This window comes from Pseudoflavonifractor sp. HCP28S3_F10, from assembly GCF_052065415.1.
Classification (GTDB): domain Bacteria; phylum Bacillota; class Clostridia; order Oscillospirales; family Oscillospiraceae; genus Pseudoflavonifractor_A.
Genome location: NZ_JBQHUB010000007.1, coordinates 1 through 105,275 on the forward strand (window position 1 = coordinate 1; position 105,275 = coordinate 105,275).

The 105,275-nt window shown below is 55.3% G+C and carries 91 protein-coding genes and 4 pseudogenes; 32 read left to right on the plus strand and 63 right to left on the minus strand.

Annotated features, from left to right (window positions below; all coding sequences use genetic code 11):
- A partial coding sequence (locus ACTNBZ_RS04770; RefSeq protein WP_441208554.1) for a hypothetical protein occupies positions 1-191 on the plus strand: 191 nt, incomplete at its 5' end.
- Positions 192-263: 72 nt separating this feature from the next.
- On the opposite strand, the gene ACTNBZ_RS04775 is transcribed toward ACTNBZ_RS04770, so the two are convergent.
- Both ACTNBZ_RS04775 and yedF read right to left on the minus strand, forming a co-directional pair.
- Positions 264-533 carry a DUF3343 domain-containing protein gene (locus ACTNBZ_RS04775; RefSeq protein WP_441208555.1) on the minus strand — a complete coding sequence of 90 codons (270 nt, stop codon included), beginning with the start codon at positions 531-533 and terminating at the stop codon, positions 264-266.
- A gap of 5 nt (positions 534-538) precedes the next feature.
- Entirely contained in the window at positions 539-1,135 is a 597-nt protein-coding gene (gene yedF / locus ACTNBZ_RS04780; RefSeq protein ID WP_441208556.1) for a sulfurtransferase-like selenium metabolism protein YedF, read from the minus strand.
- 463 nt (positions 1,136-1,598) lie between these two features.
- On the opposite strand from yedF, the gene rny reads away from it, so the two are divergent.
- The 10 genes from rny to ACTNBZ_RS04830 all read left to right on the plus strand — a co-directional run bounded on the left by rny (position 1,599) and on the right by ACTNBZ_RS04830 (position 11,522).
- A complete protein-coding gene (rny, locus tag ACTNBZ_RS04785; protein ID WP_441208627.1) occupies positions 1,599-3,143 on the plus strand; it encodes a ribonuclease Y in 1,545 nt (514 codons plus the stop codon).
- Positions 3,144-3,249: 106 nt separating this feature from the next.
- Positions 3,250-3,867, plus strand: coding sequence for a signal peptidase I (gene lepB, locus ACTNBZ_RS04790; protein ID WP_441208557.1), 618 nt, complete (start codon positions 3,250-3,252; stop codon positions 3,865-3,867).
- Between the two features lie 196 nt (positions 3,868-4,063).
- Positions 4,064-5,500: a transglutaminase domain-containing protein gene (locus ACTNBZ_RS04795; RefSeq protein WP_441208558.1), complete on the plus strand. Its 1,437-nt coding sequence runs from the start codon at positions 4,064-4,066 to the stop codon at positions 5,498-5,500.
- Between the two features lie 134 nt (positions 5,501-5,634).
- Positions 5,635-6,027 (plus strand): zinc ribbon domain-containing protein, encoded by a 393-nt coding sequence (locus ACTNBZ_RS04800; protein ID WP_441208559.1) that lies wholly within the window; start codon positions 5,635-5,637, stop codon positions 6,025-6,027.
- Between the two features lie 82 nt (positions 6,028-6,109).
- Positions 6,110-6,934: a purine-nucleoside phosphorylase gene (locus tag ACTNBZ_RS04805; protein ID WP_441208560.1), complete on the plus strand. Its 825-nt coding sequence runs from the start codon at positions 6,110-6,112 to the stop codon at positions 6,932-6,934.
- Between the two features lie 11 nt (positions 6,935-6,945).
- Positions 6,946-8,247 (plus strand): amidohydrolase family protein, encoded by a 1,302-nt coding sequence (locus tag ACTNBZ_RS04810; protein ID WP_441208561.1) that lies wholly within the window; start codon positions 6,946-6,948, stop codon positions 8,245-8,247.
- Positions 8,248-8,259: 12 nt separating this feature from the next.
- Complete coding sequence (locus tag ACTNBZ_RS04815) at positions 8,260-10,008, plus strand: putative polysaccharide biosynthesis protein (RefSeq protein ID WP_441208562.1); 1,749 nt, start codon at positions 8,260-8,262, stop codon at positions 10,006-10,008.
- Between the two features lie 37 nt (positions 10,009-10,045).
- Positions 10,046-10,834, plus strand: coding sequence for a nucleoside triphosphate pyrophosphohydrolase (gene mazG, locus ACTNBZ_RS04820; protein WP_441208563.1), 789 nt, complete (start codon positions 10,046-10,048; stop codon positions 10,832-10,834).
- 110 nt (positions 10,835-10,944) lie between these two features.
- On the plus strand, positions 10,945-11,220 hold the full coding sequence (locus ACTNBZ_RS04825; RefSeq protein WP_441208564.1) for an HU family DNA-binding protein: 276 nt from the start codon (positions 10,945-10,947) through the stop codon (positions 11,218-11,220).
- Between the two features lie 62 nt (positions 11,221-11,282).
- The gene (locus ACTNBZ_RS04830; RefSeq protein ID WP_441208565.1) at positions 11,283-11,522 is read left to right on the plus strand and encodes an RNA-binding S4 domain-containing protein; all 240 of its coding nucleotides are present in this window, start codon (positions 11,283-11,285) and stop codon (positions 11,520-11,522) included.
- 64 nt (positions 11,523-11,586) lie between these two features.
- Here ACTNBZ_RS04830 and ACTNBZ_RS04835 read toward each other — a convergent pair whose 3' ends face one another.
- The 4 genes and pseudogenes from ACTNBZ_RS04835 to yabP all read right to left on the minus strand — a co-directional run bounded on the left by ACTNBZ_RS04835 (position 11,587) and on the right by yabP (position 13,150).
- Positions 11,587-12,045 carry a S1 RNA-binding domain-containing protein gene (locus ACTNBZ_RS04835; protein WP_441208566.1) on the minus strand — a complete coding sequence of 153 codons (459 nt, stop codon included), beginning with the start codon at positions 12,043-12,045 and terminating at the stop codon, positions 11,587-11,589.
- A gap of 47 nt (positions 12,046-12,092) precedes the next feature.
- Positions 12,093-12,368, minus strand: coding sequence for an FtsB family cell division protein (locus tag ACTNBZ_RS04840; protein ID WP_441208567.1), 276 nt, complete (start codon positions 12,366-12,368; stop codon positions 12,093-12,095).
- Between the two features lie 235 nt (positions 12,369-12,603).
- Positions 12,604-12,915 (minus strand): annotated as a pseudogene (gene yabQ / locus ACTNBZ_RS04845) (spore cortex biosynthesis protein YabQ); the annotation flags it as partial.
- Positions 12,863-13,150 carry a sporulation protein YabP gene (gene yabP, locus ACTNBZ_RS04850; protein WP_441208568.1) on the minus strand — a complete coding sequence of 96 codons (288 nt, stop codon included), beginning with the start codon at positions 13,148-13,150 and terminating at the stop codon, positions 12,863-12,865. The pseudogene yabQ and the gene yabP, both read right to left, overlap by 53 nt.
- A gap of 160 nt (positions 13,151-13,310) precedes the next feature.
- Between yabP and ACTNBZ_RS04855 the strand changes: the two genes are divergently transcribed.
- Entirely contained in the window at positions 13,311-14,297 is a 987-nt protein-coding gene (locus ACTNBZ_RS04855; protein ID WP_441208569.1) for a biotin--[acetyl-CoA-carboxylase] ligase, read from the plus strand.
- Between the two features lie 80 nt (positions 14,298-14,377).
- Here the strand turns inward: ACTNBZ_RS04855 and ACTNBZ_RS04860 are convergent, their stop codons facing one another.
- From ACTNBZ_RS04860 to ACTNBZ_RS04925, 14 genes and pseudogenes are all read right to left on the minus strand, one after another.
- Positions 14,378-15,058 (minus strand): FadR/GntR family transcriptional regulator, encoded by a 681-nt coding sequence (locus tag ACTNBZ_RS04860; protein WP_441208570.1) that lies wholly within the window; start codon positions 15,056-15,058, stop codon positions 14,378-14,380.
- Between the two features lie 173 nt (positions 15,059-15,231).
- Positions 15,232-16,113 carry a DMT family transporter gene (locus ACTNBZ_RS04865; RefSeq protein ID WP_441208571.1) on the minus strand — a complete coding sequence of 294 codons (882 nt, stop codon included), beginning with the start codon at positions 16,111-16,113 and terminating at the stop codon, positions 15,232-15,234.
- Positions 16,114-16,124: 11 nt separating this feature from the next.
- Positions 16,125-16,622: a 4Fe-4S dicluster domain-containing protein gene (locus ACTNBZ_RS04870; protein ID WP_441208572.1), complete on the minus strand. Its 498-nt coding sequence runs from the start codon at positions 16,620-16,622 to the stop codon at positions 16,125-16,127.
- Between the two features lie 4 nt (positions 16,623-16,626).
- Complete coding sequence (locus ACTNBZ_RS04875) at positions 16,627-18,756, minus strand: molybdopterin-containing oxidoreductase family protein (protein ID WP_441208573.1); 2,130 nt, start codon at positions 18,754-18,756, stop codon at positions 16,627-16,629.
- Complete coding sequence (locus ACTNBZ_RS04880) at positions 18,753-20,015, minus strand: NAD(P)/FAD-dependent oxidoreductase (protein ID WP_441208574.1); 1,263 nt, start codon at positions 20,013-20,015, stop codon at positions 18,753-18,755. The genes ACTNBZ_RS04875 and ACTNBZ_RS04880 overlap by 4 nt, the downstream gene beginning before the upstream one ends.
- Positions 20,016-20,191: 176 nt before the next feature.
- Positions 20,192-21,529: pseudogene (locus ACTNBZ_RS04885) on the minus strand (APC family permease).
- A gap of 54 nt (positions 21,530-21,583) precedes the next feature.
- Complete coding sequence (locus ACTNBZ_RS04890; protein ID WP_441208575.1) at positions 21,584-22,753, minus strand: MalY/PatB family protein; 1,170 nt, start codon at positions 22,751-22,753, stop codon at positions 21,584-21,586.
- A gap of 271 nt (positions 22,754-23,024) precedes the next feature.
- Positions 23,025-23,711, minus strand: coding sequence for a DUF554 domain-containing protein (locus tag ACTNBZ_RS04895; protein WP_441208576.1), 687 nt, complete (start codon positions 23,709-23,711; stop codon positions 23,025-23,027).
- A 162-nt stretch (positions 23,712-23,873) separates the two neighbouring features.
- On the minus strand, positions 23,874-24,707 hold the full coding sequence (locus tag ACTNBZ_RS04900; RefSeq protein ID WP_441208577.1) for a MerR family transcriptional regulator: 834 nt from the start codon (positions 24,705-24,707) through the stop codon (positions 23,874-23,876).
- Positions 24,708-25,062: 355 nt separating this feature from the next.
- The gene (locus tag ACTNBZ_RS04905) at positions 25,063-25,527 is read right to left on the minus strand and encodes a helix-turn-helix domain-containing protein (protein WP_441208578.1); all 465 of its coding nucleotides are present in this window, start codon (positions 25,525-25,527) and stop codon (positions 25,063-25,065) included.
- A 329-nt stretch (positions 25,528-25,856) separates the two neighbouring features.
- Positions 25,857-27,068 carry a tyrosine-type recombinase/integrase gene (locus tag ACTNBZ_RS04910; RefSeq protein WP_441208579.1) on the minus strand — a complete coding sequence of 404 codons (1,212 nt, stop codon included), beginning with the start codon at positions 27,066-27,068 and terminating at the stop codon, positions 25,857-25,859.
- 149 nt (positions 27,069-27,217) lie between these two features.
- Positions 27,218-28,432, minus strand: a complete 1,215-nt coding sequence (locus ACTNBZ_RS04915; protein WP_002596283.1) for a tyrosine-type recombinase/integrase — start codon at positions 28,430-28,432, stop codon at positions 27,218-27,220.
- Positions 28,433-28,516: 84 nt separating this feature from the next.
- Complete coding sequence (locus ACTNBZ_RS04920; protein WP_002596282.1) at positions 28,517-28,747, minus strand: hypothetical protein; 231 nt, start codon at positions 28,745-28,747, stop codon at positions 28,517-28,519.
- Between the two features lie 490 nt (positions 28,748-29,237).
- A complete protein-coding gene (locus tag ACTNBZ_RS04925; RefSeq protein ID WP_441208580.1) occupies positions 29,238-29,660 on the minus strand; it encodes an RNA polymerase sigma factor in 423 nt (140 codons plus the stop codon).
- A gap of 670 nt (positions 29,661-30,330) precedes the next feature.
- Between ACTNBZ_RS04925 and dndB the strand changes: the two genes are divergently transcribed.
- From dndB to ACTNBZ_RS04950, 5 genes are read left to right on the plus strand one after another with little or no spacing between them, the layout of a single operon-like run.
- A complete protein-coding gene (gene dndB / locus ACTNBZ_RS04930) occupies positions 30,331-31,365 on the plus strand; it encodes a DNA sulfur modification protein DndB (RefSeq protein WP_002596280.1) in 1,035 nt (344 codons plus the stop codon).
- A 1-nt stretch (position 31,366) separates the two neighbouring features.
- Entirely contained in the window at positions 31,367-32,839 is a 1,473-nt protein-coding gene (gene dndC, locus ACTNBZ_RS04935; protein WP_002596279.1) for a DNA phosphorothioation system sulfurtransferase DndC, read from the plus strand.
- A gap of 11 nt (positions 32,840-32,850) precedes the next feature.
- On the plus strand, positions 32,851-34,836 hold the full coding sequence (gene dndD / locus ACTNBZ_RS04940) for a DNA sulfur modification protein DndD (protein WP_002596278.1): 1,986 nt from the start codon (positions 32,851-32,853) through the stop codon (positions 34,834-34,836).
- 3 nt (positions 34,837-34,839) lie between these two features.
- Complete coding sequence (dndE, locus tag ACTNBZ_RS04945; protein ID WP_002596277.1) at positions 34,840-35,229, plus strand: DNA sulfur modification protein DndE; 390 nt, start codon at positions 34,840-34,842, stop codon at positions 35,227-35,229.
- On the plus strand, positions 35,229-36,362 hold the full coding sequence (locus ACTNBZ_RS04950) for a cysteine desulfurase family protein (protein ID WP_002596276.1): 1,134 nt from the start codon (positions 35,229-35,231) through the stop codon (positions 36,360-36,362). Before dndE ends, ACTNBZ_RS04950 begins: the two co-directional genes overlap by 1 nt.
- An 85-nt stretch (positions 36,363-36,447) precedes the next feature.
- Here ACTNBZ_RS04950 and ACTNBZ_RS04955 read toward each other — a convergent pair whose 3' ends face one another.
- The 17 genes and pseudogenes from ACTNBZ_RS04955 to ACTNBZ_RS05035 all read right to left on the minus strand — a co-directional run bounded on the left by ACTNBZ_RS04955 (position 36,448) and on the right by ACTNBZ_RS05035 (position 66,357).
- Positions 36,448-37,947 (minus strand): hypothetical protein, encoded by a 1,500-nt coding sequence (locus tag ACTNBZ_RS04955; protein ID WP_441208581.1) that lies wholly within the window; start codon positions 37,945-37,947, stop codon positions 36,448-36,450.
- Between the two features lie 11 nt (positions 37,948-37,958).
- On the minus strand, positions 37,959-38,630 hold the full coding sequence (locus ACTNBZ_RS04960; RefSeq protein WP_441208582.1) for a hypothetical protein: 672 nt from the start codon (positions 38,628-38,630) through the stop codon (positions 37,959-37,961).
- Positions 38,631-38,674: 44 nt separating this feature from the next.
- A complete protein-coding gene (locus tag ACTNBZ_RS04965; protein WP_002596273.1) occupies positions 38,675-39,340 on the minus strand; it encodes a hypothetical protein in 666 nt (221 codons plus the stop codon).
- A complete protein-coding gene (locus tag ACTNBZ_RS04970; RefSeq protein ID WP_441208583.1) occupies positions 39,327-42,494 on the minus strand; it encodes a hypothetical protein in 3,168 nt (1,055 codons plus the stop codon). The genes ACTNBZ_RS04965 and ACTNBZ_RS04970 overlap by 14 nt, the downstream gene beginning before the upstream one ends.
- The gene (locus ACTNBZ_RS04975; RefSeq protein WP_441208584.1) at positions 42,491-43,291 is read right to left on the minus strand and encodes a hypothetical protein; all 801 of its coding nucleotides are present in this window, start codon (positions 43,289-43,291) and stop codon (positions 42,491-42,493) included. The genes ACTNBZ_RS04970 and ACTNBZ_RS04975 overlap by 4 nt, the downstream gene beginning before the upstream one ends.
- 14 nt (positions 43,292-43,305) lie before the next feature.
- Positions 43,306-45,822 (minus strand): DEAD/DEAH box helicase, encoded by a 2,517-nt coding sequence (locus tag ACTNBZ_RS04980; RefSeq protein ID WP_441208585.1) that lies wholly within the window; start codon positions 45,820-45,822, stop codon positions 43,306-43,308.
- Positions 45,815-49,039 carry an SNF2-related protein gene (locus tag ACTNBZ_RS04985; RefSeq protein ID WP_002596269.1) on the minus strand — a complete coding sequence of 1,075 codons (3,225 nt, stop codon included), beginning with the start codon at positions 49,037-49,039 and terminating at the stop codon, positions 45,815-45,817. Before ACTNBZ_RS04985 ends, ACTNBZ_RS04980 begins: the two co-directional genes overlap by 8 nt.
- Before the next feature lie 160 nt (positions 49,040-49,199).
- Positions 49,200-52,100 (minus strand): hypothetical protein, encoded by a 2,901-nt coding sequence (locus ACTNBZ_RS04990; protein ID WP_441208586.1) that lies wholly within the window; start codon positions 52,098-52,100, stop codon positions 49,200-49,202.
- Positions 52,101-52,103: 3 nt separating this feature from the next.
- Entirely contained in the window at positions 52,104-55,379 is a 3,276-nt protein-coding gene (locus ACTNBZ_RS04995) for a UvrD-helicase domain-containing protein (RefSeq protein WP_441208587.1), read from the minus strand.
- Positions 55,380-55,462: 83 nt separating this feature from the next.
- Complete coding sequence (locus ACTNBZ_RS05000; RefSeq protein ID WP_002596266.1) at positions 55,463-55,708, minus strand: helix-turn-helix domain-containing protein; 246 nt, start codon at positions 55,706-55,708, stop codon at positions 55,463-55,465.
- A 136-nt stretch (positions 55,709-55,844) separates the two neighbouring features.
- Positions 55,845-57,269 carry a relaxase/mobilization nuclease domain-containing protein gene (locus ACTNBZ_RS05005; protein ID WP_441208588.1) on the minus strand — a complete coding sequence of 475 codons (1,425 nt, stop codon included), beginning with the start codon at positions 57,267-57,269 and terminating at the stop codon, positions 55,845-55,847.
- 69 nt (positions 57,270-57,338) lie between these two features.
- Positions 57,339-57,644, minus strand: a complete 306-nt coding sequence (locus tag ACTNBZ_RS05010) for a CD1845 family protein (protein ID WP_038259322.1) — start codon at positions 57,642-57,644, stop codon at positions 57,339-57,341.
- Between the two features lie 152 nt (positions 57,645-57,796).
- Entirely contained in the window at positions 57,797-58,141 is a 345-nt protein-coding gene (locus tag ACTNBZ_RS05015; protein ID WP_441208589.1) for a plasmid mobilization protein, read from the minus strand.
- Positions 58,138-58,878, minus strand: a pseudogene (locus ACTNBZ_RS05020) (DUF3849 domain-containing protein); the annotation flags it as partial. The gene ACTNBZ_RS05015 and the pseudogene ACTNBZ_RS05020, both read right to left, overlap by 4 nt.
- A 111-nt stretch (positions 58,879-58,989) precedes the next feature.
- Positions 58,990-59,601 (minus strand): annotated as a pseudogene (locus ACTNBZ_RS05025) (DUF3848 domain-containing protein); the annotation flags it as partial.
- Position 59,602: 1 nt separating this feature from the next.
- Positions 59,603-65,941 carry an SNF2-related protein gene (locus ACTNBZ_RS05030; RefSeq protein WP_441208590.1) on the minus strand — a complete coding sequence of 2,113 codons (6,339 nt, stop codon included), beginning with the start codon at positions 65,939-65,941 and terminating at the stop codon, positions 59,603-59,605.
- 59 nt (positions 65,942-66,000) lie between these two features.
- Positions 66,001-66,357 carry a TnpV protein gene (locus tag ACTNBZ_RS05035; protein WP_038259314.1) on the minus strand — a complete coding sequence of 119 codons (357 nt, stop codon included), beginning with the start codon at positions 66,355-66,357 and terminating at the stop codon, positions 66,001-66,003.
- 37 nt (positions 66,358-66,394) lie between these two features.
- Here ACTNBZ_RS05035 and ACTNBZ_RS05040 point away from each other — a divergent pair, with 37 nt between their 5' ends.
- Positions 66,395-67,159 carry a hypothetical protein gene (locus ACTNBZ_RS05040; protein WP_441208591.1) on the plus strand — a complete coding sequence of 255 codons (765 nt, stop codon included), beginning with the start codon at positions 66,395-66,397 and terminating at the stop codon, positions 67,157-67,159.
- A gap of 47 nt (positions 67,160-67,206) precedes the next feature.
- On the opposite strand, the gene ACTNBZ_RS05045 is transcribed toward ACTNBZ_RS05040, so the two are convergent.
- The 24 genes from ACTNBZ_RS05045 to rplM all read right to left on the minus strand — a co-directional run bounded on the left by ACTNBZ_RS05045 (position 67,207) and on the right by rplM (position 88,916).
- Complete coding sequence (locus ACTNBZ_RS05045; RefSeq protein ID WP_002596248.1) at positions 67,207-67,422, minus strand: transposon-transfer assisting family protein; 216 nt, start codon at positions 67,420-67,422, stop codon at positions 67,207-67,209.
- Between the two features lies 1 nt (position 67,423).
- Complete coding sequence (locus tag ACTNBZ_RS05050; protein WP_441208592.1) at positions 67,424-70,405, minus strand: YodL domain-containing protein; 2,982 nt, start codon at positions 70,403-70,405, stop codon at positions 67,424-67,426.
- Between the two features lie 2 nt (positions 70,406-70,407).
- Positions 70,408-70,689, minus strand: coding sequence for a hypothetical protein (locus ACTNBZ_RS05055; protein WP_002596246.1), 282 nt, complete (start codon positions 70,687-70,689; stop codon positions 70,408-70,410).
- Entirely contained in the window at positions 70,686-72,779 is a 2,094-nt protein-coding gene (locus tag ACTNBZ_RS05060; protein ID WP_441208593.1) for a DNA topoisomerase 3, read from the minus strand. Before ACTNBZ_RS05060 ends, ACTNBZ_RS05055 begins: the two co-directional genes overlap by 4 nt.
- Positions 72,780-72,974: 195 nt before the next feature.
- Positions 72,975-73,748 carry a DUF4366 domain-containing protein gene (locus ACTNBZ_RS05065; RefSeq protein WP_441208594.1) on the minus strand — a complete coding sequence of 258 codons (774 nt, stop codon included), beginning with the start codon at positions 73,746-73,748 and terminating at the stop codon, positions 72,975-72,977.
- The gene (locus ACTNBZ_RS05070) at positions 73,738-73,995 is read right to left on the minus strand and encodes a DUF4315 family protein (protein WP_441208595.1); all 258 of its coding nucleotides are present in this window, start codon (positions 73,993-73,995) and stop codon (positions 73,738-73,740) included. Before ACTNBZ_RS05070 ends, ACTNBZ_RS05065 begins: the two co-directional genes overlap by 11 nt.
- Positions 73,996-74,025: 30 nt before the next feature.
- Positions 74,026-75,762 carry a CD1108 family mobile element protein gene (locus ACTNBZ_RS05075; protein ID WP_441208596.1) on the minus strand — a complete coding sequence of 579 codons (1,737 nt, stop codon included), beginning with the start codon at positions 75,760-75,762 and terminating at the stop codon, positions 74,026-74,028.
- Entirely contained in the window at positions 75,755-76,123 is a 369-nt protein-coding gene (locus tag ACTNBZ_RS05080) for a DUF3851 family protein (protein WP_441208597.1), read from the minus strand. Before ACTNBZ_RS05080 ends, ACTNBZ_RS05075 begins: the two co-directional genes overlap by 8 nt.
- A gap of 2 nt (positions 76,124-76,125) precedes the next feature.
- Complete coding sequence (locus tag ACTNBZ_RS05085) at positions 76,126-78,594, minus strand: VirB4-like conjugal transfer ATPase, CD1110 family (RefSeq protein ID WP_441208598.1); 2,469 nt, start codon at positions 78,592-78,594, stop codon at positions 76,126-76,128.
- The gene (locus ACTNBZ_RS05090; protein ID WP_441208599.1) at positions 78,518-78,940 is read right to left on the minus strand and encodes a PrgI family protein; all 423 of its coding nucleotides are present in this window, start codon (positions 78,938-78,940) and stop codon (positions 78,518-78,520) included. Before ACTNBZ_RS05090 ends, ACTNBZ_RS05085 begins: the two co-directional genes overlap by 77 nt.
- A 17-nt stretch (positions 78,941-78,957) precedes the next feature.
- Entirely contained in the window at positions 78,958-79,494 is a 537-nt protein-coding gene (locus tag ACTNBZ_RS05095; protein ID WP_441208600.1) for an MT-A70 family methyltransferase, read from the minus strand.
- A gap of 11 nt (positions 79,495-79,505) precedes the next feature.
- On the minus strand, positions 79,506-80,375 hold the full coding sequence (locus ACTNBZ_RS05100) for a VirB6/TrbL-like conjugal transfer protein, CD1112 family (RefSeq protein WP_441208601.1): 870 nt from the start codon (positions 80,373-80,375) through the stop codon (positions 79,506-79,508).
- Between the two features lie 83 nt (positions 80,376-80,458).
- Complete coding sequence (locus ACTNBZ_RS05105; RefSeq protein WP_441208602.1) at positions 80,459-80,677, minus strand: Maff2 family mobile element protein; 219 nt, start codon at positions 80,675-80,677, stop codon at positions 80,459-80,461.
- A 218-nt stretch (positions 80,678-80,895) separates the two neighbouring features.
- Complete coding sequence (locus ACTNBZ_RS05110) at positions 80,896-82,725, minus strand: VirD4-like conjugal transfer protein, CD1115 family (RefSeq protein WP_441208603.1); 1,830 nt, start codon at positions 82,723-82,725, stop codon at positions 80,896-80,898.
- Positions 82,722-83,222, minus strand: coding sequence for a PcfB family protein (locus tag ACTNBZ_RS05115; protein WP_002596218.1), 501 nt, complete (start codon positions 83,220-83,222; stop codon positions 82,722-82,724). The genes ACTNBZ_RS05110 and ACTNBZ_RS05115 overlap by 4 nt, the downstream gene beginning before the upstream one ends.
- A 101-nt stretch (positions 83,223-83,323) precedes the next feature.
- Entirely contained in the window at positions 83,324-83,635 is a 312-nt protein-coding gene (locus ACTNBZ_RS05120) for a DUF5720 family protein (RefSeq protein WP_441208604.1), read from the minus strand.
- Between the two features lie 24 nt (positions 83,636-83,659).
- Positions 83,660-84,397: a BRO family protein gene (locus ACTNBZ_RS05125; RefSeq protein WP_002596216.1), complete on the minus strand. Its 738-nt coding sequence runs from the start codon at positions 84,395-84,397 to the stop codon at positions 83,660-83,662.
- Between the two features lie 33 nt (positions 84,398-84,430).
- Positions 84,431-85,324 carry a DUF6017 domain-containing protein gene (locus ACTNBZ_RS05130; protein WP_441208605.1) on the minus strand — a complete coding sequence of 298 codons (894 nt, stop codon included), beginning with the start codon at positions 85,322-85,324 and terminating at the stop codon, positions 84,431-84,433.
- Positions 85,325-85,393: 69 nt separating this feature from the next.
- Positions 85,394-85,585 (minus strand): hypothetical protein, encoded by a 192-nt coding sequence (locus ACTNBZ_RS05135; RefSeq protein WP_441208606.1) that lies wholly within the window; start codon positions 85,583-85,585, stop codon positions 85,394-85,396.
- A 33-nt stretch (positions 85,586-85,618) separates the two neighbouring features.
- On the minus strand, positions 85,619-85,894 hold the full coding sequence (locus tag ACTNBZ_RS05140) for a DUF5720 family protein (RefSeq protein WP_441208607.1): 276 nt from the start codon (positions 85,892-85,894) through the stop codon (positions 85,619-85,621).
- A 12-nt stretch (positions 85,895-85,906) separates the two neighbouring features.
- Positions 85,907-86,833, minus strand: a complete 927-nt coding sequence (locus ACTNBZ_RS05145; protein WP_441208608.1) for a ParB/RepB/Spo0J family partition protein — start codon at positions 86,831-86,833, stop codon at positions 85,907-85,909.
- Positions 86,790-87,611, minus strand: coding sequence for a ParA family protein (locus ACTNBZ_RS05150; protein WP_002596211.1), 822 nt, complete (start codon positions 87,609-87,611; stop codon positions 86,790-86,792). Before ACTNBZ_RS05150 ends, ACTNBZ_RS05145 begins: the two co-directional genes overlap by 44 nt.
- A 450-nt stretch (positions 87,612-88,061) precedes the next feature.
- Positions 88,062-88,466 (minus strand): 30S ribosomal protein S9, encoded by a 405-nt coding sequence (gene rpsI / locus ACTNBZ_RS05155; protein ID WP_441208609.1) that lies wholly within the window; start codon positions 88,464-88,466, stop codon positions 88,062-88,064.
- Positions 88,467-88,484: 18 nt separating this feature from the next.
- Complete coding sequence (gene rplM, locus ACTNBZ_RS05160) at positions 88,485-88,916, minus strand: 50S ribosomal protein L13 (RefSeq protein ID WP_441208610.1); 432 nt, start codon at positions 88,914-88,916, stop codon at positions 88,485-88,487.
- Positions 88,917-89,184: 268 nt separating this feature from the next.
- Between rplM and ACTNBZ_RS05165 the strand changes: the two genes are divergently transcribed.
- Genes ACTNBZ_RS05165 through lepB (ACTNBZ_RS05180) form a run of 4 tightly spaced genes read left to right on the plus strand, consistent with a single transcriptional unit; the run spans position 89,185 to position 93,878 of the window.
- Positions 89,185-89,934, plus strand: coding sequence for a tRNA 2-thiocytidine biosynthesis TtcA family protein (locus ACTNBZ_RS05165; protein WP_441208611.1), 750 nt, complete (start codon positions 89,185-89,187; stop codon positions 89,932-89,934).
- Positions 89,931-91,025 (plus strand): metallophosphoesterase family protein, encoded by a 1,095-nt coding sequence (locus ACTNBZ_RS05170; RefSeq protein ID WP_441208612.1) that lies wholly within the window; start codon positions 89,931-89,933, stop codon positions 91,023-91,025. Before ACTNBZ_RS05165 ends, ACTNBZ_RS05170 begins: the two co-directional genes overlap by 4 nt.
- On the plus strand, positions 91,022-93,274 hold the full coding sequence (locus ACTNBZ_RS05175; RefSeq protein WP_441208613.1) for an ATP-binding protein: 2,253 nt from the start codon (positions 91,022-91,024) through the stop codon (positions 93,272-93,274). Before ACTNBZ_RS05170 ends, ACTNBZ_RS05175 begins: the two co-directional genes overlap by 4 nt.
- 19 nt (positions 93,275-93,293) lie before the next feature.
- Positions 93,294-93,878 (plus strand): signal peptidase I, encoded by a 585-nt coding sequence (gene lepB, locus ACTNBZ_RS05180; RefSeq protein ID WP_441208614.1) that lies wholly within the window; start codon positions 93,294-93,296, stop codon positions 93,876-93,878.
- Positions 93,879-93,944: 66 nt separating this feature from the next.
- Here lepB (ACTNBZ_RS05180) and ACTNBZ_RS05185 read toward each other — a convergent pair whose 3' ends face one another.
- Together ACTNBZ_RS05185 and ACTNBZ_RS05190 are read right to left on the minus strand one after the other, a co-directional pair.
- Positions 93,945-95,369, minus strand: coding sequence for a monomeric [FeFe] hydrogenase (locus tag ACTNBZ_RS05185; protein ID WP_441208615.1), 1,425 nt, complete (start codon positions 95,367-95,369; stop codon positions 93,945-93,947).
- A gap of 196 nt (positions 95,370-95,565) precedes the next feature.
- The gene (locus ACTNBZ_RS05190) at positions 95,566-96,219 is read right to left on the minus strand and encodes a TetR/AcrR family transcriptional regulator (protein WP_441208616.1); all 654 of its coding nucleotides are present in this window, start codon (positions 96,217-96,219) and stop codon (positions 95,566-95,568) included.
- A 411-nt stretch (positions 96,220-96,630) separates the two neighbouring features.
- Between ACTNBZ_RS05190 and trxB the strand changes: the two genes are divergently transcribed.
- From trxB to ACTNBZ_RS05240, 10 genes are all read left to right on the plus strand, one after another.
- Entirely contained in the window at positions 96,631-97,569 is a 939-nt protein-coding gene (gene trxB / locus ACTNBZ_RS05195; protein WP_441208617.1) for a thioredoxin-disulfide reductase, read from the plus strand.
- Between the two features lie 68 nt (positions 97,570-97,637).
- Positions 97,638-97,955 carry a thioredoxin TrxA gene (gene trxA / locus ACTNBZ_RS05200; protein WP_441208618.1) on the plus strand — a complete coding sequence of 106 codons (318 nt, stop codon included), beginning with the start codon at positions 97,638-97,640 and terminating at the stop codon, positions 97,953-97,955.
- Positions 97,956-98,040: 85 nt separating this feature from the next.
- Positions 98,041-98,511, plus strand: a complete 471-nt coding sequence (grdA, locus tag ACTNBZ_RS05205; RefSeq protein WP_441208619.1) for a glycine/sarcosine/betaine reductase complex selenoprotein A — start codon at positions 98,041-98,043, stop codon at positions 98,509-98,511.
- A gap of 181 nt (positions 98,512-98,692) precedes the next feature.
- Positions 98,693-100,231 carry a glycine/sarcosine/betaine reductase complex component C subunit beta gene (grdC, locus tag ACTNBZ_RS05210; protein ID WP_441208620.1) on the plus strand — a complete coding sequence of 513 codons (1,539 nt, stop codon included), beginning with the start codon at positions 98,693-98,695 and terminating at the stop codon, positions 100,229-100,231.
- 13 nt (positions 100,232-100,244) lie between these two features.
- A complete protein-coding gene (grdD, locus tag ACTNBZ_RS05215) occupies positions 100,245-101,402 on the plus strand; it encodes a glycine/sarcosine/betaine reductase complex component C subunit alpha (RefSeq protein WP_441208621.1) in 1,158 nt (385 codons plus the stop codon).
- A 289-nt stretch (positions 101,403-101,691) separates the two neighbouring features.
- On the plus strand, positions 101,692-102,150 hold the full coding sequence (locus tag ACTNBZ_RS05220) for a helix-turn-helix domain-containing protein (protein WP_441208622.1): 459 nt from the start codon (positions 101,692-101,694) through the stop codon (positions 102,148-102,150).
- A gap of 161 nt (positions 102,151-102,311) precedes the next feature.
- A complete protein-coding gene (locus tag ACTNBZ_RS05225; RefSeq protein ID WP_441208623.1) occupies positions 102,312-102,731 on the plus strand; it encodes a hypothetical protein in 420 nt (139 codons plus the stop codon).
- Between the two features lie 31 nt (positions 102,732-102,762).
- Entirely contained in the window at positions 102,763-103,221 is a 459-nt protein-coding gene (locus ACTNBZ_RS05230; RefSeq protein WP_441208624.1) for a hypothetical protein, read from the plus strand.
- 195 nt (positions 103,222-103,416) lie between these two features.
- Positions 103,417-104,442: a hypothetical protein gene (locus ACTNBZ_RS05235; protein ID WP_441208625.1), complete on the plus strand. Its 1,026-nt coding sequence runs from the start codon at positions 103,417-103,419 to the stop codon at positions 104,440-104,442.
- Between the two features lie 103 nt (positions 104,443-104,545).
- A complete protein-coding gene (locus tag ACTNBZ_RS05240; protein WP_441208626.1) occupies positions 104,546-105,103 on the plus strand; it encodes a hypothetical protein in 558 nt (185 codons plus the stop codon).
- The last annotated feature ends 172 nt before the right edge of the window (positions 105,104-105,275 follow it).

Below are 105,275 nucleotides of genomic sequence, written 5' to 3' on the forward strand. Positions count from 1 at the left end.
CAAAAGCCCCTCTGCTCTCGGTGGACCTCATGCCCGCGAGAGTGGGCCTCATTTCCCGTGAAGGTGGACTTCTTTCCCCGTGCAGATGGACTTGTGGCTACGAAATTTACAACCTGAGCGAAAACGGCCACCGTACCCTGGCCGAAGCGGTAGCCGCCGTGCTGGGGCCTGCGCTGGAACGGCAGGGGTAAGAAAGACAAAACGAAAAAGCCGTCCCGCGGACAGTTCCGCGGGACGGCTTTTTGTAAAGAGATATGGGCCCCTCAGCCCGCCTGATCCAGAGGCTGGGCCTGAAGGGCGGGACCGTGGCCTGAGATGCCGTAGAAGGCGTACTCGCCCGCATCCAGGCCCGACCCGGCCAGAATGGAACGGGCCTGCTCCAGATGCTCGGGCGCGAACCGGACCGAAATGCCGCACCCCCGGGAGATCTCCCGCAGGACGGGCATGATCTGGAAGGGAAGCTGCCCCTTCAGATCTTTCTGGGCCTGGATGGCGCCGTTGGTGGAGGAAAAGGTGATGACGCAGTAATCCATGCTTATTACAGGGTGATGACCTTGGAGGCGGCCTGCATCTGGGAGAGGATATCGTACATGTTGCTGACGGTGCCCGCGCCCAGCCGGTCGGCAATGCCGTAGAAGTTGAGGCAGGTGCCGCACACCAGGACCTCCACGCCCTTTTCGATCAGCACCTTCAGGTGCTCCGCCACCTGCTCGTCGCCGGCGGGCAGCTTGACGCCGGCGTTCATAAAGAGGATGGAGCGGGGCAGGTCGTCGGACTGGGCCAGGGTGTAGAAGAACATGCGCATCAGATTGGTGCCCAGCTCCCGGTCGCCGGAGCCGATGATATCCCGGCCCACGAACACGGCATAGCCGGCGCCGGCAGGAGCAGCGGGAGCCGCGGCAGGGGCCTCACAGGGGGCCTGGCCGTTTTTGGTAAAGGACAGCGAATATACGCCGTTATCCTCGGTGACGGCGGCGTCGTAGCCCTGGTTCCCGGCGAGACGCTGGAGGTTGCCGACAGCGGTGGTGTTGTCTACGAGAACAGTAAAGCTCTCCTCGCCGGCGGTAATGGCCTCTTTGGCCATGATGACGGGCATGGGACAGGCCTTGCCCTTGGCATCAATGATACGGGACATACTGAAATCGCCCTCATTTCTATCAATATGGAGTGGATTTTGCACATATGATTATAGAATCGCCGCATCATGCTGTCAATCACACAAAAGGAGCGGGAAAATGATCCGGGCCGCTTTTTTAAAGCAAAAAGAGGGGAGAAAACGGCTTTTTACCGGAAAAACTGCATTGCCGGACTTTTATAATAGTATTCTATATTTACATTGATATATTATAGATAAAATACAGAGAAGAGCGGAAATACCGGGCCATGGGCCGGCATGTGGGAAAATGATTGGTAGGACACGAATTTTCTTGACAGCGGAGCCCCTTGGCTCTAAAATAGATTCGGTGTAATATTTTGAAAAACCAGAGGGGAAGTTTTTCAATTTTTGTACGGAATCGCCAAAATGAGGCGGCCCGTCAACACATCATAATGGCTAAAACAACAAAATAGCAGAAAAATGGAGGTGTGTTTGAACTTTGATGCAGACTGTCATTGCCTGTGTGATCACGGCTGTGATCACACTTGCTATAGGATTTCCGCTGGGTATCCAGTGGCGCAGGAAGGTGGCCGAGAAGGAGATCTCCAGCGCCGAGGATGAGGCCAAGCGGATCATCAACGAGGCCATCAAGAGCGCCGAGAGCAAAAAGCGCGAGGCTCTGGTAGAGGCCAAGGAGGAGATCCTCCAGGCCCGCAACGAGCACGAGCGCGAGGTCAAGGAACGCCGGGCCGACCTGCAGAAGCAGGAGCGCCGGCTCCAGCAGAAGGAAGAGACGCTGGACCGCAAGACCGAAAACATGGAGAAAAAGGAAGAAACGCTGCAGAACAAGATCGCCGAGGTGGACCATATCCGGGAGGAAGTGACCACCGTCAAGAAGACCCAGATGGAGGTCCTGGAGCGTCTCTCCGGCCTGACTGCCGAAGAGGCCAAGGCCTATCTGCTCCACCAGATCGAGGATGACGTGACCCACGAGGCCGCCATGAAGGTCAAGGAGATCGAGAGCCGCTACAAAGAAGAAGCCGATACCAAGGCGAAGGAGATTCTCTCCCTCGCCATCCAGCGCTGCGCTGCCGACCACGTGGCGGAAGCCACCGTCTCCGTGGTCCCCCTGCCCAATGACGAGATGAAGGGCCGTATCATCGGCCGTGAGGGCCGCAACATCCGCACGCTGGAGACTCTGACCGGTGTGGACCTGATCATCGACGATACGCCGGAGGCCATCACGGTCTCCTGCTTCGACCCGGTCCGCCGGGAGATTGCCCGCATCGCCCTGGAGAAGCTGATCCAGGACGGCCGTATCCATCCCACCCGCATCGAGGAAATGGTGGAGAAGGCCAAGCGGGAGGTGGACGCCACCATCAAGGCTGAGGGCGAGCGGGCCATCTTTGAGACCAATGTCCACGGCCTGCACCCCGAGCTGGTCAAGCTGCTGGGCCGCCAGCGCTACCGCACCAGCTACGGTCAGAACGTACTCAGCCACTCCATCGAGGTCTCCCACCTGGCGGGGCTGCTGGCCGCCGAGATCGGCGCCAACATCACCGAGGCCAAGCGGGCCGGCCTGCTCCATGATCTGGGCAAGTCCATCGACCACGAGGTGGAGGGCTCCCACGTTCAGATCGGTGTGGAGCTGGCCCGGAAGTACCGCGAAAATGAGAACGTGATCCACGCCATTGAGGCCCACCACAACGATGTGGAACCCAGGACCATCGTGGCCTGCCTGGTCCAGGCGGCCGACGCCATCTCCGCCGCCCGCCCCGGGGCCCGGAGAGAGAATCTGGAGAACTACATCAAGCGCCTGGAGAAGCTGGAAGAGGTCACCTCGTCCTTCCCCGGCGTGGAGAAGTCCTTCGCCATTCAGGCGGGCCGTGAGGTCCGCATCATGGTCAAGCCCGAGCAGGTCAGCGAGGACCAGATGGTCCTGCTGGCCCGGGACATTGCCAAAAAGATCGAGGATGAGCTGGAATACCCCGGTCAGATCAAGGTGAACATGATCCGCGAGACCAAGGTCGTGGAATACGCGAAGTAAAAAAGCGCGGAGCGTCCGGGAGCCGGGACACAACGTGACACAAGGAAGCGGAGGGGGGGCGCCGGGGGGGCGGGGGGGGCCCCCTTTTCCAAAAATGGAGGAGCATATGGCTGACAGGGATGATAAGCGCATACAGGACGGCGGGGAGCAGCCGGGAGATCAGAGCCGGGACCGGAAGCGGCAGGAGGAGCCCGCAACACTGGGGCAGAGCCTGTACGGATGGCTCCAGGCGGTGGTGCCGGTGGTGGTGGCCATCGTGCTGGTCTTTACGTTCGTGGGCAGGCTGACGCCGGTGGACGGCAGCTCTATGGAGCCCACGCTCTGGCATGGGGACATGATGCTGGTGCGCGCTCTGGGCTATACCCCCAAACAGGGGGACATCGTGGTGCTGAACAAACACTTTGAAAACGTTCAGGGCCCCATTGTCAAGCGGGTCATCGCCGTGGGCGGCCAGACTGTGGACATTGACTACAGTTCCGGAACGGTCTATGTGGATGGAGAGGCCCTGGAAGAGGACTATATCCTGGGGCCCATGGTGCAGAAGTCCTGGCAGACCACCACCTCCGTCACGGTGCCCGAGGGAGAGATCTTCGTTATGGGCGACAACCGGAACGTGTCCAACGACAGCCGCAATCCCTCTCTGGGGACGGTGGACGTGCGCTATGTTCTGGGCAAGAAGAGCCTGGTGCTCTATTCCCCCAAGGCGCTGAGCGAGCTTTTCTGACACAGATACCGACAGATCGAGGCGGCGGTCCCTTTGGGGGCCGCCGCCTTTCTTTGCGGGGGAAGCGAAAGAAGATGACAAGCCCTGTAAACGGGAGTATAATAATGTCTGCCGGCTGAGCCGTTCGGCGGCTGATCCGTGGGGCGCTGCCCTGTGGTCCTATGAAAACGACATAAAACATTGGGAGGATACCGCAATGAAACGTACCTTCGCCCGCGCTTTATGCCTTGCTCTGCTCCTCTGCCTGTGCCAGCCCACGGCCTTGGCGCTGGAGGCTGTGCGCGCCAATCGGTCGGCCATGTGGTTCGTGGATGGGGGGAACCTGATCCTGCGGGGATTGCCCCGGGAGATGGAGGGCGCCGCCGTTTCCCTGAGTATGAACCAGGTGGACGAGACCACCGGGGATTATATTCCCTTTGGCGGCGGAAGCTGGGACGCCACTGTGTCGGACGGGAGCTGCAGCTTCGCAATGGGCACGCTGAAGGGTGACGGCGTCTACCGGGCCGAAGGGTCCCTGAAAAAGGACGGCGCGTATCTCTACGGCTATCTGATGGGGCCGGGATTACTCCGCATCCGGAACGGAGCGCTCTCTCTGGAGCCGGAACGGTTTGAGGCGGATGACCGCGCCGTCTATGACGCTCTGCGGGGCGACAGCAGAGAGGTGCAGCAATGCCTGCTCCCCTATTACGACGGCCGGCGCAAGGGAAACGGCGGAACGACCAATACCGCCGCTCAGAAGATCATCGACAACAAAGCGGCAGAGATCACGGCCGGGCTCACCGACCCATATGAAAAGACCCGGGCGGTATACGACTGGGTGTGCGCCAACATCGCTTACGCGTACTCCGGGACGTACGGCAGCGACCCGGTGACGGTGCTGGAGCAGCGCAGAGCGGTCTGCACGGGCTATGCGGGGCTGACCGTAGCCCTGCTGCGGGCGGCCGGGGTGCCAGCGAAATCGGTGACCGGCGGCGCGGGCTACAGCACGATGGAGGGCCACGCCTGGGTAGCGGCCTTTGTGGATGGGCGCTGGATGATGCTGGACCCCACCTGGGGTTCCAGCAGTACCTTTGAGAACGGACAGTTTACATGGAAGGACGCCAATCCCTATTGGTTTGATCGAAGCATCCATCTCCTCAGCAGGACCCACAGGGCGTGGACGGTGTACTGGGACCTGTCCTACGATGACGGCGCCGCCGCCGTGGCCCAGGTCTCGGCCTCCGCAGCCAGAATGACTGTGGACGGAAAGCCGGTGAGCGTGGGAGCCTATGTCATCAACGGCAACAACTACTTCAAGCTGCGGGATGTGGCCGCCGCCCTCAATGGGACCGGCAAGCAGTTCAGCGTGGGGTACGACAGCGCCTCCGGCGCCGTCAATCTGTGGTCGTACCAGCCCTATCAGATGGCGGGGGGCGAGGGGAGCCCGGCGGCGGCCCCGCCCCGGACAGCGGCGGAGAATCTTTCGCCCCTGTTTATCAACGGCGAGCGGCGCTATCCCACCGCCTACCTCATCCACAACAACAACTACTTCAAGCTCCGGGACCTGGCCGCCATTTTTGATTTCGGCGTGGACTGGGACGGCGGGACGCAGACCATCATCATCGATACCGCCAGGGGTTATGCCAGGGGATGAGCCGACCTAAAATGTTGGCAGCAGGCATGGCCTTCGTGTCTTTTGAATTGCTTTTTGTCATAGGATAGTGTAAAATAAATCACACTAAAACGGAGATTTCCGTAACTATCTGCCATATTTAAGGAGGGTTTTCCATGGACGACCGTCTGGAAGAATTGCTGGACCGGGCCAAAACCGCCGCCGCTGCTGCGGGAAAGACCGCCGGAGCCACCGCCCGCTATGCCGGTGAGAAGGCCGGCGGGCTGATGGAAGTGAGCAGACAAAAAGTCAGGGCCTTTGAACTGGAGAGTGAGATCAAGGGGCTGCTGCGCCAGGTGGGCGAGTCGGTCTACCATACCCTCAGCACCGGCGAGAGCCGGGAAGAGAAGCTGGAGGAGCTGACGGAGTGCCTGGATGAGAAGCACGCCGCGCTGGAGCAGGTGAAGGATGAGATCTCCCGGCTCCGGGACGAAAAGGAGTGTCCGGCCTGCGGCGCCTCCTGCGGACGGGATGACCGCTACTGCAGGGCGTGCGGCGCCGCGCTGTGACCGGGATAACAGAGTGATTGCAGGGACGCCGGACGGAAGCTCTGTCCGGCGTCCCGTTCCGAATGATCAAGGAGGGTAAAAAATGAACGATACCTTTGCGCAATATCAGGAGAGCGCCGACTATATCAGGGCGCGGATCGGGTCCTTTGTGCCCAAGGTAGCCATGGTGCTGGGCTCCGGCCTGGGCTTTATGGGCGACGTGGTGGATAACCCCATCGCGGTGCCCTACGGGGAGATCCCCCATTTCAAGGTGTCCACCGCCCCCGGCCACAAGGGCCAGCTGGTATTCGGTACGCTGGAGGGCCAGCCGGTGGCTGTGATGCAGGGGCGGATGCACCACTATGAGGGCTACAGCTATGAGGAAGTGTCCTACGCCGTGCGGGTGCTGCGCCTACTGGGCTGCGACACGCTGATCGTCACCAACGCCGCCGGCTGCGTCAACACCGGGTGGAAGGCCGGCGACCTGATGCTCATCACCGACCAGATCAAGATTTTCATGGAGTCCCCCCTGCGGGGCCCCAATCTGCCTGAGTTCGGCGTGCGCTTCCCCGACTCCTCCAGCCTCTACACCCCCGCCCTGCGGCAGGTGGCCCGGGAGAGCGCCGCCGCCCTGGGCATCGAGCTGCGGGAGGGCGTATATATGTACTTTCCCGGCCCCCAGTATGAGACTCCCGCCGAGGTCCGCTTTGCCCGCATCGCCGGGGCCGACGCGGTGGGCATGTCCACCGCGCCCGAGGTCATTGTGGCCGGCCACTGCGGTATGCGGGTGCTGGGCTTCACCCTGCTGAGCAACATGGCCGCCGGCATCCTGGACCAGCCCCTCAGCGAGCAGGAGGTGCTGGACGCCGCCGAGGCCTGCAAGGACAAATTCTCCCGCCTGGTGCTGGAGTGCCTGAAGAAGCTGTAAGGAGGCGCCGGATGAAGACCCTGATTTCCAATGTGCGGGCGGTGCTGATGGACGAGGCGTGCACCGTGCTCCCCGGCGCGTATGTGGCGGTGGAGGGGAGCAAGATCGCCTCCGTGGGGACGGAGCGGCCGGACGGCCCCTTTGAACGGGAGATCGACGGGCAGGGAAACGTGCTCATGCCCGGCTTTGTCAACGCCCACACCCACGTGCCCATGACCGCCATGCGGGGCTACGGCGACGGCCACAACCTGCAGGACTGGCTCAATGACTATATCTTCCCGGTGGAGGCCCGGTGGGACGACCGGGCGGTGGCGTGCTGCGCCGACCTGGGCCTGGCTGAAATGATCGCATCAGGCGTCACCTGCATCGCCGACATGTATATGCGCACCGGCGTCATCGCGCAGCGGGTGGCCCAGGCGGGCATCAGCGCCAACCTGAGCTGCGGCGGCGTGCTCTTTTCCGATACCTTCGACCCGGAGACCGACCACGACTGCATGGCCCAGCGGGCCCTGACCGAGGAGTGGCACGGCTATAACGGCGGCCAGATCCTGGTGGACGCCTCCATCCACGGGGAGTACACCTCCCGGGCCGACCTGTGGCAGTGGATGGCCGGCTACGCCCGGGAGAAGGGCCTGGGCATGCACGTGCATATCTCCGAGACCCGCGCCGAGCACGAGGCCTGCAAGGGCCGCCACGGCGGCCTGACGCCCATCCAGACCCTGGACCAATACGGCGTGTGGGACGGCCGGGCCATCGCGGCCCACTGCGTGTGGACCACCCCGGAGGACTGGGCCATCATGGCCGAAAAGGGCGTCTCTGCCATCCACAACCCCGTCTCCAACCTGAAGCTGGGCTCGGGCATCGCCCCGGTGGCCGCCATGGCGGCGGCGGGGGTCAATGTGGCCCTGGGCACCGACGGCGTGTCCTCCAACAACTGCACCGACTTTTTCGGGGACCTGAAGCTGGCTTCCATGCTCCAGAACGGCGCCAACTGCGACCCCCTGGCCACCCTGCCCGCCGATGCCCTGCGCATGGCCACCGTCAACGGCGGAAAGGCCCTGGGCCGCAAAACGGGCCGCCTGGCGGCGGGCTATGACGCAGACCTGATCCTGGTGGACTTCAACGCCCTCAACCTGACGCCCTGCCACGATGTGGTGTCCAACCTGGTCTACGCCGCCCACGGCTGCGATGTGGCCATGAATATGGCCCGCGGAACGGTCATATACCAGAATGGTGAGTTCCTCACCATCGACATCGAGCGGGTCAGGCGGGAAGTCCGGGATTATGCCCTGCCGCTCCTGTTCCAAAAGTAAGGGGGAAACGCGTTGTCCAGTCAGCAGAAAAAGAATTCGTTTTACGGCGGCGTGGCCATTCTGACCATCAGCACCATCATCATCAAGGTCATCGGCGCCCTGTACAAGATCCCGCTGGGCGCCATATTGACCGATGAGGCGTATGCCGATTTCGGATCGGCTTATAATATCTACAGCTTCTTCCTTACCATCTCCACTGCCGGCCTGCCAGTGGCATTGTCCAAGACGGTGTCCGAGGCCAACGCCCTGGGGCGGTACAACCAGGTGAACCGGGTGTTCCGGGTGGCCTTTCTGGCCTTCTTCACCATGGGATTGTTCAGTTTCATCTGCATGTCGGTGTTTGCCCGGCCGGTGGCTGCCTACGCCCTTAAGAACGAGAAGGCGGTCTGGTGCGTCATGGCCCTGTCGCCGGCGGTGCTGTGTACCTGCTGCTGCTCGGCCTTCCGGGGCTATGCCCAGGGCCATATGAACATGATGCCCACCGCCATCTCCCAGGTGATGGAGAACCTGTCCAAACTGCTCATCGGCATGGGCCTGGCTCTCTTCATCGGTTCTCTGGCGCTGCAGCCCCAGTCCTTCGGCGAGCAGATGATGGCCGTGGGCGCCATTGCCGGCGTCTCGGTGGGCAGCATACTCTCGGTGATCTACCTCTTCATCAACCACCGGCGGACCGAGCGGATGCGCCCCGGCCCCTTTACCGACCGGGCGGAGCCCTCCGGGACCATTCTGGCCAAGCTCCTCAAGCTGGCCATTCCCATCACCATCAGCTCCTCCACCATGGCGGTGGTCACCCTGATCGACACCAATCTGGTCAACGGTCAGCTGCGGGGCGTGTTCCAGAATATTCTGGACAGCGGCGCTGCGGTCACCGGGGCCAGCCAGGGCCTTTTCAACATCTACAACAAGGCCATTACCATGGTCAACGAGATGGCGGCCGCCGGCAATCAGGACGCGGTGCTGGACTCGGCCCGGGCCCTGTACGGCGCCTATCAGAAGTGCATGAGCATCTATAATCTGCCCTTCAACCTGATGGTTCCCCTCACCGCCAGCATCATCCCCGCAGTGTCGGCCGCCCGGGCCAGGCGCAACCATCTGGAGGCCAAGAACATTTCGGAGTCGGCCCTCCGCTTTGCCGCCCTCATCGCCCTGCCGGCAGGCTTCGGCCTGTTCGCCCTGGGCGAGCCCATCATGTGGCTGCTCACCCTGGGCAACACCGACCACGCCATTGCTGGCCCGCTGCTGTCCATCCTGGGCCTGGCCTCCATGTTCGTATGCATCCAGCTCATCGCCACGTCCATCCTCCAGGCCAACGGTATCGTCAACCTGCCCATCATCACGGTGGTCATCGGCGGCGCGGTGAAGATCCTGGTGAATTATATCCTGGTGGGCAATCCCAATATCATGGTATACGGCGCGCCGGTGGGCACCCTGTGCTGCTTTATCGTGGCGGCCTGCCTGAACCTGTTCCTCATCAAACGCATCATCCCCAGCGCCCCCAGCTACCGCAAGGCGTTTATCAAGCCTGCCATTGCGGCGGCCATCATGGGCGCGGCGGCCTGGGCCAGCTACGGCCTGCTGGCCAGGGTGCTGGGCGGGACGGAGCTCTCCTTCCTGGGCAACGCTGTGGCCACCTTCGGCGCCATCTGTGTGGGCGTGGTGGTGTACTTTGTTCTGGTGCTGGCCTTCCGGGTGATCTCCAAAGAGGACCTGGCCCTGATGCCCAAAGGGGATAAGATCGCAAAAATTTTGCATATCCGGTGAAAAGATGATAAAAACAGGTTGCAGGAGGGGTTGAAATATGATAGATTTTCAGTATAAGGATAAGTATGACGTCAAGGATCTGGAAGAGATCGTGCGTATCCTGCGTGCCCCCGGCGGCTGTCCCTGGGACCGGGAGCAGACCCATGAGAGTATCCGCCGCAATTTCCTGGAGGAGGCCTATGAGGCCGTGGAGGCCATCGACGAGAAGAGCCCCGAGCACCTCCGGGAGGAGCTGGGCGACGTGCTGCTCCAGATCGTCCTCCATGCCCGCATGGAGGAGGAGGCTGGGAACTTCGACCTGGACGGCGTGGCCGATGGGATCTGCAAAAAGCTGATCTACCGCCACCCCCATGTATTCGGCGACGTGCAGGTGTCCGGCACCGGCGAGGTCCTCACCAATTGGGAGGCCCTCAAGCGCGCCGAAAAGGGACAGGCCACCACCACCGACGCCCTTTCGGCGGTGGCCCGCAGCCTGCCCGCCCTGTGGAGAGCCGAGAAGGTGCAGAAAAAAGCGCGGAAGGCCGGCTTTGACTGGCCTGACGTGTCGGGCGCGCTGGACAAGCTCTCCGAGGAGCTGGAGGAGCTCAAGACGGCTGTGGCCCAGGGAAGCAACATCGACGAGGAGTTGGGAGACCTGCTCTTCTCGGCGGTAAATGTGTCCCGGTTCGTCAAGACCGACCCGGAGGAGGCATTGAGCCGGGCTACCGATAAATTCATCCGGCGGTTCCGGAAGGTGGACGAGCAGGTCCGGGCCGAGGGCCGCAGTATGGAGGATATGACGCCGGAGGAACTGGACGCGCTGTGGGAGCACGCAAAAAAGGCTTAAAAACGGCGCCTGCGGATACCTGGGGGGGATCATCCGCAGCAAGAGCGACGCTTTTAGGATACAGAGGTTTGAGCAACAATAACCGAAACGAAAATGCAGGAGGAAAGACCATGAATAAGACTGAACTTATCGCCGAGGTGGCTGAGAAGGCCGGCCTGTCCAAGAAGGATACCGAGAGCGTGCTCAACGCCGCCATCGACGCCATCACCGCCGCCCTGGCCAATGGAGACAAGGTCCAGCTGGTGGGCTTCGGCGCCTTTGAAGTGAAGGACCGGGCTGCCCGCATCGGCCGCAACCCCAAGACCAAGGAGCCCATCGACATCCCCGCGTCCAGGCTGCCCATGTTCAAGCCCGGCAAGGCGCTGAAGGACGCCGTGTCCAGGTAAGGAACCGAAAAACGCGGCCCCGGGAGCTTCCCGGGGCCGTTTTTGCAGAAAGAAGGAAGAATATGCGTCTGGACAAATGGCTGAAGGTCTCCCGCCTCATCAAGCGGCGCACAGTGGCTAACGAAGCCTGCGACAACCAGCGGGTCACAGCCAACGGCCGGCCGGTGAAGGCCTCCTACGATGTGAAGGAGGGGGACGTGCTGGAGCTGCGCTTTGGCGAACGCACTGTGAAGGTGCAGGTACTGGCAGTATCCGAGCATGTGGGTAAGGCCGACGCCCCCGCTATGTACCGGGAGCTGTAAGCAGCCGCGAGGACAAAAAGAACAGCAGGCCCCGGTTTTGCCGGGAGCCTGCTGTTTTTCGTCTTTATTTCCGTCCGCCGCGGCGGCTGCTCCGCTTCTCGGTATAGCGCAGCTCGGAGAGCTTGCTGTCGGAAGTCTGCATGAACTGCTTGAGCCGATCCTCAAAGGTGGCGGGCTCCGCGGGGGCCTGGCGGCGGAAGCCGCCGCTCTGGCTGCCGTTCCGAACGTTGCCGCCCGGACGCTGGCCGCCGCCCATGGGCCGACCCTGGCCGGCGGGACGGGGAGGAGGATCCATAGCCTTCTTGATGGAGAGGTTGATCCGGCCGTTCTCGTCAATGCCGATGACCTTGACCTTGACCTCCTGTCCTTCCTTCAGATGGTCCTTCACATCGTTGACGTAGGAATAAGCGATCTCCGAAATGTGGACCAGGCCGGACTTATTCTCCGGCAGGGACACGAACGCGCCGAATTTTGTGATACCTGTGACTTTTCCTTCCAGAATCGAACCAACACCAAACTCCATACTGACCGAAATATCCTCCTTATTGTTTTGCAGGGGCGCTGAACCCATCAATCGGTGAAAATGATGACCTGATCCCCCGGCGCGGCCAGTCCCAGTTTGCTGCGGGCCATCTCAGCCTGCCGCTCAGGATCGCCGCTGTTTTCCACGGCGTCCCGCAGATCGGCGTTGACCTGGAGCTGTGTGTTCCGCTGCTCGGTCAGGGCGGCCTTGTCTGTCTGCGCGTGGGCGATCTGCGTCCGCATGTTGAGCAGGGCGCTTGCGGTGGCCACGAGAAGGGCGAGCACGACCAGCTTCGTCAGAAATCCCGCGCGTTTTATTCTCATGGGCGCCGCTCTCCTTTCCGGCCGCGGCCCTCCGGGACGCGGTATCATCCATTCCTCCAATCAGCAGTCTTATTTTATACCACTTCCGGCGATAATGGAAGCTCTTTTTTGCGGTATCGGCTATTTTTTTAAAGAGCGACAGGAGAAAATGAAAGGGAAGGGCCGCCAGGCGGAGCAAGGCGCCGGTCAGATCGGCCAGGCGGTAGCCCAGAAAAAGGGCCAGGGGGCTGAGAAGGAGAAAATAGACCACCGCGCCGGCCAGCACGGCCAGCACCATGTACAGCCGCAGCACCCCCTGCCCGGTATTCAGCGCGTGGAGGAAGAGAGCCAGGGTCACCAGCAGCCAGAAGAGCAGATCCAGCATTCCACCCAGTGCCCGGAGATGGACCCGGACCCGGAGCACCCGGAAGCAGTCGTAAAGCAGCCCCACGGCGCCGCCCAGCGCCAGGGCGGAGAGAAGGGCGGTGAGCTGCCCGGCGACGGATACGCCCATCTCAGCGGAAGAGGCGGGAGAGCAGGCTGCCCCGGTCCCGGCGGCTCTCCTCATAGGAAAGGGAGTCGATGGTGCCCTCCACCTTCAGGTCGCCGCCGTCCAGGCTCAGCTTTTCGATGTGCAGGTCCTCCCCCCGGACTACCAGCGCGCCGCAGGCAGTGTCCATGACAATGGTGTTTTCATCGAAGCTCTCCACCTCCTCCACGCCGGAGACGGTGAGCTGTTCCCGCTCCTCCAGGATCACGTGGTGGGCCGCGTCGGGCCGGGTGTTTTTTCCGTCATATGGCATGGTGATCTCCGCCTTTCCCAGTGTCTTTGTACCATGTATATGGACGGGTGGGACGAGATATGCCTGACCGCTGTATGCCGGGAGCCTCCCCCGCCTGGTTGACGGCGGGGCGGGAAGAGGGTAAAATGGAGCAAACACATTGGGAAAGGAGCGGCAGACCATGCTGCAGGATGAGGTGCTGGCCCTTTTGAAGGGGCAGGAGGGCCCCCGGTCGGGGGAGGAGATGAGCCAGGTCCTGGGAGTGAGCCGGGCGGCGGTGTGGAAAGCCATCCGGGCCCTGCGGGAGAACGGGTATACCATCTCGTCGGCCCCCAACCGGGGCTACCGGCTGGAGGATTCTCCCGACCGGATCTCCGCCGGGGAGCTGGCGGGGGCTTTAAAGGGCCGGACTCTGGGCCGGGAGCTTCTGTGCCTGGACGAGATCGACTCCACCAACAGCGAGGTGAAGCGCCGGGCTATGGAGGGGGCCGCCGAGGGACTGGTCATCCTAGCCGACCGGCAGACCGGGGGCCGGGGCCGCCGGGGGCGTACCTTCCTGTCTCCGGCGGGGAAGGGGCTGTACATGTCGGTCCTGCTGCGGCCCCGGACCGGATTGCGGGAGCTGATGTGGCTTACGGCCTGGACCGGCGTGGCGGTGTGCGACGGCATCCAGCGCGCCTGCGGCGTCCGGCCGGGTATCAAATGGACCAACGATATCATCCTGGACGGCAGGAAGGTGTGCGGCATCCTCACCGAGCTGGGCATGGAAGAGACCGACCGGCCCGAGTACGTGGTGGTGGGCATGGGGATCAATGTGAGCCAGACGGCGGAGGACTTTGGCCCGGAGGTGGCGCCGGTGGCGGTCTCTCTTACCCAGGCGCTGGGGACGGCCCCACGGCGGGCGGCCCTGGCGGCGGCGGTGCTCACCGCCCTGGACGAGAGGTATGCCGCCTTCCCCCGGGAGAAGGAGCGCTGTCTGGAGCAGTACCGGCGGGACTGCGTGACCCTTGGAAAGGAAGTCCGTCTGATCCGGGGCGGAGAGGAGCGGACGGCCTTCGCCGAGGAGATCGACGAGGATTTCCAGCTGGTGGTCCGCCTGCCCGACGGGCGCCGGGAGACGGTGAATGCCGGCGAGGTGTCGGTGCGGGGGCTGTTGGGCTACATGTGATCCGGACAGATAAGAAGAATAAAGAGCCTGCCGGCCACCGGGCCGGCAGGCTCCTTTTGCGCCGCAGGGATGCCTGGAGCTTATTGATAAAACATGCCGAAGAACTCCTGGTAGGTATCTTTGACAAACTGCTGGTGTTCCAGCATATAGAAGTAGGCAAACTCACCGTCGCCGTCCCGGATGGCCTCGTAGATCTTTTCATGCTGGCTCTGGAGCTTGGCGGTGATGCTCTTCTGGCGGAAGGGAGGGATCAGGCTCATCATGGGAGGCGAGACCTCCTTTTTGAGGAGGGATTCAAAGAAATCGGTGAGGATCTGGTTGCCGATGGCCCGGATGATAGCCAGGTGGAACCCTTCCAGCACGCCCTCCACCGGCACCAGATGATCTCCGATGGCGCGCCGCGCCGCCTCACTGCCGTGGGTGGCCAGATAGCGGGCGGCGGCGGGCTCCAGTAAAAGGCGGATATCAGTGGACTCCAGAAAGCTCTTGGGATAGGCGGCCTTTTCCCCGGAATGGCCCAGCAGATCCTCCCGGTCCAGCAGGACGAAACTGCCCTTTCCCTTGACGGTGCGGATCACCCCGGCCTCGCTGAGCAGACGCATGGCCTCCCGCACGGTGATGCGGCTGACCCCCATCATCTCGGTGAGCTCCTTTTCGCTGGGCAGCAGGTCGCCTTTTTGGTACATGCCCTCTTCGATCATGCCGCGGACCCGCTCCACGACCTGCTCATAAAGCCGTTTTCCGGCTGAGATCTTTTCCATGTGCGTTCGTTCCTCCGTGCCCGGCCTGCCGGGCGTTTTCCCGCGGATTGCCCCCATCCCCGGGCGATCCGGCTGTTATTCCTAAATTATAATATCCCGGCGGCTAAAAAGCAAACATCCCGGCGAAATTTTCGCCGGGATGTTTGCCTGTCGGGAGATAGAGAGGAGAGAAGTCAGGCGGCCCGGGCTTTTTCTTTCCGGGCGCCGTCCAGAGTAATAAAGCATACGCTGGTCAGGATCAGAATGCTGCCCACCACGATACCCCATGTGACCGGGTCGGAGAACCAGACGGTGCCGAACACCACACTGACCACCGGCTCCAGCATGGAGAGGAAGGAGGCGGTGGAGGCCCCCAGCCGCTGGATGCCGAACATCATCAGGAAATAGCCGGCCACTGTGGCCAGGCCGGAGCAGCAGATGAGCTGGAACCAGCTGGCCGGGCTGCCGGGCAGGGCCAGGTTGCCGGTGGCGGGGGCCAGCACGGCAAAGAGCACCGTGCCGGGCAGGGAGACATAGAAGAGTTTGACCTCCAGGGCCAGCTCATTGGCGGGCCCTTTTTCATTGGCGATGAGATAGCCGCCGTAGGTAAAGGCCGAGATCACAGCCAGAAGGATACCGACAGGGGGCAGAGCGCCGTTTTTCCCGGTGAGGAAGAGCATCCCGGCGATGGAGACCACGATAGCCGCCACCTGCAGGCGGGAGAAACCCTCCCGGAACAGCGTGCCCATGACGACGCACACCACTGTGGGGTAGAGGAAGTGGAGCATGGTCACCGTGCCCACGGGCATAAAGAGGTAGGCAGTGTTGATGAGCATGGCGGTGGCCACCATGCCGAACACACCCATGATCACGGCCTGGAGCCACTGGTTCCGGGGTACCCGGACGCTGTGTCCGTGGAGTTCGGCCGCGGCCAGGGTGACCAGGGAGATAATGAGGTTGGTGAAGAACATGAGGCTGAAGATGGGCAGGCCGTCCATCATCAGCTGCTTTTGCATGGAGGGCATGATGCCCATGATGGTGGCCGAGAAGACCACGGCCAGAATTCCGGTTCCCATGGCGGCCTCCCTCAGCTTCTGGTCTGAGCGTCGGCGGCGCTGACGCGCATGGCGGCCTGGCGGGCGTGGAATTCATCCTCGTCCACCAGCGTCAGCGCGCCGGTGGGGCAGACCTTCACGCAGGCGGGCAGGAGCCCGGCGGCCTGCCGGGTAATGCAGGCGTCGCACTTGCGCATCTTGCCGTCGGGACCAAAGGTGGGGACGCCGTAGGGACAGGCCATGGCGCAGGAATGGCAGCCGATGCAGTTGGTGGTGTCATAGAGGGTGAAGCCGGTGTCCGGGTCCTTGGTAAGGCAGCCGGAGGGGCAGCCCATGACGCAGGGCGCATCGTCACAGTGTTTGCAGCTGACCGAATAGAAGGAGAGGTGCTGCTCCTTTTCCAGAACGAAGGTGTGGCGGAAGGGCTGCTCGCCGCCGGGGATGTCCACGTCGTTCTGGTCCATGCAGGCCAGGGCGCAGGCGCCGCAGGCCGAGCACTTCTCGGGGTCAAAGAAGAGGTATTTCTTCATGGGTTCAGGACTCCTTTCTGACGGCGCACCGGGTGGACCGGTAGGCGGCAAAGCCGGAGTAGGGGTCCAGATGATCGCCGTCCAGGAGGCTGTTGGCGTCAGCCTCCGAATAGCCGTGGTAGAGATTGACCAGCTTCCGCGGCATGCTGATGGTGGGATGGACCTTTACGCTGACGCTCCCGCGGAGGGTGGAGATCACGACGCGGTCCCCCTCCTTCACGCCCAGGGCGGCGCAGTCCTCCGGGTTCATATCGGCGGTGGGGTCGGGCCGGAGGGAGCGGTTGCAGGGGCACTTGTGCAGGCGGGAATGAATGGCGTTGGGGATGCGGGAGCCGGAGGTGAACAGGAAGGGGTAGGCCTCCGGGTCGGCTCCGTCCATGGGCTCGGTGTAGGTGGGGAGCGCGTCCAGACCCCACTCGGGATGGGCCTCGATGAGGGCGGATTTGAGCTCCAGCTTTCCGGTGGGGGTCTTGAGGCCGTGCTCCAGGTGCTCCAGGGGGGCGAAGGTCTCCACCGGGGCCACCGGGATGGGCAGCTCGGCCGCCTTGAGCTGGTCCAGCGTCACGTCCAGATCCTGAATGATGTACTCAATGCACTTCTCGTAGCCGGACTTGAGCAGCTCGTCATCCAGCTCCAGGGCCTGGGCCAGCTCGGAGATGATCTGCACGTCGGGCCTGGACTGGAAGCGGGGCGGGATGACCGGCTTGGTAAAGATGGCCAGACCGCCGGAATAGGGTTTGAACTCCCCGCGCTCCATGGAGGTGCAGGCGGGCAGGACGATGTCGGCGTATTTGGCGGTATCGGTGAGGAAAAGATCGGTGTCCACAAAGAAGTCCAGCTGCTCCAGGGCGCGGAACATCCGGCCGGAGTCGGGCCACATCCGGGCGTTCATGCCCAGCGCAAAGACCGCCTTGATGGGGTAGGGGTCCCCGGTCTCGATCTGGCGGGGCAGGTCCATGGACTGCATCTCGCCCTCCAGCGCATTCCACAGGGGGAAGCGGCCGGCGCCCACCGGGGGCTTGGCGTTTTTGGGACGGGTGGCGTACTGGAACTCCTCCTCCCGCAGGTGGAAACCGCAGTCCACGTGCATATAGGTGTGCTCCACCGGCTTCTGGCAGCCGGGCTTGTCGAAGCAGCCGGTGATGACCAGCAGGGAGATGATGGCCCGGTAGTTCTGCATGCCGTTTTTGTGGTGGGGGATGGGGGCGGAACACTCGTTGGAGGAGATCCGCCGGCTTGCGGCGATAAGGTCGGCCGCTTTCACCACGTCGGCATAGGGCACGCCGGTGAGGGCCTCGATATTGCTCTCATTGAAGCCCTTGACGTACTCGGCGTACTCCTCAAAGCCGTAGACATACTTGGAGATGAAGTCTTTATCGATCTGGCCCCGGCTGATGAGCACGTTGGCGATGGCAAGGGCCAGGGCGCCGTCGGTGCCGGTGCGGGGCTGAAGGAAGAGATCGGCCAGCTTTTCTGAGGCGGGAGTACGGCGGGTGTCTATGATAATGAATTTCAGGCCTTTGGCCTTGAGCTCCATGGCCCGCTTGGCGCCCATGTAGCTGGAGTAGAAGGGATTGAAGGCCCAGCCCAGGAAGAGGTCGGAATTGGCCATGTCGGGCGAGCCCTGGTCACCGGCGGTGAGCTTCCACGCCATGAAAGCGGAGGTGTAGCATGCGCTGGACTCGCTGCCATAGTTGGGAGAGCCGAAGGAGTAGGCCAGCCGGCGCAGATACTGCCGGTACCACTTGGAGTAGCCGGAATAGAACGCCACCGACTCGGGACCGTACTGGGCCTTGGCGCCGTTCAGGTTCCGGGCGATCTCGGCATAGGCCTCGTCCCAGGTGATGGGCTCAAACTTGCCCTCGCCCCGCTTGCCCACCCGGCGCAGGGGGGTCTGGATGCGGTCCTCCCGATAGAGGTACTGCCGGTTGGCCAGGCCCTTGCTGCACAGCCTGCCGCCGTTGACCGGATAATCGTCGGTGCCCTCGATCTTGATGACCTCGCCGTCCTTCACATAGCAGCTCAGGCCGCAGTGCATGCCGGGAGAGCAGATGTCGCAGAGAGAGTGCTTTATCTCGATCCCGGTGTCCTCGCCGGGGATCTTGGCCTTGATTTTTTGTTCCAGAGTGATCATGCCATCGCCTCCAAGGTGTCAATGAAGTTGCCCTCCAGCCCGTAGCGGAGGAGCTGGCCCCGCTGTTCCGGCGTAAAGCCGGTGCGCTCACCCCGCAGGACCTTGATAAGGTGGGCTTTGAGGATGCCGCTGATGCCGTAGTTATCCAGAATGTTGAAGCCCACGGGCCAGCCGTCCTTCAGGACCGCCTGCAGGTAGAAGCGGTGATCCGGGCTGTGATACTGATAGACCTCTCCGGTGGCCCGGTTGTCGCCCAGGCCGATGAAATCCATGCCCAGGAAGTGGGTGATGTTGTGGAGAATGTTGCCGTCGGTCTCATCCCCCACGCCGGCCATGTTCCGGCCGGCCACCCGGCCCTGGACACCGGCATTGGCCCACAGGCCGATGATCTGGGTCTGACCGGACTGGATGTTGTTGCCCTGGCAGCAGTCCCCCGCGGCGTAGATCCCCCTGGCCGAGGTCTCCATCCGCCGGTCCACCACGATGCCCCGCTCGATCTTCACCTGGGCTGGGTCGAGAATGCCGGTGGCGGCCCGGGTGCCGATGTTGAGGACCAGAAGATCGGTGTCCAGCGTGGAGCCGTCGGCAAAGGTGACCCGGTAGCCGTCGGCGGTCTTTTCCGCGCCGGACAGGGCCTGACCGAAGGCCATGCGGATACCCAGGGTGCGGATGCGCTCCTCGATCATGGCGGAGACCTCCGGATAGGCGGCCAGAGTGAAAATATGGGGCGCCATGTCGGCCAGAGTGACCTGGATGCCCCGCTTGAGGAGCAGCTCGGCCACCTTGATGCCCACCATGGAGGCACCCACCACCACGGCACTGCGGTAGGTGCGCTCTTCCAGGGCTTTTTTCAGCCCCACGGCGTCCTCCACGGTGCGCATACAGAAGGCACCCTCCACTCCGGCGAAGGAGGGCGGGACAAAGGCAGTGGCGCCGGTGGCCACCAGGATCTTGTCATACTGCCGCCGGGAGCCGTCGGCCAGGCACACCAGATGGCCGGCGGCGTCCACAGAGGCCACCCGGGCGCCGGTGATGACGTTGGCGTCATAGCGGGCGCGGATATCCTCCAGGGAGCCGAAGGGGAACATCCCCTCGTAGGGCAGCTTTCCGGCGACATAGTAGGTGGTCAGCATGGGATTATAGGGAGGCATGGCGGTCTCGGTGTAAATGTCCACCGGGACGTCGCAGCCCGCCTCCCGGATGGCGGCCAGGGCGTGATAGCCCGCGCAGCCGAAACCGATGATGGCGAATTGACTCATAGCTTCTTCTCCTTTTCGGGAAATACCGTCTGGTGTGGCACGGAAGGAAGTCTCCCCCCCGGGGTGGGGGATTTCCTTCCGTGTCTACCAGAGGAAGGGGTGCCCCGGGAATGGGGCACCCCTCCACCCGGTGCGCGTCCCCGGCGGAGCCGGAGACGGATTCGGTCACGAAGCGATCACTTGTTCAGGGCGGACTGCTCGCGGCGGGAGAGCACGTGTTTGTAGCGGATCTGGGTGTAGACGAACAGCACCACGATGTAGATAACGCAGGCGATGGCGGCGGGCATGGTCAGATCGGACAGGTTCACGTAGGAAGTGCCCAGCATCAGGATGCCGACGAAGATGAGCAGGACATGCAGAGCGCTCTTCTTCATGTAGAAGTTGGACTTCTTGAACTCCTCGGGGAGCACGTCGGGCAGCTTCCAGCAGGCCAGCAGCACCATGAACTCGGTGAGCATATCGGTGCCAATGCCCATGTTGGAGATGAGGGTCAGGTCCATGCCGGTGACGATGGGCAGGGCGCCCATGACGAAGAAGACGGCGAGGATAATGACGGGCACACCGTTCTTGTTCTCCTCGGCGCACTTCTCAGGCAGCCAGCCCTCCCGGGCGGCGGCCTGGAGACCGCGGGTGACCCAGGACAGGGTGCCGTTCAGGGTGGTCAGCAGGGCGAACATGGCGCCGCCGAACACGAAGAAGAGGTACAGCCAGGTGGGGAAGATCTCCTGAGCCACGTGGGTCAGGTTCTCGAAAGCCACCATGTCCAGAGGCAGAACGCCGGCGGCCACGATGCCGATCAGGGCGTAGAACACGGCCACGATGGAGGTGGACAGGATGATGACCTTGGGAATGGTGCTGGAGGGATTCTCGATATCGTCGCCGTTCTCAGCGATGAACTTGGCGCCGCCGCAGGCGAAGGACAGCAGGGCGATGCCGGTCAGGAAGTTCTTGGGACCATTGGGCATGACGTTGGCAGTGGTCAGGCTCAGGGTGGATCAGTCCACCTTGGGCAGGCCGAAGGCGATGAACAGGAACAGGCTGATCATCAGGAAGGCCACCATCAGCTTCTGGACCAGAGCGGAGCTCTTCAGGCCCACCATGTTGACGAGGGTGCACAGGATCAGGGCGACCATGGCCACCACAGCCTCATTGAAGCCGGTGAAGATGGAGCAGAAGTAGCTGGCGAAGCCCTTGGCAAAGGTGGCGATCAGGACCTGGCTGAGGACAAACATGCCGATGTACATGAAGCCGGCTTTGTCGCCCATCAGCCGCTTGATGTAGGTATAGCCGGCGCCGGACGCGGGGATGGTGGACGTCAGGATAATGAAGGGGATGCAGGTGGCGATGGCCAGCAGAGCGCCCAGGATATAGGCGTAGGGGGCGCCGTGGCCGGTGAGACCGATGACAATGCCGGTCAGCACCATGACGCCGGAACCGATGATCTGGCCGATGGCCAGGCCCATGCAGTCGCTGAAGTTCAGCTTGGTATGCTGGGCGGCGGGTTTCTTACTCATGATTTGGAATCCTCCCTTTTATTCCCTTATTTCAAAAAAGCCCTCTCTCTGAGCTTATTTGACATAGGTCTGATAGAAGCGCTCCAGACCCTCCAGCCCCTGCCGGAGGATATCGCGGGTGCAGCCGATGTTCAGACGCATAAAGCCGTCGGACTGCTTGCCGTAGTGGCTGCCGTCGCCCAGGGCCAGACCGAACTCCCTGGCCAGGATGGAGGTCATCTCGCCGCTGGTCTTGCCGGCGCAGGTCATATCCAGCCACATGAGGAAGGTGCCCTCGTGGCGGGTGACGCGGATCTTGGGCATTTTCTCAGCCACGAAGCTGTTGACCAGCTCCACGTTGCCCCGCAGGTACTCGCACACGGCGTCCATCCACTCATCGCCGTGGTTGTAACCGGCCTCCATGGCGGTAAAGGCAAAATCGGTGGGGCCGAACATCCAGCGGCTGTCAAACTCGTAGCGGACCTTGTCCCGGACCTCCTGATTGGGGATCATGATGCAGGCGGACACCAGACCGGCCAGGTTGAAGGTCTTGCTGATGGCAGTGTAGATCACCAGACGGTCATGGATCTGCTCGAACTTGCCCATGGGGGTGTAGCCACGGGTCAGGCCGTAGTCGGCGTGGACCTCGTCGCACAGGAGCCAGACCTTGTACTGGGCGCACAGGTCGGCCACACGGGAGAGCTCCTCCGCGGTCCACACACGGCCCACCGGGTTGTGGGGGTTGCAGAAGACCACGGCCTTCACGCCGTTTTTCAGCTCGTCCTCAAAGCGGGCCCAGTCGATGGTGAAGTAATCGTCCTCATGGTGCAGGGGGCAGTCCACCAGGGTGTGGCCGCTGTTTTGGATGGCGGCAAAAAACGGATCGTACACCGGGGTGAAGGTCAGGACCTTATCGCCCTTCTCCACCAGGGCTTCCAGCGCGAAGTAGATGCCGGTGACCACGCCGCAGGTCATGAACATCCAGTCGGTCTCCGGACGCCAGCCGTGGCGGCGCTCCCACCAGCCCTGGATGGCCTGGAAGGTGGAGGGAAGGGGATCGGAGTAGCCGAACACAGGGTGCTCGCAGCGCTTTTTCAGGGCGTCCACCACTGCGGGCACGGTGGGAAAGTCGGTGTCGGCGATCCAGAAGGGCAGCAGTCCATCCGGCTGGCCAAAGCTGTTCTGGAAATTCCACTTGATGCTGGTAGTCCCTCTGCGGTCTACGAACTGGTCAAAATCGTACATTTGAACAGATCCTTTCTTCGTTTCGACAGGCGGCTGCGGTGGATGGGGGCGGGCCGCCCTTCCTGATATGTATTATAACAAGTTAAGACAGGGTTCGCAATGACATATTTTTAAAATATATTCAATTTTACCACTTGTACAAGGCAATAGCAGAGAAATTGTGTGCTATATACAAAGAACTGACGAAAAACTGCTCAGCTTACCTGTTCTAAGATATTATATATTAATATAAGCAAAGAAAAGGAAAGGCGTCCTTCTATATTTGAACGGATCAGATCCCGGCCAGGGAGAGAAGCGCGATGGCCACAGGCGGGACCAGAAGGGCAGGGAGAAGATTGAGGGTCTTGATCTGTTTGATGTTCAGGATGCTCAGGCCCGAGCTCAGGATCAGCACGCCGCCTACCAGCGAGATCTCGGTCAGCAGCTCAGGCGTCAGATAGGGGGCGATGAGATTGGCCAGCAGGTAGATGGAGCCCTGCCAGCAGAAGAGGACTGCGGCGGCCAGGGCGATGCCCAGACCGAAGGTGGAGGAGAGCACAATGGAGGTGATGCCGTCCAGGATGGCGTTGGTGAAGAGGTAGGTGTGGTTGCCGTTGAGGGCGCTCTCGATGGGGCCCAGGATGGACAGAGTGCCGGCGCAGTAGAGCAGGATGGCGGTGGAGAGGCCTTTGGCCAGGTTGGAGCCGTGAGAGAAGCGGGACACCAGCGCGTCAAAGGCGGTGTCCAGATGCAGGCGGGTACCGATGAGCCCGCCCAGCGCCAGACTGACGATAAAGAGGACATGGTATTTGCTCTGAGGCATGGCGCTGACAATGGAATTGATGCCAAGCGCCGTGGCGGCCAGGCCCATGGCGTCCATCATCACATTCTGATAACGTTCTCCGATCCCCTTTTTCAGGGCGCTGCCCACCAGACTGCCCACAAGAATGGTGCTGGCGTTGGCAATGGTTCCGATCATGTGGAATTCCTCCTGCGTGATAAAATATCGTGGGAAGAGCATAAACCCTCCAGCAGCTGGAGAGTCAAGAAGGTCTTGAAACAAAAAAGACCGCCCTCGGGCGGTCTTTTTTAGAAGAACAGCGCAGCTGCAGCTGTGGGACAGGGCATGACAAAAGCGGCCTTATCCTGTTGCGGACACGGGCGCCACCGGAATCTGAAGCTCGGTGATAAATTCTGCCGGGTCCTCGGTGAGCCCGTAGTCCAGCAGGGCGAATTCCGCCCCGTTTCCAGCGGGGACCAGCCCCAGAGAATTCAGCCGCGCCAGCAGGGAGGCGTACTGGGGAGCGGCGTCGGCGTGGGATCCCCGGAAGCGCCAGAGGGCCCAGTTCCCGCCGGGCAGGGCCCCCGTGGGCTCATCCTGACATTCACCGGGATCCAGCAGGCAGAAGAGCGTCTCATACCGGTCAAAGCGTCCGGCCTTCAGGTCATCCTGGCTGATGGACAGCCCCACCTTGCCGAAAAAGTAGCTGGGAGTCAGGCCGCTGGTATTTTCCAATGAACGCAGGGGAAGCTCGAGACTTTCACCCAGACGGAGGGGCTGGCGGAGCGTGGCCACGGGCCGGGGCGCCAGCTCCTCAATGCGGAGCGCATCCAGCAGCGTGGTGTTCATGGTATCCTCGATTTGGCGTATCCGGCGGGCCAGACGGATGTGGGTAAGCTCCAGGTCCCGGATCTGTCCGGCCACCGCGTCCTCCTGCCGCCGCAGCAGGTCCCGGATGGCGGAGGGATCCCGGTGGGTCAGGGCCTTGCGGATCTCCTCCAGCCCCACGCCCTGAGTGCGCAGATAGCGGATCGTGTTGAGCTGCTCGAACTGTTCCACCGAATAGTAACGGTACCCGGTATCCGGGTCCACCCGGACAGGCCGGAAGAGCCCCAACTCGTCATAGTAACGCAGAGTGCGGATATTCATGCCAAACAGCCGGGCCATCTCCCCAATACGGATATACTGTTCCACAGGCCCCCTCCTTTCCTCGCTTTGTGCCGGTGATACCGGAGGCCACGGGCACAGACCATAGGCGGCGCTGCCGCAACACCGGTGGCTTACGAGGGGGTGCCCGGTGCGGCCTTTATTTTAATGTCTACTGAATAAACCGCTTTGCGGTTTATTCGCGCGGCGGCGGCCGCGCAATTCCATAAAAACAGCTCAAAGGAGCCGTTTTTATGGAATTCAGCCATTGTTACAATGCGTATTTCCACTGGAGCACCGCGGCGCTCCAGTGGAAGGTGCAAGGTTTTTGGACAATTTAGTCCAAAAACCTTGCACTTGAACAAAGCTAATGAGCCTTGAAAGCCTTGGCTTTCAAGGCTCATTAGCTTTGTTCAGTACGCATTATTTTAAGTGGCTTTTTAGGGCAAAGCGGCTTTTCATTCTCGGCGGCCAGCTTGTCGTTGATAACGGTCAGGTCAGTGTGATGGACGATCCCGTGGGCGACGATGGCATCCCGCTTGAATTCAGGGCAGAGCGGCGCGTATATGGCGGTTTTCAGCAGCTCCTGAGTCTCGTCCAGGGTGGCATCCAGGCCGACACAGAGGCAGAGCAGCCGGTCACGGGAGAGCTTGCGGCGGCCGGCGAGAGCCTGGTGGAGATAGACGGAGCTCATGCCGCTCCGCCGGGCCAGGGCGGCCTTGCAGGCGGGATGCTTCTGGTACAGTTCTGCCAGGAGCCCAGTGCAGGTTTGCGTGGAAAAAAGCGAACGGTTGGCCTCGAGGTATGCATCAAGATCGGGCTCTTCCAGCAGTCGGTCATACAGGCTGCTGTTCGATTTCTTTTTCACACAGTTCACCTCTCTCATTTCTGATGGTATATCCTGATTTCATTTTAGCAGAATTCCCGGCAGAAGTACAATAGAGGTTCTGCATCCCGCGTCAGGGCCGGAGTATTTCTTTCGTGGCCGGACCAAAAAAAGGAACGCCGCCCGGACCGGACAGCGTTCCTGAAAGATCGCAGAGATAAAATCAGCGCTTGGAGAACTGGGGAGCACGACGGGCGGCCTTGAGGCCGTACTAAAATAGTCCATGTGCCGATTTCCCTTGATATTCCGGGCTTTTCCGGCTTTCTGTCTTTCGGTTATCCTATGTGGTAACCACAAAAAACGGGGTGTTCTCATTGAGCCGGAGCCTGATGGAAAGCACCATTTACCACCCCGAACAGCTCCTCTGGTTTATTGTATTTCACCTTTGCGTAGATGTCCATAGTTGTCTTGCTGTTTTCATGTCCTGCAAGGTACTGAACCGTTTTGGGATCAACACCACCATAGAGCAGGTTGGTAATGTAAGTGTGTCGCAGCTGATGCGGGGTCACATCAAAGTCCAGCGTATATCTGATTTTAGGTTGATTTTTCTGTGTCATACCCAGCGTTGGGGTAACTGTGTATTTGATGCTATGCCCATTCACATACTTATAGTAGTTGCGAGGCTTGGTGGACCGAACTACTACATACTTCCATAGCCTTTGAAACTGTGACGCAGCCAGCGGCTCTCCGTTGCTGTCTGCAATCACATAGTCCGAATGGGAAATTTCCTTGGCTTCCCGCAGACAATCCACCAGACACTTGGGGATCGGAATATCCCTTTTGGCCGCTTTACTCTTTAGCACCGTAGAAATCACGGGCCTGTTGTGGTCTGTACGCCATGCTCGTCTTACCGATAGATAGGGTGTCGGATCGTCCAGAAATACACAGTCCCATTGGAGCGCGAGGATTTCTTCCCGGCGCAGACCGGAATACAATCCAAGCATAATGAACAGGTAGGGGGGAAGCCCTTTGACCGTATCCAAAAGCACGGCTACCTGTTGATCTGTCAATGCCTCCCTCTTTTTTGCTGGCTTTCCGCCCTTGCCCGATATTCCCTCACAGGGATTGTGTTCGAGAATTTGGCTCCGCTCTGCCGTGTAAAAAACACATTTTAAGAGCATATTTACCTTATTATACAATCCCTTTGATTTTTTTGACAGCGGGACAAGCGCCAAACGAATATCATCAGAAGTGACTTCCTCCATATACATCTCGCCCAAGGGTTTGATGATATAGTTTTTCATGTCTCTCGTATAACCTCTGAGCGTAGAGGCAGAAACCTTTGCCGACTGCATCAGCAACCACTTCTCGCAATACTCTGCCACCGTCGGGTGCTGACGATGAAAGATGATTTCCTCTACCTGCCGTCGCGCCTCTAATTCCTTCTCATATAATTCCTCGCAAGTGGTGGCATACAAACTCACCTGCTTGCCATCTGCATCCATAATGCGGGTTCTGTAATACTGGATTCCTTTTAATGAAATGGTCCCGTACTTCGGGATCTCCGGTTTCCTTTTTGCCATCTCCGATCTTCCTTTCCTGATAATGAGCAGTCTCCGTATCTACACTCTCTTTTTATCAGAAAGTCCTAATTCAATCAAAGATACGGCCTATGCAAAACAAGGAGCGAGACATCCTTGCCTCGCTCCTGTTTCACTTCCTGATTTTATTCTTATACTGCTTCCCAGCTTGCAAATGCGCTGCTCATTGACCTCACCAGCTCGTCTGGCCTGTTGTATTTGACCTTTGCATAGATGTCCATGGTAACCTTGCTGCTTTCATGGCCAGCCAGGTATTGAACTGTTTTGGGATCTACCGACGCATGAATGAGATTGGTAATGTAGGTATGCCGCAGCTGATGTGGTGTAACTTCAAAATCCAAGCTGTAAACTACATTGCCATTATGGGCCGCCTTTTCTCCAAGAACAGGCGTTACCGTATGTTTTACACGCTTTCCATCTTTGTACCGATAATACGACCGTTCCTTAACGGTTCTGGTAACAATATACTGCCAGAGCCGCTTAAACTGCGTGTAAGACAGCGGCTCACCATCCCGATTTGCAACCACATATTCCGAAGTCGAGGTTGCTTTTGCCGCTTTCAAGCACTCTGCCAGACAATCAGGCAGCGGGATATTTCTCGCCGCAGCTTTTGTTTTCAATTCATTCAGGATGACCGGCCTGTTATGCTCTGTGTGCCATGCTCGCCTTACAGTCAGATATGGAGTATCCGTATCCAGATATACAGAATCCCATTGCAGTGCAAGAATTTCTTCCCGGCGCAGACCCGCATACAAGCCAATCATAACAAATACATAAGGCGGCAAACCTCGGATAGCGTCTAAAAGGCGTTCAACCTGTTCGTCTGTTAAAGCCTGCCGATCCTCCTGGGGAACGCCGCCCCCTCTTGCCGTTAGATGAATTGTCGGGTTATGGTCAATGATCCTGCTTTCCGTTGCTGCACGAAAGATAGACTTATAAAGAATCACCACGGACTTGTAAACCGATGCAGATTTCTTAGAAACGGGAACGAGGGCAAGCTGAATATCATCCAGGCTGACTTCTCCCATCCGCTTATCTCCCAATTCTTCAATGATATGCCGCCTGACCTTTGAGGTATAGTCCGTCAAGGTAGTTGCTCGTACATTGACCGATTGCATCAGTAGCCACTTTTCACAATACTCGGCAACCGTGGGCGTTTTCCGATGGAAAGTAGCATTTTCAATCTGCTCCAACGCAAGCGTTTCTCTGTTGTAAAGTTCTTCAGGGGTTTTCGCGTAAAGAGCTATGAGCTTTCCATTTGCATCTTTGATTCTGGTTCTATAATACAGCACACCCTTTTTCATGACAGTGCCATATTGAGGAATTATGATTTGCCTTTTGGCCAATTCCGTCACCTCCTAAGCATAATCTCCAGCGCTGTACTTTTGTTTTATCAGACATCGTAGGTTCCAGCAAGGATACGGAATTGCTCAAACTCGTGCGCTTCGCGGCTTGCGATATGTAATGCTTTTTTCCACCGGCTTTGCACGATGGGTGCATTTTGCGATATACTCCTGGAGGCCCGCATCTGTAAAATACACACAGCCGTTCTGCACATACTGAACATAGGAAATCAGCCCGCTGTTGCGCGCTGCATCCAAAGTTGCAATGCTGATCCCCAGCAATTTGGCAGCCTCTTTTCGAGAAATCAATTTTTCCATAAATGTTCCCCCTTTCTTTCAAGGATGTGGTTGTGGCTTTCAAAATCACATGAATGCGCTGGCAGCCGAAACTGCCAGCACATGGTATCTGACTTTGAAAAATCTGCTCGCCATATTTGCCACGCACCCCTGACGATGGGGACATTTCCGGTCTCCGCTGGCGCGGCTGTCATAACTCCGCAGCGTCGTTTTACTCGTGCGCCGCAGGGTTCCCCCCAAGTCTTTGGCGGGCCGTGAGGAAGTATCTTTAAGCCCCCACGCAGTCACCGCGCCCCCGAAGTGCCACCTTCGGGTCTCAGGTTTGCGTTGATCGCTCTGGACAGCCCGCTCATCACCTCCTGGGCTTGTCCATCTTGGCGGCGCACCTGATTCGCTCGTACATGGGTTATGTACCAGAAATGCCGTCTATTCGGTTGTCAATGTACCAATGAAGGTGAGGATTGTCCTTCTAATAGTAGTGAAGAAAACGGCGTTTTTTTGGCCATGTAAATTAAACTTTCTCAATTTTTTTTGCCAGACGCTTTAAGCCGCGCTTAATGCTCTTATATACCCAGCTCGGATCAATACTTTCGGCCAGGGCAATTTCTTTGACGGTCATACCCAGGTAAAACCGAGCGTAGATCCACTTTGCCTGCTTGTCCGGCAGCTCCATCACCGCAGCGCAAAGCTGATCGCGGAGCTGCTTGTCCTCCAGAATTTCTTCTGGGGTGAGCGGGTGCTGCACAATAGCCTTTTCAATGCCGTTGTCACAGTCCAGGGAGTAGTGCGCTTTATAGTTATACATCTGGCGCAGGTAGCGCGCTTCCGCTCGTTTGTCTGCCAGGAACACAGCTTGCACTTCATCGGTAACTTCTAGATAAGTGTCCGTTTTATAAATATCAGGATACAGTTCTCGAAGATTGATTTTCGGCATTATGTACCTCCATTTCGATTCACAGGTCCAGTTGACGAGTGAACTGAAACGGGGGGCGAGCGGCATTGTGGAATGACTTCGGGACAAGACGGCCTCTTATTCCTCCGTAGAAACAGAAAAGCGCCTGTATGACATGAAGTCATACAGGCGCAATCATCTAAATTGCAACATTTTTCGCAACAATTTGAAAACGGTATAGGGGATTTTATTCGACTTTTTTTGATGTTTGAATCAATTTATCCAGTATCTTAAACATCCCCCTCTAATAACAAGCAGAATTCCCGAATATTGTCTTAAACATTCCAAAACAATTGTACTAATTACATATTATCAAAGTTCTCGCACAATTATTGTCGGTTTGTGCAACCGATCAAGTTCGTTATTTCCTGCGGGAAAAGAGGCAAGCAATGCATGTGGCTATCCAAATGCCACATGCTGCTTGTTGGGGACTATGCCCCCAATCCCCCTTGAACGCAGAATTCTATTCTGCGGCTGCGCGTTCTTTGAACGCTTTTTTGTTGCTCCAAAGGCAACAACATTTTGTTTGTGGTTGTTTGTTCCAACAAGACAAACAAAAGATATCCAATCACCGTTTACAAGACTTCCGCCACAGTGTATAATGAGAATATCGTGCTTTAGACAGACACCAAAATAGAAAGGAACCATCGGTATGCGTAGTGCCGCTTTTGTCTTTCCAGCTGTACGAGGGATTCAAGCGCAGAGGGAATACTATGTCTCAATGGTGCCCTTAGAAGTGATTGCAAGAATCTTTCAATTTGCAGACGAGGAACTTCCCCCCGAGGTCAGATCGCAGCGTATATTGAATAAGACTCGGATTCCAGAAATTAGAGATTATATTTTATCCAACCCAGACAGCTATGTGTTCTCTGCATTAACTGTGTCAGTAGACGGAAGCATGGATTTTCAATCGGTATCTGATGTCACACCGCAGGTAGGCACAATTAGCATTTCTATGACGTCCAGATTTTTGATAAACGATGGTCAACACCGGCGTGCAGCCATAGCGGAAGCACTTAAAATGAACCCCTCGTTGAAGAATGAACATATCTCTGTTGTGTTCTATCGTGATGAAGGTTTGGCTCGTTCTCAACAAATGTTTTCGGATTTGAACAGGTATGCAATTAAGCCTACAAGATCAATCAACATTCTCTTCAATTCACGGGAAGAATCATCCATAGTTGCCAAGAAAGTAATTGAGGAGGTTGGCGTATTCAAAGGGCTTGTTGAAAAGGAGCGAACTGCAATCTCGAATCGCTCCAAGGCCCTATTCACTCTGAGTGCTATCTGTACGGCAACCAATGAATTGCTCAACGGGATTGACCTCCCTCTGCAAGAGAAAATTACTCTTGCGGAAAGATATTGGGACTCCGTTGGAAAACATATTCCCGAGTGGTTGAAGGTCCGATCTGGTGAATTAAAGTCCTCCGATGTTCGTAAAGATTATATTTGTTCACTTAGTCTTACGCTCGTTGCGTTGGGTTTTGCAGGAAATGCACTTGTTCAAATAGACCCGGGCAAATGGGAAAATCATCTAAAAAATCTCGATTCCATAGATTGGAGAAAAACAAATCCTGCATGGGAAAATCTTGTGTTTGTCAATGGCAAAGTAGCTGCCAACAGATCAACGCAACGAGCAATGTCCTGTTATATGAAAAATGTATTACTCGAAACGGTAGGTATGTAAAATGGCTAATCTGACAAAAGAAGATATAAGGTCAGTGATAGAGATCATTAAGGAGCTGTATCTTGAAGATATGATTCCTTGGATTTGTGGTTACAGTGGTGGTAAAGATTCTACTGCCGTTGTTCAGCTTGTTTGGTATGCGCTCCAGGAACTACCCAAAGAGAAGCTCAAAAAAACTGTGCATGTTATTAGTACAGATACTTTAGTTGAGTCTCCTGTAGTGGCGATTTGGGCAACGGAATCGCTCAAAAAGATGGAGAAAACTGCAAAAGAACAGGGACTGCCCATTGTTCCCCACAGACTGACTCCAGCGACCACAAATACATTTTGGGTTAATTTGATTGGACGCGGATACCCCTACCCTCGTCGAGACTTTCGTTGGTGTACTGATAGAATGAAAATTGACGCCTCGAATCGTTTTATTAAGAGCATACTTGATGCTGAAAGCGAGGCCATAATGGTTCTTGGCTCTCGCAAAGCAGAGAGTGCTGTCCGCAAAGCTGTTCTGGAAGGATACGAGAAAAAACGCTACAGGGCACATCTCAGCCCAAATGGTTCTTTCCCAAACTCCTATGTTTTCACACCTATTGAAAACTGGCTGAACGACAATGTCTGGCAATATCTCGTCCAGGTCCCGAATCCTTGGGGGCACTCCAATAAAGACCTCCTGGCCATGTATAGCGGCGCTTCCGCAGACGGAGAATGTCCTCTCGTAATTGACTCCTCTACTCCCAGTTGCGGCAACAGTCGTTTCGGGTGTTGGGTATGCACGATGGTCACTGAGGACAAGTCAATGGCTGCAATGATTCAGAACGACGAAGAAAAAGCGTGGATGCTTCCTATGCTTGAGTTCCGAAACGATATTGCTGGACACGGTGATTGGCAGACAGACCGTGACCGTCGCGATTTTCGCAAGCGGGATGGTCACTTACAATGGCATAACAATCGTCTTGTTCACGGCCCTTATACAAAAGAAACCCGAGAGTATTTTCTGCGCAGATTGCTGGAAGTTGAACTTCTTGTACATGAGATCGGACCAGATGAAATTAAGAATGTTCCATTGATTACGATGGAAGAACTCAAGTTCATTCGGCAGATTTGGCTTGATGAGTTTCATGAATTTGACGATTCTCTGCCCAGGATTTACGAAGAAGTCACTGGAAAGAAATACTCTGATGGTGTCATTAGTAAGAACAAATACTTTGGTGCGCCGGAAGCCGAACTACTCAAAAAAGTGTGCGCTGAAATGTATCCAGAAGAACAGCTATTAGCTGAAATGCAGCGGGCACTGCTGGACACAGAGGCCAAGGCTGCTGCTATATCAAACAAGCGCAATGTTATTCTAAATTTTGAAAAAGAAATCAAGAAGGCATTCTATCGTAACGAGGCTGACGCCGAAGCTATCGCAGCTGCGCGTGCTCATAGAATCTCTGGCATTACGGATGAGGCAAGCCCGGAAGATTTCGTGGATTGAGGTGAGTGAGCATGTATTTTACTAAAGTGGAGCTTCATAATTTCGGTATATACAAAGGCACTCACGAGATGTGTCTTACAGATCAAATCGGTGATCGCAATATTACTTTGGTTGGTGGTCTGAACGGTAGAGGCAAAACCACATTTCATGACAGCATTTTGATTGCTCTTTATGGCAAACAGGCATTGAAATACATTCAGGAAAAAGCCAGGTCATATGACAAAATGCTAATTGACCATATCAATAAACACGCCACCGATGACGAAACTTATGTTGCAGTCTCTTTGTGCTTAGATGACGGAACATCCCTACGGGTTAAACGGTCATGGACTGCGAAAGGCAAAAAAGCGGATCAGCAGATTATCGTTGAAAAAGATGGTGTGGTGGACAAATACCTGGGTGAGAGTTGGAGTTATTACATTGAAGAAATCTTGCCTTTTGGTATTGCTCGCTTCTTCTTTTTTAACAACGAGAAAATTACGCAGCTTGCTGATGATACATCCTTTGAACAGATCAAAAGTTCTATAAAATCTGCAATTGGTGTCTCTTCTATTGAAAAAGCTATCGACCATACGGACGAGGTAATTCGCCGCAAAAAAAAGGCTCTTGCTGCTTTTGAGAGCAGCGAAGAGAACGTAGGCTATCAAGATGTCGAACGCCAAATTACCGATATTGATCTCCGTCTCGCGGAATCCACCAAACAAGCAAATGCGCTAGAACGCAGGTGCGAAACTCTGGCCGCTGCGTATGAAGCTAAAGAAAAGGAGTTCTGGTCTTCCGGTGGAGATCTAAGCCGGAACCGTGATTCAATCAAGGCTGAGATGCAAAAAATTTCTTCTGAAGTTGAGAGGGTTCAAGAAGAAATTATGCAACTAACTGTGGATGCGTCTACACCTCTTTTTATGTGCCGCAGCTTAGTTACGCAGTCTTATGAAAACGAGCTTTCATCCCAGCAAACTGAAGCGAAACTCTATTCAGATAGAATTATTGTGGAGCTGCATCAGAAAATTCTTGAAAGGCTTGCTGCCTGTGGCCTCAATCCGTCAGATCTCAGAACGGTACAAAATATCGTTAATGAAGTTCTAGTTGGGCATATTCCCAAGAGTGCGACAGAGGAAACTGTAAAAAACATGTCCGCCACCAGCATGATGCTCTATAAGAGACTAATCACAGAAGTGTTTCAAAATATCACACAGCGGATTGATACGCTCGTAAATCGTGTGGACGCTCAAGAGAGCGAACTAATGAGCCTTGATGCACACCTGGGGGCTGCGGATGAAAAGACCTTGGCTATGCAGCTTTATGACGCCCTGAAATCTATCGAAGCAGAAAAAAATCTTGCAGATACCGAGTATAAACGCCAACTAGAGTCCATTGAGAGCTTAAAACGGCAGAGAGAACTACTCGTATCGAAGCGTATTCAGCTAATCAAAGCTATTGCTGAAAAGGAACACGCAAATGATGACAACGCCCGTATTGTAAAGTATGCAGCAATGTCCATCGAGGTTCTTCGTGAGTTTAAGGTACGCTTGCAACGTGAGAAAGTCGAAAAGTTATCCAGCACAGCAACAAGATGTTTCCTTGAACTTGTCGAAAAGGATTCTCTGGTAAGTGAGATCAAGATAGACCCCAGCACCTTGGATGTCACCATTCTTGATCTGGATGGTAATGAGCTTCTAAAGAGCCAGCTCTCTGCCGGAGAACAGCAGATGTTTGCAGTTGCCATTGTGTGGGCATTGGCTCTAACCTCCGGCTACAAAGCCCCGGTTATCATCGACACCCCTATGGCCCGTTTGGACTCTTCCCACAGAGCCAACTTTGTAACCAAATACCTGCCAGCAGCAAGCTCTCAGGTAATGGTTTTGTCTACGGATGAAGAAGTTTATGGTCGCTACCTCGATCTCGTCCGAGATAATGTGGTCGATTATTATACACTCCTCTACCGTGAAGAGGAACAGTGTACCTCGATTGTTCACGGCTATTTTGGGGAGGTGTAATTTATGATTGTAAAGCATTTCAAATTATCACAGCCCGAAAAGGACAGGCTTATTCGCATAAAAGCCAAAACTGGAGTTCAGAACTGGAATGTTCTTTGCCGGTGGGCGCTTTGCTGGTCATTGGCTGAACCGTCTGTCCCTGGTGGTGTCGATCCTTTATCCGACAGTAATGTAGAAATGGATTGGTCTACCTTCGCTGGTGAGTATTCCGAAATCTACGAAGCCGTTATCCGCCAACGTTGCATTAACGATGGGCTTGGCGATGATGAAAAAACCCTCGCAAAGTATTTTAGGCTACATTTGAACAGAGGTATCAACCATTACAGCACAAGAGATGTTCTGAAAAATTGCTCCGATCTACTCAAATCTGCTCTTCCAAAGGAGGAAGCATAATGGCTGTTTATCTTGACTACAACGCTTCTGCTCCAATAGACAAAAGAGTTCTGGAGAAGATGATTGATGTGTATCGCTGTCATTATGGCAACGCAGACAGTAGAACTCACATTTTTGGTACTGACGCCAAAGAAATTGTTTCCTCTGCAAGAAAATCCATTGCGGAGATCCTGTCTGTGGACAGTACAGACGTTTTCTTTACCAGTGGTTCCACCGAGAGTAATAACATGGCGATTCTCGGATTGCTCGACTATGCTCTTGAAAGTGGCCGCAATCACTTCATTACCACAGCCATCGAGCACAAGTCTGTTTTGGAAGCGATGAAGCACCTGCAAGAAAAAGGTTGTGTCGTGGATTTTGTTTCTCCTGATGCGTCTGGCCGAATCAAACCGGAGCAGATTCTCAGCCTCGTCACGGACAAAACTCTGCTTGTTTCTATGATGCAGGTCAACAGCGAAACTGGCGTGATACAGCCTATTGAAGAGGTCGGTGCAGCATTAGCAGGAACTAAGACATACTTTCACGTTGATGCCACACAAGGTTTTGGTAAGCTGAATGATAGCTTACGAAATACCAAATACAATATGCTTAGTATCACCGCCCATAAGATCAGCGGTCCCCAGGGGATTGGCGCATTTATTATGCGGCGCGACCGTACATATAGACGGCCTCCCGTCAAACCGCTCATGTATGGCGGTCAGCAGGAACGCGGATACCGTCCGGGAACTACACCGGTGGCTTTGGTTGCAGGCTTCGCTCTCGCAGCTCAGCTAAGCGACAAGGAATCCGCTGTCCACATGGAAAGCTGTAGAGCGATTAAGCGAAGATTCCTGGAGGCTGTGGAAGGTCTGAACTATACTTTGAATGGAGACCAAGAACACTGCCTGCCGTCCACTGTAAACATTAGTTTCCACGGTGTTGATGCAGAGGGTATCTTTCTTGCTGTAAAGGAGGATTATGCGTTCTCCAATGGTTCAGCCTGTAACTCTGGCAGCCACGCCCCAAGTTATGTATTAACAGCTATGGGGCTGGATGAAGCACGAGTGAGTGAGGCTATCCGCCTTTCTTGGAACCATGATACGAAGGTTGATTTCTCAGCCCTGACGAACTATGTGAAATCTATGGCTGAATAAGGCTAAAAGGCTCTCGATTGGGTTTCTAATCGAGAGCCTTTTATGTAGCAGTATGTTCACTTAACGTGGATATCTTGTATCATTGTTAGAGAATATAACCGATTTTATTCACGCCAATTATACCACGGCGCAATACCGTGATGTCGATAGTCTCGTATGTCGAACGCTTAATATTTGCTGTTGGCTGTGTACGATCTATGGCCGCTGTACCTACTTCTGCTCTGTTAATAGGGACCGTTTCAACACCCATCTCTTTTAGAACAGCCTCTGGTAATTCATAATTCTGCTCTACAAGGCCAAAGCAGGTAAACCCTGTATTAATACAAAAAGATATGAATTTGTTTTTTCCTATATTATATACAACAGCCAAGGAACACCCTAACAGACTACCGATTGCATAACCGATTCCCGGAAGCTGGGGACAAAGTGCTTGTGCAATAAGCCCGCCAACTTTCATAGAAACTACATAACCCGAAGATACAACTAATGTATCCACGAAGTTCATTCCCATTTCCGTTGCAGACATTTTTCCCGCAGCAACCATTATGCTATCCTTAATTGTCCCAATTACAACCGTAACGACCACACCAACAAGTGTTGGGTTCGCATTTTTCAGCATCTCGCCAAACATGCCATGCTGAAGGGCCATTTGGACACCGTAAGCGATAGATCCCCGCAGAAACGCCTCACCGCTTATAGAAATAACCTTTTTCCCAGACTGTTTGATTTGACTCATGTCTATCTCACCGTGTTTGATGAGATAGTCGATTGCCTTATATAACTCGGGAACTAATTGGGTTATTGCAGTAATCGTTGCGGCGGTCAGCCCCGCTTTAAGTGCTTGATTCAGGTATGCAATTTGTACCTCTGCAAGTGGGGTTCCTTTGGAGATACCATGCTTTTCCGGGTCAAAACCGCCTTTTTTTGCTTCACGCGCAATGGCTTTGGATTCTTGAATTGTTAGGTCGTAAGATTCAACGCCATCACCATCAGAAATCCTACTCACCAAGTGTTCGCCTGTTTCGGTGTGCGATGCCGAGACATCTTCACGAGTAAGTACATCCTTCCCAGCTCGTCTCGTGGCCCAGGCTTTTGCATCCTGAAGTTGCTCTGAAGCAATTAAGCGTTCCTGTCCATGATATTTGGGAAGTCTCGTTTCTCGATCCAATACCGCCTGGAATGCTTCTGCGTCTTTAGCGGTGTTGGAATATTTTAAGCTATACTGTTTACCGAAGTTGGTATCTATATCAACACTGCCATACCCGTATTCATGGCGCGTAGTAGCTCTGTGCGCAGAGCCTTGCCGGATAGCCTCCAGGTTGAAAGTTCCCGTATGAAACTCTTCTGCTACATATCCCTTAAATTGTTCCACTCCTAAGTTCAAATGCGGATGCTCGTTAATGCTTCTTGCTAATTCATCAATGGCGTCATTTATCGCTTGTATTTGTTGGTTTTGAGCGGCAATCTGTTGGTTTTGCGCAGATGCAGCAGTAAAATCAGCAAATGCCCTTTGCCCAGCAAGGTCTGCACCCATAAGCTTGGCCATAAAGTCCCAGCCGTATTTTACGTCTTGGAATTCAACCATATAGATCACCCTTATGAATTGACGAACGTCTCAAGTCCTTCGTTGTACAGATGGATCACTCCGAAAAACAACATCTGCCGCTCCATTGCTTTCTTGCTTTTGAAATTTTCCTCGGAGAAAACGAAGGCTTTTTCTCTTAAATCCGTAACAGCTCCACCAATGGATTCTCCGGTCTTTTTAAGCAAGCCCTTGCTTTTGGCAACAAATCCTTTTGCTTCATTTGTGGATATGGTCTCTACCTCAGATTCCTCATTTCTTGTGGGAGAGGACTTAGGCTTGACAGCATCTTTTACCATCTGAGGTGCAGGCAGAGATTCTAATTCCGTGTGAAAGGCATAGTAGCTCTCGATGGATTTAATTTCGCTGGGCCTTACATATATGACAGCTTGATTTCCGGCCCATCCATAACGAACACCATGTCTTTCAAACTTGATATCAAGGACAGGAATCAGTGCATCAACACCTTTTATATTCCCCAGAAACAAAACCTTGGATGTAATGTTTCCAGCCTTCTTATTGGCAAGCCACACTTTTTCTGTCCAGGTTACTACATTGATGCTATTGTCCCTTGTTCCGGTTATAGATCCGTCTGTGTCATCTTTAGTTTCGATAAGCTTTTTCATTTGATTTGCAAGCATCTCATCTTTATAGACAATGATGAGTGTTTTGGGTTCATAAAACATATCCGCACCGCTTTCCTTAATCAGTCTTTGATGTCACCCCTTTATTAGAATCTAATCTTCAACTTGCCTGTGAGATTCTTTTCCTTGAGCCATGTCATAATATTGGGGGTCAAATCCAATACCGTAGCTCGCTGAGAAGAGACCTTCTTTAAGAAGTTTTCGATTTCGGGGTTCAAAGAAAATTGATCGGTAATTTGCTTTGCTTCCGCCACATAGGAAACCAGGCTGTTTACTGCTTTGATGGATGGATTTCCAGCAACTGTTTGAGTTATGCTGTCTGTCAAATCCTTTGCCCGTTTGGGGTCATTTGATAGACCCCCAATCATAGACAAATAGCCCTTTGGACCATCAGAATATTTCTGGGCAGCATCGCGCCATACGATTTTAATTTGTGCTGCAATAGCATCTCCCTTGGATTTCAGCAACCTAACCGTTTCCAAGGTCAGCCGCATTTCAGAGACGCCGTTGCCGCAATCGTCGATGCAAGCCAGCAGTTCGTTGCGAGTAGGTTCATCCATAAGTGAAGTGCTGACAATTCCTTTTTCTTTCATGGCAGTAGCACAATCAATGGTCTCTTTAATACTCGCGGTGGCCTGGGCAAGCTGTGCCAACGCTTTTGCGTAAGTTTCAGCATGCTGCTTGCTTTCGATTGTTACTCGGCGTTTTTTGATAGCGGAGGTGCAGTTTTTGATTGTCTCAGTTAGCAGCATTTTTGTACACCTCCATATTCTCGAGCTGAGCGTAGAGTTCCTCCATAGAGGACAAGGCAGCTTCAGACAATGCTTCTGTACCAGCAAAACCGCCAGTAGCAGCTATGTCTTTTTGGGCCTTCGCACCTTCCTGGTCAGCCTTTTGGGCAATCGTCTGAATGTCTCGGAGAAAATCATACAGCACATGCAGGGAGTTACCAGAGTATGCTGTCAGCTGCCTTACTGCTTGTACAGAGGCCGCATCCTTAATCAGCTTGATATGCCCCATTACAGTTTTGGCTGTTTCAATGGGAGGCCGTTCATACTTGACTCTAAGCTCTGTACTTCCTATGATTCCATTCGCAGAAAATACAGAAAACAGGTCTTGAATAGCAGCCAGAGACCCAATGAGGTTGTTCTGTGTGAGTTCACCAATGTAATCTTTGAGTTTTCCTACCACCTTTGCCGCTTCTTGAGTATCCGCGTCCATAGCCTTTCTAACGCTTGGATAGAGTGCTTTCAACAACGTAGCAGGATTATAGAGAAGGTGCTTCTGCGGGATGTTACTAGGCAATATTGCTTCAATATCCCAGTCGGCAGCCACAAGCTTTTCAGCGGCCAGTACCAGCTCGTCTGTTCTATAACAGGATTTTGCGTTGGGATCGACTGAAAAATGGATTGCGCCCATTGTGGTTGCCGAAGCTTGTTTTAAGAAGGTCAAGGCACTATCAAAGTCAGCTTTACGGTTAAGAACGAACTGAATCATGTCGTTCCACTCACGGGTGTCTCTCTTGATGCTATCGTCCTTCTTGAAATCTTTGAACAAAGATTTGATTGTTGAATAGGGAGAACTGGTATCAACCTTTTGACCCAAGATACACGCTTTAAGATATTGGATTGCAAGGCACCACTCCAATACCGGGAGAGGATCTTCCCCCTGCTTAGTAGCGGTAACTTTTTCGATGATTTCGGCTTTTCTGCGTTCCAACCAAGTAATCAACCTCTGCTGGTAATAAGCTGCGCCCTCAAAATCCCAACCTTTTGCGTAGTTCAGTTCATTCAAGGCCATCAGCGCATCTCGGCTTTCGGAACTTCTGTCCATGTAAACGATGGCTCTATCAATATTTGTGGGAGAACTTTGATCGTCAATATAGTAGCAACCCAGGTCAGAAAGGCGCTCTTCTGCAATATAGGCCGGGATACCAATATCCTGCCAGTTGATTGCACCACATTGTTTGGAATCTCCACGAACAAGAGTACGAAGCCAACCACGATAGTCGGGATCATATTTCAATGTTTCACCCTTGGTAAACCAGGCCGTGATATCATCCTTAAACTTACGATAATTCTTTGTGGCACCATCGACAGGAGGCTTGGCCTTGGGAGGCTCAGGAGTAGTAGTTTGATGAACAGGAGTGCCCTCACTGTGTTTTACCGGTTCGGATGCAGTAGCCGGAGATACAGTTTTTCCCGTGGATTTGTCCACGATTTCGCCTATGCCAGTAAAGGTAGTCAATCCTATATCTGCAAGGAAAGCTTGATTAAGGCCACCAAAACGCAGTGTCCCGTCGGTTTCTTTCACGCCGGATGCAGAGCCGTCACCCCAAATAGCAAACAATGCTTTCAGACGGTTCTTATCGTCAGAACCCATACTTTCCAAACGGTCAATTGAAGAACTGTGTGGGTCATTGGACATCTGAGCGTTACTGGGGTTAAGCGGGAAATACCAACCATCCCCATACTGCTTGCCATCAAAATATTCTTTTAACTGAGCGCGAATAACATTCTTTAAGAACATTCTCGGGCTTTTCGTCGCAAGAGATTCGTACAGAGTCAGTAGTGCATGCCGGTTAAAGGGATATAGTGTTACCTCCTTATTGCCGATGATTGTGGTATCCCATTCACAGGGAGGTGTGAAATCACTGATTGGCAATTCACTCAAATCTGCGCCAGAGTCAATCCAATTATGGAGTGCTGCGGGGTCACAGTAAATTGCGTTCAAATACCGGCCAGCCATCTGAATGATAAACTCGTCAGTTCCATAGGAGCGTTCTGTGACCTCAATTTGGTGCGTGACTCGGTCTTTGAAATTGCCGCGAAACGCATAATAATAGTCGTTGGTGATACCGATTATCGAAGTAACACGACACAGATCGGCGTAGTCACCGCCATGCTCATAAGAAAGCGCCGTAATGAGTTCCTGATCGATTCCGGTAAAGCCGGTGAAGTCTTCAATAAAAATAGTAAGATTTTTGCCTTGCTTTTTCAAATCTCGTCTTAGCTGCGCAAAAATTGTCTCTGCATTTTCACTTGAAATGTCTGCGCAACGCTGAATGACCTCTCTTGTAAATCCATTGAGATAGTTGATGAGTTTTGTAATCTCAAATTCATCGCCTTTCAAGGAGGCCGCAAAGAGGGATGCTTGGGGATCTCCCTGTTTCATTACAGCACGGATGATTTTAGATACATTGAAATCATCTTCTGTAAAAATGGTTGTGTCTTGAAGAATCTGGTTACTCGGGGCAGTGATAACATTATAACATCTGGATATTGCGCCGCCTTCACGCAGCAGATGTTCACTTACACGGCTGTCAGCAAGATAACTGGCAATGTCACGGCATTTGACAGCTTTGTATGTTTCACCCGACACATCGTTTCGTACAGCAGCAATATAAGCATACAAAATCTCTGTTTTGAAAGAGCCTTCATCTTTGGAATCGGAAGAGACCACAAATTTACGCAGCTTTTCTGCAACATCTGGATCTTTAATTGCATTCTGTTCCAATAACTGAGAGAAGGCACCGCGAACAGAGTTATTCAAACGACGCAGGAAAACCAGTTGCTCAGTTGCTGGATTATATACAGTGGAGGGACTCCGTTCAAACTTGCCTTTCAGATAGCGGATAAGATGAGATTTACCGGTGCCATGATTGCCTCGAACAATAATCATGCGATGTTCATTGTCAGGATTATAAATCAGTTGCTCGAAAACCTCATCTTCGCTCATCAACTTTGTTGGGGCAGGCATTTTCCCCTCTTCGTAGTAACCACCACGGAAAAGTTCAAGAGACGAGAATGGCATGTGAGTAGACATGAAATAGGCATCTTCAGTAGCCATATCATCTGTTTTAATCGCATACCGTTCCATTACAGAACGATATTGTTCCCATTTCATGAGTTAATCGCCTCCTTCACCGAAATGTGTGTGAATCCGTTGATGGGATCACCGTCTACATAATAGAGCATGACAGGAGTGGAGTCAGACCATGTTTCAAGTTTAATAAGCCCAATTTCGTGCAGTGTGCGGAGGCCAGCAGAGAGAGCCAACGGGAGCTTGCTGCCGACCTCGACTTCTGGTAATTTTGTGCTCAACCAGAGCATAAAATCCTGAGCAAGAATGGTCTCATTATATTTGAACTTCTCGGTGTATGTAGTTGCCAATATATCTTCTAAACGGAGCTTCATATTGGGGATTATCATTGTTCCGCTCAAATAGCCAAGCCCTAAAAAAGCAGCCCAAAAGCGCCATCCAAGGACAGCGTTTTCATTCAGTGCAGCAAGCTCTTTCACTTCAGAAGCACAGGTCTTGGCCATACCTTCCCAGGATTTCAATGCAAAAATTCGCTCATTCTGAGCAATCAGCCACTTAGTGAACATGTGAAATGTGGTGTTTTTTGCGGAGAAGACCCGAGCACCCACATATCGCCGAAAAGCTTTAGGTGAGGCGATTACACCGGGTTCAACTGCTAAAACCAAATTTTCTGCATCAGCTTTGATCAGGGAAAGTTCTTCGAGGGCTACATTGATCGACTTGTTGATCTGGTCGATTTCCTTTTCGTCATTGATCCCCAATGTCATGCATTGCCGAACCTCATCGCGACTCATGCTTTTATGGGAAACCAATCGGCAGACAGAGAGGACTCGCTCCGGCGTCGGCTCCATTCGCATGCCGTCTGGATTGACTTTGAACATACGAATAACCTCCTTTAGAATTTTTGAATGGGAATAGGATAACCGTCGCTATACTCTCTTATCGTCTTACCACCATTGGCAACGATGGTATTCTCGTTGCAGTAGAGGATCTTACGATAGCCAAAGGCATCCAGTTTTCCAAGGTTTTTGTACAGAGTAAAGTTTGCGGCAGTGTCACCGTCAAAAATACAGACAACGCCTTTGGCGAAGAGATAGGGGCAATGGACAACCGCATAATAAAACTCTTCGTAATTTAAGAGGATGCCATTGTAGACAATCTCATTAGCCAGACGGCTTGGAACAATAAATGCACCGATATTGTTTTGATAAGCCTTTTCTGCAATCACAACAACTTCTTCGGTGCTGCAAGGTCCTGTTGATGGTCTGCTGATAATCATTTCATTAAAGGACCCCATATTTCGCCCCAAGCGTGGAGCCGGAGGTGCAGCTGGAAGTTTAATCTCAGGATCAGTTCGCAGCTTGTAAGTATCATCACTCGTGATGCGGCCTTCCGGATCTGCTGGACAGCCGTTGCATACTTCCCGTGAAAGCGGGAAAAGGTGTCTGAAAACACGTCCCCAACACAATGCTTTAGGAGAGGACACAAGCTCACTCATGATTCTATATCCAACCATTTGTGCTTCATATTCTCTGGCACGGGGTTCTGTCAGTGCAGCTGCGAGGCTGTCATCATCGCTGAGAATATCGGGTTGTAGCAACTTAACCGTAACCGTGTAATATTTTTTGGGCGGAATCGATTTCTTGTCGAACACATAGTTTGCATCCAGAAGGTCAATAAACCCAGTCCGATACAGGAATAGGAGCAGATTGACATTCCATGCAACATTCCGGTTTCCTGCATACTCGGCCTCCTCGTCTGTCATCGTGGGCGGAGTAGCAGAGGTATTCAGAACGCACTCGTCAGAATCAACCATTGCTGCCGGGTTAGAAAGCAGTGCTTTCCAACGAATAACAGCTCGTTCAACCGTGAGAACTCTTTTGCTGACCAGCCCCAATGCCCTACGCACATCACCATCGCTGTCATATCTACTTTGGTAAGGGATAAACAGGCTGAGCGATGGAAGTCTATCACGACCGCCACGCCCTACCTCCTGATAAAATCTGCTTAAATTTTCAGGACAGCAAGCGTGAATAATTGTTCTGACATCAGGTTTATCAACACCAATACCAAAGGCAGAGGTGGCAATCACAACATCAAAGTCGTGATTTTTCCAGCCGGTTAATATGGTGTTTCGGTCTATTTCCTTGGTTTCTCCAGTGAAAACGGGGATATTTTTGTATCCAAATTCACGAAGCTTTTTTTGCAGTTCCTTAGCTTCCCTTGGTTCAAGCACATAGACAACCATTGGCTTTGGAAGCAATTTGATGGCTTCGATAGTCTTATCAACTTGTTCTTTTCGAGACTTTGCAGAGTGGAAATAGAATCGTGGCTCCTGGCGAAGTGCATCGCAACGAACCTGAGCATTTTTTCCGTTTGAACCAAACAGTGCAAACAAGGTATCAACTACATCATCAGACAGCGTAGCCGAAAGCAGAAAAGTACGGATAAACTCTTCTGATTCATACTTCCACTTCTTCAAAAGTATAGAGAAAATCTGAAAGTCAGGTCTAAAAAATACGCCCCAATCTGGAACGACATGGGCTTCATCAACCACAACATTGGCTAAATAGTGGTCTTTTGCAGCATTATCCAGTATGCGGTGAAGCTCCGAGTTTTTGAGGATTGCTTCAGGCGAAGTAAAAAGAATACGGGCTTTTCTTCCTTTCAGAGATTGGATGATTTTAGCCCTTTCAAGCTCGGACTGCTCACCCCGATAACAATAAATCTCCGTTCCGTTTGTCAAGTTTTGCTGCGCTGCATAGTACTGGTCTAAGGCCAACGCTACAGTGGGCACAATTACAACAGTCAATCCATCAGAAGAGCTTGCCAACAGTTGCGTGACCAGGCTCTTACCGCCGCCGGTAGGAAGGGAAATAAGAAGCGTATGCCCATTGGGTAAATTCAAAGCGGTATGAACGGCTACCTTTTGCTCAAAGCTTTTATAGGCGTTAAAGCCAGTATGTGTTGCCAGTATCGCGTCCCCAGAAGATTCAGTTTCAAACTCAATACCATCGTCATGGCGAAGAGCATACACATCTTTGATATATTGATGGGGTGCAAGCCATTCAGGAATATGGTGTAAGCAAGACACTTGCAGGTCGTTTTCACACACAAGATCGAACTCTGCACCGTACTCTTTTACAACCGCATAAAGTTTTTCAGTAAGCTTAACGCGACCAAGAACTAAGATAAGGTCACGAATATTTAGGCATATATCCTTTGCTGATGCTTCTTCTCGTTTGAACTGAACGACACGTCGGATAAATCCAATTACATAGCGTGACCTTGCTGCCTCCTGCATTTTCAAAGAATCAGATGTATCGACAAGATTTTTCTCTAATTCCGCAATGGCACTTTGGGACTTCATGGCCCCCACTATGTATTGCTGTAATACTTCTTTACTATCCATTACTTCTCACCCTCAAGAAACAGACTGCATCCAGCTCTGGCTTCGCATTTTTGAGTGCTCGAAGCGTCACATCGAATAAATGTGCCCTTTCATCAACACCAGACATATCCCGTTCAAAGTAGATGCATTCTGCTCTATATCCATTCAAAACACGCTGCATTTCTTTCTCAGCCGCTTCGAAATCAGAGCGTTTTTCAAGTCTGACGCAGGCCCGCTTGTAGGCTGCCGCAGAGGCTTTGTCAACTAAAGGCTCCCATAAGCTTGGAGGGTTTCGACTAATAAAGCGCTCCAAGGGAGAAATTGACATTTTTCCGCTGCCACGCCGCCCAAGGTGACTGGCATTATTGGGTTGCAGTTTAAGCAAAGTATTGAGGACTTGCTTTTCAGGGACTTCTTTACTCCTTGTCGTTAATGGTACAGTAACAAGAATCTGCTTGAGCGGAAGATACATCCTATATTGTGCCAGTGTCTGTAGCGTCATTCCATTTTCAAGCAACTCATCAAGTTCCGGTACGATATTATAAATAAATACGAGTCCATCATAATTGTATGTAGAAATTGTTTCAATGCCAGTGCATCTGCCTCTGTTACAGCCCACTGCGTTTGAAATGATAGAATCGTAAACAGGGTCGCCCGGCGCAAAGAACAGAATATCTTCTCGAGTGGCTGCGGTTTGACGATCAAAAGAACCAAGAATTTTTCCTTCTCTTCGCATAATGGACGTACTGCTGTATTTATGCCAATCAGGTGGAATAAACAGGGACTGTCTTGCCGCATTTACGCTGAAAGTGCTTTCTCTAAACTCAATCAAGCCGGAACTGGTGGGCCTCTCCGGGGAGAGGCCGGCCTGTTTGCCCCACCCCATCATAGCTGTGGCAAATAGGTTGTCATCTTCTGATGCGTAGATGCCCAGAACATTATCAATCCCCTGGGACAATGGACGATATAAGGTGGCTCCGAGGTCGAAATCCTGCTCGTCCTCAACGCTCTCCCGCATTTCCTCTGCTTGGTCCAGAATATCATCAAATGCATTTGTAAGGCCGGTATAGTAGTCATCAAGCAGAGCTTCAACAATCAATTGGTTCAGTTCCCCCGTGATGATTTCAAGTCCACTCAGAGACTGTTCAAACAGTTTCATGCCGTCTTTCCAAATATGAAAAAGTTGCTCCTCAACAGAAGTATCTGCATAAAGTACAACAGACACAACATCCTTGTTGGGGTCGCGTCCAAGCCTGTCTAAGCGACCGATACGCTGTTCGAGTGCGTTGGCATTCCACGGCAAATCAAGATGAATAATCTGAGCCGCGTTCTGAAAGTTTCGGCCTTCACCACCAGTTTCGTCACAGATAATTACACGACATGCAGGATCGTTCTGGAAAGCATATACGCTATCTTCTAGTTCGTCACGCCCCATGTGCTGTCCAAAAGCCACCGCATAAATTCCCGTAGCGGTATATCTTTCGTTGAACAGTTTCAAGAACTGAACAAGCGTAGCGTTATGTGCCGTGAATACTACCATTTTGCAATTTTCATCGTCCAAGATATCTGTCTCCTGGTCAATGTAATTCATTGCAGTCATTAAGCGCCCTTTGATTAAATCAGGATCTTCATCAAGCGCGACATTTACTAAGCTGTGCTCGTTTTCCGCTTGACGTCTCCAAGCAGCTGCGCTGTCTAGCAATATCCCGTCATCAATTCTGAGCTTATGGAGGGCATCTTCAAAGGCCCACGGGCTGCTGAACAAAGCAGAAAGAAGAGGAATTGCTGTTTCATTCACATATTCTTCGTCATTTTCACCGTTATCAGCAAGGTAGGCAAGGGTATTCTGAATGGCCCCTATCTCATTATAGTTTTCGTTAAGAGATAGGGGCGAGTACGGAATAGCACGCAAAGTACGTTGAGCCATCCTTTCAGAAATCAGCTGACGACGATTACGGATTACTCTTCGTTCGATTCTATAATTCTCGCAAATATATGCCAGCGCCTGCTTGACCTTGGACAGCCCCTTATCTTCTGAACTAAGGTCAATTTCCTTAACCATCTTCTCAAAGGCTGCGTCTTCAAGTGTTTCTACAATATTGTTCAAATCGTCCAAGACAATTTCTGTGTACTCATCGTAACGCTCCAAATATCCTAAAAGAAGATTGGCAGACTTCTGGATACGTTTTTGCCGCTTTACCATCCAGGAAAAGCGTTCAGCAGACATAGTCTCATACTGCTCGGGGCTAAGTAGTGCAAGCAGGCGGCGGTATTCTTCATTCCTATCTTGGATAGGGGTTGCAGACAAAAGCAGAATGTGTGTAGCTCGCCTGCTAAGATTTTGCACTCGGCTGTACCAAGCATCGTTGGCCAGAAGCCTATGCGTTTCGTCAACAATGGCGAGATCCCAGTGCATAGAAAAAACCAACAGTGACTGACTAATGTCTTCCATAGGAAGCAAACAAATACTGGAACGTGGCGAAGCAACAGCAGCATCGAGGCCATATTTATAATGCAGTTCATTCTGCCACTGGCTTACCAATGCGCTGGGCACAATAATGAGTACTCGGAGGTTTTGGTTTTCACTTGCCAGAATGCTGAGAATAGAACACGCTTCGACGGTCTTACCCAAGCCAACTTCATCAGCCAGCATATAGCGGACAGGCGTGGTTTCAAAGCAGCGAGCCACAGTGCTTATCTGGTGTGGGAGCAGAAAAGCACGGCAACCGGCAAGCACACGGAAACCATAGGTAGCGTTATTCACAAGGTGAAGATTCTTGCTTACCTTGAGATGATTGATGAACCATGTAGGGTGCTGGAACTCATAGGCCCGGAGTTGCTTGTCAGGGGCAAAGTTCATCTGCGAGTAATCAAACTTAAGTTCTGTTTCGCACTCTTTGACATGCTTTCCGTTTGGAAGTTTAATCCAATACCAAAAGGGTTCGTCCTCGGAATAGGGTTCAGAGACACGAGACACGATTGTGCCTCGCCCCCAACGTCCTTCAACAACACCACCTGGACAGGCTTCGCAGCGTGTCACCGCTTGAGCAAAAAACACATTGTGCTGAAATAAATCCCCATAGTATTGCCTGCTTCCCAACAGATCATGCATTTCGACCTTGACTGCATCGGCAATCTCGTTATACTCGACAAGCTGAGCAAGGACATAAAACCTGGGATGATCTCTGTCACCTTCTTCAACAACGATAGGACAGCGATAGTAACATCCTACCAACATACGCAGCTCTCCTTTCCCAGCTTAAGCAAGAAACTAATGCTGCATTGTAGCTTCTTGCGGTATTATAGGACTTTCAAATGTGTGTTTGATGTGCCTTTGTTCTTCCAAAAACTAAGCTTAGTCTGAACTTAAAAGCAGCGAGAGTTTTGATGCTGTTTCTTCAAGGTTCATCTCTGGAACTGGACATGCTAATTTCGCTACGCAGGAAAGATTCCATGCAGTTTCCTCTGTGAACACAATAGGTACACCAGTCAGAAGAAATGGCAGCTTTGTCTTCTCCACAAGTTTGGTTGAGATACTCTTTGGCTTCACCACGGAGGGAATCAGCCAACGCCTGGTTGTCTGGCTTGGGTAACTTATGGAGAGAATAGATTTTTTTCCATCCTTCTCGCTTAGTGAGTGCTTCAAACTGGCCGTAAGGATTTTTCTTTTCCACCTCGGAAATATCAATAGAAAACAAAGCGGCTCCAAATAGCTTTCGCATCTGCATATGTGAAGGCACATAGGGCATCACAGTTGTCCCATAACCATTTGTGATAACTTCATGGACAAGATAGTTTTTGGCTCTTAGTTTAAGGTCAATAATCTCTGTTCGTTTCCAAAACTTAAAGTACGGTTCCAGTTTTTGCGTTTCCTGATCCATAATTTGGGACAAATATTTCATTGCGTCAGCGCGGTTTTGCTTTCCAATTCTCTTCCATACCGCTTCAATCAGCAAATTCTCGAAATACTTTTGATACAGGAAGTTTCCTTGTACCACAGGACCATCTTCCATTACATAATCCAGGAAAAAGCGATAAGGACACAAAAACATGTCCATCATCTGGTAACGGTCATATTTAACACCCTTGGTAATTTCTTTTCCAACAGATATAGAAAATGGTGTAGATTTATGAACACTCTCTACTAACTCGGCCTTGGGAGCCAATCCCAGAATAGCCAACAGAGCATAAGGCTCGGTTGTTTCGTCACCGTATTGCTTAACATAGCTGAGGCGAACATCACACCGGTTGTAGCACAGCCCGTAGAATAGAGCATACCTCAGAAAATTGCTGCGTTCACCCAAGGAGGTGTAGTACACTTGGAACTGTAGGTCAATGGGTGAATAAGCCGCATGAATAAATTCATCCGTAAGGGGCCACGGGAGCTGATCGTTGACGGTCATATTCATGTCACGATCTGATACGCAAGCAAAATGGTAGACCTTGCGCTGTTCCTTCTCAAATTGCCGTTTACTTTGCAGGATATCGCCATCAATCTGCTCGAAATTCTTTACAATCCAGTCTACACCCTGGTCTTCGTCATTTTTCTGCTTCAGATAGTAATATAGACCCTGTTGCAAGTCTCTGAATGTGCCAGAGAAAGTAGAGTTTTCCGGCTTGATTTTATCCAACCGCAGCTGTAAAGCCGTAATCAAGGCTCGTTCCTGCTCATTAGCCAGAGCCAATTCACGCTGCTTAAGGAACTCTTCAAGGTTGTGGAAATGCTTACCGAAGTTGATGAAGTCCTCACGAGAATTGTCCACGGCAAACAGATAGGTTGCAATCTCGTTAATCTCCTCAATCGCTCGGATGAGCGCAAGTATGTCTTTCTTAGTGACTTTATACTTGCTGTAAACAGACAGATTTTTAAGTTCGGAGAGCGCATCCGTACCTGGTGTTGCAGCCAGCTTATCATAGTTTTTGGCATAGCCCTCAACGATTTCGCTTTGAAATTCCTCGTATGTTGTCACATTCTCAAAGAGAATTGCGACATTATAGAAAGTCCGAAGCAGCACTTCACCGGGAGCCACACTTAGGATGTTGGAAGACAAGCACTCTTTGATGGCATTAACATCGAAGATGATATGTCGGTTCTCATAATCCCATAGACGGTAGATTGCAGAAAAAAACTGTCCGATGGGATAAGAAAGAAAGTGCCGATCTTTGGCATATTCGGGATAGTAAATTTTGAGCAAGGTATGTACATCCCTATTGGCCGTGTATACTTGCTCGTCCAAATGCCTGAGAACAGCAGCATTACTCCACACATTATTGCCTCTCTCCATGACGCTACGAGAGTCAGAATAGCTCTGGATAGCGGCATCAAAGTGGTTGGAGACAAAATGTGCATATTCGGTAATGTTTGCAAACTCCATAAGCTGAATACTCTCGTACAGCTTATACCATTTTCTAAGCAACGGGCTGCCTACTGCATTTCTATCTTCGCAAATTTCACCTAAGGCGCAGGCCAGAGCGTTGCTTGGATTTTGCATTGTGGGCAGCTCATATTCACGAACAACGGTGTCATGGTGAATTGGAACTTCAAAGCACCCATAGATTTCATTCCAAGAGGAATAAATCTTAGAGTATTTTTTTTGATAGTTGAACAGGAAGATGATGGTCATTCCCATCTTTTCCATAGCAAGCAAAAGGCGGAGCTGTACCGGTGTGAACTGATGTACGCCGTGAACCACGATACTATTAAAAGGCTGCTCTTGGGTGACTCTCACAGCCCTTTCGCAGCGTTTTACTTCCTGCGGTGTTCCAGTACATTCGTCAACTTCCTTGTTCGCAAGAGCGACAACGATTTCTTTGAGCTTTTCACGACAAGGGGTTTTAGGAAACTGGAAAATCGAACTTTTCTGCGCTTGTTTCAGCATATAAACAAACAGCTGCTGCTCTGTGTTGCCTTTGCTTCCATCAATCGCAGAGGCATTGATATCCAATTCTATGAATAAGCGGACAGCTTCCAGAAAATGGTTTTGGTTATGTTCCAATGCCATATGGAAAGGTTTTTGGATTTTTTTCCTATCTAATAGTTGTTTGAAAACCGAAGAGAAAGCGCTGTACTGCTGAATGCGAAGGCTGATATTATCCGTCCATTGCCGATACACTTCTTCATGATCGACCAGATCATTTAACGGACAAATCAATCCTTTGATTTTATCGCCGAGAACATCCTTAAGTCCATTTACAAGAGTTCGCGCACTGCAGAAATGAGGCAAGGCAGAAATTTCATCCCAGAAATCCGCTTTATCTAACTGATAGGGATCTTCGTATGTGTAGATCTTAAACGGCATTTCTTATACCTCCGTTTCTATGAGATTCTGCCAGGACAGATTCTGTTTGCCTTGGATTTCAATCCATGAAAACGAGCGAATTGCTCTTGTCATGGCAACATAGAGAATTCGAGTTTCCTCACGGGCTTTTTCAGACTTTTCTATAATTTCGTCGTAGAAATCGTTTTGAATGGTCTCGCCTGAATTGCCTACACTCATACTATATCCTATCCGATAACGGCCTTCGGACTTGGCGGTACTAATGTGGAGCTGCGTCCTCTTAATAAAGTTAATCGACGCAGAGCAGAAAGGCATGATTACATGACCATACTCAAGGCCCTTTGATTTATGTACCGTGATGCACTGAATGGCAGTATCGTCCTCATTGCTTGTCGGTGTCCGGCTGTCAACAGAGACTTGGGAGATGATACTATTGTAAAGATGTTCCTGTAGCGTGTTAATTGTAAGCCTGTCCACATTGCAAGCGTTGATAAGCTGCTCAAACAGCAAGTCCACATTCAGCTGATAGTAGTGCTGTTTCCAAGGATCATCGCTAAAGTGTTTCCAAGGTTCCAGGGTGCTGTATATTTTGCGAACGGCTTGCAGAATAGGTTGTGTCCTTAAACTCGCTACAATAGTTTCCCAAGTGTTGAATTTCTTATCAACTGTGTTGGCAAGCAATAGGTTCATATATCTAATCAGATAATTGACCTGTTCCTTTTCATCCACCTTAGCTCTCCACTTTCCAGTTCGGATCTTCATCCGAAGTTCATAGAGGTTGGATTTAGGAATATCCAAATTGAAAAAATTGGAGGTCACAAGATTATACAGATAATCAGCTTCATCAAAGTGAACCAAGGCGTTAACCAAAGTGAGCATATCCATGGCAGGCTGGGACATATACAAGTCACCACCTGTATTGGTATGTACGCTGATTCCCAAGCGGGCACAATCAGTACGAATCATATCAGCCTGCCAGTTTTCTCGCACCAAAATGGCAATGCTTTTTTCCTTTGCAGAGAGTTTTATACCGTGACTCTCTTCATACTGGATACGTCGCTGGATTCTTTTAATTTCCTCAACGAGAACAGGGATACGCATTTCCTCATTTGCAGCCGGAAGCCGCCGATAAAAACGATTTTTGGAGGACAAGTAATCTCCGTTGTAGTCCCTTGTGCCGATGAGCTTATCTTTGGCTGCATCGTAGGTAAGCAGTTCTTCATCCATTTCTCCCCAAGCAGTGAAGGAACGGTCAAAGATATCCAGCAAGTGCTTGTCGGTGCGGTAGTTCCGCTGCAAAGAAAACTCCAACCACTTCTCGGGGGCGTTGTCAATGCCCAACTGGTCAAAGGCTTTTTCTTTTGCGCCACGGAAACGGTAAATACACTGCTTAATATCACCCACAAGAAACAGATTATAGTCAAGCAGCTGAGCTATTCGTAACAGGGATTCAATTTGAGAGTCATCGGTATCCTGAAACTCATCAACAAACATAAACTGTTGAGCATTCTTATCCGTTTTCAATTCTCTGATTCTACTTTCACTATCCGGCTTACTAATGAAACGGTTAAGAATAGACATCATGGAACTGAGATGGATTTTGTTGTTTTCCAAAAGTTCCTCGAAATATTCTCGTTCAACAGACGGAATTACGCTGGCCAGCAGCTCGTGCAGTTCCCCGTGGGATTCGTCATTCAAAAGAGTTCCAAAGTCTTGGGGTTCAATATCCTGGATATCGACACTCTTATTGTGCAGCTTCCCAATGAAGTCAAGGATACTCTCTCGGATAGCATAAACAGGCATGCCAAGTTTGTCTGTATAATTCTTTCCGTATTCGATTTCTTTTTGATGGATATACGCATCAAGTAAATCAGAAATCTTCTTACGGCGGTAAAATTCGCTGGAGGTTATACCTAAGTCAATCCCATAGCCAAAAGAAGTTCCCATTTGAGCAATTAGATTCTTTGCATAGGAATGAATGGTACTAATCTGCATGTGGTCGATTCTGGAGATCATCTCCAAGTAGTCCGGGTTAGAGGTCAGGAGATAACAATTTCTAAAGTATGTTTTGAGCTTTTCTTCCATTTGATCCGCAGCTTCATTTGTGAATGTAATCATCACAATGCGGTCAGCCATTTTTTGCAGAGGGGCATTTTGCGTGTAGCAAATAAAACCAATACGGGAAATCATGGTGTAGGTTTTTCCGGTACCAGCACCAGCGCGAATCACAATATTTTTTTCCGGCGAAGCGTGCTCAACTTCATACTGCTCAAAATTAAACTGGCTCTGCTCACTTAGCTTCTTGAGAATAAGCTTTTGGGCAGGGCTATATTGACCATTTGAAATCACAAAGGAATTTGTATTATTGTCGAAAGGATCGCTCAATACGCTCATAGAGCAATGGAAGCCCATGAGCATATCATCAACAGAAGTCACCGAGGGAGTATGGCTTTTTTCCTCATCAAATGCAATTTCAATGTTTTCACGATTCCGTACTAACCCCCTTTGTGTAAGTGCTATATCAAGAGCATTAAGCACGGACATCATCTGCGATTTCTTAGAGAAAACACAATATAGTTTGCATCCATGCAGATACTGAGCGGTCATATCGTTGATGATATTGCCATGCAAGCCATCGGATTCATCGAAATAATAGAATCGAGAATAATCGTGTTGATGGTAGACTGAGGACAGTTCTTTTTCTACTTCAGATTCACCATCTTCATCTATGTTGATATCAGTTTCGTATAAATTACGAACTTCCAACATAGTTCTTCGATCAAAAGGATCTCTATTCCAGTTACTTACTTCCCGGAGAGCCTGGTCTAATTTATTAAAAAATGCTGTGTTGTCAACCAAGTCCTCCTTGAGAATGGTGAACTTCTCTTCCATGACTACATCCAGACGATGGGATCTAAAAAATGCCCTGGAGACTTGAGGTAAACAAACCATTTGGTATACAAGAGGAAATTTGCCGATGGTTTTCCGAAGGTGCCGTTCAATAGAAAAACGGTATCCGCGAGCTTGCTTTTGCGGGGAAGCCGCTACCTCTCCATCTGCGGTGCGAATGATAACAGCTTCATTGTTTTCAACGCGTAGAATATTTTCCTCACGCCATCCTTTAAGTTCGACTACCAGGATACCTTTTCCGGGCATAAGAATACAAACATCAAATTCTCGTCCAAAGATTTGACGGTTCCAATAGATGATGTTTGTGTCATCAAGATATTCCTGTGCTTTGTCGATAAACATTTTCTCGCCAAAGTTTTCAGTATTGCCCGAGCCAATCAGTTTTCCCATCGAACGTCACCTCGTTGATCACGGGGGGGACACCAAGCCACCCTATTCTAATATTAAAATGTTTTGTGTCCGATAAAAAGGACTTAATTATTTGTGTCAAGAGAAGAAGCATCTGGAGATATATCCTCGTCCTTGATAAAGTCCATCATGTCTCCAGCATTGCAGTTCAAAACATCTGCAATTTTAAGCATAACGGCTAATGTTACTTCCTGGTTTTTACGGAGCTTGGTGAAGGTTGCTGAAGATAATCCAGCCTGTTTTCTTAATGTTGCTTTGCTAATTTCTCGTTCGGCCAGCATAACCCAAAGCTTCTTGTAACTAACTTTCATAGTGCCACTCCTTGTTTTGTTTCCAGGAAAATAGTGTTAATTTTTATTATAACATGTCGAATTTAAGTTTTCAATGCGCTTTGATGAAAACGCGATAAGAAGGATGAAAATACGCTGTTTTTGTTGAGAATCTAAATCAAATTGACTCTTTAGCGAAAGTTCTATTGGATTCCTGTTCAAAGCTATGCTCTATCTCCATACTCATGAGTCTGTCCACATTGGCCTTTGCCGCCAGTAGCTCCCGCATTTCCTCACGGGAGTGCCGGTACTCGGCGTAGGTCTTTTTCTTTTCCTCCAGCAGCCGAGCATATTCAGCTTGCAGTTCTTTAACTTTGGGCAGCTTCTTGACTCCCATATCATCAAAGGCATTTTTTGCCGCCTGATGAAGCAGAATTTCTTCCTCATGTTCCTCGCGGAATTTCTTTGAATAGCCAGCTTTTCGGTAGGCTACATAGGTGTCACGAGTCTTGGCATAGTTGATGATGTGGGTTCGCAAGACGGCGATCTCCGCCATGCGTTTCTCCGCTGCTTTGATTTTTGCAGATAATTCATTGTGGTAGGCAGTAACTGCCGCAGCTTTTTCTTCCAGCACCGCGTACTCCAGCAGGTTATGCTCCGTAAGGTAATTCACGGTCTGCGCCATTTGTTTCAGATTAAAGACCTTGGCCCATCTCGCATATCCGGCACCTTTTCCGGCCTGGAGCTTTGCCTGGATATCAACCAGCAGATTGACCTTCCGCGGATCTGCTTGCTTGACCGGTTTCCGACGGGGTGTATGCTCCTTTTGACCGGCGAGGACGGCCAGCAGGTCCTCCAGGGTATAGCCTTTGCCCAAGCTGTCCAGGCGGGACACTTTGCTCCAGCCAGGGAGCTTCAAACGATAGGATTTCCCGCGCTTGGATATTTCACAGCCGGATTCTCGGAGTAGCTTTAGCAGTTCCTCCAAATCAGCAGGTTTTTGTGCCAAAGCGTTGTCAATGGCCACTCGCAGCAATTCTCGATGAGAGGGTTTCGCCTGGTCTCCCAGCCATTGGTCGTAGCTTTTCCCGTGGGGCTTTGGGTTCTCGACAATGGACAATCCGTTTTCGATACAGATGGTGTCGCTCAAACGCCGGACAGCTCGAGTGCTACCCCAAAAGTTGCGGAACTTCCGGTCACATTCCAGGTTGACCGAACTCCAAATGATATGATTATGGATATGGGCTTTGTCAATGTGAGTGCAGACTATGAAGGCGTGTTTTCCCTTTGTAAACCGTTTGGCAAACTCCATACCCAGCCGGTTGGCCTCCTCCGGGGTGATCTCCCCAGGGCAAAAGGACTGGCGGACATGGTAGGCGATCACATCGTCCGCGCCCCGGACCCGTCCGGTGACGGCGATATACTTGCGCTTGGCCAACGTAAACTGGGCGTCGGCCACACGGCTGTCGCACTCATAGCCGGTGATGAGTCTACCGTGGTCTGTCTTTTGCGGGTTGGCCACATAGTCGATAATCTTGCTGATAGCACGGCTCTCGGTCCGGCCTTTGCCGATGTGTAGCGGCATGATGCGTGTGGTTGCCATAGGAGGTTCCCCTTTCTCCAGAATAGAAAGAGCGGTATGGATTTCTCTCTCCATACCGCTCATGTAAAATTAGCCGTAAACCAAATTTTGTATCACAAACTTCAAATCTTGCACCTTACCAAGCAGCCAGAAGGCAAGCTTCGGAATCCCAAAGGGGCTTATGAGAAACGCGATTCCCAACAGGATAAAACCGTTGTGTGGGGAGTATGTCACCAAGACAGCTACGCCCAGCAGCGCGACCACCGTACTGAGAAGCCCCAGCACCAATCCGGACACATAGACCAGACCCACACAAATCCAAATGGCCAGGGTGAGAAGCAACACCACCGGCGCGACTGCAATCTTCAAAAGCAATTTCATCAAACCGAATAACATTCCCACAGAATCTTCACCTCCAGCTTTATTCTAAACTCATTATGCAGTCCTTTCTGTCGAATGGCAAGGATACAGGTAAAAAGAAAAAAGCGGAGGGAGGCGCGGCGAAAAGAACGCCGGTCCTCCCTCCGCAGATGGGGTATATACCCCTGTTACGAAAGATTGGAGAGCTGGGTCAGGATTTCCTTCATCCCCTCCCATAGCTGCTCCTGCCGCTGGGCTATATCCTCCAGGTCAGCGTCGTAGATGCGCCCGGTCTCATGCACCCGGCGGGTGAGCTGGTTTAAGTTGTTGCTGCTTCGGCGCAGCAGGGACACCAGCTCCTTCAGCTCCGGCAAGTCCAGCTGCACCACATAACCGTCCAGGGCCATCTTCCGCAGATAGGCTTCCCGGTTCTTCGTCCCAAGTTGGGACATTTTCTGCTCGATCAGCGCCAGCTCCTCCTGGGAGACCCGGAAATTCACCTGGACCTCCCGCTTGCGCTTCGGGGCGCTCACCGCTCCGGCTCCCGTTTCTTATGGGCCGGACCTTTTGGGGCTGCCTGTTTCGTTTCCTGCTTCAAATGCTCCCGGATAGAAGGCCGTGGCTGGCGCAGCTCCTTGGAGCGGTCCTCGCTGGCCAGGATGGTGGCATAGGTCCCAGGAAGTCCTTTCATGCCGGTAAAGGCCAGGCTGCGAAACGGCAAAAGGTTCATCAGCCGGTCATGGTCTTTGCTCCCGGCACGATTCAGAAACTCCGGGGAAATGCGGGCCATGTAATGGGTCCCGTGGGGGCTGTTCGGCACATCCGGTGCGCGCAGCTCCCGCAAAATCCGTTCCGCCTCTGCCTGGATGTCCTCTGCTGTCAAGGGCTGGCGGCGCAGATATTCCTCGCGCACCAGATCAATGAAACCATTCAGCACGGCAGGGTGGCTGTTTACCGCATAGCCAACCCGGACGGTATCAGAGTTGTAGTTGGGAATGGTCTTGGCCCATTCCTTGTTGCGGGGCGAATAGCGCCCATCCCAGTCCTGGAGCTGGACGGTGTTGGCAAGGACCAGCATCACCCGCTCCATACCGTAGGTCTCGATCACACCCCTGGCGGCATCGTGACTGAGATACATCCCGTCGAAGTGTTCCCGCACCGCCGCTTCAATGGCCTCCTTGCATTGGAGATTGGCGTTGAGAGATGCACGGTAGGCATCCAACTCATTGTGTTCTCTTGCATAAGATGCGGTATGAGAATAGATGGGAACAGAATCAATTTGAGGCTGGATGTTGAAAGAATCAGACGGCTCCTGCATAGTTGTTACTACTAATTTACCGTTGATTTGTGCAAACAACTCAGGTTTCATAAAGTGCTCACTAAACTTTTCAACAAGTCTAGGTTCAAGTGCCGAAAAACGGTCCTCGCCCAAACCAACTACTAAAAAAGTCCCGGCCAGTACATCGTAGATTTGGCCGTCCTCATCTCTTAAAGTGCGATTCAAAGGTTTGCCGTTCAGTTTTCCTTCCTCGTCACAGATCAATGCCACCGGCTCGTGAAAAGGATAGATAGCCTGAATATCGCCGCCGACTTCTTTTTGAAGGGATTCCAAAGAGAAAGTAATTTCTTTGACATAGGGTTTTTTACCCGGCTCTACCACCAAAGCATGGCCGGTCTGCGGCTCTTTCAGCTTGCACACATCATCGGCCCGGTTCTCAATGCTGTCCCGGATCACATCCATGTAGCCGGTCTCCAGCTTCTCGAAGTAATGGTACACATCAGCCAGCGGCGTGGGTGAATCCAGCAGCGCCTGGGCCTGGGCAGCGGTCAGCTCCAGTTCCTCCATCGCCATCACGATGTCCTCCTGGACGGTGTATTCGTAGGCGTGGTTCAGGACCTCTGCCGGGGGCTGGCTTTTCAGCCAGTCCCGGTATTTGTCCTGTTCAGCGGCCATCTTCTCATAGAGGGCCGTATTCAGATCGTTGGTATTCATGTTATCGCACCTCCTCATGCTGTTTCGGTTTCTTTTCGGGGCTGCGGGGCGGCACCGGACGCTTCAAGCTGTCCAGCACCGAGGGCCGTGCGCTCTTGGCGATCACAGACTCCGGCTGGGAACGGCCCCTGCCGTCCAGGTTCAGAAGGGTGTCCAGTTCCACCAGACGGGCGGACTTTACTCGCAGATCATCCTCATAGGGAAAAGGCTTGCCTACTTCCTCTTTGGCGGCGCCCTGCTGCTGGTACAGATTGTCCAGCTGGGCCTTGGTCGCCTCTAGGCGCTGGGACATCTGTGCCAGGGCATTGTCGATACGGGTCAGATTGCCGCGTGGGTCTGTGCCGAGGCTTGCCCGGTGGGTCATCTGGCCTTTCAGCAGGAGCGTATATTCCTGTCTCCATGCGTCAAATGTCACCGACATTGCGAAGCCACGGTAGCTGCCGATCTGCACTGGCTCGGAGCCTTTGACCTCTTTGCAGGCGTCCAACAAGGCTGCACCGGCGTTCTCTTTGTCCGTCAGGGTATCGCCCCGGATTTCCATACCGGCAAAGCCGTCCTCCGGGTGAGGGTGGGCAGCCAGGGTCTCCAGGTCTGCCTCAAACCCCTGGATATAACCCTTGTGCTTTTCGATTTCCTCCGGGAAGTATTTCAGCAGCTGGTCCTCCAGACGGTACTGCTTGCTCTGGTGGTCGGCTTTCATCAGCTTCAGCTTGGAGACCTCCACATCCAAGTCCATGCGTTCCTTAATACGGGGGTCTCCGGCGCACAGGGCCTTGATTTCGGCAAAGGACAGCGCCGTTTCGTCCACATCGTCGCAGCTTCTCACCGGCGATTTGGAAGTCATAATCTGGCTGATGAATTTCTGCTTGTTCTCCACCGTCTGCCACAAATAAGCGTCAAAGGTTCCCTCAGTCACATAGCGGTACACATGAACCAGGGGATTTTGGTTGCCCTGACGCTCGATACGGCCTTTGCGCTGTGCAAGGTCTCCCGGCCGCCACGGGCAGTCCAGGTCATGGAGCGCCACAAGCCGGTCCTGCACATTGGTGCCAGCGCCCATCTTGGCGGTGCTGCCCAGAAGAACGCGCACCTGTCCAGTGCGGACCTTGGCGAACAGCTCTTTTTTCCTGACTTCGGTGTTGGCCTCATGGATAAAGGCAATCTGATCGGCGGGCATTCCCTGGGCGATGAGCTTCTGCCGGATGTCCTCGTAGATGGTAAAGACCGGCTCCGGTTCGTCCAACGGCACCGCCTGCTCCAGCGCATGAAGCGTGGGATTGTCCAGCGCCTTGGCTACCTTTTTGGAGGGCGTGGCCTGGGGCGTGGAAATATCGCAGAACACCAGCTGGGTCAGCTTGTCAGCCTCGCCGTCCCGCCAGATCTGCACGATGTTTGCGACACATTGGTTGACCTTGGTGCCAGGTTCGTCCGGCAGCGCCTGATTGATAATGCGCTGGTCCAGGCCCAGTTTGCGGCCATCGCTGGTGATCTTGAGCATATTGTCCTGGGAAGGGTCCACCGTGCCGCTGTGTACCAGAGAGGCCCGCTCAGAGAGTACCTTCACCATTTCCTGCTGCTGCTCGGTGGGCTGTGCCACAATGTTGTGGTATTCCACCTCCGGCGTGGGCAGGTGGAGCTGATCGGCGGTCTTGATGTCCGCCACTTCACGGAACAGGTTTATCAGCTCCGGGAGATTGAAAAACTTGGAGAAGCGGGTGCGTGCCCGGTAGCCGGTGCCTTCCGGTGCCAGTTCCAGGGCTGTGACGGTTTCTCCGAAACGGCTGGCCCAGCAGTCGAAGTGGGTCATGCTCAATTCCTGCAAGCGGTCATATTGGAGGTATCTTTGCATGGTGTAAAGCTCGGTCATAGAGTTGCTGACCGGGGTGCCGGTGGCAAAGATAACACCCCGGCTGCCGGTGATCTCGTCCATGTAGCGGCACTTGGCGAACATATCGCTGGACTTTTGGGCGTCGCTGGTGGAGAGGCCCGCCACATTCCGCATCTTAGTGTATAAAAACAGGTTCTTGTAGTTGTGTGCCTCGTCCACAAACAGCCGATCCACACCCAGCTGCTCGAAAGTCACCACATCGTCCTTGCGGCCCTCGGCCTGGAGCTTTTCCAGTCTGGCCTCCAGGGATTTCTTGGTGCGTTCCAGCTGCTTGACCGTGAAACGCTCACCGCCGCTGTACTTCACCTCGGCAATGCCCTCAGTGATCTCGTCAATCTGCTCCTGAAGGAGCCGTTCCTGGCGCTCCCGGCTGATGGGGATTTTTTCAAACTGCGAGTGGCCGATGATAACGGCATCGTAGTCGCCGGTGGCAATCCGGGCGCAAAACTTCTTGCGGTTATGGGTTTCAAAGTCTTTCTTGGTCGTGACCAGGATTTTTGCAGAGGGATAAAGCCGCAGAAACTCTGATGCCCACTGTTCTGTCAGGTGGTTCGGCACCACAAAGAGGGACTTCTGGCACAGCCCCAGGCGCTTGGCCTCCATCGCAGCGGCCACCATTTCAAAAGTCTTGCCCGCGCCCACCTCGTGTGCCAGCAGCGTGTTACCGCCATAGAGGATATGGGCGATAGCCCCCAGCTGGTGATCCCGCAAGGTAATAGCCGGGTTCATGCCTCCAAAGGTGATGTGAGACCCGTCGTATTCACGGGGCCGGGTGGAGTTCATTTCCTCGTTGTACTGGCGCACCAGCGTCTGGCGGCGCTCCGGGTCTCTCCAAATCCAGTCCTTGAACGCATCCCGGATGGCCTGCTGCTTTTGGGCGGCCAGGGTGGTATCCCTGGCGTTCAACACCCGGCGTTCCCTGCCGTCTGCGTCCTCCACGGTGTCATAGATACGGACATCCCGTAAATTCAACGCATCTTCCAGAAGCCGGTAGGCGTTGGCACGGCTGGTGCCGTAGGTGGTGTAGGCCGCAACATCTTTTTCGGATACAGAGCTTTTGCCCGTGACCTGCCATTCGGCGGTATAGGAGGCGTAATTGACCTGAATGGCGCGCTGGAGGTAGTATGGGGTGTTGAAGGTCTCATACATGAATTGCTGGATGTACTCCTTGTCAATCCAGGTAGCGCCCAGGCGCACCTCAATCTCCGAAGCGTCCAGGTCTTTGGGCTGGGCAGCGGTAAGGGCCTCCACATTGATGGCAAAGGTCGGGTCCTGCTGTGCGGCCCGCTGCGCCTGCCGCAGCTTGCGCCGTACATTGCCGGACATGTATTCGTCGGCGGTCACATAGGTAGGCCGTTCTCCCTCCGGCACCGGCCCAGGCAGACGGAAGATTACGCCTTGCAGCTCGGCGGCCAGCTCGTCGCAGGTCTTGCCGGTGAGCTGTTCCATGTACTCCATGTCCACACGGGCCTTCTCCGCGATGGATACGGCCAGGGCTTCGCTGGCGGTGTCCACAGAAGTCACCGCCTCATGGGGCTTGATGGTCCGTTTTGTGAACATATCCGCCTTGCGCTCCAGCTTGCCGTCCTCGTCCACAATCTCCAGCGAACAGAGCAGATAATAGCTGGAATCGTCAGCAAAGGCCAGCCGGTTCGCCCGGTCATTGATAAGGCCGTACTTGGCGGAAAAATCATCATAGAGCCGATTCAGCTCCGCCTGCTTCTCCCGGATGTCGCTGTCCGGTGTGGCGGCGTCCATCTGCAAGTCGATCAGCTCCTGGACACAATCCCGCAGCCCTACCATGCCTTTGACACGGGCCTCGGCGGTGGCGTTGAGATCAGGGCGCACCATGCGGCTGTTTTCCCGGAAATACACAGCGCCGTCTACTACGGTGTAAGAGTAGTTTTTCACATTGGGATCAGCGGGAATGGAGGTGTCGACGGCTTCGCCCTCGCCCAGCTCCGGCAGCTCAGCCTCCTGGTAGGTGCCGCGAATGTACTTCACAGCATCGTGTAGCTGATCGGCCAGCTCCAGGCCCTCGATGGGGTTCACGGTGTAGTCCATGCCGTGTGCGGTGCTTTCCGGTTCTTGTCTGCCCAGCACCATTTCCGGGTGGTCCAGGAAATAGCGGTTGATGGCAAAGCCGTCCTCGGTCTGTCCGGTCTGCGTCCACTCCGGCACGATGTCCAGCGGACGGTCCCGCTTTTGCAGGAAGATGATGTCCGATACAACCTCGGTCCCCGCATTGGCCTTAAACGCATTGTTGGGCAGACGGATGGCCCCCAGCAGCTCGGCGCGCTGGGCCAGATACCGGCGCACAGTAGAATCCTTGGCGTCCATCGTGTAGCGGCTGGTGACAAAAGCCACCACGCCGCCGGGACGCACCTGGTCCAGCGCCTTGGCGAAAAAGTAGTTGTGAATGTTGAAATTCAGCTTGTCGTAGGCTTTGTCCCGAACCTGATACTGGCCGAACGGTACATTGCCGATGGCAAGGTCATAGAAATCACGTCTGTCGGTGGTCTCAAATCCCGCCACAGTGATGTCAGCCTTGGGATAGAGCTGCTGGGCAATCCGCCCGCTGATGGAATCCAGCTCCACGCCATACAGACGGCTGTTTCTCATTTCCTCCGGCAGCATACCGAAGAAGTTGCCCACGCCGCAGGACGGCTCCAGAATGTTGCCGGTCTCAAACCGCATGCGGCCCACAGCCTCATAGATGGCGCGGATCACCGTGGGGCTTGTGTAGTGGGCGTTGAGGGTGGACCCTCTGGCGGCGGCGTATTCCTCCGGGGTCAACAGCTCCTTCAGCTGGGCATATTCCTTGCTCCAGCTTTCCTTGTCAGGGTCAAAAGCATCCGCCAACCCGCCCCATCCCACATACCGGGAGAGGACTTGCTGTTGTTCCGGCGTTGCCTGCCCGGTGGTTTCCTCCAGGTATTTCAGCAACTTGATTGCCTCGACATTGGCCTGGAACTTGGCTTTGGGGCCGCCTTCGCCCAGGTGATCGTCAGTGATACGGAAATTCTCGGCGGTGCGACGCAGATTAGCCTTGTATTCCTCATAAGAGGCTTCCTCGGCAGCTTTGACATTGGGGAAGGTCTGCCACCCGCCGTTGACCTGGATGGAAATGGGATGTTCGTCCAGCACTTCATCCTGGGCCTTATCCGGCTCGACGGGGGCAGGCGGCTCCGGCTCATTGGCCCGCAGGGTCTGAACCACCACATCATAGGGCAGATGGTTCTTGTCGCCCGGATAGACGGCCACAGTCTCGGTGTGATAAGCCGGGGTTTCGACAGACGGTTCGGGGCGTTCCTGTCCGGCGGCTTCCTCCGCTGCAATTCGCTGGGCATCGGCCATGACCTGCTGAACAAAGGGGTCGTTATCCAGCTTTTCCGGGTCCACCACATGCCCGTCCACAATGCCGCGCTGGGCCAGGGCCTCCCGGATGGCGATGGGGTCAACATCGTCCAGATTGTCCTGCTCGACCTGGGTGTAGAAACGCTCCTCCTTAATGAGTTGGGCGATCCGGCGCTGCACCTTGGGCCAGGGCAGCATCGTTCCTTCGGGGCTTTCCGGTCGGACTGCAAACGGGGTTTTACCGTCGCCGCCGTCAAACTCATGGGCCAGCCACGCAGCGGTGTCTTTCTCCCGCGCATGGTCTTTCATGTAGCGGACAACGGCGTGTTTGCTTTCGATTTTACCGTTCCAGTCCTGGATAGCCCGGTCAATGTCATTGTCAGAGAGCGGGCGCAGCAGCTCATGGAGCTTGGGATAGGTTTCGTCTGCCACTTCACGGTGCAGCCACTGGCGAAATTCCGGCACATCAGAGAATAGGCGGATCAGCTCTATATCGTGGGAATCAAGAATGGCGCGGCGCACAGCAGCATTACACTCGATCATCGCGTTTTCATAATCACTGTGACCGCAGGCGTTTCGGTATCTGACATCCTGGGTAACAACCTCCAACACGATTGGCTTGTATTGCGCATATAGCTCCCGGAGGGTGGCGGCTTGGATGGCTTCTTCGTCCCGGAATGCCCGGAACCCATCAGCACCGTACTCTGCTTCGTGGTCGTTGATGTCCTGCTCGGCCTCATGGTCGATAGAGAGGACAGAATACTCCCGGCGCTGGGCGCTGCCCTTCAAGGCGGCGGAGACTGTCACATCATGCTTGGCCCGGAGCTGTTCCAAGTACTGCTCCAGCCGGTTTGCCGGGAACCCGCACATCTCTACACGGCCACCGCCAGGGATAGCACGTGAGACCAGTTGCAGCCCCAGCTCTGGCGCGGCTTCTTTGGCATCCTCGCCGTACAGCTCGAAGAAATCACCCATCTGATACAGGACCATATCATCCGGGTGGCGCTCCTTGACGCCGTTGTATTCCCACATAGTCGGGTCCGGGTCCAGCTGCGGCTGTTCCTGGGCAAAAGAAAAAGCAGAGGATGTTTTCACATTCTCTGCTTCATTTATTCTTTGGATTTGTTCAGCTTCGGAGAGGAACAGGTTTAGGGTCAGCTGTTGATTAGCTCCGCCATCAGAATCTCCTCCGCCTGGGCCTTGCAGGTATTCATCAGGCCCACCCAGCGCATCGGATCGAGGGCTTTCAGCTCCTCCGTCGCGCCCGCCGACTCCGCCAGCCGGGGCATCATCTGCTCCAGACGGCTGTTCGCCGTCTCGTCGATCTCGATGAGGTGCGGGTACAGCTTCTCGGTCAGCAGCAGCTGGTTGTAGATCAGGGGCCGGTGTTCCTTCAGGTACGCTTTCCGCATCCTGCCGTACTTGCCCAGGGGCTTCTCCGGCTGTTCGCTCAGGCTCAGGTCGGGAACCAGGTAATCGCCGTTCCTCGTGTAAGTCAGGTTGTTCTCCATGTGTAACGCTCCTTTCCGCGAGTTGCTCACGCTCATAATGTTGGACGGTGACGCCGATCTGCCGCAGCACCTGCTGGTTGATCTGGCTGACCGCCGCTCCCAACGCCCCAACCGTGGCCGGGGTATTGAAATCGAAAATCGGCATGAAGTCCTCATGCTGGAAATATTGTTCCGTATCCAGCCCACAGCGGGACATCAGGGCATAGGCGATGCTGACGGTGGCGGCGGACTTAAATTGGACTTCGATGTTGTAATCATCGTACTCCGCGAGGAACGAACCGTCAACGATGTAGCGGAAGTCCTGCTGATGCTCGTCCCAATACTCACTGGCCAGTTTTCCGGCCACATCGGTGAGCTGCTGGGCAAGATCGTCACCAGCAACGCCGTAGTTGCGCTCCAGCATGGCCGACACAGGCCCGATGTGCTGTTCCTCCAGCTGCCACAGCCAGGGGGATCGGGAATGCTCACGGGTGCCGGTATCGGAAATATCGAACACGTAGCGCAGCCGAGGCCTGTCGCCGGAATCGTCCACCAGGGCGATCCCCTTGGAGCCACGGCGCACATACCGGCCCATTTTCTCGTTCCACAGGTCGTACTCGGCGCAGGCGGTGGCATCCGGGCGCTGGGCGTAAATCATCATCTGTTCATGGAACGGATATTTGTAGAGGCGGGCGGCGGTAGTAAGAAAGGCCGTCCATTCCTTCCAGCTGCCCACAAGCCGGGTCGATACCTGTTCGGCCATCTGCCGGTAAGATTCAGCTTTGGATGGCATGGTTTTCTGTCCTCCCTTCATGTTAAATAGAAACGGGGCGGCACATCAGGCCGCCCCGCTGGGTCTTGGTGTGGTTCTTACTCGTCGAAATCCGGGTACAGCTCCAACTCGGCAAACTCGGCGTCGCTCATGGCCTGGAGCTTACCCAGAGCGCTGTCGGTCAGCTCCCGCAGCTCGGCTTCCTCCGGCGAAAGCTCACCGCGCATCTCCGTCAGGGCGTCGATCAGCCCGGTACGGCTGCCGGTGTTGTAGATACAAAGCAGGTTCGTTTCCTCAAAAGTGAAGTTTTCCATTTCAAATCTCCCTTTCTGCGCTCTTTTTGGGCGCTGTCTTTTTGTGTTCCGCCTTGGGCTGGCTTTTCAGCTGCTCCATGACGGACTTTTTCTTTTCCCGGTCCTCCCGGTGGGCGGCGGCAGCCAAATCCATGAGAGAGATAGGCTGGCCGCTGCGGGCCTGCTGTTCTAACTGGGCCACTGTCGGCTCTTTGGGGCCGTTGTTGATGATGCCGTCGATCATGCCGTAGTCATCCTCCACGGCCATTTCCACATTTTTCAGCGGATTGTCCGGCAGGAATCCGAGAATCTCGGTGAAACCAACGCTGTCACAGTAATAACAGGATACCTGACCATTCTGCCGGATGGCAACGATGTCACTGACGCTCATAGACGGACTGTGAAAATCCACAGGTTTTTGCAGATTGAACCGCTCGTACAGTCCTTCCAGCTGCTCTATGGTACTGCCAGAACCGTCCAGAGGGGCGGTGTAGATCAGGTCATAGTTGTTCCGGTCCACAGTCAGATTGTGCGATGTCAGCCAATCCAGATTCATAAAGCGCACATTTTGCGGATCATCTTGGCTCACCTGATAAATGGCAAAACAGTTTCCCTTATGGGAAAGAAACGCCTGCTCACGTTCCTGCTGATGCTCCTGGCGTTCCGCTACTTTTTCGTGAAACTGCGAACTTTGCTCCCATTCGTCACGGGCTACAGCGAAAATCCCATCGTGGGCATCCAGATCGGTGGTATCAAAAGCCATCGCCGGATTCTCGCCCTCCTGGATGATATAAACGGTCAGGTCGCGTTCCATCAGCTCATAGGCCCACTCTTTGGAGAGGGGCAGAAGGTCGCTGTCCATACAGCTGCATTTCTTCAGATCATCCTGGGTCAGCACCGGGTCCGGCATGGGATACTCGTCCAACGCCTGCTCCTGGGCGTCCGGCAGCTGGGCGGCTGCGGTTTCTGCGGTCTGCTGGCTGACCTGTTCCTGCATCTGCTGGGAGGCCGCCTCCTGCAAAGTCTCGATCATGGACAGTGAGGCATACTTGATGGACTTGCCGCCCAGCCCCAGGTTCTCGCAGATATGGCTGACCGCTTCGGAACGGCCTATGTCGGTCCCATCCAGCTGGCCGCCGTCCAGCTGCTTCATGGTTGCCACATCGTAGAGCGTGTAGTCCCAGCCGGTGTCGCAGGGCTGAATATGGAGATAGGTGGTATCGTCCAGCACCAGCAGGGCCTCCCGGTACTCGGCGCTGGGCTGGGATACTTCTTCCACAGGGGCTTTTTCCTCCGCAGTCTGCTGGGGTGCCTGCTCCGGTTCCGGGGCGGCGGTCAGGTCAATGCCGCGCTCCTTGCAGATTTCCTTGTAGTGCCGTTCAATGTCGTTAATCAGCTGGCAGGAGGTCTTGTTGATGGTCTCCAGGCTGGTCCGCAGTTCCTTCAGCTCCTTGTCTTTCGACCAGGAAGCAATGTATCCGAAGCTGTTTTCGCCGGTCTGGATACCGAAATACTGGCAGACTGCATAGGAAATGCTCTCGGCCTCCACTTCCTCGGTATTGCGGTTCTTGGCGGCCTGTTTTACCGCCGTCAGATCTTCCTCCACCTCTAGCCGCCACTCAAACCTATTCTCGTCCACATAGCGCCAGCCTTCCTCGGCGGCGGCCTGTTCCGCCTCCGCTTCGGTGGAAAAGTCCAGGCGGAAGTCATGCTTGGTGCCGCCCTCACTCACCATCACGATTTTCCAAGACTGCTCCACTTCATATTTCTTCGGGTCGTGGAGCTTGCTGTGAGCAACCTCATGGACGGCAGCGGAAACGGTCTGCACCTCGCTCATACCGTCTCGGATGGCGATCCGCTGCTGCTCGGAGGAAAAATAGCCGTCCATGTTCTCAGCCATTGGCTCAAACTCGATGGGGACCGGGGCGGAGCGCCGCACCGCCTCCAGGAACGCCTCATAGTGAGGCACCGTCCCGGACAGGCTGGAGGCCAGCTCCGGCAGGGGCTTTCCGTCCGTCTGCGAAACATCAAACACCTTCACCGGGCGGAACATGGGGATTTCGATTTCCTTTTCCTCCATGACGGCCTTGCCATCCGCATCCAGAATGGGAGCCTGGGTGTCCGGGTCGCGCTTCATTTCCTCAATTTTCTTTTTGTAGGGCGTAGGGGCGATAATGGTGATGCCATGCTCGCCCTTTTTTACATGACGTGAAAACTGGTTTTTCCACTTGTTGAACCCGGCCACCAGGGTGGCGTCCGGGCGCTGCATATAGATAAGCATGGTGTTGTTGACGGAGTAGCGGTGGAACTTGGACATGACGGACAGGTAGCGCATATACTTCTCGCTCTCAAACAGCTCCTTGATGCCCTGTTCAATGCCCGCTGTGATCTCCTGCAATCGTTCCCGGTTGGTGGGCTTATCAGCCATGAATTTCACTCTCCTTTCCAAATTGGCGATTTCTGATTGATGTTCGGCAATCCACAGTCTTTGTTCATCGGGGGTATCCTCCAGGAAAAAATCCAGCAGATAGCCCGTGTAGTCCTTTTTCTGAATTGCCTCCATAAAACGGGGATGGGGATTTTCTTCCGGGTTTTTTGGGGAATAGTCGGTTTCCCACTTTCTCAGTAGATGATAGTAGTCAGCCAGGACACGAAAGGCATGGTCCCGATCCTCTTTGAACTTCTGTGCCTCGGTTTTCTGCCGGACATAGCGCCTTCGGGGAGGGGCCTGACTGTCATAAGCCAGGCCAAAATCCTGGGCCAGCTTCTCGACGGCCTCCTTGGGAGACAGATTGTAGAGTCGTGCGGTGAAGTCGATCACATCGCCAGTGGCTCCGCAGCCGAAGCAGTAGAAGTATTCCTCGTTCAGCTTCATGCTGGGATTTTTGTCATCGTGGAACGGGCAGCAGGCCATGCCGCTCCGGTTGACCTCGATCCCATACATCTGCGCCGCCTCCCGGACAGTGACAAACTGCTTGACGGCCTCAAAGACACTCTCGGCCATGCTTACTCGCTGCCCCTCTTGGGAGTGGGCGGCCTGTACCCGGCAGCCTTGGCCCGTTCACTGGCCGCCTTGCGGCGCTGGTTGCTGTACGGCTCCCGGACGGACACGCAGCGTTTGGGAACCGTGAAGGTCTGCCGGTCCTTTTTTACGATTTGGTCCGGGTATTTCTCTGCCAGCCGCCGCAGCTTCTCCAGCAGACGGGGGTCATGGGTATAGACCTCGGCGGCAGCCTCGGCCTGGTTGTAGAGGATGATGGTTTCCTGTTCATAAAGGGAGAGCTTCATCGTTTGCCGCCTTTCTGCCGGTCAAACGCCAGCTTGAAATTGGCGTACTTCCCATCGTCCTCTAGCACCACGGTGGCGTCGTAGGTCTTTCCGGTTTTCTCGGAATACAGGCCGGTCACATGGGCGCGGCCATCTTTGAGCAGTGCCGTCACGATGGCCTTGGTGGGCTGCTTGCGCTTCAGCTCCCACCACTTGTTGTTTTTCCAGATGGCGAATTTGCAGCCCTCGTTCTGACAGAAGAAACCCTTTTGCAGCTCCGCCACATCGTCGCCGCAGCGGGGGCATTTGCCCACCACTTCGCGGGGCGGCGTGAACAGGTACTCGGTCCCCTTGATGACCTGATAGGTCCTCACCAGCTCCTGGAGCATGGCGCTGATCCCGGCCATAAAGTCCTCCGAGGCCAGCTCGCCGCGCTCGATCTCACCTAGCCGGTACTCCCACTCAGCGGTCAGCAGGGGCGATTGCAGCTGCTCCGGCAGCACGGTGATAAGGGACACCGCATCATGGGACGGCAGGAGCTGCACGGTTTTCTTACTCTTTTTGCGCTCCAGAAAGCCGGTGGACACCAGTTTTTCCAGGATACCGGCGCGGGTGGCCGGGGTCCCCAGCCCCTTGCGCTCGGCATTGTCCGGCATATCGTCCTTCCCGGCAGTCTCCATCGCAGAAAGCAGCGTATCCTCGGTGAAGTGCTTGGGCGGGGTGGTCTTGCCCTCCTTGACAGCAGCATCGGAGAGAGGAAGCGTCTGACCTTCAGACAGCTCCGGCAGGGCCTTGTCCTCGGTTTCCGGCTCCGCATCTTTCAGGCCGGCGCGGTAGGCAGCGTCCAGCGCCCGCCAGCCAGGTTGTATTACCGTGCGACCCTTGGCAGTAAACTCCGCACCGGCGCACTCCACGACAACGGCGGTTTCCGCAAAGGTATAGGGCTGGGCCACAGCGCACAGCAGCCGCAGGGCCACCAGCTCCAGCACCGCCTTTTCACCCACCGGCAGGCCGGACAGGTCTGCACCCTGGAGGTTACGGGTGGGGATCACCGCATGGTGGTCGGTCACTTTCTTGTCGTTGATGACCTGGGCAGCATTGCAGGCAAGCTCCATACCATCGGCAAAGGACAGCGCCCCAGCGGTGAGCCGGACCAGCTCCGGCAGACTCGCCGCCATATCCGAAGTCAGGTAGCGGCTGTCCGTCCGGGGATAGGTGCAGAGCTTCTTTTCATACAGGTTTTGCAGATAGTCCAGGGTTTGCTGGGCCGTATATCCCAACAGCCGGTTGGCGTCCCGCTGGAGGGTGGTCAGGTCATAAAGGGCGGGCGGCTTCTCAGATTTGTCCTTGCGCTCCACCTGTTTCACTGTGGCAGCCGCACCCTGGCAGGCCGTTTTCAGCTGCTGGGCGGCGGCCTTGTCTGCCATGCGCTCCCCGGAAACGGTGAAGCCGGGCAGCTCCAGCGTGACCGTGTAAAACGGCACCGGTTTGAAGGTGTCAATCTCGGCCTCCCGCTGGACGATGAGGGCCAGCGTCGGGGACATGACGCGCCCGATGTTGAGGGTCCGGTGGTACAGCACCGAAAACAGCCGGGTGGCGTTGATACCCACCAGCCAGTCCGCCTTGGCGCGGCAGAGGGCCGCATCCCTCAGGCCGTCATAGTCCGCGCCGGGGCGCAGGTTCGCAAAGCCCTCCCGGATAGCCGAATCCTCCATACTGGAAATCCAGAGCCGCTTCATGGGCTTCTGGCAGCCTGCCAGTTCGTAGACAGCGCGGAAGATCAGCTCGCCCTCGCGTCCGGCATCGCAGGCGTTCACCACCTCGGTCACATCCGGGGCGTTCATCAGCTGTTTCAGCACATCAAACTGTTTCTTCTTGTCCTTGCCCACCACCATCTGCCAATGCTCCGGCAGAATGGGCAGATCGTCATAGCGCCACTTGGCGTAGTCTGGGTTATAGGCGTCGGCATCCGCCAGCCCAGCCAGGTGGCCCACACACCAGCTCACCCGCCAGCCGTTCCCCTCCAGATAGCCGTCCTTGCGGGCGGCGGCCCCGATCACGACGGCCAGACTTTGGGCAACGGACGGTTTTTCAGCGATTACCAGCTTCATGGTTTTTCATCCTCCTTTCCCGCAGCCATGCGGTCAGCTGCCGGTGGCAGAATCCCACGCAGGGCTGAACGTCACGGTAATTCCCACAGCCATAACAGGGGTGGCCGGGAGATAAAGAGGGAGAGCGGGAAGATTCCTTCCCGCCCTCCGGCCTGCGTGTCATCATGCGTTCATAGGGGCTGTCGGTGAAGCGGGTCAATCCGCCTTGTCCTCGCTTTCCTCGTCGCCGCCCCCGTCAGCGTCCGGCTCGTCGGATTCCTCACTTTCCCAGGGGGCCTCATCCTCCTGGTCGGTATCGTCCTCGCCGTAGTCGTAATCGTCCAAATTGTCGCTGCCCTTGGTCTTGGGCTTATTCTTGATGAATTTGAAGTAGGCAAAGGCACCGCCGCCGCCCAGCAGGGCCAGCACCGCCAAAAGCAGGGCCGGATTCAGCCCCGTTGCGTTCTGCGCCGGTTCCTCCAGCTCCGGAGTTTCCTCCGGGGTTTCCGGTTCCGGCTCCTTGCCCGTACAGCCGCTCATATTGGTAGCGCACACCGGGCAGGCTGTATTCACCGCACCAGCCACACATTTCTCCGTACAGGTACAGGTGGCGGGCTGCTCCTGGGTGGTCTGGCCGTCTTCCATCAGCGCCATCAGGTCCGCCTCGTCCACTTGGTTCAAGAAGTGGACGGCGGTTTCCTTGTCCTCGTTGGCCCGGTCAATGAGGATGTAGAAGTAGTTGCCCGCCTTGGTGGTGACGGTGATGAGCTGCTTGTTGCCGCCGAAATCATCCACCAGGGCAGCGTTGCCCTCTGGGGTCAGGGCCGGACTGTCCTCGGTTTCCTCCACCACCACATTGGCGTCGTTGGTGGCGTCCTCTGCCGGGAGCTGGTCCGTCCCCTGGGCAAAGGCGGTCACGGAAAGGCCCATCATCAGCACCAGGGCGGCGCAGAGGGCCGAAAAGGTCTTGAAAATTCTCTTATTCTTCATGGTCGGTGTCCTCCTGTTCGTCGTAATCAGTGGAAGCAGCGGCCATGCTGGGGACCGTGCCGCCGGAGAGCATGGCGTTCAGCTGCTCCGGGGTCAGCCGCAGGGCGCGCACCATCTGGACAATCTCCAGGTTCTCCGCCTCGGTTTTCTGCGCCTCCAGGGTTTTCAGCTTGTCCTGGTACTCCGCGATCTTCTCGCGGACCTTGGCAATCTCCTGGTCAATACGCTGGATTTTGTTCTTAGCCATTTCAATCACTCCTTTTCTCATAAATCGGCCTTACCAGTTCATCAGGCCGTAGCCCTTGATACACTCATAGGTCAGGGAATAACTCTTGATCTTGCAGGCGTCGCCGGAATTGCCCTCCACGGTGTAGACCCGGCTGCCGTCCGTGCCGACCACAAGGCCCACATGGTCGGCGCTGCCATCCAGGTCCCAATCAAAGAAGATGGCGTCGCCGGGGGCGATGTTGGCGTAATCACGCCCGCCCCATTGTCCGTGAGACTGGAACCACGGAACACCCTGGGACTGGCAGGCGGCAAAGCGCGGCTCGGACAGCCCCATCTGGCCGTAGCACCAGGACACGAAGCAGGCGCACCACTCCACACGGGAGCTGAAGCCGTACCAGCTCCAGTAGGGCTGACCGCCCACATTGCCCACCTGACTTTTGGCTATGTCCACCACGGCCTGATTGCCGGGGCGGGTGCCGTTGACAAATACCACGCCGGTCAGGTCCTCGGAATTGCTCATATCCGGGGAGCCGCCGCCGAAGATCAGCGGCTTGTTGCCCAGCGTCTGCCGATACACCTGATACATCTCCAGCTGATCCGGCGTCAGTAGCTCCGAAGCCACAGAGGATATGGGCTTGCTGGTGAGCTTCACATTCAGAATGTAATACTCATACGGAACCTCCTCGGTGGTTGTCTCGCCGGTCACAGGGTCCGTGGAAGTTTCGGTGCGGTATCGTATCTCCACTTCCTCGGTGAGCGTCAGTTCATACTGTGCGTCGAATACACGCTCCAGCTCTGCCTGGGCGCTCTGCCGGGTGTAGCCCTGCAAGACAGCGGACAGGTAGGCCGCCAGCTCATGGGGGTCATGCCCGATCATATCGAGGTCGTAGCGGTACTCGTCATACCCCGGATGGCTGCTTTCAATGTTGTCGATTTCGGCTTGCAGCGCCGCTTCCTTGGCAGCGTAGTCCGCCTCCACCGCCACCAGCTCCGGGTCATCCGACGGATAGGTGGTGCCGGACACCACAGAACCGATGCTCTGCGCCATCATGGAACAGGAGGACATGGTGTTGAGCAGCATACAGACCAGCAGGAAGATCGCGCCCGCAATCAGAAAGCCCTTTTTGTGGCGCATGACGAATGCCCCGGCCTCCTGTGCTTTTTCCTTGACCGTCTTGGCGGCCTTGCCGGTCTTTTGGGCTGCGCTTGCGGTATTCCCGGCAGCTTGACCGGCGCGCTTGGCGGCAGCGTATTCCTTTTTGATGGCCTGTTTCTGCTGCCAGCGGGAAATGGGGTTGCTGGCAAACTGGGGATTTTCCCGCAGGGACTTCTGATACAGGGCGTTCACATTGGCCTTTTCCAGTTTCTGCTCGGCCTGGGCTGCCTTGCGGTATGGCTTCAACTTGTGGCTGCGGTAGCCCTCCCGAACCAACCGTGCGCCGGTCTCAGCAGCCTCCTCGGACTTGTGGGCGCTCTCCACGCCCACATTGTCCTGTTCGGTCTCCCGGATTTCCTTGTGAACTTTCCCCAGGGCGGCATTGGCGGGGGTATCCCGCACCGCATGGGACAGCTTGGAGGGCGGCTTCTTCTTGTCCTCCAGCACCAGCTTGGTGGTCACTTTGCCGGTCTCCGGGTCCACCGTCTTTTGCCGGACCTGCTTTTTGGGGATTTTAGCCTGCGCCTTATCCGCTTTGGCGGCGGCCTTGTCCGCCTTACGAATGGGCTTCTCCAGCGCCGGGTCAGAGCGTTCCTCGTCTGTAAAGCGCAGGCGCGGTTCCTTATTCAAACCATTCCCCCAGCATGAGGGAGGCCGTCATGTAGCGCAGCTCCACATAGACGACCAGCCCCACAGGGTCACGGGAGGGGTGCTGGAGCAGATGGGCGTAGATCTGCGCCACCACATTTGCCAGCAGCTCAGACTGCCCGCCCTCGAAGATGACGATGGCCGGGACGCCGTTCATGGCGCACCAGATTTCCGTCAGGCGCAGCAGGCCCGCCTCGCCGTCCTCGTTCAGCTCCGCAGCCTGATCCGCCGCCGTGCGGGTCTCGCTGACGGCATCGGCCAGCTCGGTGAGCAGCTGGGTGCGCTCACCCTCTAGGGCATCGTCAAAAAACATCATGGTATTCAGTTCGGTGTTGGGTTTCATGGTCATTCATCCTCCTTTTTCAGTTCCTGGGGTTTGGTGGTCATAATGCGGTACAGCTCGGTGTTCTTCGGGAAATGGTCCACGAAAGGCAGGATCGTGGAGCCATAGAACAGCAGGCCCTCGCCCTCGCTGGAGTGGGTCACATAGCTGAGCTGGTGCGGGGAAATGCCCAGCTGTTTGGCGAGAATCTGCCGGTCCCCGCCCGCCTGGTTGAGCATATACACGAAGTCGGAGTTCTCAAAGATGTTCTCCACCTCGCGGGAAGAAAGCAGGTCTTTGACATTCTGCGTGATGCCGGTGGGGATGCCGCCCCACTTGCGGAACCGCTTCCAAATCTCCACCGTGTAGGCGGCGGTCTGTTCCTCTTTCAGAAGCAGGTGCATCTCGTCGATGTAGTAGCGGGTGGACTTGTGAGCGGCGCGGTTGATGGTGACGCGGTTCCACACCTGGTCCTGGACCACCAGCATACCGATCTTTTTCAGTTGCTTGCCCAGCTCCTTGATGTCATAGCAGACAATGCGGTTGTTGATGTCCACATTGCTCTGGTGGTTGAACACATTGAGGGAGCCGGTCACATAGATTTCCAGTGCCGTGGCGATGTACTGTGCCTCTTTTTCCTCCTGTGTCCGCAGCAGGTTGTAAAGGTCCTCCAGGATAGGCATATTCTCCGGGCGGGGGTCATTGAGGTAAGTCTGATAGACCAGCCGCACACAGCGGTCAATGATGGTTTTCTGCACCGGCTGCAGGCCCTCTTTGCCGCCCACAATCAGTTCGCACAAGCTGAGAATGAAGTCAGACTTGAGGGACAACGGACTTTCATCGTCCGAGTAGTCCAGGTTCAAATCCATCGGGTTGATGTAGTTGGTGGAGGTGGGCGAAATCTTGATGACTTGCCCATGCAGGCGCTCCACCAGGGGCGCATACTCGGCCTCCGGGTCACAGATGATGATGTCATCATTGGTGAGCAGGAAACAGTTGGCGATCTCGCGCTTGGCGCTGAAGGACTTGCCGGAACCAGGGGTGCCGAGAATCAGGCCGTTGGGGTTTTTCAGCAGCTTGCGGTCCACCATGATGAGGTTGTTGGACAGGGCGTTGATCCCGTAGTACAGCGCCTCTTTGCCGTTCTGGAAAAGCTCCTGGGTGGTGAACGGAACAAAGATAGCCGTGGAACTGGTGGTCAGCCCTCGCTGAATCTCGATCTGATTGAGGCCCAGGGGCAGCGCGGACATCAGCCCTTCTTCCTGCTGGAAGTCCAGCCGGGTCAGCTGGCAGTTGTACTTCTGCGCGATGGAGCTGGCCTGGAACACATTGTTGCCCAGCTGCCGGGGATTGTCCGCCGTGTTCAGCACCAGGAAGGTCACAAGGAACATTCGCTCGTTCCGGCTCTGCAAGTCCTGCAAGAGCTTCTTGGCCTCGGCACCGTAGGTGGCGAGGTCGGACGGGATAATGTCCATGTCATATCCAGCGCGGACGGCCTTTTTCTGTTCCTCGATTTTAGATTTATCCAGGTCGGTGATTTTCCGTTTGACCGTCTTGATGGCCTTGATCTGGTCTACGGACTGGATATGCAGGCTGACGATCAGAGAGCTTTCCATATCCAGAAAATCAGCCAGCATCCGGTCATTCAGCTCCGGCGCGAGAATCTGCAAAAAAGAAACAGTCCCGTATTTTTTACCCATACGGAACTGCTTGCCGGTGCGGAACTCGAAGCCGGACGGTGCGATGAAATCCTTGGTGGACAGACCGGACGAAGCCAGCCACTCCCATTCAAAGCGGAACGGCACCTGTTCATCCATGTGGAAAATGCCGTGAAGCTGTGCCAGCCGCGCCTTGCCGTCCAGGGTCTCGGCGGCCACGCCCAGGCGCTTGAAGTTGTTGAGAATGTCGGTCTCAATGCGCTCCAGACGGGGCTTGGCGGCCTTGAGGCTGTCGGCGTCGATGCCGAAAGTCAGGTACTTGGTCTTGATAAGACCGTTGTTGCCTCTTGCCAGCTGGTTTTGCAGCATGGTGGTGTACTCCACCCGGATGGTGTCAAAATCATCCCCCTGGAGAGGAATGTTGATGGCGTGGGCAAAGGTTTCCTCAGAGGCCGCCAGGTTCAAAAAGGACAGCTGAAACTGAATGGAACTGTCGAAGTAGTTGAGGAAATCGCACCAGCCCTCGAAGATTGCTGTCTTGTCCTCATTCTGCGAGAGCTGATAGTTGATGTCTTGGAACTGGATGGTCTTGGTGTAATGGCTGTCTGCCACCCGGCAGATACCGTCCGGCCACATCCGTTCATAGGGGATGCTGTCCTGAGCCGACTTTTCTTTTCGGTCCGTGCGGTTGGCGCGGGCGATGGCGGTCTCGATCTGCTTTCTGTCGGCACGGGACAGCTTTTTTATCTTTTTCTGATTAACTGGCTGCGCGGTCTTTTCGTCTTTTCCGAACAGCCGGTGCAGCCAGCTTTTGATTGCCGTGAACAATGTCATACACCTCCTTGTCGAGTTTTTCCTGCCGTTCCAGAACGGCATAGAAGTTGTTGGTCTTATACGGGCGCTCCTTGGGCCGGATGACGGCCACCTTGATGATGTTGCCCACGATCTTTTCCAGGGGCTGACCGTGCTTCTCATACATCGCCAGCATGAAGAAGGGCAGCATGACCAGCATCATACACATGGCAGCCACGCTGTTTCCCACAGGCCCCCGGAGCAAAAAGAAAAGCGGTACGCCGATGAGCGCCCCGCCGCCGAAGCAGACCAGCTGCCTCTTGGTCAAGTTGAACGCGACCTTGGTTTTGACTTTCGTCAGGTCTTTGGGTACGGGTACATAAGCCATTGGGATTACCTCCTTCTTTATGGAAATGAAATCGAGCTGTCTACTTCGTTGCCCCACGCATCCCATCCCGGTGCGGTTTGACGGGCAAACAGCTCAATGCGCGGCAAATCACCCATGAGTTCCACAATGTGATCCCTAACAATGTCGGGTTTCTTGCTGTGCTGCTCAACAGGTGCAAAAACCAGCTGCCGGACGCTGGCGCTCTTTCTCTTGGGTTTTCCTTTCACAGCCAGCAGACAAATCTCAGCGTTGCTTCGCGTCCACCAGCCAAGGCCCAAGAAGAAACCGCTGCCGGATTTATTCTGCTTGAGCCAGACAAACGCAAAGGTTTTGAAAGTGAATCCCCACGCCGTAATGAGTTTCAGCGCTTCGGGCAGTTTGGGAAAGGTACACCACAGAAACAAAACACTTGTATCGGCTGCCAGCGTAGATACCGGAAGCTGGTACAGCTGTTCATCCGGCATGGTTGGGTAATGGTTTTGGGCTGCCCCGCTTACTTTGCCGCTCCGGTAGCTCCAGGGAGGATCTGCATAAATGATTTGATATTTCCCCATACAGACCCTCCTTAGTGTGCATTGAACACGGACTTTACAAGGCTTCCGGTCTTAAAGAGGGTAAAGCACAACAGGACCGTATAGCCCACACAGCTCCAGATGGCCATAATGATGTCGGATTCGGTGGCGATACTCTGCACCAGCACGGCGTAGATCGCCACACAGACAATAATGAGAAATGCCTGGAAGCCCAGAGCAATCAACGAGCGCAGATAGTTCTGCCCCATGCCGCCCCATTCTTTGCCCATCATAGTGGCCATAGGGATGGGGGCCACCGAGGTCACAAGGTAAATCTCAATCATACGGCCATAGATCACGATAAAAATGCAAATGTAAAGCGCCCACATGGTAATGCCGATAAAGAGCGACTGGAACCACAGGCCGAACAACGGCCCCAGGTCCATATCCATCAGCCGGGATTCCATATCGGTCAGGACAGAGGAGATGTCGATGGAAGCGTCGGAACCGATGATACCCGCCGCCTGCGCCACCACGCTTTGGGCGGCGTCAAATACGCCCATCACGATGTCCCATGTGTTGGAGACAATGATAATGGCGGCGGCAGATTTGAACACCCACTTGAAGATCATCCAGGTGTCCACATCATGCAGGTTGTTTCTATCGGTAATCATCTGAATCAGCTCCAGCGTCATCACGATAGCCAGGATCACGCCAGCAATCGGCACCATGATGGAGTTGGAGAGGTTCTGGATCATGTTGAAAATGCTTCCGTTCCAGCCCTGGGGGGTCTGGCCCACCTGCGTCGCAATGTCTGCGACCTGCTGGTTCACGCTGTCGAACATCCCCGATAAGTTGCTCATAATGCCACCTACCAACATTTCCTTGAGCCAGTCAGTAAGGGCATCGAGTAAGAAATCCATACGGTGTCAACCTCCTTTCAGCCGCCCCCGCTTGGGGGCAGGGGCGGCAAGGATTTCTTATGACAGCTTAACGACGGGAGCGATCAGACGGTGAACAGGCCGGAGAGCAGGGGCACGAGGACCACGCCGACCACGGCCACGCCAGCGCCAGCCATGAGCTGTTTCATGCCCTGGGACTTCGCGCCGGGGTTGTCATTGCCATAACCTTCCAGCAGGTTGATGACGCCCCAGATGCCGAGACCAGCGCCGAGGGCGATAACGAGGGTCTGAAGAACGGTGATAGCCTGATTGAAAAATGCCATAAATTATAGTTAGCCGGAATCATTTGAAAAGGTTGATTAGTCATGGTTCATAGGCATACAAAAGCCGGAGCAATCTGCCGCCCGGTTTCCGGGGGCTGATTCCGGCTGTCCTCCTTTTTTCATTATTTTTTGGTGATTGTCCGCTTTGTACGCCAATGGCCCCATCCGGGGCGGTTGAGGCGGGTAGATAAGATCACTCCTTTCACAGCGGAACAGATTTACGCGCCCTCTGCGTCTACTTCGTACACATCGTAGACCTCGTTGGGCTTGAGTTTGAGCCGTGTGGACAGGAACGCCTCGATGTCAAAGGCGTTCTTGGGGTCCGCGTCGGCGGTGTATGGGTAATTGGGGTGCTTGGTGATGTCGTACTTGTCCGAGAGGAAAGGCCGCACACCACGCAGCTGGAGGATGCACTTGCCGCCGTCCATGACGGCCAGTTCATCCTGGCTCATAAGCTCTTTGCCGAGTTTCTGATAGTTGAGGGAATGGGATGTTTCCCGCCCACGGTTCTCGCCGGTGTTGTAGGTGTCGATGGTCTCCTTGCCCAGCACAGCAGCCAGCTCCTTGAGGGTAGTCGGCTCCTTGCCGCCCAGGAAGATAGAGGTATCCATGTTGCCGATGATGGTGTCGGCGTTGTCCTTGTAAATAGCTTTGAGCTGGGATTGTGCCTGCAATACCAGGCAGGCGGATATCTCACGGCTGCGGATGGTGGCAACCAGCTTTTCCAGCCGGGGAATCTGGCCGATGTTGGCGCACTCGTCAATGAGGCAGCGCACATGGACTGGCAGCCGCCCTCCGTACACATCGTCCGCTTTTTCGCAGAGCAGATTGAAAAGCTGGGTATAGCACATGGAGATCAAAAAGTTAAAGCTATCGTCCGTGTCGCTCATAATGAGAAACAGAGCGGTTCGCCGGTCTCCCAGGGTGTCCAGCTCCAGCTCGTCATAGGAAGTGACCTCCCGCAGCTCCGCAATATCGAACACGGCAAGGCGCGCACCGCAGGAAATCAAGATACTCTTGGCGGTCTTACCGGCGGCCAGCTTGTACTTCTTGTACTGGCGGACCGCGAAGTGGTTGGGCTTCTCTGCCTCCAGCGCTTCAAACATCAGATCAACAGCGTTTTTGAACTCCTCGTCGTCCTCCCGAACTTCCATGCTGTTTATCATCTCGATGAGGGTGGAGAAATTCTGTTCCTCCACCGGGGCCTCGTAGTGGATATACCCGATGAGGGCGCAGTACAAAAGTGTCTCGGCTTTGACCCAGAAATCGTCCCCGGCCTTGCCCTCGCCCTTGGTGTTGGCGATCAGCGTCGTGACCAGCTTCAAGATGTCCTTTTCCGAGTGGATGTAGGCAAAGGGGTTATAGTGCATGGACTTCTTGAAGTTGATGGTATTGAGGACCTTGATCCGGTAAGGCTCATAGATGACCTTGCCGCACTTATCCTTCATGGGCTTGCCGTCCTTGCCCAGCTTGGGCGTCCCGCGCTGGAGCATCTTGCCGCACTCCACCAGGATGGTTCCTTTTGGGTCTGTCACCACATAGGAGCTGTGCATCTGCATCAGGTTGGGTTTCAGCCAAAACCGGGTCTTACCGGAGCCGGAGCCGCCGATTACCAGAACATTTTTGTTTCTGGCAGTCTTGGGGTCCTTGGGGCGGCTGTTCATGGTCAGGCTCTCAGTTTTCGTCAGAATCACATTATTCTGAAACACCGGGTCGATGTAAGGCGCGATGTCCTCATGGGTTCCCCATCGGGCGGACCCGTACTCCATGCCGTGCCGGTACTTCTTGGCGTTCTTGCTCTTGAGATAGACCGCAAGCCGCAGGCCAGCGCCGCAGCACAACCCCACCAGCAGGTCCAGAGGGTGCAGGCTGGGCCACCAGCTGGCCAGCGCCACCGGCAGCGTGGAGAAGAACGAGAGCATTTTTGCCGAAGCATCCGCACCCACTGCTATCCGCCATCCTTCACCGAAGTTGGTGGCGAACAGCCCCATCAGGAGATAGGGCAGGTTCAGCAAAAGGAGCTTCTTGATGTCAAGCTGCTTTTTCATCGTTCCAGCTCCTTCCGCTTGTTCCGATCCAAGACGGCGTGCTTTACCAGCTCTTTGAACTGGCTCAATTTTGCCAGCACGGACGGACGCTCGGATTTCTCCGCCTTTCTGACTTTTTTGCTGGTGTACTCGGTAAAGGCAGCAGTCAGGGCATCCGCATCCCGGCCCTTGAAAAAGATCAGGTATTTGGGCGGGGAGCTGCTGCGGTCCTTCTTCACTGCATAGTCCACACCGTATTTCCGGGCGATCTTTTCAAACTCCTTGATGGAGGGGTCGGTGATCTCGATGTTGGAAACGCCCTGGTTCTGGCCAATCAGCTGCTTTACCGTCTGCTTGCCGTGGGGAATTACAGGCGCATCCCGGCTTTTCTGCTTTTGCAGCTTCTTTTCCTTGCGGTGGGCAAGGTACTTGGTGATGGCGGCTTTCAGCAGCCGCCCGGTGAACTTTGTTCCGCTGACTACCAGCGTCAAAGTCCTGTTTTCCACTTCCTCCTGCATTTTTCTCGCCTCCTTTCCACGGATTTTGCAGGGGTGGCACTTGAATACTAAGGCGGGACCACCAGCCGCCGCAGCAGATATTTCATCATGGCAGACTCCTTTTAGCGCAGCTGGTCGGAGCGGTCATAGTACAGATGGCCCTGGCGCACCTTGGCATGGCTGAGAATCTTGATATGGCCCTTTTCCTGGTTCTCCAGGCTTTTCTGGTATCCGGCCTCCGTCAGAAACAGGCGGGTCCGTTCCCCTTTCCAGCCCACCGGAGAATCGTCGGTCAGCACATCGAAGATAATCATGTGCCGGGTATCCTCGGCAAACCGCTCCAAATCCATGTACTCATGGCCGTGATAGTTCTGCGCCCCAGCCTTAAGGCGCATTTCCTCCATCAGCTGCCCCATGGTTTTCCTTTCCGACATTGAAAAGCCTCCTTTCGCTTGCTCTTACACAACCATCAGAATCAAATCCCGCAGCTCGGCAAAATACAGCTTGCCTTGGGGCGTCACCAGCGTATAAGAGCCAAAGTGTCCATGGTTGTAGTAATCCTTCACACAGAACAGACCGTCGTTGGAGGGCTTCGCATAAGGCAGTACATTCCCGGATGCCGTGCGGTAGACAAACCGCTGTTCCAGCAGAAACCGGACAAACCGGCGCTCCGGCACAACCAGCTCTTTGGCGGTGGTGCGGAGGTTGGTGCTGTGATTGAGGTCGATGAACAGGTCATAAAAGGCGGCCTTGCTTTCCAGCAGGGCCTTTTCCTCACGCAGCGCCGCATTTTCTTCCCGCTCAGCCAGCAGTTCGGAACAGAGCTTCAGCAGCGCCTCCGGGGAGGTAGCCACTTCCCACAGTTTTTCCTTGGTCATGTAGGCTCCGTGCTTGCGGATGGTGGGCAGCACCTCGTCGAACACCCAGCGTTCAAACCGTTCCGCAGAGGGCAGCTTGCTGTGGACGATGAGGCGGTAGACATCGCCTTCGGGAATAAACAAGAGCTTTTGGATACCGCCATTTGTAGGGGCTTCCATTTTGGAAACCCCTTTGCAGTGAGTGTTTACCGCTTTGGTGGGTATCGCATACCCCAAAGCCCTCGCCACATCCGTTCCGCAGAACAGATACTTGCCGTTTTCCTCAATGACCCGGACAGAGCCGAACTCCGGGTTTTTGAAAATTTCCATCTGATTCATGTCGTGCCTCCTTTGGCATAAGAAAAGGCGGCCTCACCAGCCGCCTGCGTGCATATCGTGATTGACCTGAGCTGTGTAGTAATTGCTCACGGTTGTGGGAGCGTTGAACAACACGGTCAGCAGGTACTGCTTCATGTTGCGGATTTCGGTGGTATTGTTCCGCAGACATTCCATGACAAACTCGATGTGGGAGCAATCCAGCTTCAAAAAACGGGAGCGGACCACCTCATGAGGGAAGTCGCTGCCAGCGATCCGGGTGGTTTTCCGCTTGGCGCAGACGGTCTCCACCATCAGCTCCACAATCTCGTCCAGGTCCTCCCGGTAGGTGATAAACTCCCGGCACAGGTGGTCATACTCGATGTTCTCCAGAATCAAATCCCGATAACTTTCCATCTCTGTGAGCGACATCGCATCCCTTCCTTTCCGTTCCGGCAGCTGTGCTGCCGCTGGCTCCCGGAAGGGAATGGAATCGGTACTTGATCCATGAGTAATTGATTTTTGGGTATTTGATTTCTCTATATTTAATTCTGCGGGCTTTTCCGTATCCGGTTTATCCAGATACGGGTTTTCCGTATCTGGTGAATCCGTATCTGGTGCAGCCGTATCCGGCTGGGGCGTTTCCGGCTGTCGGGGCTGGGGCTGCTCATAGATGACATACTCGGTGTCGCTGATTCGGCCCTGCCGGTCCCGCAGCTGGTGGCGCACGATGTAACCGGCAGTTTCCAGCTCCCGCAGCGCACCGCCGATGGCGTCCACACCCTCCTTGCAGATTTTCGCAAGGCCACGGGTGGTATAGTTCCAGTCATCCGGCAGGGACAGCATCATGGAAAGCAGTCCCTTTGCCTTCAGCGACAATTCATGGTTCCGCAGGTGATGATTGCTCATTACCGTATAGTCGCGGGTTCTTTCAATCCGAAAGACCGCCATTGACTTCACTCCTTTCTGTTCTCAGGGTATGAAAAAAGCCACAATCTCTCGTGAAAAAGACTGTGGCGTTCAGCTGTTCTTGATTTTCGTGTTCTGCCAGGTCCGGTAGAGGCGCTTGGGCAGCGGCAACTGGGCAAACAACGATTCATGCCCCGAAAACGGGAGGGTCTGCAAAACTCGGTCAATGTCGGTGGATTCCATGTCATATTGGGACTGGCAGTTTTCCCGGATAGCATCCTTGATGCTCTGGACAGTACACATATTCATTCCTTTCCTTTCGTGGTAATGGCTGGTTTACGGGTGGCGGCGGCGCTTGTCCGGCTTGAAGTCGAGGACATGACCCTCGATCACGCGGGCATACCGCTTGATTTTGATTTTCCGGCGCTTCTGGCTCACGAGGGCGGCCTGATACCCGTCCTCCGTGAGAAACAGCCGCATTTCATCGCCGGGGCTGCCGTAGGAGCAGGGACGCAGGATGGAAAACTCGATCATCCAGCGGGTGTTGTCCTGAAAACGCTCCACGGCGAGAATGTTGTGTCCCTTCAGCTCACGGGCTGAAATATCCCTCATAGGCGGCTCCTTTCATCGTTCCTGGTCTCTCTGGCGCTTTTTCTGCCACGCTTCCAGCAACTTGATGATGGTTTCCTGCATACGCTGGGGCGTGTAGCTCTTGGGGAAATACTTTCGCAGGGTGTCGGAGGTGAAAGTCACCCGGTCCAAATCGCTTTTCTTTTCCTCACCCATGATGACGCGCATCATATCGAGGGTCAGATGCCCCTCCTGGCTGTATTTCTTGAGCCGCTGGGCTTGGGAGAGAGAGGGGGTGGCCTGTTCGCTGTCCATCGCATCCAGCAAGTCCCGCTGTTCCTCTTTTTTCAAAAAGGACAGCTCATAAGCCGGGTTGAGCGCAATTTTCTTCTCATCCACCATATCCAGCAATTCGGGAATCAGCTCTGTCAGACGGATGTACCGCTTGATCTGCGACTTGCTATCCGGGCTGTTCTCAGCGATTTTTTCTGCCGCAGTCAACTTCGGCCCAACTTGGGCCGAAGTTAAATCTGTTCTGGCCCCTTGGTGCTTGACGGCCTCCAGCTTCATCTTGTAGGCAAAGGCTCTCTCGCTGGGAAGCAAACTTTCCCGCTGCAAGTTGCTGTCCACCATGATGATGGTGGCGGCATCATCGTCCAGGTCCCGGACAATGACCGGCATGGTTTCTTTCTCGGCCAGCTCACTGGCCCGGTGTCGCCTGTGACCGGCCACCAGCTCATAGCCGCCCTCCGGGTCCGGGCGGGCAATCGCCGGAACCAGAACACCGTACTGCCGAACACTGTCGGCGGTCTCCATCATGGCTTCGTCATCCTTGACTTTGAAGGGGTGGTTCTTGAAAGGATGCAGTTCAGACAGCGGGATTTCCCGTACTTTCTCCAGCTTTGCATCCTGGCGGCTTTCCTCGGTGGAAAACAAGTCATCGTATGGAGCCAGCTCTACTTTTTTCGCGCTGCTTTTCAAGTTTCATCACCTCCTTGGTCAGATTTTTGTACCCCTCGGCCACCTTGCCATTGGGGTCGTGGGCAAAAATGCTCTTGCCCTCGGCGCTGATTTCCTTTGCCCGGACGGAATGGGGAATCTCGGTGCCGAACACCTTGATTTTGCTGCCGTAGGTCTCCCGCAGCAGGGCGGCGATCTCCTTGGCAAAGTTGGTGCGGTTGTCCACCATCGTCAGCAATATGCCGTCGATCTGGAGCTTGGGGTTAATTTGCCGCTTCGCCTTGTTTACGGTCTGGAGCAGCTGTTCCAGGCCCTTGACGGGCAGATACTCTGCCTGAACGGGGATTATGACCCTGTTGGCGGCTGCCAGCGCGTTGACCGTGAGCATACCCAGGGAGGGCTGGCAGTCAATCAAGATGTGGGAATACTGTCCCTTGAGCGTGTCCAGATACTGCCGCAGGATAGTCTCACGGCTCATGGCGTTCACCAGGGAGACCTCCATGCCGGAGAGCTGGATGTCTGCGGGCATCAGGTCAACGCCCTCCGGGTGGTGCAGGATACCCTCGCCAGGGCGCAGCGGCTCGTCCATCAGGATACGGCCCATCGCGTCGGACAGGGTAAAGGGCAGCTTGTCCGGCTGGGGGTGGCCCAAGCTGATGGTCAGGCTGCCTTGCGGGTCCCCGTCGATCAGCAGCACCTTCTTCCCGGCCTGCGCCAGCCCGATCCCCAAGTTCGCGCAGGTGGTTGTCTTTCCAACACCGCCCTTTTGATTGGCGATGGCGATGATTTGCGTGTTCAATGACTTCACCTCATTTCTGAATTGTTCTATAGCTTCTGGAAATAGAAAAAGCCGCCACTTCAAAAATTAAAAGTGACGGCCTTTTCTGATTCCGGAATGAAATGCCCCGGAAACGCAAAAAGCGCCCAGTAAAAATACTGAGCGCTTGGCGATGAGATTTATTCTGTTGTATTCAAATTAGGTCAGATTATCTCAAACCAATCAGATGAAAATGGCCGATGAAGGAGCAGAAAAAGTACCTCTCCGAGGGGCAAAAAACGGTTTTCGGTTATCCTATTTGGTAACCACTTGGCCCTCTTTTTACCCTCTTTTTTGCCGGTTATCCACTTGGTAACCACTAAAAATTGGATGAAAATGGGTCTTGTTATATCAAACCTCATCAAACCACATCAAAAGGAAAAGCCCGGAAAACCTTGATTTTCCGGGCTTTTTGAAGCGTTTTGATAAAGTTTAGCGCTTGCTGAACTGGGGAGCGCGACGGGCAGCCTTGAGGCCGTACTTCTTGCGCTCCTTCATGCGAGGATCGCGGGTGAGGAAGCCGGCGCTCTTGAGGGCGGCGCGGAACTCGGGATCCACGTTCAGCAGGGCGCGGGCCACACCGTGACGGATGGCGCCGGCCTGGCCGGTGACGCCGCCGCCGGTGACGGTGGCAACGATGTCCACCTTGCCCAGGGTGTCAGTGGTGACCAGGGGCTGACGGACCAGCAGCTTCAGGGTCTCCAGGCCGAAGTACTCGTCGATGTCGCGACCGTTGATGGTGATGGAGCCGGTGCCGTTGGGGAACAGATGAACACGGGCCACGGAGGACTTGCGGCGGCCGGTGCCGTAAACATAAGGCTTCTTGCTCTTATACATGTCTTCTTTACCTCCTGCTTAGTTGAAAGCCCAGGGCTCGGGCTTCTGAGCGGTCTGCTGGTGCTCCGCGCCGCGGTAGATGTGCAGGCGGGTCAGAGAGTCCTTGGTCACGATGTTGCGGGGCATCATGCCGCGGACAGCCAGCTTCATGGCCAGCTCGGGCTTGTCCTGCATCAGCAGGCGGTACTTGGTCTCCTTCAGGCCGCCGGGGTAGCCGGAGTGGGTGCGATAGTACTTCTGCTCCAGCTTCTTGCCGGTGAGAACGGCCTTCTCGGCGTTGATGATGACCACGAAATCGCCGCAGTCGGCATGGGGAGTGTACTCGGGCTTGTGCTTGCCCCGCAGCAGGGTGGCGGCGGCAGCGGCGGTCTTGCCCAGGGGCTTGCCGGCCGCATCGAGGATATACCACTTGCGGACGATATTGCCCTTGTTAGCCATAAAAGTGGACATGGTGAAACCTCCAATTGCTTTTCAAAATCTATGCTGAATTTTGGCTTTACAGAACAGGTGCCCCGCGTGTAGAATAGAACCTACGGGCGGAGCATGTTGCATTATATTACACCGTTTCAGCGGTGTCAAGGCGTTTTTGCAACATTTTTATTTATAAAGTAAAAAGCTCTTGAATTCGCCTGAAAGCTCGCTCAATCTCTTGAATACTCCATTTCGATTTTCAAATTAAAACGCGTGAAAAGTTTGTGTTTGGATGGGGAGGCGTCCCATGGACAAGATATTATCCTATGTCCGCCGCTGCGTGGAGGACTATGACATGATACACAGCGGCGACCGCTTGGCGGTGGGGGTGTCGGGAGGAAAGGACTCCCTGGTGCTGCTGGCCGCCCTGGCAAAGCTGCGGGAGTTCTATCCCCAGCCCTTCACGGTGGAGGCCATCACTCTGGATATGGGCACCGGCATGGATTTTGCCCCGGTGGAGGCCTATTGCCGGAAGATCGGTGTGCCCTATACCGTGATAGGCACCGAGATCGCCCACATTATCTTCGACGTCCGCAAGGAGAAGAATCCCTGCTCCATGTGCGCCAAGATGCGGCGGGGTGCGCTGCACAACGCCATGCTGGAGCGGGATATCCACAAGATCGCCCTGGGGCACCATTTTGACGACGCGGTGGAGACCTTCTTCCTCTCCCTTTTCTATGAGGGGCGGCTCTCCTGCTTCCAGCCGGTGACCTTTCTGGACCGGACCGGAGTGACTCAGATCCGGCCCCTCCTCTACTGCGGGGAGGGCCACATCCGCAACGTGGCGGAGCGGGAGGAACTGCCGGTGCTGCACAATCCCTGCCCCGCCGACGGGTATACCCGCCGGCAGGAGGTCAAGGAGCTGGTGGCCGAGCTGGGCAAGCGGTACCCACAGCTCAAGACCCGGGTGTTCGGGGCCATGCAGCGCCTGCCGCTGCCCGAGTGGGGCCCGGTAGAGCGGCGCCGGATGCCGCCGCTGGAGGAGGATGAGGCATGATACGTATGATCCATGGGGCGGACTTCCATCTGGACGCCCCCTTCCGCGCCCTGCCGCCGGAGCACGCCGCCCGGCGCCGGGCCGAGCAGCGGGAGCTGCTTTTCCGCCTGGCCGATCTGGCTAACCGGCAGGAGGCCGACCTGGTGCTCCTGTCCGGCGACCTGTTTGACGGGGCGGAGGTATATAAGGAGACGCTGGAGGCCCTGGAGCAGGCCCTGGGCCGCATCCGGGGCCGGGTGTTCATCGCCCCGGGCAACCACGACTTCTGGTCCGAGCGCTCTCCCTACGCCGGGAGCGGCTGGCCGCAGAACGTACATATCTTCCGGGGCGCTGACCCGGAGGCGGTGGAAGTGCCGGAGCTTTCCTGTGTGGTCCACGGAGGGGCGTTTACCGCTCCCTTCCGGGAGGACCGGGTGCTGGAGGGCTTTTCCGCCCCGGCGGACGGGAAGATCCACATCGGTGTGTTCCACGGCGAGACGGCGGCCGAGAGCCGGTACGGCCCCATCCCGGAGGAGGATATCCGCGCCAGCGGCCTGGACTACCTGGCCCTTGGCCACATCCACGCCCTGACCGGTCCGGAACGGGCGGGGAGCACCGTATGGGCCTATCCCGGCTGCCCCGAGGGCCGGGGCTTTGACGAGCTGGGGGACAAGGGTGTGCTGTGCGGCACAGTGGACCGGGGGAGCGCGGAGCTGACCTTCGTGCCCCTGTGCGGCAGGCGGTATCTGATCCGGGAGGTGGACGTCACCGGGCAGGACCCGGCAGATGCACTGGCCCGGGCCCTGCCGGAGGGGGAGAGCGGCGACCTGTGCCGCATCCTGCTCACCGGGGAACGGGGGATGGAGCCTCTGGACCTGAAGGCTTTGGAGGCCATGGCCGCCCCCCGCTATTACAGCGTGTCGGTGCGGGATGAGACCCGTGTGCGGCGGGACCTGTGGGACCGGGCGGAGGAGGACACCCTGACCGGCCTGTTCCTGCGGGAGATGCGCCGCCGCCTGGAGGAAGCCGCCGATGACGAGGCCCGCGCGGCGGTGGAGCTGGCCGTCCGCTTTGGGCTGGCGGCGCTGGAGAATCGGGAGGACCCGCGATGAAGATCAAAAAGATGACGGCTACCTTCGGTAAGCTCCACAATGAGACTCTGGAGCTGGGGGAGGGGCTCAATATTATCCAGGCCCCCAACGAGGGGGGCAAATCCACGTGGTCGGCCTTCCTGCGGGCCATGTTCTACGGCATTCCCACCAAAGAGCGGGATAAGCAGGGCTTCATCGCGGAGAAGAACCGCTACCAGCCCTGGAGCGGCGCGGCCATGGAGGGCCGGATGGAGCTGGAGTGGCAGGGGCGGGAGATCGTCCTCCGCCGCAGCCAGAACCGGACGGTGCCCTTTGGAAAATTCGAGGCGGTGGACGCCCTCACCGGGGAACCCGTCCCGGCGCTCACCGGAGAGAACGCGGGCGAGGTGCTGCTGGGCGCCCCCCGGGAGGTCTTTGAGCGCTCCACCTTCGTGGGACAGGGGGCCGCGGCGGTGGACGGCGCCCCGGCGCTGGAAAAGCGGATCTCCGCGCTGGTCTCCTCCGGAGAAGAGGACGTATCCAGCTCCCAGGTGGAGCGACGTCTGCGGGAGTGGCTCAACCGCCGCAGACACAATAAGACCGGCCTCATCCCCAGGCTGGAGGAGGAAATCGAAGCGTTAAACAGCGACCTGGCCCGGCAGGAGCGGGCCCATCGCAGCGCCGAGGAGAGCGCCCGGGCCCTGGAGGAGCTGGGACGGGAGCAGGCCCTCCTCAGGCAGGAGCTGGACGCCCACCGGTATGCCGCCGAGGAGAGCCGCCGGGCGGCCTGGGAGCAGGCTCAGGGCGAACTGGCCCAGGCCAGAGCCCAGGAGGAGGCCATCCGCGCCGAACTGGGCCGCCACGGCGAGACACCCGACCGGGAGACCCTGCGCCGTGCCCAGGAGGAGCTGAGCGATATCCGTGCCCTGGACCGGGACGTGCGGGAGGCTGAGGAGCGGCGGGAGGCCGCCAGGGCCCAGGCTTCCCAGGCTGCTGAGGCTGCTGTGGACTCCTGTTTTTCCGATATGGAACCCGAGGAGGCCCGCAGAAGTGCGGAGCAGGCTGTGGAGGAACTCAGGCAGAAGCAGGCCCTGCGGGAAAAGCTGCCTGCCGGCACTCTGATCCCCGGCGGGGCGCTTTTGGCGGCCGGACTTGCACTGATGATCGCCGGCGCAGTGCTGCTGCCGGAGTACCGGGCGGTGTGCGCGGCGGCGGGCGGCGCTCTTGTTGTGGCTGCCGTGACCGTCACGGCGCTGCGGGAGCGCGTCCGGAGGAAGCGGCTGGATGAGGAGCGCCGAAGCATTCTCAGCCGCTATGGCGCCGCCGGACCGGAGGACATCCTGCGCCGGGCGGAGGAGTACGCCGCCCGGTGGGACCGGGCGGCTGAGGCCAGGGAAAAGCTGGCCCGGGCCGAGGACGAGCAGGCCAAGTTCATCGCCGAGCGGGAGCGGCGGAAGGGCCGTGTCCTGGCCCAGGTGCGCAGCTTTGCCCCCGATGTCCGGGACGGGGCCACGGTGTCGGCCGCCCTGTCCAGAGCACTGCTGTTCCGGGAGAAGCTGGAGCAGGCGGTCATCCGGCGGGAGGGAGCGGAAAAACTGGCCAGCCGGCTGCCCCGGCCCCAGGAGCGGGGCGAGGCGCCCCGGGTCACCCCCCGGTACGACGCGGCTTATACCGCTGCCCGCCTGTCCGCCGTGGAGGGGGAGATCACCCGCCTTGCCAGCGTACAGGCCATGGCCCGGGGAGAACTGAAGACCCTGGGGGACCCGGCTCAGGCCCGGGAGCGCCGGGAGGAAGCCCGGGAGGAGCTGGAGGAGCGGCGGCGGGAGTACGACGCCATTTCTCTGGCGCTGGAAGGACTGGACCGGGCCAACCGGGCGCTGCAGGAGCGGTTTGCCCCCGGCCTGAACCGGCGGGCGGGAGAGCTGATGGAGCGGCTCACCGGCGGAAAATACGACAAGGTCACCCTGACCAGGGAGTTTGAGGCCCTGGCCGAGGAGAAGGGGGCCATGCTGCCCCGGCGGGTGCTCACCCTGTCCCAGGGCACTGCCGACCAGCTCTATCTGGCGGTGCGGCTGGCCATCTGCGAGCTGGCCATGCCCGGTGCGGAGCCGGCCCCTCTGGTGCTGGACGACGCCCTGGCCAATTTTGACGACCGGCGGATGGCCCTGGCTCTGGATACCCTGCGGGAGCTGGCGCAGCGGCGGCAGATCCTGCTCTTCACCTGCCATGGCCGGGAGGGCGAATATCTGTCGGAGGACACCTCGGTCCGGCAGGTCCTGCTGGATGGATAAGGCGGAGAGGAGGACCGGCATGGAGGAAGCAAAAGCACCGGAGCAGGAGGAAAAGCTGGGGGACGGGGAGGCGCTGAAGCTGGACCTGTACTTCTGGCTCCAGGCGCTGGTGATGGCCCTGGTGCTGCTCATCCTTACCTTCTCCCTGGTGGGGAGAGTGGTGGGGGTGGAGGGCAGCTCCATGGTCCCCACCCTGCGGGACGGGGACATGCTGCTCCTTCAAAGCCTGGGGTATACCCCCAAACAGGGGGATGTGGTGGTGCTGACCAAGCCCTTCGGCAGGGTAACGGGGCCCATCGTCAAGCGGGTCATCGCCATAGAGGGACAGACAGTGGATATTGACTACGACGCCGGCACCGTGACGGTGGACGGCACGGTACTGGACGAGCCCTACCTCAACGAGCCTATGGAGCGGCCTGCCGATCCCAATGAGTCCATCACTTCGGTGACTGTGCCTGAGGGGCATATCTTTGTCATGGGGGACAACCGCAACCACTCCTCCGACAGCCGGGATGAACGGCTGGGCGTGGTGGACCGGCGGTGTGTGCTGGGCCGGGCGCTGCTGGTGCTGCTGCCCGCCCGGGACTTCGGCCCTGTTTCATAGCGATAAGTGCGAAAAAGCCCTGATGGGATATCCCATCAGGGCTTTTTGATCCATGCAGCGGGATTTTTATTCGGCCGCCTCCACCGCGGCGGCAATGGACTTATCGCCGGCCTCTTTTACGTGTTTGGCCACCTCCGCCTGGTTCTTGGGGCTGCGGACCAGGATGCCGGCACCCTGGACACAGCCGCCTTCGCAGGCCATACCTTCAATGAGGTTCACATCGCCGATGCCCTTGGACATCTTGAACAGAGCGGCCTTGCAGGCGTCGATGCCGCTGCAGGCGGCGGCGTTGAGCTGAAAATCCTCCGGCTTGACGCCCAGCTCCTTCAGGGCCTGGGCCACGGCGGCGGCCACGCCGCCGCTGCTGGCAAAGGCGCGGCCATAGCCGCTGGCCTCGTCCAGCGGGGCCTCCTCCAGGGTGGTGATGTCGATGCCCCTGGATTCCAGCAGGGGATAGAGCTCCTCAAAGGTGAGAACGCAGTCGATGGCGCCCATGGTCTTGCCCAGCTGGAACTCCTTCTTCTTGGCCACGCAGGGCCCGATGAAGATGACCTTGGCCTTGGGGTCCTGCTGTTTGATGTGCCTGCCAATCATCACCATGGGAGAAGGAGTGTGGGAGACGCGGTCGGCGATCTGGGGGAAATTCTTTTCCACATAGTCCACGAAAGCGGGGCAGCAGGAGGTGGTGAGGACCTTCTTCTCCAGCAGCTCGCCGGCCTCGGCCTGGGCGGTCATGTCGGCGCCCAGGGCCACCTCCCGCACGGCGTGGAAGCCCACCTGCCTGAGTCCGGTGACCAGCTGGCCCAGAGTGGCGGGAGCGATCTGGCCCATGATGGCAGGAGCCAGGACGGCGTAGACGTGGTAGCCCCATTTCTGGGCGCCGCGCAGAGTCTCAATGGCATCCACGATATAGGACTTATCCATGATGGCGCCGAAGGGACACTGGTAAGTACAGGTGCCGCAGGAGATGCACTTGCTGTAGTCGATACTGGCCTTCCTGTCCTCGCCCATGGAGATGGCGCCCACCTTGCAGCCCCGCTCACAGGGCCGCAGGTTCTTGATGATGGCGCCGTAGGGGCAGGCGTTGAGGCACTTGCCGCACAGAATGCACTTGGAATGGTCGATCTCAGCCCGGTGGTTCACCACGTGGATGGCGTCCTTGGGACAGGTGTGGACGCAGCGGGTGGCGATGCAGCCGCGGCAGGCGGGGCCCACCGTCATCTGGGTGACAGGGCATTCGTCGCAGGCCACGCTCATGACCTCCACCACGCAGGGATTGGTGTGGTCGCCGCCCATGGCCATCTTGACCCGGCTGGAGACCACAGCCCGCTCCTTGTAGATACAGCAGCGCATGGTGGCCTTGGGACCGGGAATGATCTTCTCAGGGATATCCAGGATGCCGGCGGCCAGACGGTCCTCCCAGGCCAGAGCGGCCACCTCCCGCAGAACGCTGTCCTTGAGCTGCTGTACGTTAGTTTCAAAAACCCGCATAGCGAAACCTCTCTCTCAATTTGAAATGGAAGATCGTTATTTCTTTAACAAGGATATTCTACCTTATACACTACGGGCATGTCAATGGATATAACGCCTGATTTACAACAAAATGAGGGGTAAAGCACCAGTAAACCTGAGAGTATTCATATGAATTTGAAACAAAATATGTACTTTTGCGTCTAAAACGGATAGTTTACATTTTAAGCAGAAGATGGATGTAGCTCAGCTGCCGCTCAATCAGGGTCTGGTTATCCAGGGCGTGGCCATACTGGATCTTCTGTGTCAGCAGCTCCTTGAAACAGTAGAGAATGATCTCGTTGATGTAGGCCCGCTCCTCAGCGGTATAGTTTCCTTTGGCCAGAACGGGACGCAGCGCGCCCCAGTTCCGCTCCACCAGGGAGCCGCAGGTCAGCATCTCCAGCACGCTGTCGTCCAGTTCGCCCAGCTCCTCGGGAAAGACTTCATAGTATTCCTGAATGATCTCGGTGAGCTCGCCGCTGTACTTTCCGTAAAAAAGGTTATAATAGGCGTGAGGATGACGGAAGGCGGAGGCACAGAAAAAGCGCCACATGAACAGGAAACGCTGAAAGTCATCGGTCTCGTCGGCCAGATAGCGGGCCAGATTCCGGTTATAATCCTCAAAGTACTTCATGGAGGCATATACCACCAGGTGGTCCAGGTCTTTAAAGTAGTTATAGAGCGTGGCACTGTTGTAGCCCGCTTTCTTGGCCACGCGGCGGAGCGTCAGAGCTTCCATTCCCTCGTTTTCCATAATTTCACTGGCGGCGTTGATAAAGCAGGCAAAGATCTGGTTGCGCTGCTCGGCACGGTAAGGGGGCCTGGACATAGCGATTCCTCCTCTGAAAATCCATGGTTGGCGGACAATGATGCGGCAGAGCGCACATTATGCAGCACGAACAAAAATTGAACTAATAAGTCTATAAAAGAGCTCCAAAATATTTTCAAACTCATTATACCTTCCCAATCAAATATAATCAAGATGATTATTCATTTTTCTTTTTAATAACCGTGATTTGAGGCTTGTTTTTCCAGCTTCTGACTCAAAAATCCTCTTGACTTTCCGACGAAAGCATTATAGAATCACCACGAAAGATAGAGCGTTTCAATAAAGGCGTGTGGCGGGGGAAAATTCTTTTCAGGCAATTTGACTGCTTTTATAAAGAATGTCATGTCCGCCTCCCACATACCTGCCCGCGGCATGAGATAAGAAGAAATTTGATAGGAGGTACGAATCAAAATGGACAAGATCTATGACGTAATCATCCTGGGCGCCGGCCCTGCCGGCCTGGCCGCCGGCCTGTACGCCGGCCGCAGCCGTCTGAGCACCCTCATCATCGAAAAGGGCAAGGATGGCGGCCAGATCGCCATCACCGACGAGATCGAGAACTACCCCGGCCAGCAGGTGGAGGGCGAGAGCGGCCCCAGCCTCATCGCCCGTATGACCGAGCAGGCCAAGAAGTTCGGCGCTGAGCGCGCCAGCGACACCATCATCAGCGTGGAGCTGGACGGCGACGTGAAGGTCCTCAAGAGCGCCAAGAACGAGTACAAGGCCAAGGCCGTCATCGTGGCCACCGGCGCCTTCCCCAAGCCCATCGGCTGTGAGAACGAGGCCAAGTTCATGGGCAAGGGCATCTCCTTCTGCGCCACCTGCGACGCCTCCTTCTTCGAGGATTTCGAGGTCTATGTGGTGGGCGGCGGCGACTCCGCCGTGGAAGAGGCCATGTACCTGACCAAGTTCGCCCGCAAGGTCACCATCATCCACCGCCGCGACGAGCTGCGCGCCGCCAAGAGCATCCAGGAGAAGGCCTTTGCCAATCCCAAGCTGCACTTCATGTGGGACACCGTGGTCACCAAGGTGGACAGTGATGACGAGCTGCTCAACAAGATGACCGTGAAGAACGTCAAGACCGGTGAGGAGACCGTCATTGAGGCCGATCCCGACGACGGCCTGTTCGGTCTGTTTGGCTTCATCGGCTACAACCCCAACTCCAAGCTGTTTGAGGGCATGCTGGACATGGAGCGCGGCTATATCAAGACCGACGCCGACATGCACACCAATATCCCCGGCGTCTTTGCCGCCGGCGATATCCGTGTCAAGAGCCTGCGCCAGGTGGTCACCGCCGCCGCTGACGGCGCCATCGCCGCCATGCAGGCTGAGAAGTATATCAACGAGTAAGAACGTCCTGCCGCTTTATTGAATTTTTGAATAAAAGGCGACAATTATATTGAAAGGGGAACACAATCATGTTAGAATTAACCAAGGAAACCTTTGAGGCTGAAGTGCTGAAGGCTGAGGGCAAGGTCCTCGTTGACTTCTACGGCGACGGCTGCGTGCCCTGCCAGGCGCTGATGCCCCACGTCCATGCTCTGGCCGATCAGTACGGCGACAAGATCAAGTTCTGCGCCCTGAACACCACCAAGGCCCGCCGCCTGGCCATCGCTCAGAAGGTCCTGGGCCTGCCCGTGATCGCCATCTACGAGAACGGCGTTCAGATCGCCTCCTGCGTGAAGGACGACGCCACTCCCGAGGCCGTCAAGGCCATGGTGGAAGCCAACATCTAAACTGAATAAGGTTTCCCACACCGCTTGTTAGTAAACGGAACCACCGTTCTACTATATAAATCTTAAAAGGAAGGAGAGAAACACCATGGGAATGCTGGAAGGCAAGAAGGCCATCATCATCGGCGACCGTGACGGTATCCCCGGTCCTGCTATCGCTGAGTGCGTGAAGACCGCTGGTGCTGAAGTTGTGTTCAGCTCCACCGAGTGCTTTGTGTGAACCAGCGCTGGTGCAATGGATCTGGAGAACCAGAAGCGGGTCAAGGACTTTGCTGAGGAATTCGGCCCTGAGAACGTGATCGTTATTCTGGGCGCTTCCGAGGCGGAGGCCTCCGGTTTGGCGGCTGAGACCGTCACCGCAGGTGACCCCACTTTCGCCGGTCCGTTGACTGGAGTCTCGTTGGGACTCAAGGTTTATCATGTGTGCGAGCCCGAGATCAAGAATGAAGTTGATCCCGCCGTATACGACGAGCAGGTCAGCATGATGGAAATGGTGCTGGACGTGGACGAGATCATCGGTGAGATGACCTCTATCCGTGAGCAGTACTGCAAGTACTAATTGCGATGCTTAACACAAAAGTGGTGGCTGGGACGCGGCGCGTTCCGTCACCACTTTTGTGGACTTTTCCCCATCTCCCAGAGGTCCTCTTATTCCAAAACATTATTGAAACAAGCGAAACCGTGCAAACGGAAATATAGAAGAAAACGATAACCAATGAATGGAAAGGCGGTTATTTAGAATGAACAGTGTTGTCAAGGGTACCGGCTACATCCTGGTGCACACTCCCGACATGGTCATCCACAATGGCTCCACCCAGACCACCGAGCGGGTGGTCAACCCCGACAGCGAGTACCTCAAGGAACTGCCCAGCCACCTGCGCAGCTACCAGGACGTGCTGGCTTACTGGCCCAACCAGACCTATATCGGCAACAAGACTCCCGCCCAGCTGGCGGAGCAGGGTTCCACCTGGGTGGACCTGAAGTGCGACGTCACCGACCGTTACGGCAAGTACGGCGAGATCATGCCCCAGGCCGAGTTCCTGCTGCTGATGCAGATCTGCGACTGCTTCGACGTGGTCAAGCTGGAGAAGTCCTTCGTGGCCGAGCACAAGCAGGCCGTGGTGGATCATCCCCTGTTTGACGCTGAGATGACCGGCCGCATCGTGGATGGTGTGGAGTTCTCCGAGATCGAGCATCTGGTGAACGAGGAGCACGCCGAGGGCCTCTATCACAACGACAAGCTGGTGGGCTGCGTCAAGCGCGCCCACGACATTGACGTGAACCTGTCCGCCCACGTGATGCACGAGAACCTGGTGTCCAAGTCCTCCAGCGTCCTGGCCCTGCTGCACGCCGTGAAGAACGCCGGCATCGACAAGGGCGAGGTCGAGTACGTCATCGACTGCTGCGAGGAGGCCTGCGGCGACGTGAACCAGCGCGGCGGCGGCAACTTCGCCAAGGCGGCCGCTGAGATCGCCGGCCTGGCCAACGCCACCGGCTCCGACACCCGCGGCTTCTGCGCCGGCCCCGCCCACGCCATCGTGGAGGCCGCCTCCCTGGTGTCCGCCGGCACCTACAAGACCGTCGTCGTCACCGCCGGCGGCTGCACCGCCAAGCTGGGCATGAACGGCAAGGACCACGTGAAGAAGGGCCTGCCCGCTCTGGAGGATCTGCTGGGCGGCTTCGCCGTGGTCATCAGCCAGAACGACGGCGTCAACCCCGAGATCGACCTGTCCATCCTGGGCCGCCACACCGTGGGCACCGGCTCCGCTCCTCAGGCCGTTATCGGCTCCCTGGTGGCCGATCCTCTGGCCCGCGCCGGTCTGAAGATCACCGACATCGACAAGTACTCTCCCGAGATGCAGAACCCCGACATCACCAAGCCCGCCGGCGCCGGTGACGTGCCCCTGGCCAACTACAAGATGATCGCCGCCATGGCCGTCAAGAACGGCGACCTGGACAAGAAGGCCATGCCCGAGTTCCTGACCAAGCACGGTCTGGTGGGCTGGGCTCCCACTCAGGGCCACATCCCCTCCGGCGTGCCCTTCATCGGCCCTGCCCGTGACGAGATGCTCGCCGGTGAGCTGAACACCGCCATGATCATCGGCAAGGGCTCCCTGTTCCTGGGCCGCATGACCAACCTGTTTGACGGCGTGTCCTTCGTCATCCGCAAGAACAGCGGCGAAGTGGACGAGGGCGGCGTCTCCACCGAGAAGGTCAAGAAGCTCATTGCCGAGTCCTTCCGTCAGTTCGCCGCCACCCTGGCCGCGGACGGCGAGTAAGGAGGGGGACACAATGGCTGACAAGACCAAGAAGCTGATTGCCGATACCTTCCTGGCCATCGCTGAGGGCCTGGAGACCGGCACGTTCGGCGCCAAGCCCAAGATCGCCGTCACCGCCATGGGCAGTGAGCACGGCGAGGAGACCGTGATGGAGGGCGCCGTCAAGGCTGCCCGCGCCGGCGCCGACGTGTATTTCATCGGCACCATCACCCATCCCGAGGTTACCACCGTGGCCGTGGCCGACGAGGACGAGGCCCACAAGAAGATGGAAGAGCTGCTGGAGACCGGCGCTGTGGACGGCGCTGTCACCATGCACTATCCGTTCCCCATCGGCGTGTCCACCGTGGGCCGCGCCGTCACCCCCGGCAAGGGCCATGAGATGTTCATCGCCAACACCACCGGCACCTCCTCCACCGACCGGATCGAGGGCATGATCAAGAATGCCATCTACGGCATCATCGCCGCCAAGGCCTGCGGCGTGGCCGACCCCACCGTGGGTATCCTGAACGTGGACGGCGCCCGCCAGACCGAGGGCGCGCTCAAGACCCTGAAGGAGAACGGCTATCCCATCACCTTCGCCGAGTCCGCCCGTGCCGACGGCGGCTGCGTCATGCGCGGCAACGACGTGCTTATGGGCTCCGCCGACGTGATGGTCACCGACTCCCTCACCGGCAACATCCTGTCCAAGATGCTTTCCTCCGCCTGCACCGGCGGCAGCTATGAGGCCGTCGGCTACGGCTACGGCCCCGGCATCGGCAAGGGCTATGACCGCCTGGTCATGATCATTTCCCGTGCCTCCGGCGCCCCCGTCATCGCCGGCGCCATCAACTATGCCGCCCAGCTGGTCCGCGGCAAGGTCTTTGAGGTGGCCGCCGCCGAGTTCGCCGCCGCCGAGAAGGCCGGCCTGGAGAAGCTGCTCTCCGAGCGCAAGGCCGCTGCCAACAAGGCCGCCGCCCCTGCCGAGGACGTGGTGGCTCCTCCCAAGGAGATCGTCACCGCCCAGATCCCCGGCATCGAGGTCATGGACCTGGAGGACGCCGTCAAGGCCCTCTGGAAGGAGAAAATCTACGCCGAGGACGGCATGGGCTGCACCGGCCCCATCGTCCGCGTGTCCGAGGACAACAAGGCCCGCGCCCTGGAGATCCTCAAGGCCGGCGGATTCGTGTCCTGATCAAAACGTCATATGAAGTAAGAAGGCCCGCAGGCGATCGCCTGCGGGCCTTTTTTGTCTGCCGCCTCCCCTCCCCGGACTGCCGGAGAGGGGAGGCGGTGCTGTGTTGACTGTTTTTGTGCAAATGGTATAATAAAGAAAAGAATAAAGACCATTTATGGGGGGCAACCAGCGGTTGCCCCCCATGGAAACAGCCTGCGGCATGGGATGCAACCGCGGATTGACACCATGTAAACCGGATGTGGTTTACTTTTGGCCGGCCCCGATATAGATTAGGAGTGAATAGAATATGAAGCTGGAGAAAAAGCTGACCTGCCTGCGGCAGAAAAAGGGCCTGTCCCAGATGGAACTGGCGGAGACGCTGGATGTCTCCCGCCAGGCCGTCTCCAAATGGGAGATGGGAGAGACCAGGCCCACCACCGAAAACCTGAAACGGCTCAGCCAGCTGTACGGCGTCCCCATGGACACCCTGCTGGACGATGGGCGTTCGCTGGAGGACTGGTGGGCGGAACAACGGAAGGACCCGGCGGAGAGGAACGGAAAGCCCTTCCATAAAAAGCGCTGGGCCGCCGCCATAGCGGTCATAGCCGCGGTGCTTGTTGTGGGCATTTTGATCGGGATGCTGATCGGCAGTATTTTCGGGACTGGAAGAGGCGACCCGGGAGAGTTTCAAATAGAAGATCTCCCGATAGAAAAAATAGTGCCCGAAGATGAAGAAGAATTTCCTATGTACTGGAGAGAAGATTAAACCAAAGAAGTAAACGCTGATTTGCTGATGAAGGCAAAGTGGCGAAAACATATTTGACGTTTGGAAGAGCGTATAAATGTACTTTGCCGGAAAGGAATTAGAACGGTATGTAGTCAGTTGATTAACGTTTACTTAAAATGCAAAGGAAGGAGGTGAGGTTGATGCGCGTTAAAAGAACGACCTGTGCAGTGCTGCTTGGCATGGTTTTATTAAATGGACTCTGCGGGGGCGCACAGGCTGCTGAGGCGCTAGAAGCCGACCAAGGTTGGGCCGAGATTGTCATAGTGGAACGGGCAACAAATGAGTTCAATATGACAATTTCCGCAAAGAAAGTAGGGACTGGTTCTATTACGCTTCCGCTGAAAGCGGGGGATATTGTTACGGTGAATGCGGCCTATTCACCAAGTACTGCAAGTGTCGATGTCGGGTTGATAGACTCTGACGGAATGTTTCATTATGTAAATATAACCGGAGGTGTCATCGATGTATCGATACAGGTCAAGGAAGCTGGAAACTATAGGTTAGGGATTCGTAACAATTCTGGCTACTCCATTAAGGCAACCGGGTATGTGGACTATTAAAACCAACGTGAAAAAGAAAGGGAGAGTAAAGATGAAAATGAAGAAAATTGCAAGCCTGATTTTGGCTGGGTGTATGATGATGGCCGCCTCTGTCCCGGCCTTTGCGGCGCAGGAGCTGAAAGAGGTCCATATTATGACGGTGCAGGAGAGAGCGGCAATTGTGCCCCTCTCCACCGTTACCGGCCGTGTTCTGCTCCCCAAGACCGTTGCCGGCAAGACCGGTAATCCCTGCGCCCAGTTTGTGGCGGATGCTTCCCACGTGTCCTTCACCATCACCACCGCCGCCACCGCCAGTACGTATAACGTCCAGCTCTATCAGGGCACAATCGCTGACGGGGGCTCGCTGGTATCCAGCTATAACACGCTGGACGTGGGCGTCGGCGTTTCGATCTCCGATCTGGAGATCGGTCAGAGCTACTATTTCGTGGTGAGTTCCCTGGACGCCCCGGCCAAGGGCTCCAACGCTACTTATGAACGGATCACGTTCTAAAAAAACAGCGGGATGAGTTCTCTCTATTTTCTATATCAAGAGAGAGGGCGGCTGTGTGAGGGCGGACTCCTGCACAGTCAACGTTTCTCCCTACGAGTATTAAGATATACCGGCAATAAAGCACGGAACCCCCGGGGGCTGTCCCCCGGGGGCGTTCGTGCAGAATATAAAAAACGGGAAAAGGAGCGATGAGACATGAAACAGAGCATGAAGAAACTCACGGCCTGCTGTCTGGCGGCGGCCATGGTTCTGCCGCTGTGGGGCGGGGCCCGGGCGGCGGAGAAGCAGACGGTCCACGGTGCGTTGTGGAACCACTATACCCGGGTGGAGGACGTGTACGGGGCGTTTTTTGACGGCAATGGCAAGGAGCGCATCCCCATCGCCTGGAACAACACCATGTATATCCCTCTGCGGACGGTAGGCGCATGGCTGGGCGGCGACGTGGAGTGGGACCAGGCGGCCATGACGGTCCACCTGACCAGCGGAGTGCGGGAGGCGTCCTACCCCACCCTGGCCGACGTGGCAAAGAACCCCTCCACCGCGGAGGATCTGGCCCAGTTCCAGAAGGACTTGGAACAGGGCGTGGATGTGGAGCTGCGGCCCGACATCAAGGTGACCCTGAACGGGGAGGAGCAGCAGTTCCGGAATGCGGCGGGGGAGACCGTGTATCCCATGCTGTTCCGGGAGTGCGTCTATCTGCCCCTGCGGAACATCGGGGAGCTGAGCGGCAAGCGGGTGCTGTGGTATGCCGGTGAGGAAGAGGGCGGACAGCTCTACCTGTACGCTCCTCCCACGGCGGCGGAGATCCAGGAGGCCCGGGCGTATTTTGACCGCTGCGAGGTTCTGCTGGACGGCATGGCCGGCCAGGCGGCGGAGCTGAAAGCGGCCGTGGCGCTGAATGACGATACCCTGCGCCAGAAGATCACCGGGATCAAAATGGAGCTAGAGAAGCTGGCCGGCCTTACCCACGCGCTGATCCCCCTGAAAGAGGGAATGAGTAGCGTGCGCATGATGGCCTGGGATATCATCAACGATTGGAACGCGTCCCTCCTGCTCCCGGAGGACCAGCTGTCCGCGCCGGCGGGAGAGTACGAGGCGGGCACCTGGCAGGAGCGCCGGGACCGCTGTGTGGAGGATCTGGAGCGGGAGCTGCCCCGTATCCGGGAGCGGGTGACCGAGGGCCGGAAGCTGCTGAACGCGGTGGCGGCGCTGGAGGGATAAGGCCGCCAGCGGCAGACAGTCCGGAACAATTCCTCCGGTACTATTGAAGTATCAGGACTTGTGAACGATTAGGGCCAATGTGAGAAAGCGAGGAAGCGCGAAAATGGAAACGAAGAAGATCGCGGGTCTGATTTTGGCGGCGGCGCTGGCCACCGCCGCGATATGGCTTGCGCTTTCCCCTATAGCGGGACGGACGGTGGATGAAACCACCGGAATGACCATCCCTGAGGAAGCCATGTTTTCCGGAGCGCCTCCCGCCGAAACAGACGGGATATTCGATATATCCTTTACCTACGATGACGCGAAGCCGCCGGTCACAGCACAGGGGAGAATGTGGCAGCCCATCCGGTGGACGCTGCGCGTATTCCCAAAGGAAGGGATAACGGCCGACGGCGTCTACTGTACCCTGATCCTGAATGACTGGATATTGGAGCGAAGCTCCTCCCCCAGTCTAAAATATATGGGGATGGCAAAGGGGTACGCGGGGGACATGCCGGAGGACTCGGAGGGAATTGAGTCCGTGATGGAAAAAAGCGTTGCCTCAGAAACGCTGAACGAGCCGGGCTATGAAGAAGCCATGACCGCTCCTGTGAAGATCATGCTGGCCTATGACGGGCAGGAAAAATACTATACGGTAACGCCGGTAAAAGCGGCTGACTGAGGGCGTGCCCCGGGTTAGGCGGCCAACCTGCCCCTTTCAGGAAAAACGCTCCCCGCACACCTGAACTGCACCCCATTTGTTAGACAGTATGATATACTATCTAACAAGTGGGGTGTTTACTATGCCAAAAGGGATCCCAAACAAACGATATATGCCAGAATTTAAGAAACTG

Coding starts and splice junctions, on each gene's coding strand:
- ACTNBZ_RS04775 (WP_441208555.1), bottom strand. CDS start 533: ATGGATTACTGCGTCATCACCTTTTCCTCCACCAACGGCGCCATCCAG.
- yedF (WP_441208556.1), bottom strand. CDS start 1,135: ATGTCCCGTATCATTGATGCCAAGGGCAAGGCCTGTCCCATGCCCGTC.
- rny (WP_441208627.1), top strand. CDS start 1,599: ATGCAGACTGTCATTGCCTGTGTGATCACGGCTGTGATCACACTTGCT.
- lepB (WP_441208557.1), top strand. CDS start 3,250: ATGGCTGACAGGGATGATAAGCGCATACAGGACGGCGGGGAGCAGCCG.
- ACTNBZ_RS04795 (WP_441208558.1), top strand. CDS start 4,064: ATGAAACGTACCTTCGCCCGCGCTTTATGCCTTGCTCTGCTCCTCTGC.
- ACTNBZ_RS04800 (WP_441208559.1), top strand. CDS start 5,635: ATGGACGACCGTCTGGAAGAATTGCTGGACCGGGCCAAAACCGCCGCC.
- ACTNBZ_RS04805 (WP_441208560.1), top strand. CDS start 6,110: ATGAACGATACCTTTGCGCAATATCAGGAGAGCGCCGACTATATCAGG.
- ACTNBZ_RS04810 (WP_441208561.1), top strand. CDS start 6,946: ATGAAGACCCTGATTTCCAATGTGCGGGCGGTGCTGATGGACGAGGCG.
- mazG (WP_441208563.1), top strand. CDS start 10,046: ATGATAGATTTTCAGTATAAGGATAAGTATGACGTCAAGGATCTGGAA.
- ACTNBZ_RS04825 (WP_441208564.1), top strand. CDS start 10,945: ATGAATAAGACTGAACTTATCGCCGAGGTGGCTGAGAAGGCCGGCCTG.
- ACTNBZ_RS04830 (WP_441208565.1), top strand. CDS start 11,283: ATGCGTCTGGACAAATGGCTGAAGGTCTCCCGCCTCATCAAGCGGCGC.
- ACTNBZ_RS04835 (WP_441208566.1), bottom strand. CDS start 12,045: ATGGAGTTTGGTGTTGGTTCGATTCTGGAAGGAAAAGTCACAGGTATC.
- ACTNBZ_RS04840 (WP_441208567.1), bottom strand. CDS start 12,368: ATGAGAATAAAACGCGCGGGATTTCTGACGAAGCTGGTCGTGCTCGCC.
- yabP (WP_441208568.1), bottom strand. CDS start 13,150: ATGCCATATGACGGAAAAAACACCCGGCCCGACGCGGCCCACCACGTG.
- ACTNBZ_RS04855 (WP_441208569.1), top strand. CDS start 13,311: ATGCTGCAGGATGAGGTGCTGGCCCTTTTGAAGGGGCAGGAGGGCCCC.
- ACTNBZ_RS04860 (WP_441208570.1), bottom strand. CDS start 15,058: ATGGAAAAGATCTCAGCCGGAAAACGGCTTTATGAGCAGGTCGTGGAG.
- ACTNBZ_RS04865 (WP_441208571.1), bottom strand. CDS start 16,113: ATGGGAACCGGAATTCTGGCCGTGGTCTTCTCGGCCACCATCATGGGC.
- ACTNBZ_RS04870 (WP_441208572.1), bottom strand. CDS start 16,622: ATGAAGAAATACCTCTTCTTTGACCCCGAGAAGTGCTCGGCCTGCGGC.
- ACTNBZ_RS04875 (WP_441208573.1), bottom strand. CDS start 18,756: ATGATCACTCTGGAACAAAAAATCAAGGCCAAGATCCCCGGCGAGGAC.
- ACTNBZ_RS04880 (WP_441208574.1), bottom strand. CDS start 20,015: ATGAGTCAATTCGCCATCATCGGTTTCGGCTGCGCGGGCTATCACGCC.
- ACTNBZ_RS04890 (WP_441208575.1), bottom strand. CDS start 22,753: ATGTACGATTTTGACCAGTTCGTAGACCGCAGAGGGACTACCAGCATC.
- ACTNBZ_RS04895 (WP_441208576.1), bottom strand. CDS start 23,711: ATGATCGGAACCATTGCCAACGCCAGCACCATTCTTGTGGGCAGTCTG.
- ACTNBZ_RS04910 (WP_441208579.1), bottom strand. CDS start 27,068: ATGGCAAAAAGGAAACCGGAGATCCCGAAGTACGGGACCATTTCATTA.
- ACTNBZ_RS04920 (WP_002596282.1), bottom strand. CDS start 28,747: ATGGAAAAATTGATTTCTCGAAAAGAGGCTGCCAAATTGCTGGGGATC.
- ACTNBZ_RS04925 (WP_441208580.1), bottom strand. CDS start 29,660: ATGCCGAAAATCAATCTTCGAGAACTGTATCCTGATATTTATAAAACG.
- dndB (WP_002596280.1), top strand. CDS start 30,331: ATGCGTAGTGCCGCTTTTGTCTTTCCAGCTGTACGAGGGATTCAAGCG.
- dndC (WP_002596279.1), top strand. CDS start 31,367: ATGGCTAATCTGACAAAAGAAGATATAAGGTCAGTGATAGAGATCATT.
- dndD (WP_002596278.1), top strand. CDS start 32,851: ATGTATTTTACTAAAGTGGAGCTTCATAATTTCGGTATATACAAAGGC.
- dndE (WP_002596277.1), top strand. CDS start 34,840: ATGATTGTAAAGCATTTCAAATTATCACAGCCCGAAAAGGACAGGCTT.
- ACTNBZ_RS04950 (WP_002596276.1), top strand. CDS start 35,229: ATGGCTGTTTATCTTGACTACAACGCTTCTGCTCCAATAGACAAAAGA.
- ACTNBZ_RS04955 (WP_441208581.1), bottom strand. CDS start 37,947: ATGGTTGAATTCCAAGACGTAAAATACGGCTGGGACTTTATGGCCAAG.
- ACTNBZ_RS04960 (WP_441208582.1), bottom strand. CDS start 38,630: ATGTTTTATGAACCCAAAACACTCATCATTGTCTATAAAGATGAGATG.
- ACTNBZ_RS04965 (WP_002596273.1), bottom strand. CDS start 39,340: ATGCTGCTAACTGAGACAATCAAAAACTGCACCTCCGCTATCAAAAAA.
- ACTNBZ_RS04970 (WP_441208583.1), bottom strand. CDS start 42,494: ATGAAATGGGAACAATATCGTTCTGTAATGGAACGGTATGCGATTAAA.
- ACTNBZ_RS04975 (WP_441208584.1), bottom strand. CDS start 43,291: ATGTTCAAAGTCAATCCAGACGGCATGCGAATGGAGCCGACGCCGGAG.
- ACTNBZ_RS04980 (WP_441208585.1), bottom strand. CDS start 45,822: ATGGATAGTAAAGAAGTATTACAGCAATACATAGTGGGGGCCATGAAG.
- ACTNBZ_RS04985 (WP_002596269.1), bottom strand. CDS start 49,039: ATGTTGGTAGGATGTTACTATCGCTGTCCTATCGTTGTTGAAGAAGGT.
- ACTNBZ_RS04990 (WP_441208586.1), bottom strand. CDS start 52,100: ATGCCGTTTAAGATCTACACATACGAAGATCCCTATCAGTTAGATAAA.
- ACTNBZ_RS04995 (WP_441208587.1), bottom strand. CDS start 55,379: ATGGGAAAACTGATTGGCTCGGGCAATACTGAAAACTTTGGCGAGAAA.
- ACTNBZ_RS05000 (WP_002596266.1), bottom strand. CDS start 55,708: ATGAAAGTTAGTTACAAGAAGCTTTGGGTTATGCTGGCCGAACGAGAA.
- ACTNBZ_RS05005 (WP_441208588.1), bottom strand. CDS start 57,269: ATGGCAACCACACGCATCATGCCGCTACACATCGGCAAAGGCCGGACC.
- ACTNBZ_RS05010 (WP_038259322.1), bottom strand. CDS start 57,644: ATGTTATTCGGTTTGATGAAATTGCTTTTGAAGATTGCAGTCGCGCCG.
- ACTNBZ_RS05035 (WP_038259314.1), bottom strand. CDS start 66,357: ATGGAGAACAACCTGACTTACACGAGGAACGGCGATTACCTGGTTCCC.
- ACTNBZ_RS05040 (WP_441208591.1), top strand. CDS start 66,395: ATGTTGGACGGTGACGCCGATCTGCCGCAGCACCTGCTGGTTGATCTG.
- ACTNBZ_RS05045 (WP_002596248.1), bottom strand. CDS start 67,422: ATGGAAAACTTCACTTTTGAGGAAACGAACCTGCTTTGTATCTACAAC.
- ACTNBZ_RS05050 (WP_441208592.1), bottom strand. CDS start 70,405: ATGGCCGAGAGTGTCTTTGAGGCCGTCAAGCAGTTTGTCACTGTCCGG.
- ACTNBZ_RS05055 (WP_002596246.1), bottom strand. CDS start 70,689: ATGAAGCTCTCCCTTTATGAACAGGAAACCATCATCCTCTACAACCAG.
- ACTNBZ_RS05060 (WP_441208593.1), bottom strand. CDS start 72,779: ATGAAGCTGGTAATCGCTGAAAAACCGTCCGTTGCCCAAAGTCTGGCC.
- ACTNBZ_RS05065 (WP_441208594.1), bottom strand. CDS start 73,748: ATGAAGAATAAGAGAATTTTCAAGACCTTTTCGGCCCTCTGCGCCGCC.
- ACTNBZ_RS05070 (WP_441208595.1), bottom strand. CDS start 73,995: ATGGCTAAGAACAAAATCCAGCGTATTGACCAGGAGATTGCCAAGGTC.
- ACTNBZ_RS05080 (WP_441208597.1), bottom strand. CDS start 76,123: ATGAAACCCAACACCGAACTGAATACCATGATGTTTTTTGACGATGCC.
- ACTNBZ_RS05085 (WP_441208598.1), bottom strand. CDS start 78,594: ATGACATTGTTCACGGCAATCAAAAGCTGGCTGCACCGGCTGTTCGGA.
- ACTNBZ_RS05090 (WP_441208599.1), bottom strand. CDS start 78,940: ATGGCTTATGTACCCGTACCCAAAGACCTGACGAAAGTCAAAACCAAG.
- ACTNBZ_RS05095 (WP_441208600.1), bottom strand. CDS start 79,494: ATGGGGAAATATCAAATCATTTATGCAGATCCTCCCTGGAGCTACCGG.
- ACTNBZ_RS05100 (WP_441208601.1), bottom strand. CDS start 80,375: ATGGATTTCTTACTCGATGCCCTTACTGACTGGCTCAAGGAAATGTTG.
- ACTNBZ_RS05105 (WP_441208602.1), bottom strand. CDS start 80,677: ATGGCATTTTTCAATCAGGCTATCACCGTTCTTCAGACCCTCGTTATC.
- ACTNBZ_RS05110 (WP_441208603.1), bottom strand. CDS start 82,725: ATGAAAAAGCAGCTTGACATCAAGAAGCTCCTTTTGCTGAACCTGCCC.
- ACTNBZ_RS05115 (WP_002596218.1), bottom strand. CDS start 83,222: ATGCAGGAGGAAGTGGAAAACAGGACTTTGACGCTGGTAGTCAGCGGA.
- ACTNBZ_RS05120 (WP_441208604.1), bottom strand. CDS start 83,635: ATGTCGGAAAGGAAAACCATGGGGCAGCTGATGGAGGAAATGCGCCTT.
- ACTNBZ_RS05125 (WP_002596216.1), bottom strand. CDS start 84,397: ATGAATCAGATGGAAATTTTCAAAAACCCGGAGTTCGGCTCTGTCCGG.
- ACTNBZ_RS05130 (WP_441208605.1), bottom strand. CDS start 85,324: ATGGCGGTCTTTCGGATTGAAAGAACCCGCGACTATACGGTAATGAGC.
- ACTNBZ_RS05135 (WP_441208606.1), bottom strand. CDS start 85,585: ATGTGTACTGTCCAGAGCATCAAGGATGCTATCCGGGAAAACTGCCAG.
- ACTNBZ_RS05140 (WP_441208607.1), bottom strand. CDS start 85,894: ATGAGGGATATTTCAGCCCGTGAGCTGAAGGGACACAACATTCTCGCC.
- rpsI (WP_441208609.1), bottom strand. CDS start 88,466: ATGTATAAGAGCAAGAAGCCTTATGTTTACGGCACCGGCCGCCGCAAG.
- rplM (WP_441208610.1), bottom strand. CDS start 88,916: ATGTCCACTTTTATGGCTAACAAGGGCAATATCGTCCGCAAGTGGTAT.
- ACTNBZ_RS05165 (WP_441208611.1), top strand. CDS start 89,185: ATGGACAAGATATTATCCTATGTCCGCCGCTGCGTGGAGGACTATGAC.
- ACTNBZ_RS05170 (WP_441208612.1), top strand. CDS start 89,931: ATGATACGTATGATCCATGGGGCGGACTTCCATCTGGACGCCCCCTTC.
- ACTNBZ_RS05175 (WP_441208613.1), top strand. CDS start 91,022: ATGAAGATCAAAAAGATGACGGCTACCTTCGGTAAGCTCCACAATGAG.
- lepB (WP_441208614.1), top strand. CDS start 93,294: ATGGAGGAAGCAAAAGCACCGGAGCAGGAGGAAAAGCTGGGGGACGGG.
- ACTNBZ_RS05185 (WP_441208615.1), bottom strand. CDS start 95,369: ATGCGGGTTTTTGAAACTAACGTACAGCAGCTCAAGGACAGCGTTCTG.
- ACTNBZ_RS05190 (WP_441208616.1), bottom strand. CDS start 96,219: ATGTCCAGGCCCCCTTACCGTGCCGAGCAGCGCAACCAGATCTTTGCC.
- trxB (WP_441208617.1), top strand. CDS start 96,631: ATGGACAAGATCTATGACGTAATCATCCTGGGCGCCGGCCCTGCCGGC.
- trxA (WP_441208618.1), top strand. CDS start 97,638: ATGTTAGAATTAACCAAGGAAACCTTTGAGGCTGAAGTGCTGAAGGCT.
- grdC (WP_441208620.1), top strand. CDS start 98,693: ATGAACAGTGTTGTCAAGGGTACCGGCTACATCCTGGTGCACACTCCC.
- grdD (WP_441208621.1), top strand. CDS start 100,245: ATGGCTGACAAGACCAAGAAGCTGATTGCCGATACCTTCCTGGCCATC.
- ACTNBZ_RS05220 (WP_441208622.1), top strand. CDS start 101,692: ATGAAGCTGGAGAAAAAGCTGACCTGCCTGCGGCAGAAAAAGGGCCTG.
- ACTNBZ_RS05225 (WP_441208623.1), top strand. CDS start 102,312: ATGCGCGTTAAAAGAACGACCTGTGCAGTGCTGCTTGGCATGGTTTTA.
- ACTNBZ_RS05230 (WP_441208624.1), top strand. CDS start 102,763: ATGAAAATGAAGAAAATTGCAAGCCTGATTTTGGCTGGGTGTATGATG.
- ACTNBZ_RS05235 (WP_441208625.1), top strand. CDS start 103,417: ATGAAACAGAGCATGAAGAAACTCACGGCCTGCTGTCTGGCGGCGGCC.
- ACTNBZ_RS05240 (WP_441208626.1), top strand. CDS start 104,546: ATGGAAACGAAGAAGATCGCGGGTCTGATTTTGGCGGCGGCGCTGGCC.